Annotated in this window: 109 protein-coding genes and 1 tRNA gene (1 of these 110 cut by a window edge); 58 read left to right on the top strand and 52 right to left on the bottom strand. The window is 61.2% G+C overall.

Annotated elements, in window-relative coordinates; all coding sequences use genetic code 11:
• The 8 genes from FP026_RS00555 to FP026_RS00520 form a co-directional block, all read right to left on the bottom strand.
• On the bottom strand, nt 1–412 hold the 5' end (the start) of the coding sequence (locus tag FP026_RS00555) for a type II secretion system F family protein (protein ID WP_149632707.1). The gene continues 596 nt to the left of window position 1, outside the view; the window shows 412 of its 1,008 coding nt (coding positions 1–412); its start codon is at nt 410–412; its stop codon lies beyond the left edge, outside the window.
• 8 nt (nt 413–420) lie between these two features.
• The gene (locus FP026_RS00550) at nt 421–1,902 is read right to left on the bottom strand and encodes a CpaF family protein (protein WP_149632706.1); all 1,482 of its coding nucleotides are present in this window, start codon (nt 1,900–1,902) and stop codon (nt 421–423) included.
• 75 nt (nt 1,903–1,977) lie between these two features.
• Nucleotides 1,978–3,249 (bottom strand): AAA family ATPase, encoded by a 1,272-nt coding sequence (locus FP026_RS00545; protein ID WP_149632705.1) that lies wholly within the window; start codon nt 3,247–3,249, stop codon nt 1,978–1,980.
• A 37-nt stretch (nt 3,250–3,286) separates the two neighbouring features.
• On the bottom strand, nt 3,287–4,024 hold the full coding sequence (locus FP026_RS00540) for a CpaD family pilus assembly protein (RefSeq protein WP_149632704.1): 738 nt from the start codon (nt 4,022–4,024) through the stop codon (nt 3,287–3,289).
• 55 nt (nt 4,025–4,079) lie between these two features.
• Nucleotides 4,080–5,585 (bottom strand): type II and III secretion system protein family protein, encoded by a 1,506-nt coding sequence (locus tag FP026_RS00535; protein WP_149632703.1) that lies wholly within the window; start codon nt 5,583–5,585, stop codon nt 4,080–4,082.
• Nucleotides 5,586–5,599: 14 nt separating this feature from the next.
• Nucleotides 5,600–6,415: a Flp pilus assembly protein CpaB gene (gene cpaB / locus FP026_RS00530; protein WP_149632702.1), complete on the bottom strand. Its 816-nt coding sequence runs from the start codon at nt 6,413–6,415 to the stop codon at nt 5,600–5,602.
• A 161-nt stretch (nt 6,416–6,576) separates the two neighbouring features.
• A complete protein-coding gene (locus tag FP026_RS00525; RefSeq protein ID WP_149632701.1) occupies nt 6,577–7,089 on the bottom strand; it encodes an A24 family peptidase in 513 nt (170 codons plus the stop codon).
• A gap of 94 nt (nt 7,090–7,183) precedes the next feature.
• Nucleotides 7,184–7,366, bottom strand: coding sequence for a Flp family type IVb pilin (locus FP026_RS00520; protein ID WP_149632700.1), 183 nt, complete (start codon nt 7,364–7,366; stop codon nt 7,184–7,186).
• A 404-nt stretch (nt 7,367–7,770) separates the two neighbouring features.
• Between FP026_RS00520 and FP026_RS00515 the strand changes: the two genes are divergently transcribed.
• The 7 genes from FP026_RS00515 (at nt 7,771) to FP026_RS00485 (ending at nt 13,299) form a co-directional block, all read left to right on the top strand.
• Complete coding sequence (locus tag FP026_RS00515) at nt 7,771–8,196, top strand: pilus assembly protein N-terminal domain-containing protein (RefSeq protein ID WP_149632699.1); 426 nt, start codon at nt 7,771–7,773, stop codon at nt 8,194–8,196.
• Nucleotides 8,197–8,350: 154 nt separating this feature from the next.
• Entirely contained in the window at nt 8,351–8,986 is a 636-nt protein-coding gene (locus FP026_RS00510; protein ID WP_149632698.1) for a TadE/TadG family type IV pilus assembly protein, read from the top strand.
• A gap of 14 nt (nt 8,987–9,000) precedes the next feature.
• A complete protein-coding gene (locus FP026_RS00505; protein ID WP_149633127.1) occupies nt 9,001–9,573 on the top strand; it encodes a TadE/TadG family type IV pilus assembly protein in 573 nt (190 codons plus the stop codon).
• A gap of 136 nt (nt 9,574–9,709) precedes the next feature.
• A complete protein-coding gene (locus FP026_RS00500; protein WP_149632697.1) occupies nt 9,710–10,930 on the top strand; it encodes a phosphopentomutase in 1,221 nt (406 codons plus the stop codon).
• A complete protein-coding gene (locus FP026_RS00495) occupies nt 10,927–11,895 on the top strand; it encodes an adenosine deaminase (RefSeq protein WP_149632696.1) in 969 nt (322 codons plus the stop codon). The genes FP026_RS00500 and FP026_RS00495 overlap by 4 nt, the downstream gene beginning before the upstream one ends.
• A 121-nt stretch (nt 11,896–12,016) precedes the next feature.
• Entirely contained in the window at nt 12,017–12,646 is a 630-nt protein-coding gene (gene upp, locus FP026_RS00490) for a uracil phosphoribosyltransferase (protein ID WP_149632695.1), read from the top strand.
• 128 nt (nt 12,647–12,774) lie between these two features.
• Nucleotides 12,775–13,299: a TIGR02281 family clan AA aspartic protease gene (locus FP026_RS00485; RefSeq protein WP_149632694.1), complete on the top strand. Its 525-nt coding sequence runs from the start codon at nt 12,775–12,777 to the stop codon at nt 13,297–13,299.
• Nucleotides 13,300–13,455: 156 nt separating this feature from the next.
• Here FP026_RS00485 and deoA read toward each other — a convergent pair whose 3' ends face one another.
• The 9 genes from deoA to FP026_RS00440 all read right to left on the bottom strand — a co-directional run bounded on the left by deoA (nt 13,456) and on the right by FP026_RS00440 (nt 22,100).
• Nucleotides 13,456–14,763: a thymidine phosphorylase gene (gene deoA, locus FP026_RS00480; RefSeq protein ID WP_149632693.1), complete on the bottom strand. Its 1,308-nt coding sequence runs from the start codon at nt 14,761–14,763 to the stop codon at nt 13,456–13,458.
• A gap of 3 nt (nt 14,764–14,766) precedes the next feature.
• Nucleotides 14,767–15,540: a deoxyribose-phosphate aldolase gene (gene deoC / locus FP026_RS00475; protein ID WP_149632692.1), complete on the bottom strand. Its 774-nt coding sequence runs from the start codon at nt 15,538–15,540 to the stop codon at nt 14,767–14,769.
• Nucleotides 15,537–16,343, bottom strand: a complete 807-nt coding sequence (locus FP026_RS00470) for a purine-nucleoside phosphorylase (protein WP_149632691.1) — start codon at nt 16,341–16,343, stop codon at nt 15,537–15,539. The genes deoC and FP026_RS00470 overlap by 4 nt, the downstream gene beginning before the upstream one ends.
• Entirely contained in the window at nt 16,340–16,732 is a 393-nt protein-coding gene (locus FP026_RS00465; RefSeq protein WP_149632690.1) for a cytidine deaminase, read from the bottom strand. The genes FP026_RS00470 and FP026_RS00465 overlap by 4 nt, the downstream gene beginning before the upstream one ends.
• Nucleotides 16,733–16,735: 3 nt before the next feature.
• Nucleotides 16,736–17,707, bottom strand: a complete 972-nt coding sequence (locus FP026_RS00460; RefSeq protein ID WP_149632689.1) for an ABC transporter permease — start codon at nt 17,705–17,707, stop codon at nt 16,736–16,738.
• A 10-nt stretch (nt 17,708–17,717) separates the two neighbouring features.
• Nucleotides 17,718–18,821 carry an ABC transporter permease gene (locus FP026_RS00455; protein ID WP_149632688.1) on the bottom strand — a complete coding sequence of 368 codons (1,104 nt, stop codon included), beginning with the start codon at nt 18,819–18,821 and terminating at the stop codon, nt 17,718–17,720.
• A gap of 7 nt (nt 18,822–18,828) precedes the next feature.
• Nucleotides 18,829–20,340, bottom strand: coding sequence for an ABC transporter ATP-binding protein (locus FP026_RS00450; RefSeq protein WP_149632687.1), 1,512 nt, complete (start codon nt 20,338–20,340; stop codon nt 18,829–18,831).
• Nucleotides 20,341–20,420: 80 nt separating this feature from the next.
• On the bottom strand, nt 20,421–21,416 hold the full coding sequence (locus FP026_RS00445) for a BMP family lipoprotein (protein ID WP_149632686.1): 996 nt from the start codon (nt 21,414–21,416) through the stop codon (nt 20,421–20,423).
• Nucleotides 21,417–21,782: 366 nt separating this feature from the next.
• On the bottom strand, nt 21,783–22,100 hold the full coding sequence (locus FP026_RS00440) for a hypothetical protein (RefSeq protein ID WP_149632685.1): 318 nt from the start codon (nt 22,098–22,100) through the stop codon (nt 21,783–21,785).
• Nucleotides 22,101–22,332: 232 nt separating this feature from the next.
• On the opposite strand from FP026_RS00440, the gene FP026_RS00435 reads away from it, so the two are divergent.
• Nucleotides 22,333–22,422, top strand: a tRNA-Ser gene (locus tag FP026_RS00435).
• 262 nt (nt 22,423–22,684) lie between these two features.
• Here the strand turns inward: FP026_RS00435 and FP026_RS00430 are convergent.
• Nucleotides 22,685–23,245 carry a TetR/AcrR family transcriptional regulator gene (locus FP026_RS00430; protein ID WP_149632684.1) on the bottom strand — a complete coding sequence of 187 codons (561 nt, stop codon included), beginning with the start codon at nt 23,243–23,245 and terminating at the stop codon, nt 22,685–22,687.
• A gap of 84 nt (nt 23,246–23,329) precedes the next feature.
• Here FP026_RS00430 and FP026_RS00425 point away from each other — a divergent pair, with 84 nt between their 5' ends.
• Complete coding sequence (locus FP026_RS00425; protein ID WP_149632683.1) at nt 23,330–24,397, top strand: aldo/keto reductase; 1,068 nt, start codon at nt 23,330–23,332, stop codon at nt 24,395–24,397.
• A 278-nt stretch (nt 24,398–24,675) separates the two neighbouring features.
• On the opposite strand, the gene FP026_RS00420 is transcribed toward FP026_RS00425, so the two are convergent.
• From FP026_RS00420 to FP026_RS00405, 4 genes are all read right to left on the bottom strand, one after another.
• Entirely contained in the window at nt 24,676–25,065 is a 390-nt protein-coding gene (locus FP026_RS00420) for a TfoX/Sxy family protein (protein ID WP_188112459.1), read from the bottom strand.
• Nucleotides 25,062–25,430 carry a nuclear transport factor 2 family protein gene (locus FP026_RS00415; RefSeq protein WP_149632682.1) on the bottom strand — a complete coding sequence of 123 codons (369 nt, stop codon included), beginning with the start codon at nt 25,428–25,430 and terminating at the stop codon, nt 25,062–25,064. Before FP026_RS00415 ends, FP026_RS00420 begins: the two co-directional genes overlap by 4 nt.
• Nucleotides 25,417–26,007 (bottom strand): TetR/AcrR family transcriptional regulator, encoded by a 591-nt coding sequence (locus FP026_RS00410; protein ID WP_149632681.1) that lies wholly within the window; start codon nt 26,005–26,007, stop codon nt 25,417–25,419. The genes FP026_RS00415 and FP026_RS00410 overlap by 14 nt, the downstream gene beginning before the upstream one ends.
• A gap of 114 nt (nt 26,008–26,121) precedes the next feature.
• Complete coding sequence (locus tag FP026_RS00405; RefSeq protein WP_149632680.1) at nt 26,122–27,669, bottom strand: FAD-dependent monooxygenase; 1,548 nt, start codon at nt 27,667–27,669, stop codon at nt 26,122–26,124.
• Between the two features lie 219 nt (nt 27,670–27,888).
• Here FP026_RS00405 and FP026_RS00400 point away from each other — a divergent pair, with 219 nt between their 5' ends.
• Entirely contained in the window at nt 27,889–28,515 is a 627-nt protein-coding gene (locus FP026_RS00400; RefSeq protein ID WP_149632679.1) for a TetR/AcrR family transcriptional regulator, read from the top strand.
• Nucleotides 28,516–28,639: 124 nt separating this feature from the next.
• Here FP026_RS00400 and FP026_RS00395 read toward each other — a convergent pair whose 3' ends face one another.
• The gene (locus FP026_RS00395) at nt 28,640–29,536 is read right to left on the bottom strand and encodes an SDR family oxidoreductase (RefSeq protein WP_149632678.1); all 897 of its coding nucleotides are present in this window, start codon (nt 29,534–29,536) and stop codon (nt 28,640–28,642) included.
• Nucleotides 29,537–29,629: 93 nt separating this feature from the next.
• Between FP026_RS00395 and FP026_RS00390 the strand changes: the two genes are divergently transcribed.
• Nucleotides 29,630–30,463, top strand: coding sequence for a helix-turn-helix transcriptional regulator (locus FP026_RS00390; RefSeq protein WP_149632677.1), 834 nt, complete (start codon nt 29,630–29,632; stop codon nt 30,461–30,463).
• A 56-nt stretch (nt 30,464–30,519) separates the two neighbouring features.
• Here FP026_RS00390 and attM read toward each other — a convergent pair whose 3' ends face one another.
• The gene (gene attM / locus FP026_RS00385) at nt 30,520–31,311 is read right to left on the bottom strand and encodes an AttM family quorum-quenching N-acyl homoserine lactonase (RefSeq protein ID WP_188112458.1); all 792 of its coding nucleotides are present in this window, start codon (nt 31,309–31,311) and stop codon (nt 30,520–30,522) included.
• Between the two features lie 124 nt (nt 31,312–31,435).
• On the opposite strand from attM, the gene FP026_RS00380 reads away from it, so the two are divergent.
• On the top strand, nt 31,436–32,338 hold the full coding sequence (locus FP026_RS00380) for a LysR family transcriptional regulator (protein WP_149632676.1): 903 nt from the start codon (nt 31,436–31,438) through the stop codon (nt 32,336–32,338).
• Here FP026_RS00380 and FP026_RS00375 read toward each other — a convergent pair.
• On the bottom strand, nt 32,335–33,645 hold the full coding sequence (locus FP026_RS00375) for an MFS transporter (RefSeq protein WP_149632675.1): 1,311 nt from the start codon (nt 33,643–33,645) through the stop codon (nt 32,335–32,337). The two genes, FP026_RS00380 and FP026_RS00375, sit on opposite strands and share 4 nt — an antisense overlap.
• 109 nt (nt 33,646–33,754) lie before the next feature.
• Here FP026_RS00375 and FP026_RS00370 point away from each other — a divergent pair, with 109 nt between their 5' ends.
• Nucleotides 33,755–34,207, top strand: coding sequence for a winged helix-turn-helix transcriptional regulator (locus FP026_RS00370; RefSeq protein WP_149632674.1), 453 nt, complete (start codon nt 33,755–33,757; stop codon nt 34,205–34,207).
• Between the two features lie 48 nt (nt 34,208–34,255).
• Here the strand turns inward: FP026_RS00370 and FP026_RS00365 are convergent, their stop codons facing one another.
• From FP026_RS00365 to FP026_RS00350, 3 genes are all read right to left on the bottom strand, one after another.
• Entirely contained in the window at nt 34,256–35,140 is an 885-nt protein-coding gene (locus FP026_RS00365) for an NAD(P)/FAD-dependent oxidoreductase (protein WP_149632673.1), read from the bottom strand.
• A complete protein-coding gene (locus FP026_RS00360; RefSeq protein ID WP_149632672.1) occupies nt 35,137–35,586 on the bottom strand; it encodes an RrF2 family transcriptional regulator in 450 nt (149 codons plus the stop codon). The genes FP026_RS00365 and FP026_RS00360 overlap by 4 nt, the downstream gene beginning before the upstream one ends.
• A 218-nt stretch (nt 35,587–35,804) precedes the next feature.
• Complete coding sequence (locus FP026_RS00350; RefSeq protein ID WP_149632671.1) at nt 35,805–36,554, bottom strand: sulfite exporter TauE/SafE family protein; 750 nt, start codon at nt 36,552–36,554, stop codon at nt 35,805–35,807.
• A gap of 98 nt (nt 36,555–36,652) precedes the next feature.
• On the opposite strand from FP026_RS00350, the gene FP026_RS00345 reads away from it, so the two are divergent.
• The 4 genes from FP026_RS00345 (at nt 36,653) to FP026_RS00330 (ending at nt 40,408) form a co-directional block, all read left to right on the top strand.
• Entirely contained in the window at nt 36,653–37,534 is an 882-nt protein-coding gene (locus FP026_RS00345) for a LysR family transcriptional regulator (RefSeq protein ID WP_149632670.1), read from the top strand.
• Nucleotides 37,535–37,618: 84 nt separating this feature from the next.
• Complete coding sequence (locus FP026_RS00340) at nt 37,619–38,425, top strand: alpha/beta fold hydrolase (RefSeq protein ID WP_149632669.1); 807 nt, start codon at nt 37,619–37,621, stop codon at nt 38,423–38,425.
• 136 nt (nt 38,426–38,561) lie between these two features.
• On the top strand, nt 38,562–39,683 hold the full coding sequence (locus FP026_RS00335; protein ID WP_149632668.1) for an alkene reductase: 1,122 nt from the start codon (nt 38,562–38,564) through the stop codon (nt 39,681–39,683).
• Nucleotides 39,680–40,408: an SDR family NAD(P)-dependent oxidoreductase gene (locus FP026_RS00330; protein ID WP_149632667.1), complete on the top strand. Its 729-nt coding sequence runs from the start codon at nt 39,680–39,682 to the stop codon at nt 40,406–40,408. Before FP026_RS00335 ends, FP026_RS00330 begins: the two co-directional genes overlap by 4 nt.
• 31 nt (nt 40,409–40,439) lie before the next feature.
• Here FP026_RS00330 and FP026_RS00325 read toward each other — a convergent pair whose 3' ends face one another.
• Nucleotides 40,440–40,748, bottom strand: a complete 309-nt coding sequence (locus FP026_RS00325; protein WP_246665198.1) for a hypothetical protein — start codon at nt 40,746–40,748, stop codon at nt 40,440–40,442.
• A gap of 137 nt (nt 40,749–40,885) precedes the next feature.
• Between FP026_RS00325 and FP026_RS00320 the strand changes: the two genes are divergently transcribed.
• Nucleotides 40,886–41,944 carry a LacI family DNA-binding transcriptional regulator gene (locus tag FP026_RS00320; protein ID WP_149632666.1) on the top strand — a complete coding sequence of 353 codons (1,059 nt, stop codon included), beginning with the start codon at nt 40,886–40,888 and terminating at the stop codon, nt 41,942–41,944.
• A gap of 6 nt (nt 41,945–41,950) precedes the next feature.
• Here FP026_RS00320 and FP026_RS00315 read toward each other — a convergent pair whose 3' ends face one another.
• On the bottom strand, nt 41,951–44,119 hold the full coding sequence (locus tag FP026_RS00315) for a mechanosensitive ion channel family protein (RefSeq protein WP_149632665.1): 2,169 nt from the start codon (nt 44,117–44,119) through the stop codon (nt 41,951–41,953).
• Nucleotides 44,120–44,292: 173 nt separating this feature from the next.
• Here FP026_RS00315 and FP026_RS00310 point away from each other — a divergent pair, with 173 nt between their 5' ends.
• Entirely contained in the window at nt 44,293–45,252 is a 960-nt protein-coding gene (locus FP026_RS00310) for a hypothetical protein (RefSeq protein WP_149632664.1), read from the top strand.
• Nucleotides 45,253–45,322: 70 nt separating this feature from the next.
• Here FP026_RS00310 and pncB read toward each other — a convergent pair whose 3' ends face one another.
• The 7 genes from pncB to FP026_RS00275 form a co-directional block, all read right to left on the bottom strand.
• Nucleotides 45,323–46,627, bottom strand: a complete 1,305-nt coding sequence (gene pncB, locus FP026_RS00305) for a nicotinate phosphoribosyltransferase (RefSeq protein ID WP_149632663.1) — start codon at nt 46,625–46,627, stop codon at nt 45,323–45,325.
• Between the two features lie 193 nt (nt 46,628–46,820).
• Nucleotides 46,821–47,780 (bottom strand): 2-hydroxyacid dehydrogenase, encoded by a 960-nt coding sequence (locus FP026_RS00300; RefSeq protein WP_149632662.1) that lies wholly within the window; start codon nt 47,778–47,780, stop codon nt 46,821–46,823.
• An 11-nt stretch (nt 47,781–47,791) separates the two neighbouring features.
• A complete protein-coding gene (locus FP026_RS00295) occupies nt 47,792–49,429 on the bottom strand; it encodes an ABC transporter ATP-binding protein (RefSeq protein ID WP_149632661.1) in 1,638 nt (545 codons plus the stop codon).
• On the bottom strand, nt 49,426–50,580 hold the full coding sequence (locus tag FP026_RS00290) for an ABC transporter permease (RefSeq protein WP_149633123.1): 1,155 nt from the start codon (nt 50,578–50,580) through the stop codon (nt 49,426–49,428). The genes FP026_RS00295 and FP026_RS00290 overlap by 4 nt, the downstream gene beginning before the upstream one ends.
• Complete coding sequence (locus FP026_RS00285; RefSeq protein ID WP_149632660.1) at nt 50,580–51,671, bottom strand: microcin C ABC transporter permease YejB; 1,092 nt, start codon at nt 51,669–51,671, stop codon at nt 50,580–50,582. Before FP026_RS00285 ends, FP026_RS00290 begins: the two co-directional genes overlap by 1 nt.
• Nucleotides 51,672–51,841: 170 nt before the next feature.
• Complete coding sequence (locus FP026_RS00280) at nt 51,842–53,680, bottom strand: extracellular solute-binding protein (protein ID WP_149632659.1); 1,839 nt, start codon at nt 53,678–53,680, stop codon at nt 51,842–51,844.
• Nucleotides 53,681–53,785: 105 nt separating this feature from the next.
• Nucleotides 53,786–54,421, bottom strand: a complete 636-nt coding sequence (locus FP026_RS00275; protein ID WP_188112457.1) for a TetR/AcrR family transcriptional regulator — start codon at nt 54,419–54,421, stop codon at nt 53,786–53,788.
• A 36-nt stretch (nt 54,422–54,457) separates the two neighbouring features.
• On the opposite strand from FP026_RS00275, the gene FP026_RS00270 reads away from it, so the two are divergent.
• The 7 genes from FP026_RS00270 to FP026_RS00240 all read left to right on the top strand — a co-directional run bounded on the left by FP026_RS00270 (nt 54,458) and on the right by FP026_RS00240 (nt 61,367).
• Nucleotides 54,458–55,027: a hydrolase gene (locus tag FP026_RS00270; protein WP_149632657.1), complete on the top strand. Its 570-nt coding sequence runs from the start codon at nt 54,458–54,460 to the stop codon at nt 55,025–55,027.
• A gap of 156 nt (nt 55,028–55,183) precedes the next feature.
• Nucleotides 55,184–56,230: a penicillin-insensitive murein endopeptidase gene (gene mepA, locus FP026_RS00265; protein WP_149632656.1), complete on the top strand. Its 1,047-nt coding sequence runs from the start codon at nt 55,184–55,186 to the stop codon at nt 56,228–56,230.
• Nucleotides 56,231–56,329: 99 nt separating this feature from the next.
• Nucleotides 56,330–56,710 carry a methylglyoxal synthase gene (locus tag FP026_RS00260; protein ID WP_149632655.1) on the top strand — a complete coding sequence of 127 codons (381 nt, stop codon included), beginning with the start codon at nt 56,330–56,332 and terminating at the stop codon, nt 56,708–56,710.
• A gap of 34 nt (nt 56,711–56,744) precedes the next feature.
• Entirely contained in the window at nt 56,745–57,767 is a 1,023-nt protein-coding gene (locus tag FP026_RS00255; RefSeq protein WP_149632654.1) for a glucokinase, read from the top strand.
• A 265-nt stretch (nt 57,768–58,032) separates the two neighbouring features.
• Nucleotides 58,033–59,772, top strand: a complete 1,740-nt coding sequence (locus FP026_RS00250) for an ABC transporter ATP-binding protein (RefSeq protein WP_432444077.1) — start codon at nt 58,033–58,035, stop codon at nt 59,770–59,772.
• Between the two features lie 14 nt (nt 59,773–59,786).
• Nucleotides 59,787–60,611, top strand: coding sequence for a 4-hydroxy-tetrahydrodipicolinate reductase (gene dapB, locus FP026_RS00245; RefSeq protein ID WP_149632652.1), 825 nt, complete (start codon nt 59,787–59,789; stop codon nt 60,609–60,611).
• 120 nt (nt 60,612–60,731) lie between these two features.
• On the top strand, nt 60,732–61,367 hold the full coding sequence (locus tag FP026_RS00240) for a 2,3-bisphosphoglycerate-dependent phosphoglycerate mutase (protein WP_149632651.1): 636 nt from the start codon (nt 60,732–60,734) through the stop codon (nt 61,365–61,367).
• Between the two features lie 151 nt (nt 61,368–61,518).
• On the opposite strand, the gene phnF is transcribed toward FP026_RS00240, so the two are convergent.
• The gene (gene phnF, locus FP026_RS00235; RefSeq protein WP_149632650.1) at nt 61,519–62,253 is read right to left on the bottom strand and encodes a phosphonate metabolism transcriptional regulator PhnF; all 735 of its coding nucleotides are present in this window, start codon (nt 62,251–62,253) and stop codon (nt 61,519–61,521) included.
• 101 nt (nt 62,254–62,354) lie between these two features.
• Between phnF and phnG the strand changes: the two genes are divergently transcribed.
• The 15 genes from phnG (at nt 62,355) to phnN (ending at nt 75,348) form a co-directional block, all read left to right on the top strand.
• Nucleotides 62,355–62,831 (top strand): phosphonate C-P lyase system protein PhnG, encoded by a 477-nt coding sequence (gene phnG / locus FP026_RS00230; RefSeq protein WP_149632649.1) that lies wholly within the window; start codon nt 62,355–62,357, stop codon nt 62,829–62,831.
• Nucleotides 62,831–63,457, top strand: a complete 627-nt coding sequence (gene phnH, locus FP026_RS00225; RefSeq protein ID WP_149632648.1) for a phosphonate C-P lyase system protein PhnH — start codon at nt 62,831–62,833, stop codon at nt 63,455–63,457. Before phnG ends, phnH begins: the two co-directional genes overlap by 1 nt.
• A gap of 3 nt (nt 63,458–63,460) precedes the next feature.
• Nucleotides 63,461–64,570: a carbon-phosphorus lyase complex subunit PhnI gene (locus tag FP026_RS00220; RefSeq protein WP_149632647.1), complete on the top strand. Its 1,110-nt coding sequence runs from the start codon at nt 63,461–63,463 to the stop codon at nt 64,568–64,570.
• Nucleotides 64,567–65,493 carry an alpha-D-ribose 1-methylphosphonate 5-phosphate C-P-lyase PhnJ gene (locus FP026_RS00215; protein ID WP_149632646.1) on the top strand — a complete coding sequence of 309 codons (927 nt, stop codon included), beginning with the start codon at nt 64,567–64,569 and terminating at the stop codon, nt 65,491–65,493. The genes FP026_RS00220 and FP026_RS00215 overlap by 4 nt, the downstream gene beginning before the upstream one ends.
• Nucleotides 65,490–66,266 (top strand): phosphonate C-P lyase system protein PhnK, encoded by a 777-nt coding sequence (gene phnK / locus FP026_RS00210; protein WP_149632645.1) that lies wholly within the window; start codon nt 65,490–65,492, stop codon nt 66,264–66,266. Before FP026_RS00215 ends, phnK begins: the two co-directional genes overlap by 4 nt.
• A 9-nt stretch (nt 66,267–66,275) precedes the next feature.
• Nucleotides 66,276–66,983: a phosphonate C-P lyase system protein PhnL gene (phnL, locus tag FP026_RS00205; protein WP_149632644.1), complete on the top strand. Its 708-nt coding sequence runs from the start codon at nt 66,276–66,278 to the stop codon at nt 66,981–66,983.
• The gene (locus tag FP026_RS00200; RefSeq protein ID WP_149632643.1) at nt 66,980–67,597 is read left to right on the top strand and encodes a DapH/DapD/GlmU-related protein; all 618 of its coding nucleotides are present in this window, start codon (nt 66,980–66,982) and stop codon (nt 67,595–67,597) included. The genes phnL and FP026_RS00200 overlap by 4 nt, the downstream gene beginning before the upstream one ends.
• A 90-nt stretch (nt 67,598–67,687) precedes the next feature.
• The gene (locus FP026_RS00195) at nt 67,688–68,242 is read left to right on the top strand and encodes a pyridoxamine 5'-phosphate oxidase family protein (RefSeq protein WP_149632642.1); all 555 of its coding nucleotides are present in this window, start codon (nt 67,688–67,690) and stop codon (nt 68,240–68,242) included.
• Between the two features lie 223 nt (nt 68,243–68,465).
• A complete protein-coding gene (gene phnC / locus FP026_RS00190; protein ID WP_149632641.1) occupies nt 68,466–69,320 on the top strand; it encodes a phosphonate ABC transporter ATP-binding protein in 855 nt (284 codons plus the stop codon).
• A 95-nt stretch (nt 69,321–69,415) separates the two neighbouring features.
• Nucleotides 69,416–70,327 carry a phosphonate ABC transporter substrate-binding protein gene (phnD, locus tag FP026_RS00185; protein ID WP_149632640.1) on the top strand — a complete coding sequence of 304 codons (912 nt, stop codon included), beginning with the start codon at nt 69,416–69,418 and terminating at the stop codon, nt 70,325–70,327.
• Nucleotides 70,328–70,393: 66 nt separating this feature from the next.
• Entirely contained in the window at nt 70,394–71,362 is a 969-nt protein-coding gene (gene phnE / locus FP026_RS00180; protein WP_149632639.1) for a phosphonate ABC transporter, permease protein PhnE, read from the top strand.
• Between the two features lie 8 nt (nt 71,363–71,370).
• Nucleotides 71,371–72,717 (top strand): phosphonate ABC transporter, permease protein PhnE, encoded by a 1,347-nt coding sequence (phnE, locus tag FP026_RS00175; protein ID WP_149632638.1) that lies wholly within the window; start codon nt 71,371–71,373, stop codon nt 72,715–72,717.
• Between the two features lie 187 nt (nt 72,718–72,904).
• Complete coding sequence (locus FP026_RS00170) at nt 72,905–73,591, top strand: DUF1045 domain-containing protein (protein ID WP_149632637.1); 687 nt, start codon at nt 72,905–72,907, stop codon at nt 73,589–73,591.
• A gap of 15 nt (nt 73,592–73,606) precedes the next feature.
• A complete protein-coding gene (locus tag FP026_RS00165) occupies nt 73,607–74,746 on the top strand; it encodes an alpha-D-ribose 1-methylphosphonate 5-triphosphate diphosphatase (protein ID WP_149632636.1) in 1,140 nt (379 codons plus the stop codon).
• The gene (phnN, locus tag FP026_RS00160; protein ID WP_149632635.1) at nt 74,743–75,348 is read left to right on the top strand and encodes a phosphonate metabolism protein/1,5-bisphosphokinase (PRPP-forming) PhnN; all 606 of its coding nucleotides are present in this window, start codon (nt 74,743–74,745) and stop codon (nt 75,346–75,348) included. The genes FP026_RS00165 and phnN overlap by 4 nt, the downstream gene beginning before the upstream one ends.
• Before the next feature lie 36 nt (nt 75,349–75,384).
• On the opposite strand, the gene polA is transcribed toward phnN, so the two are convergent.
• On the bottom strand, nt 75,385–78,387 hold the full coding sequence (gene polA, locus FP026_RS00155; protein ID WP_149632634.1) for a DNA polymerase I: 3,003 nt from the start codon (nt 78,385–78,387) through the stop codon (nt 75,385–75,387).
• 437 nt (nt 78,388–78,824) lie between these two features.
• Here polA and FP026_RS00150 point away from each other — a divergent pair, with 437 nt between their 5' ends.
• Nucleotides 78,825–79,241, top strand: coding sequence for a MarR family winged helix-turn-helix transcriptional regulator (locus FP026_RS00150; protein ID WP_112341813.1), 417 nt, complete (start codon nt 78,825–78,827; stop codon nt 79,239–79,241).
• Here the strand turns inward: FP026_RS00150 and FP026_RS00145 are convergent.
• Nucleotides 79,238–81,580 carry a bifunctional diguanylate cyclase/phosphodiesterase gene (locus FP026_RS00145; RefSeq protein ID WP_149632633.1) on the bottom strand — a complete coding sequence of 781 codons (2,343 nt, stop codon included), beginning with the start codon at nt 81,578–81,580 and terminating at the stop codon, nt 79,238–79,240. The two genes, FP026_RS00150 and FP026_RS00145, sit on opposite strands and share 4 nt — an antisense overlap.
• Nucleotides 81,581–81,778: 198 nt before the next feature.
• Between FP026_RS00145 and FP026_RS00140 the strand changes: the two genes are divergently transcribed.
• The 3 genes from FP026_RS00140 (at nt 81,779) to FP026_RS00130 (ending at nt 86,018) form a co-directional block, all read left to right on the top strand.
• Nucleotides 81,779–83,167 carry a M20/M25/M40 family metallo-hydrolase gene (locus tag FP026_RS00140; protein WP_149632632.1) on the top strand — a complete coding sequence of 463 codons (1,389 nt, stop codon included), beginning with the start codon at nt 81,779–81,781 and terminating at the stop codon, nt 83,165–83,167.
• 131 nt (nt 83,168–83,298) lie between these two features.
• Entirely contained in the window at nt 83,299–84,222 is a 924-nt protein-coding gene (locus tag FP026_RS00135) for a nucleoside hydrolase (RefSeq protein WP_149632631.1), read from the top strand.
• The gene (locus FP026_RS00130) at nt 84,219–86,018 is read left to right on the top strand and encodes an adenine deaminase (protein WP_149632630.1); all 1,800 of its coding nucleotides are present in this window, start codon (nt 84,219–84,221) and stop codon (nt 86,016–86,018) included. The genes FP026_RS00135 and FP026_RS00130 overlap by 4 nt, the downstream gene beginning before the upstream one ends.
• A 221-nt stretch (nt 86,019–86,239) precedes the next feature.
• Here the strand turns inward: FP026_RS00130 and FP026_RS00125 are convergent, their stop codons facing one another.
• From FP026_RS00125 to FP026_RS00105, 5 genes are all read right to left on the bottom strand, one after another.
• Nucleotides 86,240–87,415, bottom strand: a complete 1,176-nt coding sequence (locus tag FP026_RS00125; protein ID WP_149632629.1) for a M20 aminoacylase family protein — start codon at nt 87,413–87,415, stop codon at nt 86,240–86,242.
• A 183-nt stretch (nt 87,416–87,598) separates the two neighbouring features.
• Nucleotides 87,599–88,660, bottom strand: a complete 1,062-nt coding sequence (locus FP026_RS00120; protein WP_149632628.1) for an ABC transporter ATP-binding protein — start codon at nt 88,658–88,660, stop codon at nt 87,599–87,601.
• Entirely contained in the window at nt 88,657–90,210 is a 1,554-nt protein-coding gene (locus FP026_RS00115) for an ABC transporter permease (RefSeq protein ID WP_246665207.1), read from the bottom strand. The genes FP026_RS00120 and FP026_RS00115 overlap by 4 nt, the downstream gene beginning before the upstream one ends.
• A 211-nt stretch (nt 90,211–90,421) precedes the next feature.
• Entirely contained in the window at nt 90,422–91,438 is a 1,017-nt protein-coding gene (locus FP026_RS00110) for an iron ABC transporter substrate-binding protein (RefSeq protein ID WP_149632626.1), read from the bottom strand.
• A gap of 225 nt (nt 91,439–91,663) precedes the next feature.
• Nucleotides 91,664–93,001: an MFS transporter gene (locus FP026_RS00105; RefSeq protein ID WP_149632625.1), complete on the bottom strand. Its 1,338-nt coding sequence runs from the start codon at nt 92,999–93,001 to the stop codon at nt 91,664–91,666.
• Between the two features lie 393 nt (nt 93,002–93,394).
• On the opposite strand from FP026_RS00105, the gene cyoA reads away from it, so the two are divergent.
• The 5 genes from cyoA to FP026_RS00080 all read left to right on the top strand — a co-directional run bounded on the left by cyoA (nt 93,395) and on the right by FP026_RS00080 (nt 98,554).
• A complete protein-coding gene (gene cyoA / locus FP026_RS00100; RefSeq protein WP_149632624.1) occupies nt 93,395–94,513 on the top strand; it encodes a ubiquinol oxidase subunit II in 1,119 nt (372 codons plus the stop codon).
• 47 nt (nt 94,514–94,560) lie between these two features.
• On the top strand, nt 94,561–96,564 hold the full coding sequence (gene cyoB / locus FP026_RS00095) for a cytochrome o ubiquinol oxidase subunit I (RefSeq protein WP_149632623.1): 2,004 nt from the start codon (nt 94,561–94,563) through the stop codon (nt 96,562–96,564).
• Nucleotides 96,565–96,569: 5 nt separating this feature from the next.
• Nucleotides 96,570–97,199, top strand: coding sequence for a cytochrome o ubiquinol oxidase subunit III (gene cyoC, locus FP026_RS00090; RefSeq protein WP_149632622.1), 630 nt, complete (start codon nt 96,570–96,572; stop codon nt 97,197–97,199).
• Nucleotides 97,196–97,600: a cytochrome o ubiquinol oxidase subunit IV gene (gene cyoD / locus FP026_RS00085; protein WP_149632621.1), complete on the top strand. Its 405-nt coding sequence runs from the start codon at nt 97,196–97,198 to the stop codon at nt 97,598–97,600. The genes cyoC and cyoD overlap by 4 nt, the downstream gene beginning before the upstream one ends.
• A 189-nt stretch (nt 97,601–97,789) precedes the next feature.
• Nucleotides 97,790–98,554 (top strand): SURF1 family protein, encoded by a 765-nt coding sequence (locus FP026_RS00080; RefSeq protein WP_149632620.1) that lies wholly within the window; start codon nt 97,790–97,792, stop codon nt 98,552–98,554.
• A 62-nt stretch (nt 98,555–98,616) separates the two neighbouring features.
• Here the strand turns inward: FP026_RS00080 and FP026_RS00075 are convergent, their stop codons facing one another.
• Nucleotides 98,617–99,183: a histidine phosphatase family protein gene (locus FP026_RS00075; protein ID WP_149632619.1), complete on the bottom strand. Its 567-nt coding sequence runs from the start codon at nt 99,181–99,183 to the stop codon at nt 98,617–98,619.
• A 242-nt stretch (nt 99,184–99,425) separates the two neighbouring features.
• Between FP026_RS00075 and FP026_RS00070 the strand changes: the two genes are divergently transcribed.
• The 3 genes from FP026_RS00070 (at nt 99,426) to FP026_RS00060 (ending at nt 101,049) form a co-directional block, all read left to right on the top strand.
• Nucleotides 99,426–99,635 carry a CbtB domain-containing protein gene (locus FP026_RS00070; protein WP_112434750.1) on the top strand — a complete coding sequence of 70 codons (210 nt, stop codon included), beginning with the start codon at nt 99,426–99,428 and terminating at the stop codon, nt 99,633–99,635.
• 12 nt (nt 99,636–99,647) lie between these two features.
• On the top strand, nt 99,648–100,400 hold the full coding sequence (locus FP026_RS00065) for a CbtA family protein (protein ID WP_149632618.1): 753 nt from the start codon (nt 99,648–99,650) through the stop codon (nt 100,398–100,400).
• Nucleotides 100,401–100,572: 172 nt separating this feature from the next.
• On the top strand, nt 100,573–101,049 hold the full coding sequence (locus FP026_RS00060; protein WP_348642294.1) for a hypothetical protein: 477 nt from the start codon (nt 100,573–100,575) through the stop codon (nt 101,047–101,049).
• A gap of 152 nt (nt 101,050–101,201) precedes the next feature.
• Here FP026_RS00060 and FP026_RS00055 read toward each other — a convergent pair whose 3' ends face one another.
• The gene (locus FP026_RS00055) at nt 101,202–101,504 is read right to left on the bottom strand and encodes a GCG_CRPN prefix-to-repeats domain-containing protein (protein ID WP_149632616.1); all 303 of its coding nucleotides are present in this window, start codon (nt 101,502–101,504) and stop codon (nt 101,202–101,204) included.
• A gap of 239 nt (nt 101,505–101,743) precedes the next feature.
• On the opposite strand from FP026_RS00055, the gene FP026_RS00050 reads away from it, so the two are divergent.
• A complete protein-coding gene (locus FP026_RS00050; RefSeq protein ID WP_149632615.1) occupies nt 101,744–103,351 on the top strand; it encodes an inorganic phosphate transporter in 1,608 nt (535 codons plus the stop codon).
• Nucleotides 103,352–103,456: 105 nt separating this feature from the next.
• Here the strand turns inward: FP026_RS00050 and FP026_RS00045 are convergent, their stop codons facing one another.
• The 5 genes from FP026_RS00045 to FP026_RS00025 all read right to left on the bottom strand — a co-directional run bounded on the left by FP026_RS00045 (nt 103,457) and on the right by FP026_RS00025 (nt 108,803).
• Nucleotides 103,457–103,906, bottom strand: a complete 450-nt coding sequence (locus tag FP026_RS00045) for a MucR family transcriptional regulator (protein ID WP_149632614.1) — start codon at nt 103,904–103,906, stop codon at nt 103,457–103,459.
• A gap of 171 nt (nt 103,907–104,077) precedes the next feature.
• A complete protein-coding gene (locus tag FP026_RS00040; RefSeq protein ID WP_246665206.1) occupies nt 104,078–104,668 on the bottom strand; it encodes a helix-turn-helix domain-containing protein in 591 nt (196 codons plus the stop codon).
• A gap of 61 nt (nt 104,669–104,729) precedes the next feature.
• On the bottom strand, nt 104,730–105,518 hold the full coding sequence (locus tag FP026_RS00035) for an EAL domain-containing protein (RefSeq protein WP_149632612.1): 789 nt from the start codon (nt 105,516–105,518) through the stop codon (nt 104,730–104,732).
• A gap of 332 nt (nt 105,519–105,850) precedes the next feature.
• Entirely contained in the window at nt 105,851–106,696 is an 846-nt protein-coding gene (locus FP026_RS00030; RefSeq protein WP_246665196.1) for a sugar phosphate isomerase/epimerase family protein, read from the bottom strand.
• 229 nt (nt 106,697–106,925) lie between these two features.
• Nucleotides 106,926–108,803 (bottom strand): adenine deaminase, encoded by a 1,878-nt coding sequence (locus FP026_RS00025; RefSeq protein WP_149632610.1) that lies wholly within the window; start codon nt 108,801–108,803, stop codon nt 106,926–106,928.
• Between the two features lie 272 nt (nt 108,804–109,075).
• Here FP026_RS00025 and FP026_RS00020 point away from each other — a divergent pair, with 272 nt between their 5' ends.
• The 4 genes from FP026_RS00020 to FP026_RS00005 form a co-directional block, all read left to right on the top strand.
• Nucleotides 109,076–110,113, top strand: coding sequence for an ABC transporter substrate-binding protein (locus tag FP026_RS00020; protein ID WP_149632609.1), 1,038 nt, complete (start codon nt 109,076–109,078; stop codon nt 110,111–110,113).
• A gap of 46 nt (nt 110,114–110,159) precedes the next feature.
• Complete coding sequence (locus FP026_RS00015) at nt 110,160–110,984, top strand: ABC transporter permease (protein WP_149632608.1); 825 nt, start codon at nt 110,160–110,162, stop codon at nt 110,982–110,984.
• Nucleotides 110,984–111,775, top strand: a complete 792-nt coding sequence (locus tag FP026_RS00010; protein WP_149633122.1) for an ABC transporter permease — start codon at nt 110,984–110,986, stop codon at nt 111,773–111,775. Before FP026_RS00015 ends, FP026_RS00010 begins: the two co-directional genes overlap by 1 nt.
• 6 nt (nt 111,776–111,781) lie before the next feature.
• The coding region (locus tag FP026_RS00005) for an ABC transporter ATP-binding protein (protein ID WP_149632607.1) at nt 111,782–112,738 on the top strand (957 nt) is incomplete at its 3' end.

The raw sequence follows: 112,738 nt of genomic DNA, 5'->3' as shown, positions 1-112,738 counted from the left end.
AGAACAGTCCCAGGATGACCAGGGGCGGAGCGCCGACAATGAAAAAGATCAGCACCGCGAACAGGCCGAACAGCACGCTGAAAACGTAGAAGCGCGACGGTGTCAGCGACAAACCAGCCTGCGACAGGCGCGCTTTCAGCGACTGCTTTTTCTTGGTGTTTTCGGACTGGCGACGCTCCAGATCCTTGAGCGAGTCCTGAACGGATTTGCGCCGCTTGGACATTTCCTGGACTCGGTCGCGCGCCGCTTTGACCTTCACACGATCGGTTTCGGCCTGCTTGACCCGATTGACACGGCTTGCGGTCTTCTTCTGGGCCTCGATCCGCGAATAGAGAACGCCGTAGCAGACGGCAGCAGCAGAAACCGCCGTCAGCAGGACAATCAACAGCACTATTGGATCGACACCGAACATCGTTAGCCCTATTGCGCCTTCTGTTCCATCTCGTCGAGCGCGGCTGCGAGCCGCCGCTCCTCATTGTAGTAGCGGGCGCGATCCCAGAAATGCGGCTTGCCGATGCCGGTGGAAACATGCCGGCCGATAATCCGGCCGTTTGCGTCTTCGCCCTCGATCTCGTAGCGCATCAGATCCTGCGTGATGATGACGTCACCTTCCATGCCGATGACTTCGGTGATCTGCGTGATGCGGCGCGAACCATCGCGCAGGCGCGCAGCCTGGATGATGACGTCGACGGAGGTGGAGACGATCTCGCGCACGGTTTTGGCCGGCAGGCTGAAGCCGCCCATGGCGATCATCGATTCGATACGGCTCAGGCATTCGCGCGGTGTGTTGGCGTGGATGGTCCCCATGGAACCGTCATGGCCCGTGTTCATCGCCTGCAGCAGGTCGAAGACCTCGGGTCCGCGCACTTCGCCGACGATGATGCGTTCGGGCCGCATGCGCAGGCAGTTCTTGACCAGATCGCGCATGGTGATCTCGCCCTCGCCTTCGATGTTCGGCGGGCGGGTTTCGAGGCGCACGACATGCGGCTGCTGCAGCTGCAGTTCGGCGGTATCTTCGCAGGTGATGACGCGCTCGTCGCGGTCGATATAGTTGGTCAGGCAGTTGAGCAGCGTCGTCTTGCCCGAGCCCGTACCGCCTGAAATGACGACGTTGCAACGCACGCGACCGATGATCTGCAGCAGCGTTGCGCCTTCCGGCGTGATGGCGCCGAAGCGGACGAGCTGATCGAGCGTCAGCTTGTCCTTCTTGAACTTACGAATGGTCAGCGCCGGTCCATCAATCGCCAAGGGCGGCGCAATAACGTTGACGCGCGAACCGTCGGGCAGGCGCGCGTCGCAGATCGGGCTGGATTCATCGACGCGGCGGCCGACCTGGCTGACGATGCGCTGGCAGATGGAAAGAAGCTGCGCATTGTCGCGGAAGCGGATTTCCGATTCGACGGTCTTGCCGCCGACTTCGATGAAGGTCTGGCCGGCGCCGTTGACCATGATGTCGGCGATGTCGTCGCGGGCCAGAAGCGGCTCCAGCGGACCATAGCCGAGCACGTCGTTGCAGATATCCTCGAGCAGTTCCTCCTGCTCGGAAATCGACATCGCGAAATTCTTGATCGTGATGATGTCGTTGACGATATCGCGGATTTCCTCGCGCGCCGCTTCCGGTCCGAGCTTGGAAAGCTGCGAGAGGTCGATCGTGTCGATGAGGGCGGAGAAGACCTGCGACTTCGTATCGTAATATTCTTCGGTGCGGGCCGGCCGGCGACGGCTGGGCGTCTGCATCGGCGGTGGTGCGACCTGCTGGCGCTGCTGAGAAGAATCGCGCGACGGCTCTATCAGCACGGCTGGTGCCGCGGGCGCAGTTGCGGCCGGCGCACGTGCCGGCGCCGGCGGAGGCATCGTGCCGCCGCCTTTTGCAGGACCTTCATTTCCGCGCTTGCCAAACATGCTTTCGATCCAATTCTACTGCTGCATGACTTTCATGAAGGCCCGTCCTCGGGAAATTCATGCGAAATCAAACGACTACTTCCGTTTCAGGAGGCCAAGCAGACCGCCCTTTCTCGCCTTCTTCAAAGCGACACGGCCGGTGACGATGTGCGATATATGCGAGAAGGTCTCGGCGATCGGCGATTTGGGATCCGTCTCCGAAATCATCCGGCCGCTGTTGGCGGCATTGCCGAACAAATTGATGTCGAAGGGGATGATGGCGATCGGATCCGCCTCCAACGGCGCGCAGAACTCCGAAGGATTGATTTCCGGGCGCTTCGGCATGCCCACCTGATTGAGAATGAGGTGCGGACCTTTGTCGTTGGGCCGCAGCTTGCGCAGAGCATCGATCAGGTTTTTGGCATTACGCAGATTGGCGAGATCCGGGGCCGCACAAATGACGACCTCATCGACGGCGGCAAGCACCGAGCGCGTCCATTCCGTCCAGACATGGGGTACGTCGAGGACCGCCACCGGCGCGCTGCGCTGGAGAACGTCGAGCACCGGCAGGAAGGCCTGGCCCTCGAAATCATAGGCGCGATCCAGCATGGAGGGCGCAGCCAGCAGCGACAGGTGCTGCGAGCATTTTGTCAGCAACCGGTCGAGAAAGACCTCGTCCAGGCGCTCCGGCGCGTAGACGGCCTCGGCAATCCCCTGTGCCGGATCCTGATCGAAGTCGATATTGGCCGTGCCGTAGGGCAGATCGAGATCGGCAAGGATGGTTTCGGTGGAGAAAAGGCTCGAGATGCCGAAGGCGCAATTATGCGCGATGGTGGATGCGCCCACCCCACCCTTGGCGCCGATGAAGGCAATGCTGCGGCCGAGCGGTTCGGCATCGGGATCGATGAAGATCGCCGCCATCGCCGTCATCAGGTCGACCATATCGGTGGGTTGCACGATATATTCCGAGATGCCGTTGCGGATCAGCTCGCGGTAGAGGCCGATGTCGTTGTGGTAACCGACGATGACGACCTTAGTGCTGGGATCGCAGACCGCGGCGAGCGGCTCGAGCTCGGCCAGTAGACCGCGCGGACTGGCGCGCGTCTCGAGAATAATCAGATTGGGGGTCGGCGCCGAAGCGAACATGTTTGCCGCTGCCGCGACGCCGCCGCTGGTGATCCGGAAACTGACTTTGGACATGCGCCGATCGTTGGCGCATTGGTCCATCACCTGCTGCAGCTGCTCGCTTTCGCAGAAGGCATGCACCGAAATGCGCGGCAACGGCCGTAGATTGTCGAGATTGCCCGGGCGCGAGACGTCTTCGGCCTCCGCGGCGGTCGAGCCAATATCGTATTCGATGGCGTTCATGATGTCATCCTGTTCCGCCGGCGGACAATCGTCTTGCTCATTGACCAGCTCCGGTGAAACCACCAAGGGTAGCGGTGCTGATCGGGACCGAGCCCTTGCGGTAGTTGTCGATCACCTTGCTGCGCTGATCGGTATCGATGGGCGACACGGCCCTGGGTGAGATCAAATCCGTCGGATTGGCGACTTGCGCCGCGAGGTTGTGCTGCGTCGCGCAGCCGAAATTGTAGTAGTTCTGATTGTCGAAGGCGTTGTCGGAAAGATCGTCAGGCCATTGACCGCAGCTATTGGTCAGAGCCGTCGTGGCCGTGAAACGCAGACGGATCGGAGCTGCATCGCCCGGGTCACCGGCCCCATAGTAGCTGTCGACGATGCGGGCCGACGGGATGCCGTTCGCAACCAACTCCCTGCGGATCTGCTGACGCAGCGTAGATGCCGCCAACGAATTCATCGATCCTCTGGGTGCAAGGATTTCGACCGTACCGCTCGCATGAGCTCGATAATCCTGGACAAATCCGCGAATGGTGTCGCGCATTCCCGTCGTGAGGCGACGGTCGCTGGCGGCAACCGGGATATCGAGATTACGTTCCTTCTCCGTCAACACGATCGGATGACGCTGCCGGTAATCGTCGTTGATAGCACTGGTGGTCATGCGATCACGTGAATCGGCGCAGCCGCTGATGGCGGCAGCCGTCAGGATCAGGGCCGGTGCTATCAGAGCTAGCCGGGAGAAACGGGGCCGGCCGATACGAGGCGCATTGCGTTCGGGGCAGGCCATTTTTAGATCTCTCGTTGATCCGGTTGAAAAGGCGCGCTTCATGGTCGGTGTCTCCTCACTTGTAGATGAAGCCGACGGTGCCGTGGAAATCGGCGTCGGCGACCGGCGGCCCATCCTTGCGGCCGTAGATCTTGTTGACACGATTCATGAAGAAGCCGCTGATATCGTTGCTCGGCGAGAAATTGTCGTCAGGGCGGGCAAGCTGGCTGCGGGCGACCGGGCGCACCAGATAAGGTGTCGCGATGATGACCAGCTCAGTTTCGTCGCGCTGAAAGCTCTTCTGGCGGAACAGTGCGCCAAGGATTGGAATCTTCGAGGCGCCCGGCGTGCCGTTGGTGGTCTGCTGAATGGTATCGCTCAAGAGACCGGCCAAAGCGATCGAACCGCCGGACGGCAACTCCACCGAAGTATCAGCGGCGCGCTGGTTGTAGGTTGCCGTGCCGGCGTTAGCCGTACCAACCGGATTGGAAACCTGGGTCTGCACATGCAGCGCGATTCGTCCGGCAGACAGCACGACAGGCGTGAAGGCTAGGCTGATACCATAGGTGAAGGGTGTGACCGTGACGGTCCCGTCCTTGTTCGCGACGGCGTACAGCGTCTGACCGCCGGAATTGAAAGTCGCCGCCTGGCCGGAGATCGCCGTCAACGTCGGCTCAGCCAGCGTACGGACGGCACCGGCTTGCTCAAGAGCATTGAGATAGGTGCTGATATCGTATTTGCCGATGGCGGTTTTGAACAAGCTGGCCAGGCCGCCGCCGCCGGCTGCCGCAGTCCCATCGGAGACAGGACTGCCAAGCTGGGCTACCGTCAGGCCGGAAGAATTCCTGACGAGATTGTCAAAGCCGATCTGCTTCAGCACGCTGCGTTTGATCTCGGCGACGGTCACCTTGAGCGTCACCTGATCTTCGCCTTCGATCTGCAACATATTGACGATCTGTGAGGTCTGCCGTGTTTCCGCGAAAATGGCGACCGCATTGTTGTCGCCGCTGCCCGAGGCGGTCTGGTTTCGAGTCGTCGCCTCGCCGCCTTTGAGGAACGCCTGTGCAAGCTGCTCGGCACGTGTCGCATCCTGAGGCGTGCGCACCGTGCCGGTCAGGACAATGTTGTCGGAAACGATCTCGACGTTGATGTCGGAATCCGGAATGAAGCGCTTGAGGTTGACCTGCAGGCCGGCAATGTCGCGCTCGATCTGGAGATCGAGGCTGACGATCTCCTTGCCGTCGGCGCCGAAGACGAAGATGTTGGTCTGGCCGACGGTCTTGCCGAAAAGGTAAATACGGCGCGAGGTGCGCGTCACCGCATCCGCCATCTTGGGATCGGAAACAAGAATATCATGCGCGTCGGCCGGCAGATCGACGACGAGCGCCTTGTTGAGGCCAAGCTTCAATGTGCGCTTCGTGCCAAGGCCGGCGATGGTGACGATGCTGTCGGAGCCATCAGCAAGGGCTGCGGGTGTGCGCAGAAAGGCCGGAAGATCCGCCAGAGGCAGACCGGCAAAGGCGACCGAGAAGGAGAGGATTGCAGTGAGAAGAAGGCTGGCTTTGTTGCTTGTTCTGAACATGATGTCGCCCCTTCTCATTGTGGTTTCGGCCCAGTCGGGCCATCGGTCACGATCGCTCCCGACTTGATGACCTGGACAAGCCCGCCGCCATTGTCGCCGGCCAGAAGATAATCGGCCGCTGTCGTATCGGGCTGCTGCGCATCGGCGACGGAGCGCAATGCCAGTGTCAGGCGATCGGCCATCTGGTGCGCGACGGCCAGAACCTTCGTCTGGTCCGGCGTCAGCTCGAGCGTCGCGGTGGCACCGACCGCAGCCTTGCTTCCATCCTGCTTTTCCTCGATCTGCTGGTCGACGGCCAGGACGCGCACGTTGCTCAGCACCGTTTCCGTGACGAGCTGCTGCTGCGAACCCTTGCGGACCATGATCACATCGACGCGATCATTCGGGAGGATGAAACCGCCAGCACCGGTGGCGACGGAAATCTCGGTGGCGACGGCCCGTTTGCCGGCCGGCAGCAACGAAGAGAGGATGCGGCTATTGGAATCGGCGACCTTTTCCTCGCGGATCGGTTCGCCCTCGAATATCGGCAGGCGAACGACCGCGCCATTGAGATCCTTCAAGGCATCGGGCCGATCGCTCTGGGTAATGAGACCTTTGACGACGCCGCTTTCCGGCCATGCCATCCACTGAATCGATTTTTCGTTCAGACGGGAGCCGACGGGCAGATTGGCGCTCGCAACCAGCACATTGATCGTTGCTTCCTTTTGCACGATCGCCGCGACCTGCTGGGGCACGATATCGCGCGAACCAGCCAGGCGCATCGCCAGCAGGCCGGCCATCCCGGCCGCGGCGGCTGCCACTGCGAGTATCATTATGCGAGCGGGTTTCATGGTCATTCCTTGAGGAACAAGATTCTTTGCCCTGCAGAATGACCGACAATTGGTGTAATTATGGTTAATGGTAGGTTACATTTATGATTACTTAACCATAATTACTTGGTTTATATTAGACTTCCTTCACATGAGAAGAAATTATAGGCGCTTGTTGCTGTTTAGAATACCCGCTGCGTCGCTATGATAATAAGCGGCGAAGCCGGGAAGGCGAGGAAGCCGCCAATGGCAATGGCAACGCCGTAGGGAATCTTCTCGGCACCAAGCAATGAATTCGGCAGCGGCAAGCCTATTGCCGTGATGGCATCGGATTGAGAGCGCAGCAGGAGGACGACGACCGTCAACACGCCGCCAAGGAGCGAGACGTAAACCAGAAAAGCAAGAAGGGAAGGATCGAGGCCGAACCAGAGCGCGGATACCGCCAGCAGCTTTGCATCGCCCCCGCCCATGACGTTTATGGCGAACATCATGAAGCAGCAGCAGAAGACGACAGCTGCAGCACCCAGATGCATCCCGATCTCAGTAAGAGGCAAGCCCAGCAGTGGCGCGAGGACGGCAAAAGTGCCGAGAAGAATGAGCGATATCCGGTTCGGTATCGTCATGGTCAGAAGATCGGAGATGGCCGCAACCGACATGCAAAGCGGGAAAATCAGCAATGTCGCGGCTTCAAGCATCTCGAGCGCCCGTACTAAGTTATGAAATCCAAAAACCGCCCAATATTCTGGGCGGTTTTCTATCTTATGTACCTACAACGCTTATCGCAGAAGCTTAGTACTTTGCAGCAGCGTTGTTCATCTTGTTGGCGATGCCGGTAAAGGTGCTGCTGAGCGAATTACCCAGCGTCGTGGCAGCGGTGATGATAGCAACCGAGATCAGGGCAGCGATCAGGCCATATTCAATGGCGGTCGCGCCGGATTCATCCTTCAGGAAACGCGAAAAAAGCTTGGACATAAGTTTAACTCCACTTTGTTGACAGCACGTCCGCCAACTGTTGCCGTTGATCGGATGAACTGCACGGTAGTCGTCCGCCGTTTCCATCGCTTTAAGGAATTGGGTTAATGAACTTTGAATAACGAAGTGAAAAAAGAATAGTAAATATCGAATTCATGTCTTGCCATGCATTTTTAAAGAACTTCTTCAGCTAAAAGAAAATTATTAGATGCATGAATATTAGCAGCTTATACGATTCGTCTCAAAGTAACGCAAATAGGACATGAACGCCTAAGGTAAAAGCCATTTACGGGACATTTGCATCATAAATGCACGGCCGGCGCCGCCCTTAATCGTTCATTCACCATTCTTTCCCATTCTGTCCGACAAACCCTTTCGCCATCCGCTTTCCAAGAGGCCAAGCCATGCCAATCGGCGGCAGAACCGCATTCCTAGCCGCGATTGTCGCCATGGCCGGCTTGATGCCGCAGCTCTCCAGCGCTGCCGGAGAAAGCCTGCTGCGCGTCTATATGGATCACGCGCGCGTCCTGAAGCTCGATCGCCCCGTCAGCAAGGTCATCGTCGGCAATTCACAGGTCGCCGACGCGACCGTTGCGGATCCAAAGACCATCGTGCTGACCGGCCGCAGCTTCGGGACGACGAATATCATCCTGCTAGATACCGACGGCAACGCCATCGTCGATGAGCAGATCCTGGTGTCGATCGATGAAGGCAATACGGTCCGCGTTTTCCGGCAGACGGACCGTGCCGTATTGTCCTGCACGCCCAATTGCGAACAGCATGCCCAGCAGAACAACACGGCGACCACGGCCCCGGCGACCGGGCAATAGATCCATTCGATTTAACAAATATTCGAATGTACTTTCTAAAAATTATGCAGCAAGTAATAATCCCGACTTCCTCTAAATATGAATAGAGAAGAGAAACGGATTATCAAGAAAGCAACTCTAGTGTCCTCCGCATATGATTCGCCGCGGATTTCCCATGACGCCAGATAACGCTCTTCTTGCAAATATAGCCCCCGCCAGGCCACGTGCCCGAAGCGGCTTGCGAGAATTGTTGCGTTCTCGGGACGGTGCAGCGGCCATCGAATTCGCCATGCTTGCCATTCCGTATTTCTTGATCGTCTTTGCCATTATCGAGACCTTCGTCGCCTTTACTGCCGAACAGGTCGTTTCAAACGCCGTCGACACCCTGGCGCGCCAGATCAGAACCGGGCAGATCACGTCCGATCCCAACAAGACCTCCTATACGAAGTCCCAGCAGTTCCGTCAGGCGTTCTGCAACGAGATTGCCGTGCTCATCACCTGCTCCGCATCCGAACTGCAGACGCCGGCAAGCCTCTACCTCGACGTGGAGAGCTATTCGAGCTTCGCATCCATGCCGACGACGATCCCTCGCAAATCGTCGACCGATCCCTATTCCGATCTCAATACTTCGGGTTTTACTTTCGCGCCCGGCGGCGCCAAGTCGCTCAACATGGTGCGCGCCTATTACCGCTGGCAGGTCATTACGGATCTGCTGCGCCCCTATCTTACCAACGTGCGTCCATCCGACGGCTCGGCGTCCGTCTATCTCATCGTTGCGACCGCCGCCTTCCAGAACGAGAATTATCCGTGAGCCGCCTTGCGACCATGATCGAAAAGGACACGATGTCGTCGGGCATTCTGCGGCGCTTTGTCCGCGACGAGCGCGGCGTCGGCGCGATCGAGTTCGCCATCCTTTTTCCCGTATTGCTGATGCTTTACCTCGGCGCCTTCGAGCTCACCGTCGGCCTCAATGTCTCAAAGCGCGCAAGCAGGGCGGCGGGATCGATCGCCGATATCGTCTCGCAGCAGTCGAGTGTTACCAAGTCGGTGCTTGCCACCATGCCTTCCGTAGCGGGCGCGATCTTCGCGCCCTACGGCACGACCGGCACGACCTTGAAGATCACCGGCATTGCCATCGACGCGACGGGCAAGGCAACGGTGGCATGGTCCTGGGCACAGGACGGAACAGCCCCCTATTCTTCCGGCACGACCATCACCGTGCCGGCCAATATGAACCAGGCAAGCACCTTCCTGGTCCGCAGCGAGCTTTCCCTTCCCTACCAGCTCATCAGTTTCGGCGCCAATTTCCTGCCGAGCGGCACGAACCAGATCACCATCAGCCGGCAATATTACTATCGTCAGCGCGTCGGCAATTCGATCAGCTGCAGCGATTGCTGAGCGCCTTCCATCGAGACCGAACCTCGGCGTGCCACTCCAAACGGAAAATTGCCAACTCGATGCCTCCGTTATATGGGTGACGTCCAATGTCCCGGAAGACCTCCTCCGGGGTGACGACATTCTTATCGGGTGATGTATGGCGCGCGCCTTTCTCTTCGTTCTGGATTCTTTCGGCGTCGGCGGCGGCCCGGATGCGGCAAGCTATGGCGATGAAGGCGCGGATACGCTCGGCCATATCGCCGAATTCTGCGCGGCAGGCGCTGCCGACCGCGAAGGCTTGCGCCAGGGGCCGCTGGTGCTGCCGAATATGTCGGGCCTCGGCCTCATGGAGATAGCCAAGGCGGCAACGGGCAGCTACCCCGCCGGCATGCCGCTGCCGGAAAAGCTCTATGGTATTTATGGCTGCGCCAGCGAAGTCTCCCGCGGCAAAGACACGCCGTCGGGTCATTGGGAGATCGCCGGAACGCCCGTCATGTTCGATTGGGGTTACTTTCCGGTCGAGGGCGATGCCTTTCCGCCGGAGCTGGTGAAAGCCATATGCGAGGCGGCCGATCTGCCCGGCATTCTCGGCAATTGCCATGCCTCGGGCACCGATATCATCGCCAAGCTCGGCGAAGAACACATCCGCAGCGACAAGCCCATTTGCTACACCTCGTCCGATTCCGTCTTCCAGATCGCCGCGCACGAGCAGCATTTCGGTCTCGATCGGCTGATCGGCCTCTGCAAGATGGTGCGTACGCTACTCGACTCCTATAATATCGGTCGCGTCATTGCCCGCCCCTTCGTCGGCGAGACTGCTGCCACATTCGAGCGTACCGGCAACCGCGGCGACTTCTCCGTTCTGCCGCCGGAGCCGACGCTGCTCGATCGCCTCGTCAAGGCCGAGCGCACGGTGCATGCCGTCGGCAAGATCGGCGATATCTTCGCCCATCAAGGCGTTTCTCGGGTCATCAAGGCCAATGGCAACATGGCGTTGATGGATGCGACGCTGAAGGCCATGGACGAAGCCGAGGACGGTGATCTGGTCTTCACCAATTTCGTCGATTTCGACATGGTCTACGGCCATCGCCGCGACGTGCCGGGCTATGCCGCAGCGCTCGAAGCCTTCGATGCGCGGCTGCCTGACGTGCACAAGAAACTGAAGGCCGGCGATCTCGTCATTCTGACGGCCGACCATGGCTGCGACCCGACCTGGCGCGGCACCGCTCACACGCGCGAGCGCGTGCCTGTCATGGCTTACGGACCGGGCATCCGGTCGCGCTCCATCGGCATCCGCCAGACCTATGCCGATATCGGCGAGACGGTCGCGCGTCATCTGGGCATTGCGGCAGGGCCGCACGGGAGGAGTTTCCTTTGACATCGCATTTGAAGAAAGTGGAGCTGCACTGCCATCTGGAGGGCGCGGCTCCACCGGCGCTGACGCTCGCACAAGCGGAAAAATACGGCGTCGACACCAGCGCCTTCCTGAAGGACGGCGTTTACCTCTGGAAGGACTTTGCCGAGTTCCTCGTCTGCTACGACAAGGTCTCCGAAGTCTACCGCACCGAAGAAGACTATGCGCTGCTGACGGAAACCTATCTGGAAGAGCTTGCCGAGATCGGCACGATCTATAGCGAGCTCATCGTCTCGCCCGACCACGGCGACCGCATCGGCCTCGGCGCCGACGCCTATATGGCGGGCGTTTCGGCCGGCATCCGTGCCGCCAAGGCAAAGACCGGCATCGAGGCGCGGCTGATCGTAACCGGCGAACGGCACTTCGGCCCCGAGCGCGTGGTGAAGGCGGCGGAATATGCCGTCAAAAGCGACAATCCGCTGATCACCGGCTTCAACATGGCCGGCGAGGAGCGCATGGGCCGAGTCGCCGATTATGCCCGCGCCTTCGACATCGCGCGTGAGGCGGGCCTCGGCATAACAATCCATGCCGGTGAGGTCTGCGGCGCCTTTTCCGTTGCCGACGCCGTCGACCTGGTTCGCCCTCACCGTATAGGCCACGGTGTGCGCGCCATCGAGGATATGGATCTCGTCAGGCGCCTTGCCGATCTCGGGACCGTGCTTGAGGTGTGCCCCGGCTCCAACGTCGCGCTCAACGTCTTCCCGGATTTCCAGTCACACCCGCTGCGCAAGCTGCGCGACGCCGGCGTGCGGGTGACGATCAGCTCCGACGACCCGCCCTTCTTTCACACCTCGCTGAAGCGCGAATACGAGCTGGCCTCGTCAGCCTTCGGCTTCCGCGACGAGGAGATCGATGCAATGACGCGCACGGCAATCGAGGCGGCTTTCGTGGACGAGGCAACGCGGGCGGCATTGCTCGGAAAGCTGTAAGAGCAGGGTTTAGGCCGCAGATTGGGGATGAAATCTCGCAGAGCGGCCTATTTTCTTGCACCAGAGGCGATTTCCGTGAAAGAAACATCTCATATCGCGGAATTACTGGAAGGCTGAAATCATGGACGGCGTCACTGTCATCGATCACCCGCTTGTGCAGCACAAGCTCACAATCATGCGCAAGAAGGACACGTCGACGGGGAGCTTCCGCCGGTTGCTGCGCGAGATTTCGACGCTGCTCTGTTACGAAGTGACGCGCGACCTGGAACTGACGATCGAGACCATCGAGACGCCGCTGCAGCCGATGGATGCGCCGATCCTGGAAGGCAAGAAGCTGGTCTTCGCCTCGATCCTGCGCGCCGGCAACGGCCTGCTTGAAGGCATGCTCGACCTCGTGCCCTCGGCCCGCGTCTCGCATATCGGCGTCTATCGCGATCATGAAACGCTGCAGCCGGTCGAATATTACTTCAAGGCACCCGAGGACATCTCCGAACGCCTGATCATCGTCGTCGATCCGATGCTGGCAACAGGCAATTCCTCGATTGCCGCGATCGACAAGCTGAAGGAACGCGGCGCGCATAATATCCGCTTCCTCTGCCTGCTGGCGGCTCCCGAAGGCATCGCCAATTTCCGCAGCGCGCATCCGGACGTGCCGGTCTTTACCGCCGCCATCGACAGCCATCTGAATGAGAAGGGCTATATCGTGCCCGGTCTCGGCGACGCCGGCGACCGCATGTACGGCACGAAGTAAATCTGCTTTTATACTCTTTATAAAAGCCCGGCGGTTATTCAACTGCCGGGGCTTTTTATTGATTGCTTTAGCGTCCTTTCAGCACACTCGGCTTATAGATCGTATGGCCCACAGGAGGGGCCTTGCCGATGCTCGTTCGCGTTCTTGTCGTTGCCGGTGTTATTGCCGTTGCGGCAACCCAAGTGCCGATGCTGGTGAATAGCTATAACGAGCACGCCGCAAAGCCGGCGCCTGTCGAGGCAGTCTCGCTTGCGCCGCCGAAAGCCGAGGCTCTCGTTTCCTATGGTAGCGTTCAGCTGCGCGCCAATGCGGGCGGGCACTATGAAGGCGATTTCACCATCAACGGCCGCTCCGTGCACGGGATGATCGATACCGGCGCAACCTATGTCGCGATGAACGAAAGCACCGCGCGCAGTCTCGGCTTCAGCAGCGTCGATCTCGACTATCGCTACCCGATCCAAACGGCGAATGGCGCATCCAAGGTCGCCCATGTCAAACTCGACCGCCTGGAGATCGGCACGATCCGCGTTCGCGATGTCGATGCCGTGGTGGCGAAGGACAGCGCGCTGAGTACGACGCTGATCGGCATGAGCTTCATGAAGAAGCTGAACTCCTTTGGAGTCCAGAACGGCAATTTGCTGTTGAAGCAGTAGAATGGCCGAGCCCCATGCGGAGCCGCCGACTAGAACATTTCCGCTTTTCTTCGAATCGCGAAAATGCTCTATCTCCTTGTTTCTTTACGCATTCCGGACGGAAAACCGCTCCGCACTTTTCCTGGAATTGCTCTAAACCCGTGGCGCTGCCATCCGTCAGATCCTGCCGATGATAACGGGTGATGCAGCGGGTACTTTGTCGACGAGGCGATAATTGGCTGAGAGATCGGCGACAGCCTTCTCAGCGCTTGCATCATCCGCCGCATGAACAGTCGCGATACGGTCGCCTTTGCTCACCTTCGTACCGAGCGGCAGGATATCGCTGAAACCGACGCGATGGTCGATCTTATCCTGCGGGCGGCGCCGGCCGCCGCCGAGATCGATCACGCTCATGCCGATCCCTCGCGTATCGCAGCCGCCGAGCCAGCCGTCGGCAGCGGCGAGAACAGGCTTCTGTAGCGGCGCGCTCACCAAATGGCGATCTGGGTGTTCAAGCAGATCCACGGGGCCGCCGAGCGCGTGCACCATGCGGCCGAAGATTTCCGCCGCCTTGCCGGATGCCAGCGCCTCGCGCGCCCTGCTCTCCGCATCGGCAGCACTTGCGGCAATGCCGGCTTGAACCAGCATTTCGGATGCGAAGGCCAGGACGACCGTTTCAAGCCGCGTGCCTCCCTTGTTGCCTTTCAAGAAATCCAGGCAGTTATAGAGCTCGATGACATTGCCGGCCGCATCGGCCAGAGGCTGGTTCATATCAGTGATCAGGGCCGACGTCTTCACCCCGCCGCCGTTTGCGACGTCCACCAGCGAGCGCGCCAGCGTCTCGGCCTCTTCCAGCGATGTCATGAAGGCGCCGCTGCCGATCTTGACGTCGAGCACCAGCGTTTCCAGCCCTGCCGCCAGCTTCTTCGACAGGATGGAGGCGGTGATCAACGGCACGGAATCGACCGTCGCGGTGACATCGCGCACGGCATAGAGCTTGCCGTCGGCGGGCGCGAGCGCCCCGGTCTGGCCGATGATGGCGCAGCCGACCTCATCGACGACCTTGCGGAAGCGCGCAGCGTCCGGGGTGATCCCGTAGCCGGGAATGGATTCTAGCTTGTCGAGCGTGCCGCCGGTGTGGCCGAGGCCGCGACCCGAAATCATCGGCACGGCGAGACCACAGGCGGCGGCGATAGGAGCCAGCATCAGCGAGACGTTGTCGCCGACGCCGCCCGTCGAATGCTTGTCCGCGACCGGCCGGCCGATACGCTCCCAGGACAGGGTGTCGCCGGAGCGGGCCATCGCGAGCGTCAGGGCCACCGTCTCTTCCTGCGTCATGCCGCGAAACCAGACCGCCATGGCAAAGGCGCCGATCTGGCTTTCAGCCAGTTCGCCGCGCCCCAGCGCCCCGATAAATGCGTTGATATCGGCGGCTGAAAGAGTAGCGCCGTTCCGCTTCTGCTGGATGATCTCCTGCGGAATCATCAATCAGTAGCCCGAGGACGCTGCCTTGGACTCGCCGCCGGCCAGCACGCTCAGGATGTCGTCGAGCAGGCTCGATGCGCCGAAGCGGAAGGTCGAGGGCATGGCCCAATCGGGCGCCATAATGGTTTCGGCAAGGCTCAGATAAAGCGCCGCGTCGGCAACGGAACCGATGCCACCCGCCGGCTTGAAGCCGACCTTGCGGCCGCTGGCACGAATTGCCCTCAGCATGATGTCGGCGGCTTCCAGCGTCGCATTGACGGCAACCTTGCCCGTGGAGGTCTTGATAAAATCGGAGCCAGCCTCGATCGCCAGTTCGGAGGCACGCCGGATCAGCGCGGTATCCTTGATTTCGCCAGTTTCAAGAATGGTCTTCAGGAGAACCGGTCCCTTGCATTCGGCCCGCACGGCCGCGACCATATCGGTAACGGCCTGCTCATTGCCGGTAAGGAAGGCGCGATAGGGAATAACCAGATCGATCTCATCGGCACCGTCGGCAATCGCTTCCCGCGCCTCGGCGGCAACATCGGCCACCTCCAGATCGCCGCCGGGGAAATTCACGACGGTCGCGATTTTCACGACATGATCGACACCGAGAATGCCCCGCGCCTGCGCGACGAAACGCGGCCAGATGCAGACGGCGGCCGTGTTGCCATAGGGCGATTGCGCACGGGCGCACAGCGCCTCGATCTGCGCCGGCGTGCAGTCATCCTTGAGATTGGTGAGATCGAGAAGGGAAAGCGCAACAGCTGCCGTTTCTCTGAGGGAATGGCCGGTCATTGTGGATCTCCTTCGTCCGCGATCATTTCTTTCAAGATGGCGGCGAGACGTGCACCGCCGACCGGAGCCATATCCTTGGTCTCGTCATGCGAGAGCTCGCCGCCGGTCATGCCAGCACCATAGTTAGTGATGACGGAGGCAGCGGCAACCCTCAGTCCGAAAAGACGGGCCAGGATGACTTCGGGCACAGTCGACATGCCGACGGCATCGGCGCCGAGGATGCGCGCCATGCGGATTTCGGCCGGCGTTTCGAAGCTCGGTCCGGAAAACCACATATAGACGCCGTGCGACAGCTTGATCTCAGCCTTTTCCGCCGCCTTGCGCATGCGCATGATCAGACCGATGTCATAGGCGCTGGTCATGCCGACGAAGCGCCTGTCGCTTTCCTCGCCGATCAGCGGATTCATGCCGGAATAGTTGATGTGATCGGTGATCTGCATCACCGAGCCCGGCGGCATCTCCTCGCGCAGCGATCCGGCCGAATTCGTCAGGATCAGCGTATCGACGCCAAGAGCCTTCAGGGTTTCGATCGGCTCGCGCATGGCATTGGCATCGCCCTTTTCGTAATAATGCACCCGGCCGGAGAGCATGATGACGGGGACATTGCCGAGCTTGCCTGCGACCAGCGTGCCGGCATGGCCGGAAACGGCGCTGACCGGAAAGCCGGGCAGATCGGCATAGGGAATACGCAGGGCGTCTTTGACCTCATCCACGAGAGAGCCGAGGCCGGAGCCCAGGATGATGCCATAGCGCGGCTTCAGTTCGCCGAGCTTCTCGGTGAGGATATCGACGGCCGCGCTCATCCGAGCATCTCGGTTTCGAAGCTGAAGGGGAGCATCTCGTCCATGGTCATGGTCTTCCTCACGCCGGTTTCGTCGCAAAGATAGATGCGTGTTTCCTTGCTGGCAAATTCGGCGATCTTCTGCCGGCAGCCGCCGCAGGGCGGGCAGAGCGGCAGCTTCTCGGCGATGACGGCGATCTCGACGATCTTCTTGGCGCCGCCCATGATCATCTGGCCTATCGCAGTCGGCTCGGCGCACCAGCCCTGCGGGAAGGAGAGGTTTTCGATATTGGCGCCGGTATAGATCTTGCCGTCCTCGGCGCGGATCGCCGCGCCGACGGGAAACTTGGAATAGGGAGCATGCGCAAAAGCCATCGCTCCGCGCGCGGCCTCGAACAGATCATGCGACATGGTTTAACGTTCCTTGGTATAGGGCACGCCACCAGCCTTCGGGGGCTTGGCGACGCCGATAAAGCCTGCAAGCAGGACGCAGGTGAGGATATAGGGCAGCGCCTGGAAAATCTGTACCGGCACCTCGCCGATGCCCGGAACCGCCTTGCCCTGCATGAAATTGGCGAAGGCGTCAAGGAAGCCGAACAGTAGGCAGGTGAACATGACCGGCACCGGCTTCCACTTGGCGAAGATCAGTGCGGCGAGCGCGATATAGCCCTTGCCCGCCGACATATTGTTGATGAAGGCTGCCGACTGGGCAATGGCGAGATAGGTGCCGGAGAAGCCGCAAAGAATGCCGGCGACGATCAGCGAGCGATAGCGCAGCCATTCGACCGAAATGCCGGCTGTATCGACAGCGCCGGGATTTTCACCGACGGCACGCAGGCGCAGACCGAAGCGGGTTTGATAGAGGATCCACCAGGAAATCGGCACGGTAAGGAAGGCAAGATAGGTCAGGATGTTGTTGCCGGAGATGACGTTGGCATAGAGCGGCCCGATGAACGGAACTTCGCGGATGGCATCGACACCCGGAAGGGTGATGCCGGAAAAGCGCGCCGTGCCAGGCAAGGTCGGCGTGCGGCCGCCCTGCCCGAACCAGGCCTGACCGAGGACGATGGTCAATCCGGCTGTCAGGAAGTTGATCGCGACACCCGAGACGATCTGGTTGCCGCGGTTGGTGATCGATGCGAAGCCGTGCAGCAGACCGAGAATGACCGAGACGACGATGCCGGCGCCGAGGCCGGCCCAGGGTGAGCCGGTGATCGAGGCGACGCAGGCGGCCGCGAAGGCGGAGGCCAGCATCTTGCCTTCGAGGCCGATATCGAAGATGCCGGCGCGCTCGGAAAAGAGGCCGGCAAGCGCGGTGAAGATCAACGGGATCGACAGGCGGATGGTCGAGCCAAGAATGCTGATGAGAAGATCGTAATATTGCATGGTCTGATCCTCACGCCCTGGCGAATGTCTGGTAGATGCGCACGAGTGCCGGCCGGAACATATATTCAAGCGCGCCGGCAAACAGGATGACGAGGCCCTGGATCACCACGATCATGTCGCGTGTGATGTTCGGCATATCAAAGGACAGCGCATCGCCGCCCTGATAGAGAATGCCGAACAGGACCGCCGCCAGGATGATGCCGAGCGGATGGTTGCGTCCCATCAGCGACACGGCGATACCGACGAAGCCAGCACCGAGCACGAACTCCACCTGAAGGCGCGCGGACGCGCCCATCACCGGATTGAGCGCCATCATGCCGGCAAGGCCACCTGAAATCAGCATGGCGATGATGACGGTGCGGGCATAGGGAATGCCGGCATAAACCGCCGCTGTCGGGCTCAAGCCCAGCGTGCGCATCTCATAGCCGAGCTTGGTGCGCCAGACGAGCACCCAGACGAGGAAGCACATGACCAGCGCGATCAGGAAGGACACGTTGAGCGGAGCGGCACCGATGGTCGAGCCGAAAACGCCCATCAGCCAATCGAGCTTGGGCAGCTGACCGCCCGCCAGGAAGGTGCGGGTTTCAGGCGCCATCTTGCCCGGTACGATCAGCACATGCACCAGCAGGAAATTCATCATCGCCGATGCGATGAAGTTGAACATGATTGTCGTGATGACGACGTGGCTGCCGCGCTTGGCCTGCAGCCAGGCAGGGATGAAGGCCCAGAGAGCGCCGAAGATCGCCGCTCCGATGACCGCGAAGGGCATGGTCACATACCAGGGCACGTACTTATCGAGCGCCAGCGCCACGAGGGCACAGCCGAGGCCGCCGACATAGGCCTGGCCTTCCGAGCCGATGTTGAACAGGCCGGCATGGATGGCGACGGCAACCGAAAGGCCGGTGAAAATGAAGCTCGTCGCATAATAGAGGGTGAAGCCGATGCCCTCGCCGCTGCCGAGCGCACCCTGCAAGAGCAGGACGAGCGCATCGAGCGGGCTCTCGCCGATGAACCAGACGACAAGACCGGAGATCAGGAAGGCAACGATCAGGTTGAGAACAGGGATCAGACCATAGTTGATCCAATTGGGGAGCGGAACGGAAGCCGTGCTCATATACGCCTCACGCGGCAATGCCGGCCATCATCAGGCCGAGTGTTTGTTCACCGGCTTCAGCCGACTTCTCACCGACGATATGGCCGGCGAACATGACGAGGATACGGTCCGAAAGCGCACGGATCTCATCCAGCTCCACCGAAACCAGCAGGATTGCCTTGCCGGCATCACGCATCTCGATGATGCGGCGATGGATGAATTCGATGGCGCCGATGTCGACGCCGCGCGTCGGCTGGCCGATCAGCAGAACCTTGGGATCGCGCTCGATCTCGCGGGCGACGACGATCTTCTGCTGGTTGCCGCCGGAGAAATTGGCGGTCTTCAGCCGCGCATTCGGCGGACGGATATCGTATTTCTCGATCTTCTCGATGGCATCCTTGCGCATGGCATCGAGATCGAGCATGCCGCCGCGCCCATATTTGACGTCGCGGTGATAGCCGAGCATCGAGTTCTCATATTCTTCGAACTTGAGGACGAGGCCCATGTGATGGCGGTCCTCGGGAATATGGGCAAGGCCGAGTTCACGAAGGGCCGCGGGATCGGCCGTGCCGATCGGCTTGCCATGCAGGTAGATCTCGCCCGAGGCAGGCTTGCGGATGCCGGCGATGGCCTCAAGCAATTCCGACTGGCCGTTTCCGGCGACGCCGGCAATGCCGACGATCTCGCCGGCGCGGACATCGAAGGAGACATTGTCGACCATGGTGACGCCGCGGCTGTCCTTGACGGTGAGGTTGCGCACCGACAGCAGAACTTCGCCGGGATTGGGGGCGCCCTTTTCGACGCGCAGCAGCACGCGGCGGCCGACCATCAATTCGGCCAGTTCCTCGACGGTGGTTTCCGCCGTCTTGCGGGTAGCGACCATCTCGCCGCGGCGCATGACCGATACCGTATCGGTGATCGCCATGATTTCGCGCAGCTTATGAGTGATGAGGATGATCGTCTTGCCCTGGTCGCGCAACACGCGAAGAATGCGGAAGAGATTGTCGGCTTCGGCCGGCGTCAGAACACCGGTGGGTTCGTCGAGGATGAGGATCTCAGCGCCGCGATACATCGCCTTCAGGATCTCGACGCGCTGCTGCTGACCGACGGGCAGCTCTTCGATCAACGCGTCCGGATCGACCTCCAGGCCATAGTCCTTCTCCAGACGATCAAGCTCGGCCCGGGTGGCGGCGACGCCCCTGGCGAGCAGCGCGCCGCCTTCGGCGCCCAGCATGACGTTTTCGAGGACGGTGAAATTATCGACCAGCATGAAGTGCTGGTGCACCATGCCGATGCCGGCCGATATCGCCGTCTGGCTGTCGCGGATCGAGATCGGCGTGCCGTTGACGCGGATCTCGCCGGCGTCGGCATGATAAAAACCGTAGATGATCGACATGAGTGTCGATTTCCCTGCTCCGTTTTCGCCGATGATCCCGTGGATCGATCCTTTGGCGACGGTCAGGTTGATATCTTTGTTTGCGTGAACGGCACCGAACTTTTTGTCGATGCCCACGAGTTCGATGGCAGGTGATTGGCTCACTATAGGGGGCTCCAGAAACCGGATTCCGGATAAGAAAAGGGCGTATGACGGTTTGCTACGTCATACGCCCTTGTTTCATATCAGCTCTTCGGGCAGGCGTTGTCGGTCGTGTAGTCGTGGACCTTGATGGTACCACCGACGATACCGGCGCGAGCCTTGTCGACGGCAGCCTGCATTTCGGGAGTGACGAGCGGCTTGTTGTTGTCGTCGATGGCAACGGCCACGCCGTCTTCCTTCAGGCCGAGCTCCTGGGTGCCGGGCGTGAACTTGCCGTTCTTGGCATCGCTGAAGGCGTTGTAGACCGCGAGATCGACGCGCTTGACGACAGAGGTCAGAACGGAGCCCGGATGCAGGTAGTTCTGGTTGCTGTCGACGCCGATCGAGAGCTTCTTGTTGTCGGCAGCCGTCTGCAGCACGCCAAGACCGGTAGCACCAGCAGCGGCATAAACAACGTCGGCGCCCTGGTCGATCTGGTTCTTGGTGAGCTCGCCGCCGCGAACCGGGTCATTCCAGGCCGCACCGGTGGTGCCGGTCATGTTCTGGAAGACTTCGATCTTTGCGTTGGTGGCGCGGGCGCCCAGCTCATAGCCGCATTCGAACTTGCGGATCAGCGGGATATCCATGCCGCCGACGAAGCCGACCTTGCCGGTCTTCGAAGCCATGGCGGCCATGACGCCAGCGAGATAGGAGCCTTCGTTTTCCTTGAACTTGACCGAGCGGACGTTCGGCAGGTCTAGGCTGTCGTCGATCAGGACGAATTGGGTCTTCGGATATTCGGCGGCGACCTTCTGAAGCGCGGAGGTCCAGGCGAAGGAGACGGCGATAACAGGATTGAAGCCCTTGCTGGCGAAGTTGCGCAGCGCCTGTTCGCCCTGGGTGTCGCCCGTCGGCTCGAAGTCGCGATAAGCGATACCGGTTTCCTTCTTGAACTTTTCGGCGCCGTTATAGGCAGCCTCATTGAAGGACTTGTCGAACTTGCCGCCGGTTCCGTAAACGATTGCCGGCTTGATATCGGCCGCAAGCGCCGTTGCCGACATGGCAGCCAAGGCAAAAAGGGTCAAAAGGGATTTTTTCATGTGGTGCAGCCCTGTTGTTTCTATCTTGTTGGGTCCTCCCGCAAGCCCGTTAACCGGGCATGTCTGCGGAGCCGCCGGCCTCCCCGAGGCCTAGCTGGCGCGCATCCTTGCATGGCTGCATGAAAAATTCACGAGAAATTTTTCAGTTGGTAAAGATTTGTGGGAATTGGTGAAAACCCGTCCAAACGACCCGTTTTTTAAACAATTTCAGCCCAAAACTGCAATTTTATTGGTCAGGAAGTTTGCCGATCAGTCTGCCGCAATCACCAGCTTTGCTCACTGCGGCATTGCTGCAAGCCCATCGCCAAACACGCTCCGACGCCACCGAAATCCTCAAATGACACAGACCGAAAGGCGCCCTATCTCTCAGGCGCTGAAGCGGCCGGCTGCGGGCTGACGCTTGTAGGCGATCATCCATAGCAGCAGCGATAGGACCAGAAAGACCGCGAAGGCCGGCTGAAACAGCAGCCATTGCATCGCCAAGTCATAGAAGCGAGGATGAACATAATAGGCGATCGTCGAGCGAAGGCTTGCCAGCGACGAGGGGCTGACATCGTTCCACGCATCGCCCATCGGGGTCATGACGACAGCTGAAGCCGCAACAGATTGAATGGAATCGATGGTGCCCGCGATAACAGCCACCACCAGCGCGACAAGACTGGCAAAACGCAACAGGAAACGCATAAACTCCTCCGGATACTCACTACGTCCGGCCCTGACGGGCCGACCGGTCTTACGCCGCCTCATCTATTTCTTTAGATAAGTGGAGCACGAAATAAGCGCAATGGGGATGAGACGCAGAGTTTTTTGTCCAGAAGTCAAAAAACTGTCAGATTCGGGTTGATCCTAGAAAATTCATCGGTATATATCGCGCCGTTCCCACAATAGCTCCTTTATCGGATGCGAAAGTGCAGATGGACAGGTGGCCGAGTGGTTTAAGGCGCACGCCTGGAACGCGTGTGTGCGTGAAAGCGTACCGTGGGTTCGAATCCCACCTTGTCCGCCATGCCCGCCGATTGCCGCATCCCACAGGGCAAGGATAGCGAACCGCCCGATTCTACGCTACAGCCCGATATCCTTAGAGTGGCGACGGCAGCTTACGACTCCATTTCTGACGTTGGTCGCCTAAAAACGAAGGCTTGAAAGCAGGCATACGGGCTTGCACCGCAACTATGCGCTCGCGATACATGCAGACCCCGATGAACCGGTCACTCCCGACAAGAGCTCCAACGCAAGAACGAGTTTCATGGTCCAGCAAGGCCGCTTAGCTAGTCTTTGGCTCCCAATCCCCTGAAGATGAGTTCTATTATCCTTGCCGACTGAGCATCCCTCCCGGGATGGGATGGAATCTGCCAAAGTACTCCAAGAAGCGTCAAAACATCGTCGGCATTTGCATCGCGATCAATCGCACCCGAGGCCTGACATGCAGCTATGAGTGAACGCACGGCCAACACCATCTGCTGATAGGTCTCGCGTTTATCATCCTCGGAAGTGGCCCCTTGCAGAAGTCTTGCTACTCCGCGCTTCATCGCACTGGAATCTGCTAACTGGGCACACCATAGACGAAACGCCTCAAGCGGAGGATGCTCTTTCAAAAGTGTGGATGCGAGAGCAGCAACGGCGCTGATCTCCTTGCGATAAATGGCCAAGGCCAGAGCTTCCCGCGTCGGGAAGTGGCGATAGAGTGTGCCTTGCCCAACTCCGGCTGCCTTGCTGATAGCGCTGAGCGGCGTTTCGGGATCGGCGGTTAGAGCCTCTCGTGCCACCTCAAGTATGCGATCACGGTTTGCGCGGGCGTCTGCTCGCAATCCATCCTCTTCTACAGCCATATCGCCTCTTGACTAAACGGACAATTGTCCGTTACGTAACGACAAGCGGACAATTGTCCGAATATAGCGTATATGGAGATGGACATGCAATATGCCAAGCTCAGCCGGACGGGCCTCGATATTTCGCCTATCGGTATTGGGTGCATGGGGTTCGGGGAACCGTCGCGAGGTTACCCTTCTTGGTCACTCGACGAGGAAGCAAGTCGACGCCTCGTTCACCACGCACTTGAGGCGGGCATCAATTTCTTCGACACCGCCAATTTGTATTCAAATGGTTCCAGCGAGGAGATCCTCGGGCGATCACTGAAGGACTTTGCTCACCGCGAAAACGTTGTGATCGCCACCAAACTCAGCGCACCGATGCGCGACGGACCTAATAGTATAGGGCTATCGCGCAAGGCAATCATGACCGAAGTCGATATGAGCCTCAAGCGCCTAGGCACGGACTATATCGACCTCTACCAAATCCATCGTCGTGATAGGACGACCCCTTGGGAAGAAACGCTCGAGGCCCTGAACGATGTCGTCAAGGTCGGTAAGGTCCGGTATCTCGGTGCATCGTCCATGATGGCTTGGGAATTCGGCAAAGCGCTACACCTGCAGAAATCCAACGGCTGGGCCCGCTTCGTGTCGATGCAGGATACCTACAATCTTCTCGACCGCGAAGAAGAGCGCGAGATGCATGCGCTTTGCATCGACGAAGGGGTGCAGACCATTATCTATAGCCCTCTCAACCGTGGTCGGCTGGCCCGACCGTGGGGAGCGATTACTGCAAGGGCGGAAACCGAAGCCGTCTACAAACTGGGTGCAGCCACCGCCGACAGCGACAAGCTGATTGTCGATGCGGTGGGGGCCATTGCGGAAGAACGAGGCGTCGGCCGGTCGATGATTGCGCTTGCCTGGTTGCATCGCAATCCTGTGGTGGCAGCTCCGATCGTGGGTGCGCTGAAAGCAGAACATATTGACGACGCTGTGGCCTCCCTATCAATCAGCCTCACCGACGACGAGGCAGCAAGGCTGGAAGCATCATATACGCCGCGGCTCGACCATCAGGGAGTGTCAGACCCGGCCCTGCTGCGTCGCGCAGCTGAAGCAGCCACAGGACACAGCATCAGCCGTCTCCCAGTCCGTGAACGGAGCAAGGTGACATGAACCTTGCTAAAGCGCGTCGCGATCTTTCAGATTCGCTTCCCACGCTTTAGGTCTTTGATTTTGCGCATGTCGTTGTCGCAAAACCGCTGCACACTTTTGCGTGACATGCTCCAGTTCTGGCTACCTACATGCCCATCTTCGAGGGCTGGTCTGCTTTCTGCATTTCACCGCCTGAAGCCGACCGTCCGCTATCCATTGTTGCCATTCGCTCGTGCCTTAATTTTGGAGGGCTATAGCGTAGACGTAGTTCTTGGTTTCATCGTTTTCGGCCCGCCAGCCTACGCTGCGGTATCCGGTAGTCCTCCGGTTTCGGTAGCTCTTGAGATTTTGTGGATGGCGCCCAAAGCGGCCTGATAGGCGTCCGCCGCCCATTCCCGAAGCTGCTCGTTATCGTCAAAAATATCGTCTGGAGCTGCATAGTAGCTTGATACAGTCACCGTCTTGCCCCTACCAGGATAACTGAACGGATTCATTCCCAACGCTTCGAACCTGGGACGGCTCGCGTCATCGACCCGAAGATAGAGTGATCCCTTCATGATGAATCCAAACTGGATGCCATCCGCGATCAAGGCCGTCCCGCCAAAGAAGCGCCTGACACTGATTGCACCCAAGCCTTCAATGCGTGTGGCAAGATCCAGAGCCAAATTGTGAGTTGTCACCTTGTTCATGCTGCGACGCTGCCATTCCCTGGATGGAAGAAGCCGCTGATCGCCAGTAGCCTTCCGTCATCGCTGATCGCGCCAAAGCTGGTTCCCGTCTGGAGAACGGACCCGTCAGCGCCGGTCAAGGCCCATTGGGCGAGAGAACGGTCGTGGTGATGGAGGATGGAGCGGATATGAAACTGCCCGCCGGGCACGCTCGACTGGAACTGCGCCATGTAGCCTGATAGGGCGTCACGGCCAATCAGCAGGCCGTTCGGATCGCAATAGGTGGCTTCGTCAGCGAGGCAGACGGAAAGCTCGGCGCCTCGCTCGGAAGCGTCGGAAAGCGACCAGATTGCGGAATACCGCTTCCAGAGGTCATCGGGGGTCATGCGAGGCCTCCAAGCTGTTGAACTCGTCCTGGATGAGAACTTCAAGCGCCCGTTTGTCGTGACCAGCGCGGACCAGGACAAGAATGCCCTGATAAAGGGTCAGCAGCCTCAGAGCTGTGGATTCGGGACTCTTGTCAGAGCGGAATTTCCCCCGCCGCTGTGATGACGCGAGCCGCTCCGTAAACGTCTCCTTTAGTATGCGAAGTCCCTCGACGGTGCAGCGATGCGGAGGTCCTTCTCCGCCGAGCTCAACGGCGGAATTTGTGATGAGACAGCCGAGGCTTTCGTCATTCGGCTCGTGGAGCAGCGAGGCGAAGAGCGCCCGGAGCCCATCCATCCCCGACTCCGCCGGAGCAAAACGCTCGATCCGCCCGCGCAGGACGATGCGATTGTAGCGAGCGAAGGCGGCGTCGAAGAATGCCGCCTTATCGCCGAAGCTGTTGTAGATGCTGCCGACCTTGAGCCCGGTCGCGTCTTCCAGATCGCGAATGGACACCCCCCGATAACCCTTGCGGCGGAAGGCATGCATCGCGCTGCTCAATACGGCGCCTTCGTCGTAGGATCGGGTTCGGCCCATGGGCAGTCCTTTCTTGAACAGTTATTCTAGAATATCCGTTCAAGAAAATCTGTCAAGCTGGCTCTTGGCTACCGGGTCGCACGGTCTGGCATCAAACTCGTGGCGTAGTCCGCCTCAGGCAGCACTGCGCGCCTTGCCGGGTTCACCGAACCATCGCGACGCTGCCCGTGCAATATCCTCGGGGTTGGGAGTGGCTTCGCCGGCCCAGGCGACGATTCCATCGGGCCGTATCAACACAGCGCTCAAGCCCAGCTGATCCTTGGCTTTGCCGGCGACATAGCCGATCCGGCCCTCCCAGCGGCTCGCAATCGCTGCAAGCGGTGCGCCGGGATCGAAATCCAGCAGCAGGGCCTTGCCCGTTCTCAAGAGATCGCCGAGCCTTCTGCCGTCGGTCAATTCGAAATCAGGAGCGCTGCGGCCGACGAGCGGGTGGCTGCCGCCAAGATCATAGCGGAGAGAGACGCCCCATACGCGTTCTGCGAAATAGGTGGCGCCGTCGCGCGTGTCTATCAAATGGCGGATGATGGCTTCGAGCGCGCGCGAGCTCCGGCTTGGCCGCATGAGTCCGACCTGGGCACGCGACCAGTCGAGAACCTGCGCCCCGACGGGATGCCGCTCGCTCGAATAGCTGTCGAGCAGGCCTTCCGGCGCTTCCCCTCGGATGGTGGCGGCAAGCTTCCATCCGAGATTCATCGCATCGCCGAGCCCTAGGTTGAGGCCTTGACCGCCCAGAGGGGAATGGATGTGCGCAGCGTCGCCAGCGAGCAATACACGCCCTTTGCGGTAAGCTGTTGCCTGATAGGCCCGATCGGTCCACGTGGTGGCAAGCCTGAGCGCCGTCACGGTAACGTCGGTGCCGGAGATGCGGCGCAGCACGGCCTGCACATGGTCAAGCGTGATCGGCTGCGTTCGATGGAAAGCACCGCCATCGAAGTCGACCATTGTGATCGTCCCGGGCGGCGAATAGGTGTACATGCCCGTCGCCGTATAATGGCGGCCCAAACGCAGCTTATCCGGCTCAGCCATCTCGATTTCGGCGGAATAGCCGGTGAATTCGGGATCGGTGCCGACGAATTCGAAGCCGCCAGCCTTGCGAACGGTGCTGCGGCCGCCGTCGCAACCGACCAGCCAGGATCCGCGAAAAGTCTCGCCGCCGGCTCGGACAGTGACGTCCTCATCCGACTGATCGAGGTCCTCGACGCTGAGGCCGCGCCTGATCTCGACGCCCGTGGCGCTTGCACGGGCAACCAGGACAGCTTCAAGGGCTTCCATCTCGACCATCATGCTGGTGCCGGCCGGGCCGGGCAGACGATACTGCCACTTCGAGGTATCGATATTGTCGTAAAAGAACTGGATGCCGGCGAAATGGCCGCCTGGGCGACGCGACTGGTGCATCCAGTGCGCGGCAGATGAAGCGCCGCTGTCGCCTGATCCATTCTTGGCGGGTTGCGCCGCCGCGATGTCATTCAGCAGGCCACGGCGATAAAATGCATCGATGGTGGGCGCCGAAAAGCCGCGCATGCCGAACGGAAGGCGCTTCAAGGGAGAGCGCGGGTCCTCGGCCTGCTCCAGCACCAATACGGAGAGACCGGTGAGACGCAGCTCACAGGCGAGAAACAAGCCGACGGGTCCACCGCCGGCAATCAGAACATCATATTTCAAGGCAGAATTCCTCAAGCGAGCGGCGCCGTAAGGGCGCCAGACATTCCGGCTTCGAGCACTCAACCGGCGCGAGTCGTTGAAAAACGCCCACTCCTATTCGAGCGGGCGACGGTCCGGTCACAGGAACAACCCGTCGAGCCTGTGCCAACTTCACCGATTTCGTGCTCACAATAAAATTTTTATACTCGGTATAAATTTACTTATGGTATAATTATCTCCATGTCAAACCGAATCAAACTCCGGGACCGCAAGAAGGAGATGACGCGTCAGGCGATCTCAGACGTCGCAACGCGCCTGTTCGTCGAACATGGCTTCGACAAAGTGTCCGTCGCAGATATCGCCTATGAAGCTGATGTCGCCAGAAAGACGGTGTTCAACTACTTCCGCCGCAAGGAAGACCTGGTCTTCGATCGCGAGGACGAAGTGCGAGAGCTGGTGCGCAAAGCGATTGCCGATCGCGGCCGGGAGCCGCCGGTTCGCGCCTTTCAGGCGCTGATGCGCACGCTGGTGGAGACGCAGCACCCCCTGTTCAGGATCACGGACCGGCCTATCGCGTTCTGGCGTATGGTAGCGGAAAGCCCGGCACTGACGGCGCATGCATGCGGATTGCAGGTGACGCTTGCCGACGATCTCTCGGGGATGCTGTCCGATGCCGTAGGCCGCTCACATTCCGATCCGGAGGCACGGCTCGCCGGCACCATGCTGATGGCGACACTGGTCACCGCTTATGGCGAGGCGCTTCGCGCCTTTCGCGAGAATCGAAAGCCTGAGACTGCTCTGTCGAGCGTCATGGAGCGCGGCTTTGCCGGAGTCGACGCCGCGCTTGCCGGGACGCCCTACATCTGAGCCTGAAGACTTCCGGATCGCAGCCTGAAACGGACGAAAACCCGGCCGACAGATCGGCCGGGTTTTCGAACGCATGGTCGGTCAGACCGCAAACCATCCATGGATGAGCTTGCTGGCATCGGCATCATGCCGCGGAAACCTGCAGCTCCGCGAGATCCTCAAGCAGTGTCGGGCCGTCAGGCTCCCAACCCAGCTTCTGGCGCGTCTTGGCGCTGGAAGCCGGCATGTCCCGGCCGGCGAACAAGGCCAGCCAGCCGAAGTAATCCTGCGCCTCTTCTTTGGCGATGGATTTGACCGGCAGGTTCAGGCGCCGTCCGATCGTCTCGGCAATATCGCGCAAGGAGACGCCTTCTTCGGCAACGGCGTGATACTTGGCATTCGGCTCGGCGCGTTCGACGACGAGGCGGTAAAGGCGTGCGACATCGGAAAAATGCGCCGCCGGCCAGCGGCTGAGCCCGTCTCCGACATAGGCGCAAACGCCCTTTTCCCGGAATATCTGGATCAGGGGAGTAATGAGCCCCTGGCTGACCGGATCATGCACCTGTGGTAGCCGCACGAACGAGACGTTGACGCCGATCTCGCTGGCGAGGATCCCCGCTTCCTCGGAAGCTGCGCGCGGATGCACGTTGGAACCGATGATTGCATTGTCTTCCTTGGCAGGCTCGCCCGGCACCGTGTTGGCGATCGGCGTGCCTGACGTGATGACCAGCGGCCGGGCCGAGCCTGCGAGCGCCGAGGCGAGCGTTGCGATGACGCGGCGGTCATCCTCGCAATTCTGGACGAATCTCGAGAAGTCGTGATTGAAGGCAAGGTGGATGACTCCGTCCGATTGCGAGGCGCCGCGTTTCAGGATTTCCGCATCCTCAATCGTGCCATGAAGAACCTCGGCGCCAGCGGCGGCAAGCGCTACAGCCTTTTCCTTGGAGCGGGAAAGGCCGAGCACCTGATGGCCCGCGGCAATCAACTCCCTCACGACATTCGAGCCGATATTTCCGGTCGCGCCGGTAACGAATACACGCATAAGCATTGTCTCCTTATTTCGTCGGAGACAAATCTGTGCCTATCGGTTATTCTGGTAAAGTAGTGACATTATCATAGTAAAAGCACTAACAGGATGACCGACCTCATCGAAACCGAAAACCTGCTCGGGACCTATCTGAGGGATCGGCGCGCCAAGCTTGACCCGACCGTCTTAGGCTTTGCCGGCGAACGGCGGCGTACGCCCGGGCTGCGGCGCGAGGAAGTGGCGCAGCGCGCCAATATCAGCCCGACATGGTACACATGGCTGGAACAGGGGCGCGGCGGCGCGCCTTCCGCCGACGTGCTCGACCGGATCGCCCGCGCGCTGATGCTGACCGAGGTGGAGCGCGAGCACCTGTTCCTGCTCGGCCTCGGCCGTCCGCCCGAAGCCCGTTACCGCAAGAATGATGGCGTGACGCCACGGCTGCAGCGCGTGCTCGATGCCCTCGACCCCTGCCCCGCCCTCATCCGAACCGCGACTTGGGACGTCATCGCCTGGAACAAGGCGGCGACGATCATGCTGATAGATTACGGATCGCTGCCGCCGGAGGAGCGTAACATCCTGCGCTACATCTTCCTCGATCCGCGCGCCCGTGCCGCGCAATATGACTGGGAAAGCGTGGCGCGCTTTGCCTTGGGCGCGTTCCGCGTCGACGCGGCCCGCGCAGGCGCGGCGGCGGAGATCGAGCCTTTCGTGGCCGAGCTTTGTCGCGTCAGCCCGGAATTCCGGGCGATGTGGCGCGACAACGACGTTCCCGGCACGCATACCGAAGCCGTCAAGCATATACGCCATCCGGTTCTCGGCCCGCTCGCATTCGAATATTCAGCCTTCTCGGTCGATGGTCGCACGGATCTCAGCATGGTCGTCTATAATCCGGCAACGCCCGATGACGTCGAACGGATCAGATCGCTGCTGCCCAAACTTTAGCGCGAAGATGTGTGGCGCGGGCATGCGCGCTTGTCACGGCGAAACCGATTGCACCTTCAATCGTAATAGGCCGGGGCCTGTCTGAACCTAGGCCATGCTTCGGGATCATGGCCCGTTACCACCATGGCATCGGCCTGCTCGGCGAGGGCGCGCAGCTTGCCGACTGATCGGGCCGTGTCGACGGCGGAAGCCATGAGGCCAGGGAGCGCCTTTCCGTTCCAATGATCGAGCGTATAGGCGGCATCGATCGCCAGCAATATTGCACCCGAGTTCGGCAGCTGCACGAGGAAGGATTGGTGGCCGACACTGTGGCCCGGCGTGAAGATCATCCGCAGCGCTCCGTCGCCATAGAGATCGTAGGCATCGGTGGCATGGCCCTCGAGAAAGTGCCATTTCAATCCGGGGCGGTCGAAATCGCGGCGGACATAAGCGCCGGCGGCAAACCAGTCCGGCGTGAAGGCATATTCATATTCGCGGCGCTGGACGATGTGGGTCGCATTAGGGAAGCGGCCGACGGCGCCGCTATGATCGGAATGCAGATGGGACAGCGCAACGAAGCGGATGTCTTCACTAGGCATGCCGAGCTTCGCCAATTGCGCGACGCATCCCTGCTCCTCGGTCATCACGGGCTGATAGCTGTCGACGACATCGCCCCAATAGCCGCGCGGATCGGCCAGGCCCTCGGCGGCCAACCCGCCATCGATAATGGTATTGCCCTTCGGGTGAGTGAGCAGAAACCAGGGAACCGGGATTTCATAATCCTCACCGTTTCCCTGGTTCATCCTGATGTCGTGGGCCTTGCATCGCTGCGTGCCCGATTGAAACATGTAAAGCCTGATATCGCTCATGAGCCTGACCTGTGTGGTTGACGATCGAGTGCCGAGGCACGCATCGTTTTCGGCGATCGAAGGCCTGCCGAGTAGGCAGCAGCATCCACTTACATTTATCGGCTGAGCCGATATATTGGCTCGCATGGATTTGTTGGTAGCAATGCGTGTCTATGTGAGGGTGGTGGAAAGGGGCAGCATGTCGGCCGCCGCCCGCGATCTTGGCATGGGTCAGCCCGCCGTCAGCGAGCGGATTGATCGGCTGGAGCAATATCTCGGCACCCGGCTGTTGCTCAGAAATACGCGCAAGCTTTCCGTCACCGATGTCGGCGCCGCCTTCTATGAGCGTAGCAAGCAGGTGCTTGAAAGCGCTGAGGACGCCCTGACCGTCGCGAACGGCGATCAGTCATTGCGCGGCACGCTCAGGATCGCAGCGCCTCATGGCGTCGGCGAGGTCATCCTGCCCTCGATCCTGCTGCAGATGCGCAAGCGTCATCCGCTGCTGAAGATCGATCTGATCCTCAACGACAGGATCGTCGATCCCGTGACGGAAGGCGTCGATATCTCGCTGCGGCTGGGCGATCTTGGCGAAGGCAGCTTCATCGCCCGCAAGCTCGGCCACGTCGGCCGCACCCTGGTAGCCTCGCCGGACTATCTCGATAAGCATGGGACACCGACGAAACCCGGCGAGCTTGCCGACCACCATTTCCTGCGGGTCTCCGGCCTCTTCAACAATGGACGCCTTCCATTAATCGGTCCGGACCAGCAGACCGAATCTGCCGTCATCGACATCGTCCTCAGCACCAGCCATTGGCGGCCGTTGCACAGCCTCCTGCTCGATGGAGCCGGCATCGGCGTCCTGCAAGAGCCAGTCTGCGCCGAAGATCTGGCGAACGGCAGGCTGATCCGCCTGCTGCCCGAATTCATCGTGCCGGGATTTGACCTGCATGCGCTCTATCCGACGATAAGGCCGATTCCGCCGCGGATTCGGGTGGTGCTCTCATTGTTGGAGGAGCAGCTGGGCACGGCTCCCTCGCCGGAAAACTAGCTATTTTTCCGATCGACGCTCTGCGTCGCCACCTCAGGCGTTGCCCGCAAGGTCAGCGCCCAGAAGAGCAGCGTTGCCAAGCTTATCGCCGCGCCGGAGAGGCAGACGCCCGGCCAGCCCGCATGGGCATAGATGATGGTCGATGTCGACGATCCCGCAGCGCTGCCAATGGAATAGAACACCATGTAGGCGGCGGTCAGCCTGCTCTGCGCGCCCGCCCGAACACGGTAGATCATGCCCTGGTTGGTAACGTGCGTCGCCTGCAGGCCGAAATCGATGACGAGCACGCCGACGACGAGCCACAAGATAGAATAGTTCAGCAGCGAGATCGGTAGCCAGGCAAACAACATCAGAGCAAGCGCAATGCCCGTAGTGCGCTGCCCATGGCCGCGGTCGGCCCAGCGACCTGCCCTGACCGCGCCGAGCGCGCCCGCCGCGCCGGCAAGGCCGAACAGGCCGACTTCGGTGTGGGACAGGGAGTAAGGTGGTGCCGTCAGCGGCAGCACAAGTGGTGCGAGCAACGTGGTGATATCGGCGAAGATCAGCATGGCGATGATAGCGCGGATGCGCAGGACCGGTTCTTCGACGAGCAAGGTGCCGAGCGATCGGATGAGATCGAAATAGGAAAGACCACCCTTCGGCCTTTGCTGCCGCGGCAGCGCCCGCCAGAGCAGAAGCGCGATCACCAGCGTCAGTATGGCGGAGACGATATAGACAGTCCGCCAGCCGGAGAGATCGGTCAGCGTGCCCGCGACGCTGCGCGCCAGAAGAATGCCGAGCACGATGCCGCTCGTGACCATGCCGACGATATGGCCGCGCTCGGCGGCATGCGCCAGGCTCGCCGCATAGGCAACCAGCGCCTGCGTCACCACGGCCAGAAAGCCGATGGCGGCCATGGAGGCGAGCAGCATCGCGGCACTGGAGGAAAGGCCGACACAAACGAGTGCCGCAACGCTCAGCAGCGATTGCACGATGATGAGCTTGAGCCGGTCGATGAGATCGCCGAGCGGCACCAGAAGGATGAGGCCGAGGCCATAACCGAGCTGCGTCGCGCCGACGATCAGGCCGGCAACTGTGCGCGACAGCTTGAGATCATCGGCCATGACATCGAGAAGAGGATGGGCGAAATAGGCGTTGGCGACGGCGAGGCCACTCGCGACAGCAAACAGGAAAATCGTGGCGCGTGTCAGCGGCGAATTGGCCTCTTCCGAGTATTCAGCGCGCTTAGACGAACCCTCTCGCGAGGAATGAAGGCGCGCAATATCCTTCGCGCTGCCGACCGGCGGCGCGTCCTGATCGATCGTCATTGCAAAACTCCCGATTCTTCAGTTTAATAATGAAACCATCAATCGCGTAACATTATTGGTTTAATCATGCAACCATTCTTGCAGACAAAAGACAGGGACGACTGAGCGGATGGTCGCGCGGAAAAGCCTCAAGGGCGATTATTGCCCGAGCGCACGCTCATTGGACGTGATCGGAGACTGGTGGTCGCTCCTGATCGTGCGCGACGCCTTCGACGGGCTGACGCGCTTCAGCGAATTTCAAAAGAGCCTCGGCATCGCCAAGAATATTCTCACCGAGCGCCTGCGCACGCTTGTTGCAAGCGGCATCCTGGAGCTGGCTCCGACAAGCGAGGGCGGCACGCGCATGGAATATCGCCTGACGCCAATGGGAAAGGATCTGTTCCCGGTCATGGTGGCGTTGCGTCAGTTCGGCGAGCGCCATCTTTTCGCGCCGGCGGAAGAGCATTCGCTATTGGTGGATCGAGCGAGCGGACAGCCGGTGCAGCTCGACATCCGGGCACAGGACGGACGCTCCATCGGCCCGGATGAAACGGTTATCGTGAAAGTAGCGGAGGAGAAATAGAGCATCCGCCAGCAGATATCGGAGGACGAAAGCCCTCCGCAGCCGATCTTAAAACACCAGTGAGCGATGCAGCTGCGCGCCGGCCCAGGCGCCATCGCCGACGGCCAGCGACACCGAATGCGGGACGCGCGCGGCATCACCGCAGGCAAAGGCACCGGGAATAGTGGTTTCCTTCATGGCGTCTGTCTGGATCTGCATGCCAAAAGGCGTTTCCTCGAGCGTGCAGCCGAGCCGTTCGGCAATCGGGCTCGAGGGCGATACGCGCGAGGCGGTGAAGAGCCCGGCAAACTGCAGCAGGCGTCCATCGGCGAGCCGCACGTCGGCTTCCCCTTCCAAGCTTGCGACCGGCGTTTCCTCGATCGTGACACCTCGGGCGGTGAGATCGGTGCGCTGGGCTTCATCCGGGGCAAAGCTGCCATTGAGGAAGAGCGTCACCTCGCCCCATTCCGGCAGCAATTGTGCCTGATGCAGCGACATCGGGCCGGTGGCGATGCAGCCGATGCGGCCCTGATCGAGCTCGTAACCGTGGCAGTAGGGGCAATGGAAAACGCTCCGGCCCCAACGTTCGCCAAGGCCCTCGATCTCGGGCAAGGTATCGGAGACGCCGGTTGCGAAAAGAAGGCGCCGGCCGTCATGGCGTAGTAGGCCATCTGCCGTGGTCACGACGAAGGCATCCTTCTCGCCCTCGGCTTTCTCGGCAATGCCTTCGACCCATGTCAAAGTCGGATAGGCGGAAAGCTGCTCACGCGCCTTGCGGGCGATCTCGCCGGGGTTGACCCCATCCTGGCCGAGAAAGCCGTGGGAGGCATCCGCGAAACGATTGCGGCGCTTGCCGGCATCGATGACCAACACCTTGCGACGGGCTCGCAGAAGCTGGAGGGCGGCCGCCATTCCGGCATAGCTGCCCCCGATGACGATGACGTCATGGGTCATGACAGGGTCCTTTCTGTGCGCCACTGCGCATGACGCCGCGCAAATTCGGCGGCGAGATCGGCAAGCGTGACGTTTTCGAAGCGCCGGAGCAGCAGGGCCTCGGCCTCCGAAAAGGCGTCGTCGAGCACGGAATTGACCGATTGCTCGACAAGGCACTCCGGCGTCTCGTTGCGATTGCCAATGGCGAAGACGGCCGGTTCGCCAAGCGCCTCGTGCAGTTGGCGCAGCGTAACGGTTTTAAGATCCGCCGCGATCGTCCAGCCGCCGGTATGCCCCTTGGCGGAATGGACGATACCCACGTCACGTAGCAGCCCCATGGTGCGTCGCACGACGACGGGATTGGTGTGCATGCATTGCGCCAGGGCTTCGGAGGTCAGCGGTCCATCCTGCTCGGCCATATGGAGAAGAGCATGGAGAACGGAGGAAAGTCGGCTGTCTCTTTTCATGTAACTTCAATTATTACGATTCGATACGGCATGCAAGAGCCGACCTCATCCCGGCAGTGGCTGAACCTTTGGCAAGATCTTTTTCTGAACTGAACGTCGCGCGCAGAGGCGCAGATCCTGATCTCGTCGCCGAGCAACCATTCTTGCCGCATAGCTGCAGGTGGCCTTGCGAGCTAGGCCCAGCGGGAACATGGGCAGCCCAGCAATACAGGACTGCCTCAGAAAGAGGCTTTGACGACCATCTCGGCGCCAAGCACGAGGAGACAGATCAGAAACCAGCGGCGGAATGTGGCCGGGCTGACGCGATTGCGGATAATCTGGCCGGACCACATACCGGCGAGCGCCGGGACGATCGCAAGGATAGACAGAGCGAGATTGTCGACACGGAATGCGCCATGCCAGGCGAGCGCGCCGGCAAGCGCCACCGTGGAAACGGTGAAGGAAAGGCCCAGCGCTTGAACCAGCTCTTCCTTCTCCAGTCCGAGCGACTGCAGGTATGGCACCGCTGGAACGAAGAAGACGCCGGTCGCGCCGGTCAATAAGCCGGTAATCAAGCCGATGATCGGCGACAGCAGCGGCTCCAGCGTCTGGGGTACACGAAGCTGTCGGGCGAGGAGCGCGTGGCCGGCATAGACGATGAGCGCGGCCCCTAATGCCGCCGTGGTTATCCACGTATCGCCAGCGGCCAGAAGATATGAGCCGGCAAATGTTCCGACGATTACGGCGAAGACCAAGAGAAAGAAGCGGTGGGCAAGAGCACGAAAGTTCGGGCCAGCCAGAAGCTGCCAGACATTGGTAACGAAGGACGGAACAATCAGCAGGCTCGCTGCTGTCAGCGGCGAGATCAGCGCGCCCAGCACGCCCATCGCCACAGTCGGCAGCCCCATGCCGGTGACGCCCTTGGCCATGCCGGCCACGAAGAAGGTCGCGAAGATCGCCGCGACGAGCCATATCGAATGATCCATCATGCGCTCTCACTAGCAGATGGGAGGGAGGGCACAATGCGGATGATGCGAAGACAGGCTTCGGCTATGCCGAAGGCTGGAGATGCGATAATCTCCACCCCATGCGCTTCGATCTGACCGACCTTCGCCTTTTCCTCGCTGTCGTCGATGCCGGCAGCATCACGCATGGGGCCGCCGATGTCGGGCTTTCGCTGCCCGCCGCCAGCGAGCGGCTGCGCGACATGGAAGCGAATGGCGGCGTACAGCTTCTGGAGCGTGGTCGGCGCGGTATCCGCCCGACGCCGACCGGCGAGGCACTGGCGCATCATGCCCGGCTGATCCAGAGGCAGCTGGCACAGATGCGCGGTGAACTTGGCGAACATGCAAGCGGCCTCAGGGCAACGATCCGGCTTGTCGCCAACACTGCCGCGATCGCCGAATACCTGCCGCAGCGCCTTGCCGAATGGATGGCAAAACACCCACGAACCGACATCGACCTCAAGGAGCGCCAGAGTGTCGAGATCGCACGCGCCGTTTCGGCCGGGCTGGCCGAGATCGGCATCCTCTCCAGTGCCGTCGACACCTCGGGCCTGATATTGCGGCCCTTCGCGATCGACCGGCTGGTGGTGGTGATGCCTCGCGATCATGCGTTTGCGGCGGCAAAGCAGATCGCCTTTGCGGAAATCCTGCACGAGCATTTCGTCGGGCTCGCAGGGGGAGCGCTGCAGGATCATATCGACGCACAAGCCGCCCGGCTCGGCACCCGTCTGAAAATGCGCGTGCGGATGCGGACATTCGAGAGCATCTGCGACATGGCGGGCCAGGGCATCGGCCTTGGCATCGTGCCGGAAACGGCGGCGCGGCGCTGCAGCCGGTCCGCAAAAATCACGGCTGTGCGCCTTACTGACAACTGGGCCACGCGCCAGCTGTCGATCTGTGCCCGCTCGCTCGAAGACCTGCCGACACCGGCCCGCGATCTTTTCGAGCACCTGGCAACTATATGACGGCTGCCTGTTGAAAAAACGGGCTGGGATCGACTAGTCTCGCCGCGTGGCTGTTGGGAGAAGACGGCGCAATGGGAGGTGGATATGGAATTTCACGATGACGAGCTTCATCGCTTCGAAGCAGAAGGGGCCGCCCCCTTGCCGCATGCCGAGGCGGAGGGCCGTGTCGATCATGATGGCGCCAGCATCTGGTATGCCTCCTATGGCAGCGGCGCTCCGGTGATCCTCCTGCATGGCGGGCTCGGAAACGGCGGCAATTGGGGCTACCAAGTACCCGCGCTCATCGACGCAGGCCATCAGGTTATCGTCATCGACAGCCGCGGTCATGGCCGCAGCACGTGCGACGAGCAACCTTATAGCTATGAGCTCATGGCGTCAGACGTTCTCGCCGTCATGGACAGGCTGAAGATCGAAAAGGCGGCCATTGCCGGCTGGAGCGACGGCGCCTGCATCGGCATGGTGCTTGGACGAACCCATCCGGAGCGCGTGTCCGGCGTTTTCTTCTTTGCCTGCAACATGGATCCGAGCGGCACGAAGGAATTCGTGGCGACGCCGATCATCGAGCGCTGTTTCTCCCGTCATACGAAAGATTATGCCGCCCTGTCGGCCACGCCTGACAAGTTCGACGCCTTCGTCGAGGCCGTCGGCCTGATGCAGCGGACCGAGCCGAACTACACCATTGCCGATCTCGCCGTGATCGATGTGCCTGTCGCCATCGTCCAGAGCGAGCATGACGAATTCATCAAGCGGGAGCATGCCGATTATCTCGTCCGGCATATTCCCCGCGCGAAGCTGATCCTGCTGCCGGGCGTCAGCCATTTCGCGCCGCTGCAACGGCCGGCGCAGTTCAATGCCGCTTTGTTCGGCTTTCTCGCAACGATCCCGACCTGATACGAGATTTAGTTGCGCACGTCCGATTGTTGGAATAAATGATGACCATCATCTTATTCGAACTCCCGAGACCGAATCGCCGCTGACAGGCCCTTCCGCCCCGGGGAGCAATTTGGGCTCCAGGCAGGAGAATTTTATGACAGCTACTTTGTTTTCGCCACTTTCCGTCGGCCCCTATGACTTTGCGCATCGCATCATCATGGCACCTCTCACCCGCATGCGGGCAAGCCAGCCGGGCAACGTGCCTTCTCCGCTGAACGCCGAATATTATGCCCAGCGCGCCAGCGAGGGCGGCCTCATCATTTCCGAGGGCTCGCAGATTTCCCGCGCCGGACAGGGCATGCCGGCAACACCCGGCATCCATACGGCCGAACAGATCGCCGGCTGGAAGGCGGTGACGGACGCCGTTCATGGCAAGGGTGGCAAGATCTTCCTGCAGCTCTGGCATGTCGGCCGCATCTCCCATTCCTCGCATCAGCCTGATGGCGCTCCGCCGATCGCCCCATCCGCCATCGCCGCCAAGGGCGAAGCCTTCACGGCCACGTTCGAGCGCGTGTCCTTCGAAACGCCGCAGGCGATCGATATCGATCTCATGCCGCTCCTGATCGACCTCTATGCCCAGGCGGCGGCCAATGCCAAGCAGGCCGGCTTCGACGGCGTCGAAATCCATGGCGCCAACGGCTATCTGATCGAACAGTTCCTGCAGGCCCGCACCAACCGGCGCACCGACCAATATGGCGGCTCGATCGAGAACCGCACGCGGCTGCTGCTGGAAGTGGTCGAGGCGGTTTCCGAGGTCTGGGGCTCGGATCGCGTCGGCGTCCGCCTCTCGCCCTTCGGTATTGCCAATGACAGCGGCGAGGACGATCCCTTGCGTCTCTACGGCCATGTCATTCGCGAACTGGACCGACTGAACCTTGCCTATCTGCATCTGATCGAGCCGCGCGCCAGCGGTGCCGGCCAGGCCGAGGTCGACCACAAGAACGTACCGTCAGCAGCGGAGCTCTTCCGGCCTGCCTGGTCGGGCACGTTGATTGCCGCCGGGAATTTCCGGCCTGATACGGCCGAAGCCACGCTCGCCGCCGGCTATGCCGACGCCATCGCCTTCGGTCGGCTGTTCATCGCCAATCCCGATCTGCCGGAGCGCATCCGGCGCGCTGCACCCCTCAACCCCTACCACCGCCCCACCTTCTACGGCGGCGGCGCGGAGGGCTATACCGATTATCCGACGCTCGATGCCAGGGAGGCCGCCGAATGAGCACGCCAAGCGCCATCATCGTCGGAGTGGGTGCCGAACAGGGACTGGGGGCTGCGCTCTGCCGGCTTCTCGCAGACAAGGGCTATCATGTCGTCATCGCCGGCCGGACCCCGGCGAAAATCGATCAGGTGGCGGCCGCCATCAAGGCATCCGGCGGCAGTGTCGAAGCCATCGAAACCGACGCGACGGATGAAGCTGCGGTCATCCGGCTGTTCGAACACGCCTTTACGGCGCGCGCGGATATTGCTGCGCCTGATCTGGTTGTCTTCAACGCCGGCATCAATCGCCAAATCGGCTTTCGTGCCGTCACCGCAGCGCAATTCGAGGAATTCTGGCGCGTCTGCTGCTTCGGCGGCTTCCTCGTCGGGCGCGAGGCGGCGCGTCATCTGGCACCGCTCGGCCGCGGCACCGTAATCTTCACCGGCGCTTCCGCCAGCCTGCGCGGCAAGGCGGGCTTCGCGCAATTCGCCGCCGCCAAGGCGGGTCTTCGAATGATCAGCCAGAGCATGGCGCGCGAATTCGGGCCACTTGGCCTGCATGTCGCCTACACCATCATCGATGGCGGCATAGACGGGGAGCGGCTGCGCTCGCGCCGGCCGGATGTGGATGCCGATGGCCTGCTGAACATCGACGCCATCGCCGAGAGCTACTGGCACATTCATCGCCAGCATCCTTCGGCCTGGACGCAGGAGCTCGATCTACGGCCTTACAAGGAAAGCTTCTGAGACCGGCATTGGAGCAACTCATGGCGTTGCTCTAGCAGTTCCGCGACAAGGCCTTGGCGATCGCGAGGAATTTCGGCTCTTCATCATAGGTGCGAGGCCGGATCTCGGCCTCGCCATCCGCGTCTGATGTCTCGCTCGGAATCGTGAAGGACCACGCCGACGGACGATCCCGGCGACGGCGGATAAGCCCTGCCATGCGACGCAGAATGCCTTGCCCGCCAGCGCCGCGATTGTCCCCTGATGAGGGCGGATCGACCGCGTTTGGATTACCGGGATCGCCCCATCGATCATCATAGAGATCCTTGAAGAGATAGTTGGTCAGCATTGGTTCATCTTTCATTTTTGAACCGATTCAAAATCGACTCGGATTGACTTCTTGAATCGGTTCAATCGTACGCTTCAAAAATCCACTGTCAAGCAGAATTGAACCGATACAACTTCATTGCTAATATCCATGGAAACGCATGGAGGATTGAATTGGCCAAGGGCACCATCAGGCTCGCGGATGTCGCCAAGGCGGCGGGCGTATCGCAGGGAACCGCCTCCAATGTCTTCAGCCGGCCCGAAGTGGTGCGCGATGAAGTGCGCGAACATGTGCTCGAGACGGCCAAACGGCTTGGCTATGCCGGGCCCAGCCTGACGGGGCGGTTGTTGCGGGCCGGAAAGGTCAACGCCATCGGCGTCGCCGCCGTCGAGCCGCTGGCCTATTTCTTCGACGATCCCTGGGCCAGGGCGCTGCTGGCCGCCGTTTCCCAGGTCTGCGATGCCAGCGGTACGGGCCTGGCGCTGGTCTCGGCCAAGGACCGGCAGACGCTGGACTGGAACATCAAGAGCGCTCTGGTCGACGGCTTCATCCTGCTTTGCGTGGAGGGCGGCGAAAAGCTGGTTCAATTGACGCGAGAGCGGCAATTGCCGTTCATCGCTCTCGCCCTGAATGACGAAGACGCGTCGATCCCCTCGATCAGCGTCGACAATCTCAGCGGCGCTGCGGTTGCCGCCCGGCATCTGGCGGAATTGGGCCACCGGCGTTTCGGTGTGCTCGCCACCGAACTCTCGGACGACCATGTCGGGCCGGTCGGTGTCGGCGACATCGAGCGGGCGATCTATTCCACCTCGCGCGATCGCGCGCTCGGCTACTGGCAGGCGCTCGAAGCGTTCGGAATTGGGCGCGAGGACGTGCCGATCTATGAAACACTGAACGACAAGCCAAGCGTCGAAGCCGGGCTTGACTACCTGTTTTCCGCGCCCGAACCGCCGACGGCGATCCTTGCCATGTCCGACAATATCGCGCTTTTGGCAATCAACTGGCTGCGCGCACGGGGTCTTTCAGTGCCACAGGACATTTCCGTCATCGGCTTCGATGGCGTGCCGGAAGGCGGCATGGTGGAGCCTGGCCTGACGACGATGGCCCAGCCCTTTGCCGAAATTGCACAGCGCGCGGTAGAGGCCGTTCTCCACGATGCCGTGCCGGCCGAGCGCGAGATGATCGACGTCGCCCTGGTCGTGCGCGGCAGCACGGCGGCTCCGAACCCCTGACCGGATCTAGCCCGCCTGTTGCGCGCTGTCCACATTTGCCGCCCGCATCTCGATCAGCTGCCGGGCAGCGGCGGCCGCCGCATCCTTGTCGCTTGCCACCTGCACGGTCGGGAAGGCGAACTGAATGCCGTTCTCATCGAAGGACTGCTTGATCAAGGCCAGCGCGCTGCGGCGGATGACGGAGAGTTCGTTCGGCTTGGCGGTGATCGCCAGCCTGATCTCGATCGCGAAATCGCCGAACTGCTCGACACCCTTCATCTTCAGCGTCTGGATGATGTTCGGCTTCAGGTCCTCATCTTCGAGCAGGCGCTGGCCGATGTCTTTGATGATCCGCTTCAGCTTCACCAGGTCGGTATCGTAGGTGACCTTGACGATGATCTTGTCGATCGCCCAGTCGCGGTTCATGTTGTTGACCGCGCCGAGCGAGCCGAAGGGGATCGTCGCCAGCGGACCGCGCTGGTGGCGCAGCTTTACCGAGCGCAGGCTGAAGGATTCCACCACGCCCTTGTGGTTGCCGCTTTCGATATATTCGCCAATGCGGAAGGCATCGTCCCAGAGGTAGAAGACACCGCTGATAACATCCTTGACGATGGTCTGCGCGCCGAAGCCGACCGCAACGCCGACAACGCCGGCACCGGCGATCAATGGCCCGATCTGAACGCCGAGACCGGACAGCACCATCATCACGGCGATGATGCCGATGATGACGGCCAGGATATTGCGGAAGATCGGCAGCAGCGTCTGCAGCCGGGCGCGGCTCGCCCTCATCTCCTCGGAATCGCTGACGGCGGGCAGAGATTCCATCAGCTTGGCGTCGATATACGTCTTCGCCAGCTGCCAGACGAGATCGGCGACCAGAAGAATGACGATGCCGCCCAGAATGCCGCGCGCGATGCGACCGATATTCGATTCACTGCCGCTCATCATCGCATGCGCTTCGACCCCCAGCATCCGGCCGAGCCAAAGGGCGGCGAATGTAATGATCACCGCACGCACGCCACGATCGAGAAGAACGGTCGCCAATTTTCCGGCACCGAAAATGCCCTCGGCCGCATCATGCAATGCCTCGATCGCGCGGGTGGAAACCGAAAGGATACGCGGCAGCAATATCGCATAGATGCCGACCCAAAGCAGGCCATCGAAGCCCGCCACCCACAGGCCCCAAAGAGCTGCGAAGTAGATCGTCAGCAGCCAGGAGATCGTCCGCTTGCCACGCTTTCCTGGCACAGCGGGCCGCGACCACACGGCTTCCACCGCGATCACGAACAGGCCTATGCCGAGCGCGTAACCGATCAGGTCTCGCGCCCCCGCGGAAAAGCCGAGCGACGCGACAGCCTGGATAATGGCCCAACCACAAGCAAAATAGGTGGCAAACAGCGTGCATCGCCGATACCAGTATTTTGCGACAAGCCGCCGTTCAGCGATGCGAGCGGCGCCGCCATCCTCGTCCAGAACATCATCCGTCCGGCGCATGGAGATCAGTTCCATCAAAAGCTTGCCGATGGAAATGGCCAATCTGATCGACACAAGCGCGATGACGCAGGCGATGGCGAAGTTTTCGATGACCGGCGGCCAGTCGAAAGCGAGTAGCGGGACGAGCGTCACCAGACCATGAATGATGGCGGGCACAACGCCGCCCAGGAACTGGAAACGCGCCGCCTGCAGCTCGGTCTCGACGCCGGCGGCCCGTTCGGTGCGCTGCATATGCTTGGCGTTAATGAAGCGCGCGGCCGCGAGCTCAGCCACCAGCCCGAGGAAGAAGAGGATCACGATCTGGATGGCAATGCGCAACGGACCGACCGCCCTGCCCTCGCCCTCGAGCCTTTCCGATGCCGTCATAACTTCATAGGGCAGCGTCATCGCCGCGCCCGATACCACTTCGAGGTGGCGGCGCGTATGACCAAGCAGACCGGACAAGACCGACATCTGGTCGCTTCCCGAGGCTTCCGGATCGCCGGCGGTGGAGGCGGGCTGATTGTTGAGCTGCGCGGCAAGCCATTGCTTGACGTCGGGCTCGTTCATCAACTGGATCAGTTCACGGACCTTGTCGGGCGGCGGTGCCGCCGGCTGTGGTGCCGCTGCATTCTGCGCGAGCGAGGTGACAGGCGCGGCCAAAGCAAGAAGACATAAAAGCAGGGTCCCGATCCATAGCCTGCCACCCCAAAAGTTTCTCATATGCGCTGCCCTTCCCGCAATCGGACCATGCGGTCCGTTCCCGCAGACTATACGCGTTTTTTATGCGAGCAAGCAGGCGCTTACGGGACAAATCCATCACCCGGCCGGCATTGCCCCGGAGCCGTGGCCGCGCTAGGTTCTGCCGCACTACCGGTCGGTACTCGGGGACGCGCGTGTTCAATTTCCTGAAAAGGCTCTTCGGTAAGGGCAGACGATCCGACACACGCGACGGGCCGGGATTGCCCGAACCCGAAGGCACGACGACCGTCAAGACCCTCGATCTGAACATTCCGGATGAAGTCTTGCAGGACGAGGCCACCTTTGCGGCCTATCTGCAGGAGCGCCTGCCATTCTTCGGCGACCTGATACGCGTCGATTACGACCCTGCGGCCGGCAGCCTGACGCTGCATAGCCGCAACGGCGATACGATGACGAAATTCCTCGGCAATGCGCTGCTGGCATTGCGCGAACAGAAAGGGCCGGCGCGCGCGCAAGCGCTGCTCAACTATCTCAACATGACGGAAGCCATGGAGGACAATAGCGAGCTCTCCAAGGTCCTGCCGGTGCTGAAAACACGCGATTTCGTCGAGGTGGCCCGCCAGCAGATGATGCATGCCGTCAAGGACGAACCCAGCCCACCGCAATTCGTCTATCTCGACGAAGCGGAAAACCTGATCAAGCTTTTCGTCGTCAACGGCGAGACCACCGTCAGCTACGTCATGTCCACCGCTCTGGATGACTGGGGCATCGATGCCCGGGAGCTTGCCGAGACGGCGCAGGCCAACCTGCAGAAATTCCTCGCCAAGACCGGCGTCCAGATCGCCAAACGCAGCCGGTTTCAATATGTCGAGGTGGACGGGCAGTTCGAATCCAGCGTCGCCTTCCTGCCGAATTTCTGGGCGCAGGTGCAGGAGCAATCCGGCGGCGCCGCGCCGATCGCCGCCTTCCTGTCACGCGACAAGGTGTTCTTCACGCATGAGAACGACACCCAGGGCCTGCAGCTGCTGGAGTTGATCAGCGCCGATCTCAGCGACGTGCCCTATGTCATTTCGCCGGATCAATATCGCTGGGAGAACGGACGCTGGACGCTGTTCAGACGCGTCGCCCGGATGGAACCGGTGGTCCGCCATTAGTTAATTGCTTGAGGGCCGCCAAGATCTTCTATTTCGGGATGGAAGGCAGCTGCGCCTCCACAAAATAGCGCTAAACCAGCACTTTCTGATCGACACGATCTTCCGCGCCGAAGAACTTCAGATAGCGCTCGACTTCCGCCGGCTCGCCGGTTGCCTTCTGCGGATTGTCCGAAAGCTTGACGGCCGGACGGCCGTTTGCCTCGATCACCTTGCAGACGATCGAAATCGGGCTGAGGCCTTTGAGTTCGGTCGGCGCGCAACCGGCGAAATCATTGGTCAGATTGGTGCCCCAGCCGAAGCTCATGCGCACGCGGCCGTCGAAATGCTTGTAGGTGTCGATGATGGCGTCGACATCCAGCCCGTCGGAAAAGATCAGCAGCTTCTGGCGCGGATCGCGGCCCATCTTCTTCCACCAGTCGATGATCTTCTCGCCGCCTTCGATGGGGGGCGCGCTGTCGGGGCGGAAGCCGGTCCAGTCGGCCACCCATTCCGGCGCGCTGCGCAGGAAGGAGGCGGTGCCGAAGGCATCGGGCAGGACGACAAGCAGATTGCCGCCGTAAAGGCGGTTCCAGTCGCGCAGCACCTTATAGGGCGCCTTGCCGAGCTCTTCGTCGTTTTTCGCAAGAGCGGCCGCGACCATCGGCAGCTCATGCGCATTGGTGCCGACAGCTTCGAGATCGGAATCCATGGCAAGCAGCACGTTGCTGGTGCCGGTGAAGGCATGGGGCACGCCTTCCTTCAGCGCCTCGACGCACCAGCGTTGCCAGAGGAAGCTGTGACGGCGGCGGGTGCCGAAATCGGAGATACGCAGGCCGGGAAGTTCCCGCAGCCGCTCCACCTTCCCCCACATCTTGGCCTTGGCGCGGGCATAGAGCACATCGAGCGTGAAGGGACCGAGCGCCTTCAGCGCCGTGCGCGAACGAAGCTCGTTGATGATAGCGAGTGCGGGGATTTCCCACATCGTCGTTTCCTTCCAGGAACCGTGGAAGTCGAGAATATACTGGCCGTCGCGCTTCGAGAGCTCATATTCCGGCAGCTGGAAATTCGACAGCCAGGAGAGGAATTCGGGTTCGAAGATCTGGGCGCGTCCATAGAAGCTGTTACCCGCGAGCCAGATCATCTCCTTCTTGGAGAGGCGCAGCGTGCGGGCATGATCGAGCTGCTCGCGCAATTCCTTTTCGTCGATCACTTCGGCAAGGCGAACGCTCTTGGTGCGATTGATCAAGGAAAAGGTGGCATCGACGTCCGGATAGAGCTTCCAGATCATCTGCAGCATGAGAAGCTTGTAAAAATCCGTATCGATCAGACTACGAACGATCGGATCGAGCTTCCAGGTATGATTATAGACGCGGGTGGCAATATCCGTCTTGGTCATGTCGTTCCTGCCCCGTCTCCTGCCCTGCGGACGTCATGCTTCGCGCCGGCGGCTATGCCGGCATGCGTGTAGCGCCTTGTTATCAAAAAATGTTGAGCGAAAGTCCAGTCACTGAAAGAAAATTGATGTCAGGGCAAATGCGCCACATTTGACCGGCGGAAGCGAAGCGCCGCAACTTCGCATCCTACAGGATTTAGTAACCCCGGCCGCGATCCACCAGATGCTGCAGCGGTTCACCGCGTTCGAAGCGGGCAATCTGCTCCTCGACATGGTGCATGAGCGCCTTTTCCTCCGACACCGCAGAATCATGCGGCGTGATGATGACATTTTCCAGGTCCCAGAGCGGATCGTCAGCCGAGAGCGGTTCGACGACGAAGACATCGAGCGAGGCGCCGCCGAGAATGCCGGTACGAACAGCCGAAGCGATATCGGCCTGCACCTGGCTCTTGCCGCGGCCGGCATTGACGAAGACCGGTTTGCCGAGCGGACCGTTGCGGTGCAGCCTGGAAAAGAGCGAGGTGTTGTAAATCCCCATCGTTTCCGGTGTCAGCGGCAGGAGGCCAACCAGGATATCGGTGCGTGCCAGAAACGCATCCAGCCCGCTGGCGTCGAAGGTTTCCATGCCATCGATCTCCTTCTTGCCGCGGGACCAGCCGATGACGTTGAAGCCCATGACTTTCAATTTGGCGGCGGCGTCGCAGCCGAGAACGCCGAGACCCATGACGCCGATGGTAACATCCGCCGCCTCGGGGCCATGCTGCGGCGCCCATAGACGCTGGCGCTGGCTCCTGAAATGCCCCTGCACATCGCGCAGATGCATCAGGCATTGCATCACGACCCATTCGCTCATGCGCACCGTCAGGCTGCGATCGACGAAGCGGACTATCGGGATGTCAGGCAGGCCGGCAATCGACATCATCGAATCGACACCGGCGCCGCCCGAGAAGATCACCTTGAGATTGCGGGCGCGCTCGAAGAGATCGGCATCCGGTTTCCACACAAGCGCATAATCGACATGGGAGAGATCCGCACCCTTGTGGGCGGGATCGGCGAGATTGATGCTGCCGCGGTCGGCAAAGGCCGCCTCAAGCGCCTTGGCGACGGTCGCCGGATCGAATTTGAGGTCGACGAGAACGGGGCTTTTGGCCGGCATGATGGTGGTCTCTATTGCTGGATGGCGGCGGTCGGCACCGCCTCGATGTCGAATGCGGCGGCAAGAAGCGCCTTGGTATAGTCCTCTTTCGGCGCCCGGAAAATATCGGCGGATGCGCCCTGCTCGACGACCTTGCCGAAGCGCATGACGATCAGCTCGTTGGCGAGCGCCTTCACCACCTTCAGGTCGTGGCTGATGAAGAGATAGGCAAGATCGTGCTTCTTCTGCAGGTCGCGCAGCAAATCCACAACCTGCGCCTGCACGCTCATGTCGAGCGCCGAGGTCGGCTCGTCCAGCATGACGAAACGCGGCTTCAGCACCATGGCGCGCGCAATGGCGATGCGCTGACGCTGGCCGCCGGAGAACTCGTGCGGGAAACGCCAGCGGGTGGACGGATCGAGGCCGACCTCCTCCAGCGCCCAGCAGACGCGCTTGTCGCGCTCATCGGCCGAAAGCGACCGCTCATGTACCTTGAGGCCCTCGGCGATGATCTCGCCGACGGACATGCGCGGGCTTAGCGAACCATAAGGGTCCTGGAAGACCACCTGCAGCTGGTTGCGCAGCGGCCGCATCTCGCGGAACGAATAGCCGGCTATATCCTTGCCGACGAAGGCGATACGGCCCTTGGAGGAAATAAGCCGAGCCAGCGCCAGACCGAGCGTCGTCTTGCCGGAGCCGGATTCGCCGACGACGCCGAGCGTCTGGCCGGCCCTGAGCTTCAAATCGATGCCATCGACCGCCTTCACATGATCGACGACCTTGCGCATGAAGCCCGCCTTGATCGGGAACCACACCCGGATATCGCTGCCTTCCATGACGACAGGCTTTCCCGCGTCGCTCGTCGGTGGCTCGCCGCGCGGCTCGGCGGCCAGCAGATGGCGGGTATAGTCGTGCTGAGGATTGGTGAAAACGTCTTCCACCGTGCCGGTCTCGACGATGCGCCCCTTGGTCATCACGCAGACGCGGTCGGCGAACTTGCGGACGATGCCGAGATCGTGGGTGATGAACAGCATCGACATGCCGTGCACACCCTTGAGCTCACGCAGCAGGTCGAGGATCTGCGCCTGCACGGTCACGTCGAGCGCCGTCGTCGGCTCGTCGGCGATCAGCAGTTCGGGACGGTTTGCAAGCGCCATGGCGATCATCACGCGCTGACGTTGGCCGCCGGACAGTTCATGCGGATAGGCCTTGAGACGCTTTTCCGGTTCGCGGATGCCGACCTGGTTCAAAAGCTCCAGCGTGCGGGTGCGGGCAGCCTCACCGGTCATGCCCTGGTGCAAGGCCAGGATCTCGCTGATCTGTTTCTCGATCGAGTGGAGCGGATTGAGCGAGGTCATCGGCTCCTGGAAAATCATCGTGATATCGTTGCCACGCACGGCGCGCAGCTCGTTGTCCGATGCCTTCAGCAGGTCCTTTCCCTTGAACAGGATTTCGCCGGAAGGGTGGCTTGCGGTTGGATAGGGCAAGAGCTTCAGGATCGAATTGGCCGAGACCGACTTGCCGGAGCCGGATTCGCCGACCAGCGCCAAGACTTCGCCCTTTGCGATATCGAAGGAAACGCCATCGACGGCGGTCGATGTCTGCCCGCCCTGGTGAAAGGCAACGGACAGATTGCGGACTGACAGTAGCGGAGTGGAGTTTTCGCTCATCGGAACGTCTTCCTCGGATCGAAGGCGTCGCGCACGGCCTCGCCGATGAAGATCAGCAACGACAGCATGATCGACATGGTGAAGAAGGCCGAGAGTCCCAGCCACGGAGCCTGCAGGTTGGATTTGCCTTGGGCGATCATTTCACCCAGCGACGGCGAGCCGGGCGGCATGCCGAACCCTAGGAAATCCAGCGAGGTGAGCGTGGAGATCGAGCCCGACAGGATGAAGGGAACGAAGGTCAGCGTCGCGACCATCGCATTCGGCAGCAGGTGGCGATACATGATGGTGCGGTTGTTGACGCCGAGCGCACGGGCGGCGCGCACATATTCGAAATTGCGCGCCCGCAGGAATTCGGCGCGCACGACGCCGACGAGCCCCACCCAGGAAAACAAGAGCAAGATGCCGAGCAGGATGAAGAAGCCGGGCGGCAGGACCGAGGCGATGATCAGCAGGATATAGAGCACCGGCATGGACGACCAGATTTCGATGAAACGCTGCATCAAGAGATCGGTCCAGCCGCCGAAATAGCCCTGTATCGCGCCGGCGCAGACGCCGACGACAGCCGAGCAGATGGTGAGCGCGAGACCGAACAGCACCGAGATGCGGAAGCCGTAGATCAAGCGGGCAAGCACGTCACGCGCCTGGTCATCGGTGCCGAGCCAGTTAAAATTGCTCCAGTTGCAGTTGGGATCGGCAGCGCCGGCCGCATAGCCGGAGCAGCGCTTTTCCTTGCTCATCGCCCAGAATGGCGGCGTCGGCGCCGACAATCCCTTAGGCAGATTGGAATTGGCGGTCTGATAGGAATAGTGGATCGGTGGCCAGATCATCCAGCCGTTGGCATTGATCTCGTCCTGGATATCCTGGGCGCGATAATCCGTCTGCGCCAGGAAGCCGCCGAATTTCTCTTCCGGGTAATCGACGAAGACCGGTGTCAGGATCTCGCCCTTATAGGAGATGAGGATCGGCCGGTCATTGGTGATGAACTCGGCACCAAGGCTGAGGATGAACAGAACGAGGAAGATCCAGAGCGACCAGTAGCCGCGGCGGTTCGCCTTGAAATTCTCCCAGCGGCGCAGATTGGTCGGCGAGAACAGGCCCTTGCGCGGCGGCTTCACCGTCGTCGGAAGTGCCTGACGATTGGCTGCGTCCATCATACCTCCCTCCGCTCGAAGTCGATGCGCGGATCGATCCAGGTGTAGATCAGATCGGAAACGAGGCTGACGAAGAGACCCAGCAACGAGAAGATGAAAAGTGTAGCAAACACCACCGGATAATCGCGCTGGACGACAGAGAGATAGCTCAAGCGTCCCAAGCCATCGAGCGAGAAGATGTTCTCGATCAGGAGCGAGCCGGTGAAGAAGGCCGAGATGAAGGCGCCGGGAAAGCCGGCAATGACGATGAGCATGGCGTTGCGGAAGACATGGCCATAGAGCACGCGCCGTTCGGAAAGACCCTTGGCTCGGGCGGTGATGACATATTGCTTCTTGATCTCCTCGATGAAGGAATTCTTGGTGAGCAGGGTCGTGGTCGCGAAGGCGGCCAGCGACAGCGAAATCAGCGGCAGCACCAGATGCCAGAGATAATCGAGAATCTTCTGCCACCAGCTGAGGTCGGCAAAATTATCGGAGACGAGGCCACGCAGCGGGAACCAATCGAAAAAGGATCCGCCGGCAAACAGCACGATCAGCATGATGCCGAACAGGAAGCTCGGAACCGCATAGCCGATGATGATGATGCCCGACGTCCAGACATCGAAGGTCGATCCGTCCTGCACCGCCTTGCGGATGCCGAGCGGGATGGAAATGGCGTAGGAGAAGATCAGGATCCAGATGCCGAGCGAGATCGACACCGGAAGCTTCTGGCCGATGAGGTCGATGACGGTCGTGTTGCGGAAGAAGCTCTCGCCGAAGTCGAAGCGGATATAATTCCACATCATCTGGCCGAAGCGCTCGAGCGGCGGTTTGTCGAAGCCGAACTGCTTGTCAAGCTTGGCGATCAGTTCGGGATCCAGCCCCTGCGCGCCGCGATATTTCGAGCTGCTGTCATCGAAGGACTGCTGCGACGACATGTCGGTGCCGCCGGACAGGCGACCGTTGGCATTGTCACCCTGCCCGGTCAGCTGCGCGATGACCTGCTCGACCGGGCCGCCCGGCGCAAACTGCACGATGGTGAAGGAAATCGCCATGATGCCGACGATGGTCGGGATCATCAGCAGGAGGCGTCGCAGGATATAGGCGCCCATCAGTTCGCCGCTCCCTCGAAGGCGAATATAATCCGCCTCGCCTCAATCCATCTGTCGATCAAATCACATTCCCTTCCGCCGGGAGCAGCCCGGCGCAGTCATATCAGCTTGAAACTATCCGAATCAGCCCAAACATTTGGAGCCAGCGGGGCCCTTATTGCAAGAGAGGCTCATTTTCCGGCGCTTTTCGACCACCAGACCTCGGGGAAGCCGATGGAGTAATAGGGCAGTTCCGGGAGATGTTCGAACTTGTCCCAGTAGGCGATCTTGTTCGTCGTCCCATAAAACAGCGGGACAACATAGTGGTGGGCAAGCAGTACGCGATCAAGCGCCTTGGCGGCAGCGGTCTTTTCTTCGAGGGTCGCGGCAGAAACGAGCTTGCCGATCAAAGCATCGACCCCCGGATCGGATATGCCGGCATAGTTGCGCGAGCCTTGGCGACTTGCCGAAGCCGAGCCCCAGTAATCGATTTGTTCGCTGCCGGGCGGCAGCGCCGTGCCCCACACGTTCCAGGTCGCATCATAGTCGAAGCTACGAATGCGGTTAATGTATTGCGATGAATCGACCGTTCTGAGGGTCGCATCGATGCCAATGCGGCGCAGGTTCTGGACGTAGGGCAGGTTTGATCTCTCCTGCGAAGGACTGCCGAGAAGGATTTCCATCGTAAATGGCTGGCCGGTCTTTTCGTTGACCATGCGATTGCCCTTCAACACATAACCGGCTTCCTTGAAAAGCTCGATCGCCTTGCGCAGATTGACGCGCACCTTCTGCGGGTCGCCGCCAACCGGATTGGTATAGGGCGTGGTGAAGACTTCAGGCGGCACCTTATCCTTGACGCTGTTGAGGATATTCAATTCTTCGCCCGTGGGCAGCCCCGAAGAGGCAAGTTCGGTGCCGAAAAAGAAGGTGTTGACGCGGGTCAGCTGGCCGAAGGCAAGCGCCCGGTTCATTTCCTCGAAATCATAGGCGTAGTTCAGCGCCTCCCGCACACGTTGGTCCTTGAACTGATCGCGCCGGAGATTGAGTACCATCGCTTGCATGATGCCGACCGAGCGCAGCGAATTGGGCAGTTCCTCGCGCTTAATGCGGCCGTCCTTGGCGGCGGGAAAGTCGTATGCGGTCACCCAATGGCTTGCTGACTGGTCCCGCCAGAAATCCGTGTTCCCGCTGCGAAAGGCTTCGAATTCCACATCCTTGTCGGCGTAGTAGGTGTAGGAAATCACCCCGAAGTTATTCTGGCCGATATTGACCGGCAGGTTCTTGCCCCAATAGTCGTCGCGCAGTTCATATCGGATTGATGATCCCGGCTGCACGGAGACAATCTTATACGGTCCGGATCCCATGACCGGCTCGAGTGTCGTGCGGGTAATATCGCGCGGCTTTCCGTCCGCGCCGGCGCTCTCCCACCAATGTTTTGGCACGATCAGCAGCTGGCCGGCGATAAAAGGAAGTTCGCGATTGTTCTTTTCGTTGAAATAGAAGGTGACGTCCCTATCGCCGGTCTTTTCGGCTCGCGTCACGTGGGAATAGATACTGGTCGCGAGAGGATTGAGCTCCTTGGTGCGATCGAAGCTGAAAGTCACGTCATCGGGGGTTACTGGTGTGCCGTCGGCCCATTTCGCCTCGGCGCGCAACCGGAAGGTTGCGCTCGATATGTCATCGGGATAGGAGACGCCCTCGGCGAGCAAGCCGTAGGAGGTGGCAATCTCGTCATTGGACGATTTCATCAGCGTATCGAAAACCATTGACAATCCGCTGGCGGGGTTGCCCTTAAACAGCACCGGATTGAGCGTGTCGAACGTGCCTTCGTCCGAAAGTTTAAGCTCGCCGCCCTTCGGCGCATCCGGATTGACGTAATCGAAGTGCTTGAAGCCGGTCTGGTATTTGAGGTCGCCGAGAATGGCCGTGCCGATGCGGAATTGCGGCTCTTCGGCTTTCGAGGACACGGGCAGTGCCAGCAGGCAAATAAGAGAAACAACCAAGCCTGCTTTCAACCGTGTCGATGCCATTCATGATCTCCTGATGCTTTTCCGGGAATCAGCATAAGGCAAATGAGGGCAAAAAGCAGGACGCTATTGCCCATCTCTTCGCCATGTAATCAACCATCGGCGAAATCAGGTTTTGGAGGCCGCTTCCTCAAGTCGTTTGCGTAGCATCAGCCGCAATTCGCCGGCGACGCGGCGGTCCTCAGCAGCATCAGGCTCATTGGCAACGGCGACGACGATGCGCAGAAGTTCGAGCACGAGGCCCGACATCAACGCGACATCGTCCGATATCGACGGCTTGGCCTGCCGCAGGACACCCGCGATCAGCTCCTTCAGCTCGGCACGCGAACGTGCCTTCCGCTCCTTGGGAATATCGCGGCGGCCGGCGAGCGCCGAAAGTTCTGGGTACTTCCCCATGAAGACACCAAGTGCATCGAAGATCGCCTCGCCGCAATCTGCTGCCGAAAGGCCGGCGCTGCTTTCCGCCGCTTCCCGAAGCCCGGCCTTCAATCGCTCCAGGCGCTCGATATGCAGCGCCTCGGCAAGCAGCGGCTTGGTCGGGAAGAATTGATAGAGCGAGCCGATGGAGGAATGCGCCTCGGTCGCAATCTCCGTCATCGTTGCGGCATCATAGCCCTTGCGCGCGAAGACCCTTGCCGCCGCGTCAAGCAGAATGACGACGCGATCATGGCCGCGCTGTCGCTTCGGAGTGCGCGTCTTCAATTCTTCACTTGATTTTTGTGAGGTCATCCTCATATTTTCCATTGTGAGGATTCCCTCATGTTTTTTGGAGCTCCCAAGATGTCACTTTACGATCCCAAGACCACCGCTCTCATTTCCATCGACCTGCAAAGCCTGGTTCTCAACAGGCCGCTCGCGCCCTACACTGCCCCACAAATCATCGCCAACACGGTCGCCATCGCGAACAAGCTAAAGGCCGACGGTGGGACCACTGTCTTTGTAACGGTTGGATTTTCCCCGGACTATGCCGACGCTGTCAACCAGCCCGTCGACGAAACCTTCCCGCTTCCCCCAGGCGGCTTGCCGGCGGCGGCGCTTGCGGCACCCGCCGAAATCGCCGCGCTGACGCCGGATATCGCCATCCTCAAGCGTCAGTGGAGCGCCTTCTACGGCACGGAACTTGATCTGCAGCTTCGACGCCGCGGCATTAAAACACTGATCCTGACCGGCGTCGCCACCAATTTCGGCGTCGAAGCGACCGTGCGCGATGCCTACGCGGCAAATTATGCCGTCATCGTCGCCGAGGACGCAGCGACGACCCTCTCGCAAGAAATGCAGGACTTTGCCTGCACGAAGGTATTGCCGCGACTGTCGCGCATTCGCAAGACGGCTGAAATTCTGGCGAATTGATCGGCTCGAAACGACCATGCAGTCATGAGAAGGCGGTCGCTCGTCGGCCAGCAGTAATGCCGCGGATTAACTTCCATCCTTTTTCAAGATAATCTCGCCGCAAATCACTTCGGCATAATCACTTGGGATGACGCCGACCGCCTATCAAGGATATGCATGATTTCACTTCTGGATCGCGCCTTTCGAACGATCGGCAAATTCTCTTTCGCGACCATGATCGGAATGGGTCTTGTCGCCGGCGATACGCTGGCGCAGCAGGCTACCCCCTCGCCCGGCAGCGCCAAGGCGGTTTTCGGAGCCGTGACGCTGCCGACGCAAGGATCGCCGCAGTCGATCGGTTTTTATGCCAAGGGCTGCCTTGCCGGCGCGGTTGCGCTGCCCGCCGACGGCCCGACATGGCAGGCCATGCGCCTGTCGCGCAATCGTCGCTGGGGCCGGCCTGAGATGATCGGCCTCTTGGAGCGGCTATCGCGCGATGCGGCCAGGAATGACGGCTGGCCGGGCCTGCTCGTCGGCGACATCTCACAGCCGCGCGGCGGCCCGATGGTCAACGGCCATGCCTCGCATCAGATCGGCCTCGATGCTGATGTCTGGCTGACCCCGATGCCACGGCGCAAGATGACGGCCGACGAGCGCGAAGCCCTGCCCTTCACCTCGATGCTGGCCAAGGACAAGTTCCTGACGATCAACGACAAGGTCTGGACGCCGGCGCATGCCCGCCTGCTGATGCGGGCGGCGAGCTATCCGGAAGTCGAGCGCATCTTCGTCAACCCGGCGATCAAGAAGAAGATGTGCGAGACTTGGACGGGCGATCGCACCAATCTCGGCAAGCTGCGGCCGGAATATGGGCACGACTCGCATTTCCACATCCGCCTCAGCTGCCCCACCGGTTCGGTGGGTTGCACGGGTCAGGCACCGGTCGCCGCCGGCGACGGCTGCGACAAGCCGCTCGCCTGGTGGTTCGGACCCGAACCGTGGGCGAAACCAAAGCCAAGCACGAAACCTCCGGTCAAGCCGCGCGAGGTCATGGTTTCCGATCTGCCCAAGGCCTGCCAGGCCATAGTGGCGGCACCATCGGTCGCATCGGCTCGCGCCGCAACCTTTGGCGCCAAAGCTGCCGATGCAGAAGCCGAAACGGACGCATTGCCAGTCTCTGGACCTGTCTCCGGCGACACGCCGCCCGGCCAAATCCCGCAGCAATGAGGCCGGAAACCTCCTTGCCGGTGCAGTCTTTTAAAACTGGCCTCCTTGGTATAGAAGGCGGATAAATCGATTGAAAGCAGTGGGTGGAGCAAGGATTTCATGGCCGGCAGCAAATGCATCGCCTTGATCGCGCATGATCAGAAAAAAGATGCGATGGCGGAGTTCGCACGGAGCCACCAGGCAGCCCTTGCCGATTGGAAGATCGTTGCGACCGGCACGACGGGCGGCCGCGTGCTTGATGCCTGCCCCGACCTCAAGGTCACCCGCCTGAAAAGCGGGCCACTTGGCGGCGACCAGCAGATCGGTGCGCTCATCGCCACCGGTGAGATCGACATGCTCATCTTCTTCATCGATCCCCTCACGCCCCTGCCCCACGACGTCGACGTGAAGGCATTGACGCGGCTTGCCGTTCTCTACGACATTCCGATGGCGCTCAACGAATCCACCGCCGAGCGGCTGATCAAAACACTGAACCATTAATCCGCCTTGCCGGCGGCAGATCACGGACCTGTCCATGCCCGAGCTCAATCACAGCGATGCCCCCCCGCCTTTTCCCATCCTGATCGGCGATATCGGCGGGACCAATGCGCGTTTCTCGATCCTTGCCGATGCCGGCTCAGAACCGGAGCATTTTCCGGTCGTGCAGACGGCGAATTTCGAGACGATCGACGATGCGATCAAGTTGACCCTCGAAAAGAGCAAGGTGCGGCCCCGCGCCGCGATCCTGGCCATGGCCGGTCCCGTTCAGGGCGATGAAATTCCGCTGACAAATTGCGACTGGGTGATCCGTCCGAAGACGATGATCGCCAACCTCGGCATCGAGGACGTGCTCGTCATCAACGATTTCGAGGCACAGGCGCTGGCGATCGCCGAGATTTCCGACGAGCATCGCCAGACCATCGGCGAAGCATCCGGGAATATGACCGCATCGCGCGTCGTACTCGGGCCGGGGACCGGGCTTGGCGTCGGCGCCCTGGTCCATACCCAGCATCAATGGGTGCCTGTGCCGGGCGAAGGCGGGCATATCGATCTCGGGCCGCGCACGGAACGCGACCTGCAGATCTGGCCGCATCTGGAACCCATCGAAGGCCGCATCTCGGCCGAGCAGGTGATCTGCGGCCGTGGTCTGCAGAACCTTTATCATGCCATTTGCGCGGCCGACGGCATCGAGCCCAGCCTGAAGGAACCGGCTGACATCACCAACCACGCCCTTGCCGGCACCAATGCCCAGGCCGAGGAGACGCTGACGCTGTTCGTCACCTATCTCGGCCGCGTCGCCGGCGATATCGCCATGGTCTTCATGGCGCGCGGCGGCGTCTATCTCTCAGGCGGCATCCCGCAAAAGATCCTGCCGGCGCTGCAGAAGCCGGAGTTCCGCGCCGCCTTCGAGGACAAGGCGCCACACACGGAAATGATGAAGACGATTCCGACCCATGTGGTCATCAATCCGCTGGCGGCGCTTTCCGGCCTTGCGACCTATGCCCGCAAGCCCAAGAGCTTCGGCCTTGCCACGGAGGGCCGTCGCTGGCGGCGTTAACCGGCTTGCCCAGGTAGCGCATGGCGCGCTGAAACCCGGTGTGCCATGCCTTTTTGAAGGCGCCGGCTTCCGCTATAATGGGCCTGGCTCCGTGATCGGCCTTAACCAGCCCGGCAGGCCATGTCTAGCCAAAGCCGTGCTAACTCTTTAATAGAGCCGCGGAAGCACGTGCCAGATGCGGCGCGCTTGGTTCAAGACAGGAAGCCGATTATTGAAATTGCCTGACCCGAAAAGCAAAAGCGTCGACAGCGAAGCCATTACCGGCATGCTGAAGCGTATTATCGCTGAGAACGGCCGCGATCACATTCGCGGCTACTCCATCGCGATTACCTGTCTGGTCCTCGTTGCGCTTTCGACCGCTTACATCGGCTACATCGTCAAATCGGTCATCGACAGCGCCTTCATCGCCCGCGATATCGTCGATGCCTGGAAAATCTGCTTCAGCATCTTCCTCGTTTTCGTGGTGCGCGGTTTTGCGGGATATTTCCAGTCGGTCATCCTGTCGAAGATCGGCAACAACATCATCGCCCGCTACCAGCGCCGGCTCTATTCGCATCTGATGACGCTGTCGGTCGGCTTCTTCAGCGAAGCCCGCTCCGCGCAGCTCGCCGCCCGGATCAGCCAGAACGTCTCCGGCGTCCGCGACGTCATGAACCTGACAATCACGTCGACGGCACGCGACCTTCTGACCTTCATCGCCCTGCTTTGCGTCATGATCTTCCAGGATCCGGTGCTCAGCATTGCCTTCGTCGTCATCGCGCCGCCTCTCTTCTTCGCGCTGCGCTATATTTCCAAGCGCCTGCGCGCCGCCACGCGCGATGCGATCGTCCTGAACAGCCACGTGCTGGGCGCTATGCAGGAGACCATTCAAGGCGTCTCCATCGTCAAAGCCTTCACAATGGAAGAAGAGCTCGAGCGCAAGATCAACAAGCTGATCACCGCAGCCGAGCACCGGCAGAACCGCATCGCCCGCCTTTCCGAGCGCAACGGCCCTCTTATCGAAACCGTCGCCGGCTTTGCGATCGCCAGCCTCTTTGCCTATGCCGCCTATCGCTCGATCTACGACAACGTCTCGCCGGGCGTATTCTTTTCCTTCGCCACCTCGCTGCTGCTCGCCTATGATCCGGCGCGACGTCTCGCCAAGCTGCAGGTGCAGCTGGAACGCGCGGTCGTCAACGCGCGGATGATCTACGAACTGCTCGACATGGAACCGCGCCAGCGCGATCTACCGGATGCCAAGCCGCTTAAGGTGACCGAGGCTCGCATCGAGTTCCGCGACGTGCATTTCGCCTATGGCGACGAGGCGGTTCTGTCTGGCGTCAGTTTCTCAGCCGAGGGCGGGCAGACGACAGCACTGGTCGGCCCTTCCGGCGCCGGCAAGTCCACCGTCATCAACCTCATTCCGCGCTTCTACGATCCCAAGGCCGGCGGCATCTTCATCGACGGGCAGGATATCGCGCATGTGACGAAACAGTCGCTGCGGGAACAGCTCGCCTATGTTTCGCAGCAGCCCTATCTCTTCGAGGGCACGATCCGCGACAATATCCGCTACGGCCGCCCGGAAGCGACCGATGCCGAGATCGAGGAAGCAGCCCGCCTCGCCTATGCCCATGATTTCATCGAGGCGCAGCCGATGGGCTACGAGACGCCGGTCGGCGAAAACGGCGTGACGCTTTCCGGCGGTCAGCGCCAGCGCCTGTCGATCGCCCGCGCGCTGGTACGCAACGCGCCGATCCTGCTTCTCGACGAGGCGACCTCGGCGCTCGACACGGAATCCGAAGCGGCCGTGCAGAAAGCCCTGGAAGAAGCGATGAGCGGCCGCACCGTCGTCGTCATCGCGCACCGCCTGTCGACTGTGATCCGCGCCGAGAAGATCGTCGTCATGCAAAACGGCCGGGTTGTCGAAGAGGGCAACCACGAGACGCTTGCGACCGCCGACAATGGCCTCTACGCTCGGCTCAACAACCTGCAGCTACCGGCGATTTCAAGCAATTCCCGCAAATAGACGATAGAGACGACATGAGCGACGATGCGATGAAGCTGGTGGTGGTTGGCGCGGCGGGCCGCATGGGACAGGCTCTCACCCGCCTCATCCACGCCACCGACGGCGTAACCCTGCATGCCGCGGTCGCCCGTCCCGGCTCCGCCTTCATCGGCAAGGATGCCGGCGAGATCGCCGGGCTCGGGCCGATCGGCGTTCCCGTCACCGACGATCCGCTTGCCGCCTTCCTTCATGCCGAAGGCGTCATCGATTTCACGACGCCGGCAACCAGCGTCACTTTTGCCGGTCTGGCAGCGCAGGCACGCATCGTCCATATCATCGGCACGACCGGCTGCTCGGACGAGGATGAGGCGAAGTTCACGGCAGCCGCGCGCCATGCCCGCATCGTCAAATCGGGCAATATGGGCCTCGGCATCAACCTTTTGAGCGTGCTTGTCGAACAAGCGGCGCGGGCGCTCCCCTCGAACGACTGGGATATCGAGGTGCTGGAGATGCATCACCGGCATAAGGTCGATGCGCCCTCGGGCACGGCACTGCTGCTCGGCCAGGCGGCCGCGAAGGGCCGCGGCATCGATCTTAACGACAATTCCGTGCGCGTGCGCGACGGCTATACGGGGGCGCGTCCGGCCGGTACGATCGGCTTTGCGACCCTGCGCGGCGGCGGCGTGGTCGGCGATCACTCGGTGATCTTCGCCAGCGAAAGCGAGCGACTGACGCTTTCGCACAATGCCGGCGACCGGTCGCTGTTTGCGCGCGGCGCGCTGCAGGCGGCTCTCTGGGCGCGCGACAAGAAACCCGGCTTCTATTCCATGCTCGATGTTCTCGGGCTTTCCACACGTTGATCCGATCCGGAGCGGATCGACACGCAACGCCGGTCCGCTCCAGCCTTTTATTGTCTCGCAATTCCTGACGGAAAACCGCTACGCACCTTTCCTGGAATTGCTCTATCAAGGAGAAATTTTATGAGCGGTACTCTCGTCCTCGTTCGCCATGGCCAGAGCGACTGGAATTTGAAGAATCTCTTCACCGGCTGGAAGGACCCCGATCTGACCGCGCTCGGCATCGAAGAAGCCAAGACCGGCGGCAAAGCGCTGGCCGACTACGGCATCAAGTACGATATCGCCTTCACCTCGGATCTCACCCGCGCCCAGCACACGCTTGACATCATCCTCGACGAAATCGGCCAGCAGGGCCTCGAAACGATCAAGGATCAGGCGCTGAACGAGCGCGACTACGGCGATCTTTCCGGCCTCAACAAGGACGATGCCCGCGCCAAGTGGGGCGAAGAGCAGGTTCATATCTGGCGCCGCTCCTACGACGTTCCGCCGCCGGGCGGCGAGAGCCTGCGCGATACCGGCGCCCGCGTCTGGCCCTACTACCTGACGGAAATCCTGCCGCGCGTGCTCGCCGGCCAGAACGTGCTGGTCGCCGCCCATGGCAATTCGCTTCGCTCGCTCGTCATGGTCCTCGACCGCCTGAACAAGGAACAGATCCTGGCGCTGAACCTCGCGACCGGCGTACCCATGGTCTACAAGCTCAAGGCCGATTCCACCGTCGCCTCGAAGGAAGTCCTCGGCGACATGTCCGGCGCACATTGAGCGCAATCTATTTGGGTTAGAAAGCCCCTCACCCTAGCCCTCTCCCCGCCTGCGGGGAGAGGGGACTACCTCTTCTAAAATTTTCGATTCCTATGGGATTGCGACGCGCTTCGGCAAGCTCACGAGGCCGGATGAGGGGCTATCCCCACTCTCAATTCTCGACAGTGAAGCGCACCCTGTCGGCGGCAAAGCGGGAAATCGAATATTGCACCGGGACATTGTCGAGATCCGCGTTGAGCGCCTGGGCGACCAGCACGATGGCGCCGGGGGATAATTGCAGATCGGCGAGATCGCTTTCGTCGGCATGGGTCGCGGTGATCTCGGTGACGACGCGGACGTAATCCGGCACGCCAAGTTCCTTGAATGCCTTGGTGATCGATCCGGTGATCCGGTAGATCTCGGCGATATCGCCGAAACGATCCGCCGGAAACCAGCTGGTGGCGCGCGATACCGGTCGGTGATCCGCCTGACCGAGCGTCTCCAGCCGCACGAGGGGAGCACCGGTTCTAATCTTGAGCTGCCGGGCCAATTCCACACTCGCCGCCTCTTCGCCTGTAGCAAGCAGGACGCTGCGGGTCTCGCGCACCTGGTCGCCGATCCCTTGCGAGAACCGCGTTCGCTTCGAGATCGGGAAGCTCAGCCGCTCCTTGCGCTCGATCAGCGTCCCGCGTCCCTGCACGGCCCGGACGATGCCTTCCTGTGCCAGTGCCGCCAGCGCGCTTCGGATCGTGTGCCTGTTAACACCGAACTGCAGCGCCAGCATCGTTTCCGGCGGCACCATGCCTGTCTCGTCGAAATCGCCGTGATTGATCGAGGTGCGAATCCGGTCGGCGATCTGCCGCCAGAGCGCTACGCCCGTTTGCCTCTGTATCTTCTGCCCTGCCATCTCGCCCACTCGCCCTGTCACACGCTTGTCACGACTCGCTAATAGATATAAGACTATCTTGTATGGTTGTCTATATCAATAGACATTTAAAGGAAGGCGCGATGAATTCAGCACAAAGGCAGGAAGCGGCCGCTCAGGAGCGTCGGGAACGCAAGCGCGTCGCCGATCTACTGGCGCAGGCCGAACGCGACGAGCTAGAGGCGGCCTGGGAAGCATTGCCGAGCAAGCCGACTGCACAGCCGGTGCGCGGACCGGAAACCGGGCTCGTCATGGTGCGCGGCCGCATCGGCGGCGGCGGCTCCCCTTTCAATCTCGGTGAAGTCACGGTGACACGCGCCACCGTCCGGCTGGCATCCGGCACCATCGGTCATGCGCATGCCCTCGGTACCGACCGGGAAAAAGCCAGGCTTTCCGCCATTTTCGATGGCCTGTGGCAGCAATCGGCCACGAGGGACTTCGTCGAGAAGGCGATCCTGCAGCCGGTCGCCGGGCGCATCGCCGAATATGACCGCAAGCGCGCCGAAGAGACGGCGGCGACGCGCGTCGATTTCTTCACCATGGTTCGCGGAGAAGATTGATGAGCCTGTTCAACACCCCGACCTTCGGCAACGAGGCCCTGACGGGCGGCTTCAGCGACCCGGTCTTCGACGCACAGAGCATCTTCAAGATGACGATGGACGCCATGGCGCATCCGGGAACCCTGCAGACCGTTGCGGCCGATATCGCGCCGCCGGCGCCGCTCGGCATCGCCGCCGGTGCGATTGGGCTCACGCTTTGCGACCATGACACGCCGGTCTGGCTTTCCACCAGCCTCGCAAGATCGAGCCTGCCGGAATGGCTAGCCTTCCACACCGGGGCGCCCGTCATCCCGGAAAGGCTGGAGGCGCATTTCGCCTTTGTCGAAGCCGGCATGGCGCTTTCCTCCTTCAGCCAATTCGGCATCGGCACGCAGGAATATCCCGATCGTTCGACGACGATCGTGCTGGAAATCGAAAATCTGGAAGGCGGCAAGGAACTGGCGCTTTCCGGCCCAGGCATCAAGGACATCAACATGATCGCACCGATCGGCCTGCCGGATGCGCTGCTGCGCATCTGGAACGACAATCGCGCCCTCTTCCCGCGCGGCGTCGATCTCGTCCTGACAGCGGGCCGGCAGTTCCTCTGCCTGCCGCGCACTACCAAGATCACCGCGACGGAGATGTAACATATGTATGTTGCCGTAAAGGGCGGCGAAGCCGCCATCGCCAATGCTCACCGGCTGCTGGCCGACCGTCGTCGCGGCGACCGCTCGCTGCCGGCCGTCGGCATCGACCAGATCGTGGCGCAGCTCGCGCTTGCCGTCGATCGCGTCATGGCCGAAGCCTCGCTTTATGACCGCACGCTCGCCGCACTCGCCGTGCGCCAGGCGCGCGGCGACATGATCGAGGCGATCTTCCTGCTCAGAGCCTACCGCACGACGCTGCCGCGCTTCGGCTACTCCCAGCCGCTCGACACCGCGGCGATGAAGATCGAACGCCGCATCTCCGCGACTTACAAGGATTTGCCGGGCGGCCAGCTTCTCGGCCCGACTTTCGACTATACGCACCGCCTTCTCGACCCAAGCCTTCTGACCGACGAGCCGGTGGACGAGCCCATGGAGCGTCCCGCAGAAGACGGCCGCGTCATGCGCGTGTCGGAAATCCTCGGCCAGGAAGGCCTGATCGAGGGCGACGGCACCATGCCTGTCGATCACGAAATCGGCGACCTGACGCGTGAGCCGATGGAATTCCCGATGACGCGCGACCTTCGCCTTCAGGCGCTCGCCCGCGGCGACGAAGGCTTCCTGCTGGCGCTCGGCTATTCGACGCAGCGCGGCTATGGTCGCAACCATCCCTTCACCGGCGAAATCCGCATCGGTGAAGTGGAAGTGGAATTCGAGGTGCCGGAGCTCGGCTTTGCCGTCTCGCTCGGCCGGATACAGGTGACCGAGTGCCAGATGGTCAACCAGTTCAAGGGTTCGGCCAAAGCACCGCCGCAATTCACACGCGGCTATGGCCTGGTCTTCGGACAGAGCGAGCGCAAGGCCATGGCCATGTCGCTGGTCGACAGGGCGCTGCGGGCCGAAGAGCTCGGCGAAGACATCGTTGCGCCGGCTCAGGACGAGGAATTCGTCATCTCCCACTCCGACAACGTGCAGGCGACCGGCTTCGTCGAACATCTGAAACTGCCGCATTATGTCGACTTCCAGGCCGAGCTCGACCTGGTGCGGCGCATGCGCCGAGATTTCGAGGCCGCTCGCCAAAGCGGCATGGATCCCATGACGGAGGCAGCCGAATGACCGAACTCGCCACCTACAATTTCGCCTATCTCGACGAGCAGACCAAGCGGATGATCCGTCGCGCCATTCTGAAGGCGATCTCCATTCCCGGCTACCAGGTGCCCTTTGCGTCGCGCGAAATGCCAATGCCGTACGGCTGGGGCACCGGCGGCGTGCAGGTGACCGCATCGATCATCGGCCCGCAGGACGTGCTGAAGGTCATCGACCAGGGTGCCGACGACACGACGAACGCCGTCTCCATCCGCGCTTTCTTCCAGAAGGTCGCCAATGTCGCCGTCACCACCCGCACGGACGAGGCGACCATCATCCAGACGCGCCACCGCATCCCCGAAGCCAAGCTCGGACCGAACCAGGTGCTGGTCTATCAGGTGCCGATCCCGGAGCCGTTGCGCTTCCTGGAGCCGCGCGAGACAGAGACGCGCAAGATGCATGCGCTCGAAGAATACGGCCTCATGCATGTGAAGCTCTATGAGGACATCGCCCGCAACGGCCGCATCGCCACGACCTATGACTATCCGGTCAAGGTCGCCGGCCGCTATATCATGGATCCGTCGCCGACGCCGAAGTTCGACAATCCGAAAATGCACCGCTCGGACGCACTGCAATTGTTCGGCGCTGGCCGCGAGAAGCGCATCTATGCCGTGCCGCCCTATACCGAAGTCGTCAGTCTCGACTTCGAGGACCATCCGTTCGAAGTGCAGCGCTTCGACAAGCCCTGTGCGCTTTGCGGCGCCGAGCAGGTCTATCTCGATGAGGTGATCCTCGACGACAAGGGCGGCCGCATGTTCGTCTGCTCCGATACCGATTTCTGCGAGGACCGTCGTGCTCACGGCCATGCCGGCCCTATGCTGGGGTCAAATGGGCTGGCGCCAAATGGGCTGGCATCCGATGGATTGCCTGGTGGCAAGGAGGCTGCCGAATGAGTGATTCACCGCTTCTCAAGGTCAAGGACATCTCGAAATTCTACGGCAGCCGCATCGGCTGCCGCGATGTGTCCTTCGAACTCTGGCCCGGCGAGGTTCTCGCCATCGTCGGCGAATCCGGCTCCGGCAAGACGACGCTGCTCAACTGCATCTCGACGCGGCTACTGCCGACGACGGGCAGCGTCGAATATCATATGCGCGACGAGACTTATCGCGACCTGTTCCGCATGAACGAAGCGGAGCGCCGCTTCCTGATGCGCACCGACTGGGGCTTCGTGCATCAGAACCCGGCCGACGGCCTGCGCATGACGGTTTCGGCCGGCGCCAATGTCGGCGAGCGGCTGATGGCGATCGGTAACCGCCACTACGGCAACATCCGCAATACGGCCCTCGACTGGCTGGAGCGGGTCGAGATCGATGCCGACCGCATCGACGACCAGCCGCGCGCCTTCTCCGGCGGCATGCGCCAGCGCCTGCAGATTGCCCGCAACCTGGTGACCGGCCCCCGCCTCGTCTTCATGGACGAGCCGACCGGCGGCCTCGACGTTTCCGTGCAGGCCCGCCTGCTCGATCTCGTGCGTGGCCTCGTCAACGATCTCGGCCTCTCAGCGATCATCGTCACGCACGACCTCGCCGTCGCCCGGCTTCTGTCGCATCGCATGATGGTGATGAAGGACGGACAGGTGATCGAACACGGTCTGACCGACCGCGTGCTCGACGATCCGCGCGAACCCTATACGCAACTGCTGGTCTCTTCGATCCTGCAGGTCTGAGGAACAAACATGGCAACCCCACTCGTCGTTTCCGAAGTCTTCAAAAGCTTCACCATGCATCTGCGCGACGGCATTCGCCTGCCCGTCGTCGCCGATGTCTCCTTCTCCGTCGCCTCGGGCGAATGCGTCGTGCTCGGCGGGCCGTCCGGCATCGGCAAGAGCTCGCTGCTGAAGATGATCTACGGCAACTACGCCGTCGACAGCGGCCAGATCCTCGTGACGCACAAGGGCAGGATCGTCGATCTTGCGACCGCCGACCCGCGCACCGTGCTCGACGTCCGTCGTCAGACCATGGGCTATGTCAGCCAGTTCCTGCGCACCGTGCCGCGCGTCGCTGCCATCGATGTCGTTGCCGAGCCGCTGCTTTCACGCAGCGTGTCGATGACCGAGGCCCGCGACAGGGCTGCGGAACTGCTCGCTCAGCTGAACCTGCCGCAGGAACTCTGGCAGCTGCCGCCCGCCACCTTTTCGGGCGGCGAGCAGCAGCGCGTCAACATCGCGCGCGGCTTCATAACCGACCACGCCATCCTGCTGCTCGACGAGCCCACGGCCTCGCTCGATGCCCGCAACCGGGCCGTCGTCGTCGAGATGATCGAACAGAAGAAGCAGGCGGGCGTCGCCCTTCTCGGCATCTTCCACGACGAAGAGGTGCGCGAGGCCGTCGGCAGCCGTATTCTCGACGTCTCGCAATTTTCGCCGCGAAAGGTCGCCGCGTGAACCGCAAATTGGGCGAGACGCCCTTCATCAGCCCTTCGGCGAGCGTCAACAATTCGACGCTCGGCCGCTACACCGAGGTCTCCGACCGCTGCCGCATAGATGAAGTCGAGATCGGCGACTATTCCTACATCATGCAGGATGGCGCGGTCTGGTGCGCGACGATCGGCAAGTTCGTCAACATTGCCGCGGCCGTGCGCATCAACGCCACCAACCACCCGACATGGCGCGCGACGCTGCATCACTTCACCTATCGCGCCGCCGACTACTGGCCGGATGCCGATATGGAGACCGAGTTCTTCACCTGGCGGCGCGACAACCGCGTCGTCATCGGTCATGACGTCTGGATCGGCCATGGCGCTACGATCCTGCCGGGTGTCACGGTTGGCAATGGCGCCGTGATTGGCGCGGGTGCGGTCGTTTCCAAGGATGTCGCTCCCTACTCGATCGTTGGCGGAGTGCCGGCCAAGCTGATCCGCGAGCGTTTCACACCCGAGGTCGGCGCGCGCATGGACAAGCTCTCATGGTGGGATTGGGATCACGACCGCCTGCGCACGGCGCTTGCAGATTTCCGCGCCCTCTCAGCGGAGGATTTTCTGGATCGCTACAGCGCTTGACGACGTTTTCCACGCGAACCGGGCTTGCAAGGCACTGACGGGCGATCCAGCTTTCAGGCCGTCCTTTCGCAGGGACCGGGAGGAGTTATCATGGCAAAGCAGTTTTCCAGCATCGACGACCGGCTGCGCGATTTCATCGCGCGGCAGCACATCTTCTTCACGGCATCGGCGACATCGGATTCCCGTGTCAATGTTTCGCCGCGCGAAACACTGTGCCTGCGCATCATCTCCCCGAACGCAGCCATCTATCTCGATCGCACCGGCAGCGGCAACGAGACCTCGGCCCATATGAAGGCCGACGGCCGGCTGACCATCATGTTCTGTGCCGTCGAAGGGCCGCCGATGATCCTGCGCCTTTACGGCCGCGGGCGGATCATCCATCGATCGTCGCCGGAATATCGGGAATTGCTGCACGATCACTATGCGGACGAAGAGCCGTTGGGCGCGCGGCAGATCGTGCGGCTGGACTTCGATCTCGTACAAACGTCCTGCGGTTTCGGCGTGCCGCTCTTTTCCTATGAAGGCGAGAGGCCGAGCCTCGATCAGTGGGCCAAAGCCAAGGGTCCTGAAGGCATTGAAGAATACCGGCGCGAGAAGAATAGCTTCAGCATGGACGGCCTGCCGACAGGTATGTTTGACAGCTAAACTTTAAGGAAAGCTCTCAGCCGGCTAATCTTGCAAAATCGCCGGGAATTGTAACAGCAGTTACATAAAACTGACATTGGAGCTTCATGAAGCGGGACTAATCGGTTGCTTTGTGATCGGCGCCATCCCCTCGAAACTCCTTTCGAGACAGGGGCACGCGCCCATTCTTAGCACCGGTACCGCTGAAATTTTTGCAGCCCGGCAGCCGCGAAAGGGAAGCACTATGTTCGAACTCAGGAATGTCTCGCGCCGGTTTGGCAACAAGCTCGCTGTCGATTCCGTGACTTTGGACATACCGCAGGGACAGATGGTCGGCGTCATCGGCCGTTCCGGTGCCGGCAAGTCGACACTGCTGCGCATGATCAATCGCCTGGCCGACCCGAGCTCCGGCTCCATCCACTTCTCCGGCACCGAAGTCTCCAAGCTGACCGGCCGTGCGCTGCGCAGCTGGCAGCGCGACTGCGCCATGATCTTCCAGCAGTTCAATCTCGTTCCGCGCCTCGACGTACTCACCAACGTCATGCTCGGCCGCCTGAACCAGCGCTCGACCGTGCTGAGCCTTCTTTCCGTCTTTACCCACGAGGAGCGCATCCAAGCCATTGCCGCGCTGGAGCGCCTTGGCATCGAGCAGACGGCACTTCAGATGGCCGGCACGCTTTCCGGTGGCCAGCAGCAGCGCGTCGCCATCTGCCGCGCGCTGATGCAGCAGCCGAAGATGATGCTGGCCGATGAGCCGATCGCCTCACTCGATCCGCTGAACGCCAAGATCGTCATGGACGCGCTGCGAGACATCAACGAGCGCGAAGGCATCACCGTCATCACCAACCTGCACACGCTGGATACGGCCCGCAACTATTGCGAACGCATCGTCGGCATGGCAGCTGGCCGCGTCGTCTTCGACGGCAAGCCGGCCGACCTGACGGCAGCCGCCGTCAAGGAAATCTATGGCACCGACAAGGACGGCGCCGGCATCGACGAGACCATGACGTCGACCTCCATCAACATTGCCGATCCGGCCGCACAGGCCGCGGCAACTGAATCTGCTGGCCCGCAACCGCTGGCACTGGCCGGTCTCTGAGAGGGACGGCCGGGATCGAAGGCCCGCGTCAAGGGCGCATTTCTTCTATCAGAGCGAAGACATCCGGGGACACCGGTTAATCAGGAGACGAACCCATGTTGAAGAAAGCACTCTTTGCCGCTACGGCGCTCGTCGCGCTCGCAGTTGGCGCTGCTGCTAACGCTGCAGATCTCAAGGAATTCCGCGTCGGCATTCTCGGCGGCGAAAACGAAGCCGACCGCCTGCGCAACTACGCCTGCCTCTCCGACCACCTGAAGAAGGAATTCGGTTTCGAGAAGGTTTCGCTATTCCCGGCCGCCGACTATAACGGCGTTATCCAGGGTCTGCTCGGCGGCACGCTCGACTTCGCCGAACTCGGCGCTTCCGGCTATGCAGCCATCGCCATCAAGGACCCGAAGGCCGTTACCCCGATCCTGACGACGCAGCAGACCGACGGCTCGACCGGCTACTACTCGATCGGCCTCGCCCTCAAGTCCTCCGGCATCAAGACGATCGCGGACGCCAAGGGCAAGAAGCTCGGTTATGCCGATCCGGACTCCACCTCGGGCTACCTCGTTCCGCTGACGCAGATTCCGAAGACCACCGGCATGCCGAACGACAAGTTCTTCGCCTCGACCCAGTTCAACGGCGGCCATGAGAACAACCTGCTCGCCGCCTATGACGGCAAGGTCGATGTTGCTGTCGACGACTCCTCGGGCGTAGGCGATTTCAAGGACGGCTTCACCTCCGGTACGTTCCGCAAGGAAGTCGACAAGGGCGCCGTCGACCCGAACAAGCTCGTCGAAGTATGGCGTTCGCCGCTGATCCCGAACGGCCCGCTCGTCGTTCGCAACGCTCTCGGCAGCGAATGGCAGACCAAGCTGACGGACTTCTTCATGAAGCTCCCGACGGCTGACGCCAAGTGCTTCAACGCCATCGAAGGCGGCGACTTCAAGGGCTACGTCAAGGTTACCCCGGACTTCTACAACGCCGTTATCGACGTTCGCAAAGCTGCTATCGGCGGCTGATCCGCATCCCGATAATTGGGCGGCCGGCAACGGCCGCCCTTTTGCTATTCATAAAGGCTGAATTTCATGACGATCGCCGATACGCATCCGAACATGCAAAGCGCCAAGGAGATCGGCGACGCCTGGAGCAAGATGGTGGCTCGTCGCCGTCTCTACACCGGCATCGGTCTCGCGATCCTGCTCGTCGCCTTCGTCAGCTCGGTGCGCTTCGCCGACGAAAACAACGCCGGCCATTTCTTTGACCGCCTGCCGCATCTCTTCGATTTCCTGAGCTGGCTCATTCCAAAGGGCTGGGCCGACGTCTACCGCGCGCTCTTCGACCTGCAGAGTCCGAATGGCGCAAACGGCGCCGGCGGCGAGGAATTCAATTTCCCGCTCGGCCGAGTCTATGTCTGGGGCGATTTCTACATCCCCGAATATTTCGAGCTAATGATCATCACGATCAACGTGGCGCTGGTATCGACCATCATCGGCTTCGTTTTCGCCGTGCCTTTGAGCTTCTTCGCCGCGCGTAACATGTCACCGTCCAATCCGATCCGGCTGGTGACCAAGCGCATCATGGAACTTCTGCGCGCCTTTCCGGAAATCGTCATCGCCGGCCTATTCTCCGCGATCCTGTCGATCGGTCCCATCGCCGCCATCATCGCGGTCGGCCTGCATACGATCGGCGCGCTCGGCAAGCTGTTCTACGAAGTCGTCGAGAATATCGACATGAAGCCCGACGAGGGCATGCGCGCCGTCGGCGCGAGCTGGAGCGAGCGCGTCCGCTTTGCCGCCCTGCCGCAGGTGCTGCCGAACTTCATGTCCTATGCGCTGCTGCGGCTCGAGATCAACGTTCGCGCCTCCACCATCATCGGCGCCGTCGGCGGCGGCGGCATCGGCGAGGAGCTCAAACTTGCGATTTCGCGCGGTTTCGGCGCCAAGACATTGGCGCTGGTGCTGCTTCTCTTCCTGACGATCATCGCCGTCGACCAGTTTTCCGCATGGCTCCGCCGCCGCCTCGTCGGCGAGCATGCCTTCCTTTTGCAGCATTGAGGTTGACCATGTCCGTCATCGACGCCGGCCGTATGCAGGAAATCGAAGCGCGGTATCCGGAGATCCTTCACCGGTCTTTCCGCCAGCGCTTCGGCGCGCTGATGATGTTCATCGGCGTCATCCTCTACGGCATCTATGCCGTCTGGTTCTTCGATCTGCCGAAAGTCATTTCGGAAGCGCGTTGGGAACGCGTCTGCATCTATCTCAGCGAATGGATCAGCTATGACGTGCAGCCGGAATTCCGCATCTCCGGCGACAAGATCAGCATCAAATATCCGCGTTTTTCGCCGTTGGGAGACAACCCCAATCCGGACTGGGTCAAAACCAACCCCGATGGCAGCATGACCGTTTCCGTCAGCGGCACGAGCCGCACGGTTACCGTCACCAAGACGCAGGCCATCGTGACGGCGCATGGCATCACGATCCCGATCGATATCACCGACGACGCGCCGAAAATCGTCGGCTCCGAGCCCGTTCCCAGCTGGATGACCGTCTATGACGACAATATCCTGGTCAATCTCGGCTTTGCCGGCGATGCCAGCATTTCCACCGATCGCGTGAAGATCCGCAAACGCTTCATCGGTTGGGCGAATTTCGTCTTCGACACGCATTCGCCCTTCTTCGACAAGCCGGCAGGCGAAGTCATCGGCCTGATCGTTTCCGGGCCGCGGCTGGACTCTGCCCAGTCCAACCTTTCGCTGGCCTTCGACAATATCTGGAATAATGGCGCCTGGCAGCATGGCGACGTTTGGACCAAGCTGTTCCAGACCATCGTCATGGCCTTCCTCGGCACGCTGCTCGGCTCGCTTGCCGCCTTCCCGCTTGCCTTCCTGGCCGCCCGCAACATCACGCCGAACCGGCTGCTCAACCAGGTGCTGAAGCGCTTCTTCGACTTCCTGCGCTCGGTCGATATGCTGATCTGGGCGCTGTTCCTGACGCGTGCCTTCGGCCCCGGCCCGCTTGCCGGCAGCGGCGCGATCTTCCTCACCGAGACAGGCACGCTCGGCAAGCTCTATTCCGAAGGCCTCGAGAATATCGACAACAAGCCGCGCGAAGGCGTGAAATCCACCGGTTCGTCGACCATCCTCGTCCATCGCTACGGCATCATGCCGCAAATCGTGCCCGTCATCGTCAGCCAGACGCTCTACCAGTGGGAATCGAACGTGCGCGGTGCGACCATCATCGGCGCCGTCGGCGCCGGCGGTATCGGCCTCAAACTTTGGGAAGCGATGCGCACCAATTCCAACTGGGAAAACGTCGCCTACATGGTGCTGTTGATCCTCATCGTCGTCTTCCTGTTCGATGCCGCATCCAGCGCTTTGCGCTCGCGGCTGATGGGCGCGCGGGTGAAATAAAAAAGCCAAGAAAAATCTCTACGCATCATCATTCTGTCACGGGAATCCGGTAGCGCAGGCCGGCAAGACCGTAGCGTCGGAACCGGCTTTAGCCGGATTCGAACCGTTGCTGCCTTGCTGCTCTTGCGGTTTGTCGCAAATCACCCAACAGTGTCTCGCGCAGCCGATTTTTCCAAGGAATGCAGCCTTGCGCTATGCTCTCTATTTCACGCCGCCCAAAGACGATCCGTTGACCTCGCTTGCCGCCCTCTGGCTGGGACGCGACGCATTTTCCGATGAGATTTTTTCCGACAAGGCCATCGGCCCCGTGCCGGCAGGTCATGCCGAACTGACGGCCGACCCGCGCCGCTACGGCTTCCATGCCACGCTGAAGGCGCCCTTCGAGCTTGCCGGTTCGGTGACCGAGCGCGATCTTCTCGATGTCGCCGCCGAATTCGCCTCACAGACCAAGGCTTTCACCATTCCTGAGCTGGTGCTTGGCCAGATCGGGCATTTCTTCGCGCTGGTTCCCGGGTCGCTCCACCAGCCGCTGCAGGATTTCGCTTCGCGCGTGGTCAAGACCTTCGAACCTTTCCGCGCACCGCTTTCGGATCATGATGTCGCCCGGCGCCAGCCGGAGGGCCTGACCGAGCCGCAGCGTGCCAATCTGCTGCGTTGGGGCTATCCTTATGTCAATGACGAGTTCCGTTTCCATATGACCTTGACGGGACGCGTCCCTGCCGAGCGCCAAGCCGAGATGCATGACGTCCTGCTCGAACGCTTCGCCGACCACACCGGCAAGCCGCTCGACGTTTCCGGCCTCGCCGTCTTTATCGAAGATGAGCGTGGCGCTCCCTTTACCGTCCGTTCCTGGCTGCCGCTTGCCGGCGCCTAATATGAAAGACCTGACATGACCAAAGAAACCGTCCTTTCCAACGCCCGCATAGTCCTCGAAGACAAGATCGTCGAAGGCACCGTGCTGATCCGTGACGGTCGCATTGCCGCCATTTCCGAAGGCAAGTCAGCCATCGGCGAGGATTTCGAGGGCGATTACCTGATCCCCGGCCTGGTCGAACTGCACACCGACCATCTGGAAGCGCATTACTCGCCGCGTCCGGGCGTGCGGTGGAACAAGACGGCGGCGATCCAGGCGCATGACGCCCAGATCGTCACCTCGGGCATCACGACAGTATTCGACTGCCTGCGCATGGGCTCGGACGCAGACGACGGTTTCGAAAAGGGCGAGATGCGCGACATGGCAGACGCCATCCAGGCGGCTCAAAGCGAAGATCGCCTGCGCGCCGATCACCTGATCCACCTGCGCTGCGAAGTTTCTTCCGACAATGTTCTCGACCACTTCCAGGATTTCGAGAAGGACCCTTACGTCCGTCTGGTCTCGCTGATGGACCATGCGCCGGGCCAGCGCCAGTTCCAGACCATGGATCAGTACATTTTCTACTATCAGAAGAAGCGCGGGCTCAGCGACGAGGCCTTTGCCAAGTTCGTCGCCAAGCGTCAGGAAGAATCGGCCAGGTACGCAAAGCCGAGCCGCGACGCTATTTCCAAGATCTGCGCCGAGCGCGGCATCACCGTTGCAAGCCATGACGACGCGACGCTCGCCCATGTCGACGAAGCCATCGACTATGGCGTTCGCCTTGCGGAATTCCCGACCAGCATCGACGCCGCCAAGGCTTCGCATGGCGCCGGCATGAGCGTGCTGATGGGCGCGCCGAACATCGTGCGCGGCAAATCGCATTCGGGCAATATCGCCGCCCGCGATCTCGCCGAGCTCGGGGTTCTCGACGTGCTTTCCTCCGATTACGTGCCGCTCAGCCTGCTGCATGCGCCCTTCATCCTCGCGGACGAAGTCGAGGGCATTTCGCTGCCCCAAGCAATTGCCATGGTCACGGCGACGCCGGCAAGGACGGTCAGCCTCAACGACCGCGGCCGCATCGCCGAGGGCTTGCGCGCCGATCTCGTGCGCGTCCGCCGCGATCACGGCGTGCCGGTTACGCGCTCCGTCTGGCGGGAAGGACGCCGGGTCGCATGAGCCCGGACCCCAATATCAAGCCGGCTAATGTCGGTCTGGCGGATGCGACGGCGGGCACGCTCGCTGTCGTCGTCGGCCCGAGCGGCGCCGGCAAGGATACGCTGATGAATCTGGCCGCCCGGCATTTTGCCGGCCGGCCCGATGTGCATTTCGTCCGCCGCGTCATCACGCGGGACGGCGATGCCGGCAACGAGGATCACAGAAGCGTTTCCGAAGCGGATTTCGATGCGATGGAGCAGGCCCGAGCCTTTGCCGTCTCCTGGGAAGCGCATGGCCTGAAATACGGCATTCCGGCCGAAGTTGTCGACGTGCTTGCACAAGGCAATCTGGTCATCGCCAATGGCTCTCGCTCGGCGCTGCATCACTTCCAGGCCGCATTTCCGCGGCTGAAGGTCATCAACATCACGGCGCGGCGCGAAGTGCTTGCCGAACGGCTGATGGCGCGCGGACGCGAGAACCGCGAAGACGTGCTGAAGCGGCTGGAAAGAAGCGCGCTGACCGTTCAGGGCAGCTACGATGTCGCCGATATCGACAATAGCGGCACGCTCGAAGAGGCCGAACGTGCGATCGTTTCGGTGCTGGAAGCGCTGGTTGGGAAGTAAGAGCACTGAAGCTGAAGAAGACGCGGGATAGGCGTCTCAGTGCGCCTCATCCCAATTATGGGCGGCGCGTGCATCGACCTTCAGCGGCACGGCCATATCGACGGCCGGCATGGCGGCATTTTCCATGACCGAGACTATGATCGGCGTTGTGCGCTCGACATCGGCGTCCTCGACTTCGAAGATCAACTCGTCATGCACCTGCAAGAGCATGCGCACGCGATCGCCGAGCCCGCCTGAGGCCAGCGCCGGCTCCATCTTGATCATGGCGCGGCGGATGACGTCGGCGGCCGATCCCTGGATCGGCGCATTGATCGAGGCGCGCTCGTTGAAGGCGCGGACGGAAGGATTGGAGGAGCGGATTTCCGGGAAATGGATGCGGCGACCGAAGATGGTCTCGACATAGCCCTTGTCGCGCGCCGCCTGCTTGGCGCCTTCCATGTAGTCACGGATGCCGGGGAAGCGCTCGAAATACTTCTTGATGTAATCGCCTGCTTCCGAGCGCTCGATCGAGAGCTGGTTGGCAAGGCCGAAGGCGGAGATGCCGTAGATGATGCCGAAGTTGATCGCCTTGGCGCGGCGGCGCACTTCGCTCGGCATGCCATCCACCGGCACGCCGAACATTTCCGAGGCCGTCATCGCGTGAATGTCGATGCCGTCTTCGAAGGCCTGCTTGAGCTGCGGGATATTGGCGACATGCGCCAGCACGCGCAGTTCGATCTGGCTATAGTCGGCGGAGACGAGCTTGTGGCCCGGCGTCGAAATGAAGGCCGTGCGGATCTTGCGGCCTTCCGCCGTGCGCACCGGAATATTCTGCAGGTTCGGTTCGGAAGATGACAAGCGTCCGGTCGTGGTCGAGGCCAGCGAATAGGAGGTATGAACGCGCTTTGTCTCGGGATGGACGTAGCTCGGCAGCGCGTCGGTATAGGTGGATTTCAGCTTGGTGAGCTGACGCCAGTCGACGATCTTGCGCGGCAGTTCGAAGCCGGCGGCCGCCAGATCCTCCAGCACTTGCGCCGAGGTCGACCATTGCCCGGTCTTGGTCTTGCTGCCGCCAGCCAATCCCATCTTGCCAAAGAGGATATCGCCAAGCTGCTTCGGCGAGCCGATATTGAAGCGTTCGCCGGCCAGGGTGTAGATCTCATCTTCCAAGCGCGCAGCACCCTGCGCCAGCTCGCCCGAAAGGCGAGAGAGGATCTGCCGGTCGATGGTGATGCCGCGCTCTTCCATATGAGCGAGCACCGGCACCAGAGGCCGCTCCAACCGCTCGTAGACGGCTGAAAGTTTTTCTGCCGCAAGTCGTGGTTTCAGCACCAGCCAGAGACGCAGCGTCACATCGGCATCCTCAGCGGCATAGGCTGTGGCGCGGTCGATATCGACGAGGTCGAAGGTGATGTTGGACTTGCCGCTGCCGGCCACATCCTTGTAGGCGATCGGCTTGTGGCCGAGCCAGCGTTCCGAAAGGCTGTCCATGCCATGCGTGGCGTTTGAGCCGCCGTCGAGCACATAGGACAGGAGCATCGTGTCGTCGAAGCACCGCGTCTCGATGCCGTAGCGCTTCATCAGAAGGTAGTCGTATTTGAGGTTCTGCGCGATCTTCAGGATGGAGGCATCCTCAAGCAGATCCTTCAGGCGCGCCAGCGCATCGCGAAGCGGAATCTGATTGTCGGCCAGGCCGCCGCCGAGGAGGTCGCCGACGCCGGTCTTGTGGCCGAGCGGAACATAGGCGGCGCGGATGGAGACGCCAGTCGGATCGTCGCGGTTGTCGGCGATCGCCAGCGAAAAGCCGGCAATCTCCGCCTGCATGGCATCGAGCGACGTCGTTTCCGTGTCGAAGGCGACGATGCCCGTCTCGCGCGCATCCGCGATCCATCGATCGAGCGTGGCGATATCGCGAATGGTCACATATTTCGAATGATCGATCGGCGCGTTCGCGAAACTCGCGGCGCGGGCCTTGGCGAGATCCTCGGGCTCAGCAGTGCCATCCAAAGCCAGACGCGCCTTGGCCGATGGCGCCGGGACCGATGCCCCCTCGGCCTCGACAACGCTGCCAGCGACGAGATCGACATTCTCGCCGATATTGAGATCGGGGCCATGGGCAGCTTCACCCCATTCGATCTTGACGACTGACGGCTCGATCACTGCCGCATCGCAATCGCAGGCTTCCGCCACGCGCCGCGTCAGCGTGGTGAATTCCATGGTCTTCAGGAAGCCGATCAGCTTCGGGCCGTCCTGGGGTTCCAGCATCAGGGTATCAAGCGACAATTCCAGCGGCACATCTGTCCTGAGCGTCACCAGCTGGCGTGAAATGCGGGCAAGTTCGGCATTGGCGATGATGTTTTCGCGGCGCTTCTGCTGCTTGATCTCGCCGGCGCGGGCGAGCAGCGTGTCAAGATCGCCGAACTCCTCCAGAAGCTGCGCCGCCGTCTTCGGGCCGATGCCGGGAATGCCGGGGACGTTGTCGACCGAGTCGCCGGTCATGGCCTGCAGGTCGATCATCTTGTCCGGCGGCACGCCCCATTTCTCGACGACGTCGGGAATGCCGATCTGCTTGTCCTTCATGCTGTCATACATGTGGACCATCGGCGTGACGAGCTGCATCAGGTCCTTGTCGGACGAGATGATCGTCACATCGGCGCCGGTCGCCTCGGCCTGACGGGCATAGGTGGCGATGATATCGTCGGCTTCGAAGCCGTCGGTCTCGATGCAGGGCAGGTTGAAAGCGCGGGTCGCCTCGCGGATGAGGCCGAATTGCGGAATCAGCTCCTCCGGCGGCGCCGAACGGTTGGCCTTGTATTCCGGGAAGATGTCCTTGCGGAAGGTCTTCGAGGAATAGTCGAAGATCACAGCGAAATGCGTCGGCGTCACACCCACGGAGGTATCGCGCGCCGAGGTCAGCAGCTTCCACAGCATGTTGCAGAAACCGGAGACGGCGCCGACCGGCAACCCGTCCGACTTGCGCGTCAGCGGCGGCAGGGCGTGAAAGGCCCGGAAAATGAAACCGGAGCCGTCGACGAGGAAAAGATGATCACCTTTTTTCATGGAAGCATGGATAGCGTGGCGCACTTCCAACGTCCATATAAACTTCTGCTTTTGCCGTCTGTGGAAAGAGCGAAATCTCTCACTGAAACGTTACTAAGTTTCAATCAATCTAATCTGCGCATTCCCTTGAAAAACCACATTCGGAACCTCAAATCATGTTCACCGGCGATTGATTTGCCGAGGGTCTGACAACCGGCCTGTCCCCCGCCATGTCAGACTTGGACAAAGGCCTATCCCCTCTCCGGGCCTTTGTCCCCCCTTTACGAGCCGCCATGGCGAACCTCCAGGCCATGGCGGCTTTTTCATGCCGAAAAATGCAACTTGAAAACGTAAAAAAGCGCCTGAAGTTGCTGATTTTCGAGCAGCTCTACCCAAGAAATTGCCGATTGTCTTGATTCTGAATTGTCGGCATATTTGCAATCATGGGATTTAATCGGATGGACTCCGCCGCCTACCTTGCCAGTCAGATGGCAAAGGGATTTGCTCGCTCGTTACACCAACGCGCGGCGAAACTCGGTTTTTCCCCCGGTCAGTTTCCGATCCTGCTGGAATTATGGTCCGAAGACGGGCTCACCCAGAAACAATTGCTGGAACGGGTCGATATCGAACAGGCGACGATGGCCAATACGCTATCGCGCATGGAGCGCGATGGGCTGGTGGAGCGCCGTCCGCATCCATCGGACAAGCGGGCACAACTGATTTTCCTGACGAGCCGGGCGGCGGCGATGGAGGCGGAGGCTATCGAAGCTGCGATGGCCGCGGATACGGACCTCCTGAAAGACTTCCGCCATTTCGAGCGCGAGCTTCTGCTGGAATATATCCGGCGCGTCCTGGACAACGCCAAGCAGCTCTAGGATTGCCCGACCGCCTTGACGAGGACGGCGTGGTGCTGACTAGGCCCGACATCCGGCTTGCCGAAGAATATCCCTTGAAGCTGCGCGCAACCCTCCTCGATGACGATGCGGCGCTGGGTTTCCGTTTCCACGCCTTCCGTCACGACGGGCATGTTCAGGCTGTGCCCGAGGCCGATGATGGCGCGGACGATCGAACGCGCCGCGGGATCGTGTTCGAGGGCACCGGTGAAGCTGCGATCGACCTTGATCTTATCGAAAGGGAAGGCGCGCAGATTGCTGAGCGAGGAAAAGCCGGTGCCGAAATCATCCATGACCACGCGGACGCCGAGGCGGTGCAGCCGCTGCAATGTCGCGATGACAACCGTCCGTTCGCGCATCAGGGCCGCTTCGGTAATCTCCAGCTCGAGGCGCCGCGGCTCAAGACCGGTTCTTCGCAGAATCCCTTCGATCTGGTCATAGAGGGTGGGGATCATGAATTGCAGCGGCGAAAGGTTGACGGCGACATTCGCAGGCTCGCTCCAGCGCATCGCTTCCTGGCATGCCTGCTGCAGCACCCATTCACCGATCGCGACGATCGATCCGCTCTCCTCGGCAATAGGAATGAAGGTCTCCGGATCGATCAAGCCCCGATCCGGGTGTGCCCAGCGCAACAGCGCCTCGTAGCCGCTGACGCTGTCGCTGCCAACATCGTAGATCGGCTGATATTCCAGAAAGAGTTGCCTGCGAAGAATGGCCTGGCGCAGATCGTTCTCGAGTTGCCGACGCATGCGCACGGCCTTGTCCATTTCGGCATCGAAGAAACAGGCGTGGCCCCGGCCGGCGCGCTTGGCGCGATAAAGCGCCGTATCCGCATTGGCATAGAGCTGCTCGGCACTGGCGCCGTCACGCGGATAGATGGCGATGCCGAGACTGACGCCGACCGCCGTCGGATCGCGCGCCGTATCCATCTCCATGGCGAATTCGGCAAGAATGCGCTCGGCAAGACGCGTGGCGCCCACGGGCTGCTGGCGCTTGGGCTGGATGATGGCGAATTCGTCGCCGCCAAGCCTCGCCACCGTATCGCCCTCTTCGATGATACGTTGCAGGATGCCGGCGACCTTGCAAAGGATACGATCTCCTTCGGCATGGCCGAAGACGTCGTTGATCGCCTTGAAGCGGTCCAGGTCCAGGCAGAAGATGGCGACTTCGCCGCCTTTGCGGTCGGCCACCTGCAGCGCCTGACGCATGCGCTGGTCGAACAGCGAGCGATTGGGCAGGTCCGTCAGGATATCGTGATGGGCCAGATGCTCGATCATCTGCTGCGCCTGGCGCCGTTCCGTCAGGTCGCGCACGACCAGTACGCTGCATTCATGGCCGCGATAGGTGATGGAGCGCCGTACGGTTTCGACGGGGATCGATTTGCCGTCTGAGCCCGAAAGCGTCGTCTCGAGCGGAATGGCCGCCTCGGCATGAGCCTCCATGTCGAGCGTCAGGAAGGTTTCGGGCGCCAGGCCGGTCACCTGCTGGGCGGACCATCCTGAAATGGCAAAGAAGCGCTCATTCGCATCGATGATTCTGCCGTCGCGGACGATGAGCAATCCCTCGAGCGAAGCGTTGGCGAAGCCGCGGAGATCGGTGAGATGACGATCGATGAAGATCGCGCCGAGAGCGATGAGAATGAGGCCCGTCGCGGCAGCCATGACGATGCCGGCAAGAATGCTTCGATCGATAGAGACGATGGTGGCGGACATCTCCGCTTCCGGCGTCAGCGTCACACCGCTCATCGCGGTGAAATGCAGCGAACAAATTGCCAGCAGCAGGAGAAAGGCGCCTGCAATGATGCGCCTGAGGCCATGAAGGCTGCGAAAGGCAAGGAAGGCCAGCGAGGAGAAGACGGCACCGACGAGAATGGAAATGACGACGCGCTGCAAGTCATAGGAAAGCTCTGCCGAGGCCTCGATGGCCTGCATGCCGCTGAAGTGCATGGCGCCAATTCCAAACGCCATCAGGATGCCACCGACAGCAAAGGAAACGCCGTTATCCCACTCGAAGGCGATGGCAACGGCAAGCCAGGAACCGATGATGGCAAGAACCACCGAAAGCACGGTCAGCGAAAGACCATAGTAGATGGGAAGGCTGCTCTGATAGGCGAGCATGGCGATGAAATGGGTCGCCCAGATACCGACGCCGCTGGCAAAGGCTGCAGCGGCGATCCAATAACGACGCTGATGCGACTGGCATTCCTGCGCACGCGAGAACAGAAGCATGGTGGCAAGGCTGCCGATGAGGCAAATGACCGCAGCAACGAGAATGAGCCTGAAGTCATGATCGTTACGAATACATGCAATCACTGAAAACATTACGCGCCTCCAGAATACTCTTCTGGATTAACGTTATTTCTAATACTCTAAAAAACTTGTAAACTACATACGCAACTAATCACATAAGAGCGAGCTCAACCCAACCCGGCAAGCTACGGTAAATTTTCAATTTTAACGCCTCGAAACCAATCGGGCTTTGGTCTATCGTCCCTCCAAATCTCATGTAAGGAGTCGGATATGACCGATCTATCGCCCGTTCTTGATCGCGCCGATCAGAACCTCCCCTCCAGCCTGGACAATCTCTTCGAGCTGCTGCGCATCAAGTCCATTTCGACGGATCCGGACTATAAGGCAGAATGCCGCAAGGCGGCGGAATGGCTGGTCGCCTACCTGAACTCGCTGGGCTTTACGGCCTCCGTGCGCGATACGCCCGGACATCCGATGGTGGTTGCGCATCACGATGCCGGCAGCGCCGATGCCCCGCATGTGCTCTTTTACGGCCATTACGACGTGCAGCCGGTCGATCCGATCGAGCTCTGGGAAAGCGATCCATTCGCCCCGGCGATCAAGGACATGGGCAACGGCCGCAAGATTCTGGTCGGCCGTGGCACCTCCGACGACAAGGGCCAGTTGATGACCTTCGTCGAGGCGGTGCGCGCCTATAAGGAAACCAGGGGTACGCTTCCGGTGCGCATCACCATCCTGTTCGAAGGCGAGGAGGAATCCGGCTCGCCCTCGCTCAAGCCCTTCCTCGAAGCCAATGCGGCCGAGCTGAAGGCGGATTTCGCCCTTGTCTGCGATACCGGCATGTGGGACGGCGATACGCCGGCAATCTCTGCCGGCCTGCGTGGACTGGTGGGCGAGGAGATCGTCATCACCGCCGCCGACCGCGACCTGCATTCGGGCCTCTACGGCGGCGCTGCCGCCAATCCGATCCATATTCTCACCGATATCCTCGCAGGCCTGCATGACGAGACGGGGCGCGTAACGCTTGCCGGCTTCTATGAAGGCGTCGAGGAGACGCCTGCCAACATCAAGGCCTCCTGGGAAACGCTCGGCATGACAGCCGAAAAATTCCTCGGCGACGTCGGCCTGTCGATCCCATCGGGCGAAAAGGGCCGTTCGGTGATGGAGCTCACCTGGGCGCGGCCTACGGCTGAAGTGAACGGGATTACGGGCGGCTATACCGGCGCCGGCTTCAAGACCGTGATCGCGGCCAAGGCATCGGCGAAGGTTTCCTTCCGTCTCGTCGGCCAGCAGAACCCGGCGGCGATCCGCGAGAGCTTCCGCGCCTATGTGCGTTCTAAGATTCCTGGGGATTGCTCGGTGGAATTCCAAGAGCATGGCGGCTCGCCGGCCATCCAGCTTTCCTACGATTCGCCGGCCTTGACCAAGGCGAAGACGGCGCTCTCCGACGAATGGCCGAAGCCCGCTATCGTCATCGGCATGGGCGGCTCGATCCCGATCGTCGGCGATTTCCAGAAGATGCTCGGCATGGAATCCCTGCTGATCGGCTTCGGCCTTTCCGACGACCGCATCCACTCGCCGAACGAGAAATACGAGCTGCGCTCCTATCACAAGGGCATCCGCTCCTGGGTCCGCGTGCTCGACGCGCTCGCCGGCTAAGCGATTTGCGGGACGCGCAGACTTCTCCGCGCGTCCCGCACTGTTCCCGCCTTGACGGCACGGCATCCGTCATCCGGAGCGAGTGGCCAGGCTGCCCTCGCGTCTTCCGGCCGAGATCGATGAGATAGGACATGGGAATCTGGATCGATACCGACATGGGATTCGATGACATCGCCGCCATCCTGGTGGTCGCGCATTCGGATCTCGTCATCGACGGCGTTTCGCTCATCAGCGGCAACGCGCCCCTGTCCCATGTCCAGGCCAATGCGGCAAACGCGGCCGCCGCCTTCGGCTGGACGTTCCCGATTCATACCGGCCGCGAACTTCCCGTCCTCTGCAAGCTGGAAACGGCGCAAAGCATTCTCGGCCAGACCGGCATTCCCAGCACAGGCAGGAGCCTGCCGCCGGCTGATCCACTGCCGGTAAGCGATGCATTCGCTGCACTTTGCAGCTGGCTTTCCGACGGCAACGGGCCGAAGCGCATTCTGGCGCTTGGGCCGCTCACGAACATCGCGGCGCTAGCGCTGGCACGGCCCGATCTCGCCACTCACATCGATGAGCTGACGTGGATGGGCGGGGGCGTCACCGCGGGCAATCATACGGCATCGGCGGAATTCAATGCCTTTGCCGATCCGGAAGCGCTCGCCGTCGTGCTGGCGCATGACCTGCCGTTGTGCATGATCGATCTCGATATCTGCCGGAAGGTGCTGGCCTGGCCCGCAGATGTCGCCCGCCTCCGCGAGATCGCCGGCGAAAAGGCACAGCTGCTCGCTGACCTGCTGGAGGGCTATGTCAACATCGCCATCAGCCGTGGCAGACCGGCCATGGCGATCTACGATCCGACGGCGGCGGGCATTTTCGTGGCGCCAGGGATAGCGACCCTTCGGCACGCCCGGATCGATGTGGAACTATACGGACAGCATACGCGCGGACGCACCATCGTCGAAACCCGTGCCTCGCATGCTAAGTTCAACGCTCATTTCGCCGCCGAAATCGATACGGAGGAGGCACGCCGGATCATATTCGAAGCGCTGCTTCGGGAGGCCGGCCAATGAGCGGAAATTGCCATGAACCGGCGGACCTGAATGTTCCGGAGCTGCGTTTACGCGCGGTCGCCGCAGCACGCGGCGATCAACCCTTCGATCTGTTGATTGCCGGCGGCCGCCTTGTCGACATGGTGACCGGGCAGATTCGCTCCGCCGATATCGGCATCGTCGGCCCGCTGATCGCGAGCGTGCATGCGCCCGGCAGCCGCGCCGATGCGATGCGGACAATCAATGCCGAGAGCTGCGTCCTTTCGCCCGGCCTGATCGACACGCATATGCATATCGAAAGCTCGATGGTGACGCCGGCGGCCTATGCCGAAGCCGTCCTGCCGCGCGGCGTGACGACCATCGTCTGGGATCCGCACGAATTCGGCAACGTCCACGGTCTCGACGGCGTGCGCTGGGCAATCGAGGCGACGCGGCGATTGCCGCTGCGCGTGATACCGCTGGCGCCGTCCTGCGTGCCTTCCGCACCGGGGCTGGAGCTTGCCGGCGCCGATTTCGACGCGGCTGAGATGGCTGAGATGCTGGCGTGGCCGGATATCGGCGGCGTGGCCGAGGTCATGACCATGCGTGGCGTCATCGACGGCGATCCGCGCGCCACTGACATCGTCAATGCTGGATTGCTTTCGGGCAAGATGATTTGCGGCCATGCACGCGGGCTCGAGGGCGCCGATCTCAACGCCTTCATGGCTGCCGGCGTCTCCTCCGACCATGAGCTGACGTCCAGCGCCGATCTGCTGGCCAAGCTCTCGGCGGGCCTTGCCATCGAGCTGCGCGGCTCGCACGACCATCTGCTGCCGGAATTCGCCGACGTCATCAACGATCTCGGCTTTCTACCGCAGACCGTGACGCTCTGCACCGACGATGTCTTTCCCGACGAGCTTCATGACGGCGGCGGCCTCGACGATGTGGTGCGCCGTCTCGTCGGTTATGGCCTTAACCCTGAATGGGCCTTGCGGGCGGCGACCCTCAATGCTGCCATGCGGCTGGGGCGCAGCGATCTGGGCCTGATCGCGGCCGGACGACGCGCCGACATCGTGCTCTTCGAAGATTTGCGGAGCTTCAAGGCGCGGCATGTGATCGTCAATGGTGCCGTAGTCGTCGAGAGCGGCCGCATGATCGGTCTGATCGAGCCGGCCGATGCCGCGCTGCTGCGCAATTCGGTCAAGCTGACATCGTTCAGCGACAACGATTTCCGTGTGGCGGCGACCGGCAACCACGTCCGGCTTGCGACCATCGATCAGCCGCGCTTCACGCAATGGGGTGAAATGCAAGCCGATGTAGAGAACGGCTTCGTCGTGCCGCCGGCAGGAACCGCCATGATTGCCGTCGCCCATCGTCATGGCAAGGCGGACGGCCGGCCGCGCATCGGCTTCCTGACGGGCTGGGGCGAATGGCGCGGCGCCTTCTGCACCACGGTTTCGCATGACAGCCACAACCTAACGGTTTTCGGCGGCAATGCAGAGGATATGGCGATTGCCGCCAACGCCGTCATCGCGGCGGGCGGCGGGCTGGCGGTGGCACGCGACGGCAGGATCGAGGCGCTGCTGCCGCTGCCGCTCTCCGGACTTGTCGGCGATGCGCCGCTTGCGGAAACCGCCAACGCCTTCCGCGCCGTCCGCGAAGCGATCGATACTATCGTCGACTGGAACCCGCCCTACCTCGTCTTTAAGGCCTGCTTCGGCGCAACGCTTGCCTGCAATGCCGGGCCGCACCAGACGGATCGCGGCATTGCCGATGTTGCGACGGGACAGGTGTTGGAAACGCCGGTGCTCGGGGAGTTACTACGCGTTCGTGGATAGTGCGCACCCCCTCTGTCCCTTCGTGACATCTCCCCCACAAGGGGGAGATCGGTAACTTGGAGCAGCCTCTTCGCCTCATGGGTACATCGAGTCTGCCGAAATCACGGCTTATTGTTTTTGATAGACGAGCGACAAACTCCCAACAATCTCCCCCTTTGTGGGGGAGATGTCCCGAAAGGGACAGAGGGGGGTGGTGAAGGTGCGTCATATTCGAAGCAGCTTCAGCCTTCCTCACCCAACTCCTGCTCCACCAGTGTCGTCCAGAAGGCCACGCCCGAGGCGATCGCAGCGTCATTGAAGTCATAGCCGGTATTATGATGCAAAGCTCCGTCGACGGCCGGGCCGTTGCCGAGCCAGACGTAGCAGCCCGGAGCCTTCTGGCCGAAAAAGGCGAAATCGTCACCGGCGGTCGATGGCGGAAAACGGGTCAACACCTTTTCGCCAAAGACTGCTGTCGCGGCCTTCAGCGCCCGCACCGTGGCATCGGCATGATTGACGACGGGCGGAATGCGGCGCTCGAACTGATAGTCGACGGCGATCCCATACATGGCCGCCGTGCCATGCGCCAGGCGCCCGATTTCCTCCTCGAGCTGATCACGAACCGTTGGCGTATAGGCGCGCGCCGTGCCGCCGATCTCGACGGTGTCGGGAATGACGTTCAGAGCCTTGGGATCGCCTGCCTGCAGCGAGCAGGCGCTGACGACGGCCGGCTGCAGCGGATCGACCACTCGCCCGACGATGGTCTGCAGCGAAGACAGGAAGGTCGCCGCCGCCGTGATCGGATCCTTGCCGAGATGCGGCTTGGCGCCATGGGTGCCGGTGCCGCGGAAGGTGACGCGCCAGCTATCCGACGAGGCGAGCTGCGGCCCCTCGACGACGGCCATCTCGTCGATATCGAGACCGGGCATGTTGTGCAGGCCGTAGACAGCATCGCAGGGAAACAGATCGAAAAGCCCTTCCTCCACCATGCGCCGCGCACCGCCTCGACCTTCCTCGGCCGGCTGGAAGATGAAATGCACCGTGCCGGAAAAGCCGCGTTTGGCGGCAAGATGGCGGGCGGCGCCAATCAGCATAGCCGTATGGCCGTCATGCCCGCAGGCATGCATCTTGCCCGGAATGGTGGATTTGTAGGGCCGATTGGCCTTCTCCGGCATGGCGAGCGCATCCATGTCGGCGCGAAGTCCGATGCGGCGCGTGCCATTGCCGACCTGTAGGGTACCGACCACACCGGTCTTGCCGAGGCCACGATGCACCGGCAGCCCGGCCTCCTCCAACAAGGTGGCAACGATGCCGCTGGTGCGCTCCTCCTCGAAGCCGAGTTCGGGGTGGGCATGAAGATTATGGCGAAGCGACGTGAGGAAAGGCAAATCCTCGGCGATCTCATCGGGAAAAGGCATGGGGAATTCCTTCGGCATGGAGCACGATGATGGCGTGCCCTATCTTCCCTAGAGCGGTTCAGCGCATCCTGGAATCTCTGAAACGCTCTATCTCTTTATTTTCACGCAATTCCGGGCGGAAAACCGCTGTGCACTTTTCCTGAAATTGCTTCAAAGCTCCGTCGCCTTCAACCCAAATGACGCTCAAGCGCTGAGCTTGTTGAAAACATGCGCCTTTCCGAGCACGGTCACCGAAACCATGCTGCCGATCTCGGGCAGGCCGACACCGGAGCTCTTGATGTTCAATGTCTCCGAACCGTTGGCATCGGACAAGACGACCGTCACCGCGCAGACGGCGCCGCCGAATTCGATTTCAGTCACCTTGCCGATGCAGGCTGCACTGGCACCGGCGTCATCGAGGGCGGCCAGGCGCAATTGCTCGGGCCGCAGCATGATGTCTACGCGCCCTCGTCGGCTCACGGCGTCGACTGGAATGTGCCCGAGGACACATTTGGCCGATCCATTGTCGAGATCGGCTGGCAACACGAGAGCGTCACCGAGGAAGAGTGCGGTCTCGCGATCCCTGGGGCTGAGGTAGAGGGCTTGCGGCGTCCCCGCCTGTATGAGCTTGCCCTCGCGCAGGACGGCGACCTGATCCGCGAAGGACAGGGCTTCCGCCTGATCATGCGTCACCAGAACCGCGGTGATGCCGGCAATCTGCAGCACGCGGGCGACCGCCTTTCGCATGTTCTCGCGCAGGCCGGTGTCGAGAGCGGAAAAAGGCTCGTCGAGCAGCATCAGCTTCGGCTTGCGTCCAAGCGCCCGTGCAAGTGCGACGCGTTGCTGCTGGCCGCCCGAAAGCTGATGCGGGCGGCGGTCAAGCATGCCGCGGCCGAGTTCGACCATATCGACGAGGGCGTTGATACGCTGGTCGCGGTCCCGCGCGCCACGCTCCATGCCGAAGCCGATATTTTCCGACACGCTTAGATGCGGAAACAGGGCGCCGTCTTGCGAGACGATGCCGATGCCGCGGCGATGCGCGGGCACGATCGCCTCTCCATCCGCCAGGGTCTCGCCTTCCAGCACCACCTGCCCCGCATCGGGGATCTCGAAGCCGGCGATGATGCGCAGCAGCGTCGTCTTGCCCGAACCGGACGGGCCGACGATCGCCGTGCGGCTGCCGGCGGCGACCGTGAGGTCGATGTTGTCAAGCGCATGCACGGGGCCATAATGCTTGCTGATATTCTTGATCGCCAGAAAGGTCATTGTCCGGCCGTCCGCTTGGATTGCACGTAAAGAAGAAGGGTGAGCGGCAGCGACAGGATAACCATCATGAAGGCATAGGGTGCCGCCGAAACATAATCGATCTCGCTCGTCAGCGACCAGAATTTCGTCGCCAGCGTTTCCGTGCCATTGGGAGAGAGCATCAGCGTTGCCGTCAACTCATTGGTGATGCCGAGCGCGACAAGCGCCACACTGGCGGCAAAGCCGGGAGCGGCAAGACGCATGGTGATCTGCCGCACGGCCTGCGCCGGCGTGCGGCCAAGCGCCATGGCGGCGCGTTCGAGCTCGACAGGCGCCTGAGCGATGCTGGCGCGCAGTCCGACCATGGCGCGCGGGAGGAACAGCAGGACATAGGCGAGCAGCAGGGTGGCAAAGGTCTGATAGAGCGGCAGGACCAGCCGGACGGTGATGGACACCAGAGCCAGCGCAACGACGACGCCCGGCAGCGAGCCGACATAATAGTGGCAGGCTTCGAGAATGCGCTGCAGCCGGCCCGGCGCGCGCACCGACAGCCAGGCCATAGGTATTGCCGCAATGGTGGCAAGCAGGCCGCCGGCGATCGCCAGAACAATGGTCTGCAGCAGGGCGGAGCCGACCGTATCGATCCGCCAGATATCCATGCCGCCGAGATAGAGCCAGCGCGCCAGGGTGACGAAGGGAATGCCGAGCGTCAGCGCGGCGGTCACGACCGGGAGCGCGATGGCCGGACCGACGAACCAGCCGAGGCGACGGCGATCGGCGGGACGGGCGGCACCCGAACCGATGCGGGCGTAGCGCTCGTTGCCGCGCACCAGCACCTCGATGCCGAGCAGCAGCAGGCAGCAGAAGACGAGAACGCCGCCGAGCATGTTGGCGGCCGGACTATTATAAGCCGATTGGAACTGGTCGACGATGGCGGTGGAGAAGGTGTCGAAGCGGATCATCACGTAGAGACCGTATTCCGCCAGGAGATGCAGGCCGATCAGCAGCGAGCCGCCGCAGATGGCAAGGCGAAGCTGCGGCAGGATCGCGCGGAAGAAGACGCGCCAGGGGCCGAGGCCGAGCGAGGCGGCCGCATCCTCGATCGCCGGATCGAGGCGGCGCAAGGCAGCCGCGACGGGCAGATAAAGGAACGGAAAATAGGCGAGCACCGATACTAGCACGCCGCTCCAGAGCCCGCGCATGCCGGGCATGAGGCTGACCCAGGCATAGCTGTGCACGAAAGCGGGCACGGCAAGCGGTGCTGCGGCGAGCCAGGACCAGAGGCGGGCGCCGGGAATATCGGTGCGCTCCGTCAGCCACGCAAGCGTGACCGCGAGCAGGATGCACAGCGGAATGGTGCAGATTTCGAGCAGGACGGTATTGACGAGCAGCTCGCCAACGCGGCTACGGAAGATCAGGGCGATGACTTCGGTCCAGCCGGTATCGATGGTGATCCAGACGATGAAGCCGAGCGGCACCAGGCTCAGAAGCGCTACGATGGAGGCAAGGGCGACGACGGAGGCATGCCGAACGCGGCCGCGGGGAGCGGCCGTCAATTGGGGCATTCGCATGGCGGCAGGCTCGCCGGCATATGTGTTCTTCTGCAGCAAATCCGAGCTGCCTTTCACGCCCTGAAATAGGAAGGCAACCGCCGCTGACGGCGGTTGCCCGATCGATCGGCCTTAAGGCCATGTCCATGCCCCTAGCAGGGCATAGGACAATGATGCAAGAGCAAGCCGGCCCGGAAGCGCTCTTCAAGGCGCCGCGGCACGGGCTTTCGTCTTAGATAAGTCCGGCTTCCGTCATCAGGTCGGTGACCTTCTTGCTGTTCAGCTTCGAAGGCTCGACCTTCGGTGCCTGCAGGTCGGAGAGCGGCACCAGCTTCGAATTGGAAGCCTCGCCGTTGCCGACGGCATATTCGTAGGAGTTGCCATCGCGCAGAACGGCCTGACCGTCCTTGCCGGTGATCCACTTCAGGAATGCCTGGGCTTCCTTCTGATGCTGGCTGGATGCCAGAACGCCGCCGCCGGAGATGCTGACGAAAGCGCCCGGATCCTGGTTTTTGAAGTAATGCAGGGCAACATTCTTGCTGTTTTCGCCGGTCTTTGCCTGATCGCCGAACCAGTAATAGTGATAGATCACCGCACCTTCGACCTCGCCGGCATTGACGGCCTTCATGGCAACACTGTTGCCCTTGTAGAAGCTGGCATTTTCCTTCATGGCCTTCAGCCAGGCGCGGGTGGCATCCTCGCCCTTCAGCTCCAGAAGAGCACTGACGATTGCCTGGAAATCGGCGCCGGCCGGCGAAGCGCCCCAGCGGCCTTTCCACTTGGGATCGGCAAGGTCGAGCATCGACTTCGGCAGATCGGCTTCCTTCAGCTTGGTCTTGTCATAGGCGAAAACCGTGGAGCGGGCGGCAACGCCGACCCAATTGCCATCGGCGGCCTTGAAGGTTTCCGGCACCTGCGCCAGCGTCGCGGCATCGACGGGAGCGAAGAGCTTGTTGGCGTCGACCAGCGCCATGCCCGGAGAATTTTCCGTCAGATAGACGTCTGCCGGGGAGGCTGCGCCTTCCTGAACGATCTGGTTGGCGAACTGCATGTCGCTACCGTTGCGGATCGTGACCTTAATGCCGGTTTCCTTGGTGAAGCCATCCGCCCATGCCTGCGTCAGCGCCTCATGCTGGGCGTTGTAGACCACGATGCCTTCGGCGTCGGCGGCATTCGCCATCATTGGAGCAGTTGCAAGACCTACGGCAAGCGCCAGCGCACTGGTGAGATGAGAAACGGAAAAAGTCATAAATCCTCTCGCTTTGAAGTCGCCGCCTCCGGCAGCGATGCGATAGCCTATATTTTTCATGACTATCGTTTTCAAGTTTTAACTCCGACCTCCTTATCACAAAAGTTTGAGAAGAGAGTCAAGATTTCGCCGTCATCTCCGCCGGAGGTCGGGCAAGGCGCAACCGGCATGCAAAAAGGCCGCGGCACTTTCATGCCGCGGCCCCTCCTCCATCGAAGATAGAACTTAGTTGTCCCGCGTCTCCAGCGTCTTGCTGAAGAAGATCGCGACCAGTGTGCAGACGACGCCCGACAGCAGATAGAGGCTGGTGTAGACGAGGCCGAACTGGCTGGAGAGAGCAAGCGCCACGAAGGGCGCGAAGCCGGCACCGATCAGCCAGGACAAATCCGACACAAGGGCCGAGCCGCTGTAGCGATAGTTCTGGCTGAAGCGCGAAGCGCTTGCGCCGGCCGCCTGACCGAAGGAGAGACCGAGCAGCGTGAAGCCGAGAACCACGTAGATGTGACGGCCAGTGACGCCGCCATCGAGCAGCCAGGGCGCGACGAAAGCGAAGCAGGCGATCAGCACGGCACCGATGGCAAGCTGATTGCGGCGGCCGATCCGGTCGGCGAGCATGCCGGAACAGATGATGGCGAGAATGCCGCAGATGGCGCCCAAGAATTCCATCAGTAGGAACGAACCGGGGGTCTGCTCGCTATAAAGCGTGACCCAGCCCAGCGGGAAGACCGTAACCAGATGGAAGGTCGCAAAGCTTGCCAGCGGCACGAAGGCGCCGATCAGGACGTCCCGGCCATGCACGCGCAGGAGTTCCGTCATCTTCACGGGCTCAAGCTCATGGCGTTCGAGCAGCGTGCCGAATTCTTCGGTTGCCACCAGACGCAGGCGGGCGAAGAGCGCGACGACGTTGACCGCGAAGGCGCAGAAGAAGGGGTAGCGCCAACCCCAATCGAGGAAGTCCGCCGCCGAAATGCTCGTGACGAAATAGGCGAACAGGGCACTCGCCAGCATGAAGCCGATCGGCGCGCCGAGCTGCGGGATCATCGCATACCAGCCGCGGTGGTTGGTCGGGGCATTGAGCGCCAGGAGCGAGGCGAGGCCATCCCAGGCGCCGCCGAGCGCAAGGCCCTGCCCGATGCGGAAGATCGCAAGCAGGATGATCGCATAGACGCCGACTTCGCTATAGCCGGGCAGGAAGCTCATGGATGCCGTGGACCCGCCGAGCAGAAACAGGGCGATCGTCAGCTTGACGCCACGGCCATAGGTGCGGTCGATCGCCATGAAGATGAACGAGCCGATCGGACGCGCGATGAAAGCGAGCGAGAAGACCAGGAAGGAAAGAAGCGTGCCATGCAGCGGGTCGGCGAAGGGGAAGATCAGCTTCGGGAAGACTAGGACCGATGCGATGGCATAGACGAAGAAATCGAAGAACTCGGACGTGCGACCAATGATCACGCCGATGGCGATGTTTCCGGGAGCGACGGTACCACCCGCATGCATGCTGCGGGCATCGCTCTCAAGCGTTGAAGATGTGGGATTCAATGATTCATGCGTAACGCTGACCATGCGCGGGAGCCTCCCTCTCCGAGCGCGAATTCCTCCACGAATTCGCGCGTAATGAAAATGTCGATCAAACGTGCGAACATATCAAGTATCGAGCATGAAATAATTCGCAAATTAGCTATCAAATCGGGTCATTTCGGCTTTCGCCGCCATATTCCGGTCCAAGCAGGAACCGGCAGCGATAGTCATTTGTTCCGATCCAGGTATATTAGCGGCGACAAAAGCGAAGGGCCTCGTGGAAAACCTTCTGGATTTATCAGGGTTTTCCCGATAGGTGGGACAGCATTCCATACCGCATCGCACCCGAGTTTGCTGCGGTGCGACGAAACACCTCATATCGTTCATGACCGCCGTCCTTTAGTCGCGGTAGGGTCGAAACAAAAAGAGCTTTAAGACGTGCCAAGACTATCGAAGATTTTCAGCCGTTTATCCGTCATCCCTTTGTTTTTGCTGCTCTCAGGTTGCAATCTGGTGGTGATGGCTCCCTCCGGCGATATCGCCATGCAGCAGCGAGACCTCATCATCGTCTCGGTCGTGCTGATGCTGATCATCATCATCCCGGTGATCTTCCTGACGCTGTTCTTCGCCTGGAGATACCGCCAGTCGAACACGCAAGCGACCTATGAGCCGGATTGGCATCATTCGACACGTCTCGAGCTGGTCATCTGGTCCGCTCCCCTTGCCATCATCATCGCGCTCGGCGCGGTGACCTGGATCAGCACCCATCAGCTCGACCCCTATCGCCCTCTCGACCGTATTGCCGCCGACAAGCCGCTCAGCGCCGACGTGAAGCCGCTGACGGTGGAAGTGGTGGCGCTCGACTGGAAATGGCTGTTCTTCTATCCGGAATACGGCATTGCCACGGTCAACGAAATGGCCGCTCCGGTCGATCGGCCGATCAATTTCAAGATCACGGCTTCGGCCGTCATGAACTCCTTCTTCATCCCGGCGCTGGCGGGCCAGATCTACGCCATGCCGGGCATGGAGACGAAGCTGCATGCCGTCATCAACCATCCTGGCGAATTCCAGGGCATGTCGGCCAACTACAGCGGCGCCGGCTTCTCGAACATGCGCTTCAAGTTCCATGGCCTTAATCAGGCCGATTTCGACCAGTGGGTTCAGAAGGCCAAGGGCCAGGGCACCGCGCTCGGCCGCCAGGAATATCTGACGCTTGCCAAGCCGAGCGAGCGCAACCCCGTGCAGTACTTCAACGCCGTAGACGATGGTCTCTACAATGCCATCCTCAACATGTGCGCCGATCCGAGCAAGATGTGCATGAGCGAAATGATGCATATCGACGCCAAGGGCGGCGGCGGCAAGGAAAGCCACGAAAACCGCGAGCGCCTGATCTACGACAATCGCGACGGGAGCCCGGCCGAAGTCACCCCCATCAAGGCTGACGGCGGCGCCGGCCACACCATGCAGCATGGAGACAATTCGATGCAGGGCATGGATATGGGCAACGGTTCTTCTTCCGATTCGTCGACCGGTTCGGCGCAGCATCAGGGTCACTGATCCGGTGCGCTCAATAACAAGACATTCATAAGGGACAGAGGCAATCCATGTTTTCCAACCCGGACCTCTATAAATTCATCTTCGGTCGGCTGACGCTCGACTCCATTCCGTATCACGAGCCGATCCTCGTGGCGACCTTCATCGGCGTCGCCATCGGCGGTATCGCTCTTCTCGGCCTGCTGACCTATTTCCGCCTCTGGGGCTATCTCTGGAAGGAATGGTTCACCAGCATCGATCACAAGAAGATCGGCATCATGTATGTCGTGTTGGCGCTGATCATGCTGCTGCGCGGCTTTTCCGACGCGCTGCTGATGCGCCTGCAGCAGGCGATCGCCTTCAACGGATCCGAAGGCTATCTGCCGCCGCATCACTACGACCAGATCTTCACCGCCCATGGCGTGATCATGATCTTCTTCGTGGCGATGCCCTTCGTCACCGGCCTGATGAACCTCGTCGTGCCGCTGCAGATCGGCGCGCGCGACGTCTCCTTCCCCTTCCTCAACAACTTCTCGTTCTGGATGACGACGGCGGGCGCGATCGTCATCATGATCTCGCTCTTCATCGGCGAGTTCGCCAAGACCGGCTGGCTGGCCTATCCGCCGCTTTCCGGCATCGCCTACAGCCCCGACGTCGGCGTCGATTATTACATCTGGGGCCTGCAGGTCGCGGGTATCGGAACGACGCTTTCGGGCATCAACCTGATCGCCACCATCGTCAAGATGCGCGCGCCGGGCATGACCTTCATGAAAATGCCTGTTTTCACCTGGACGTCGCTCTGCACCAACATCCTGATCGTCGCGTCCTTCCCGATCCTGACCGCAACGCTCGCGCTCCTGACCCTAGATCGCTACGCCGGCACGAACTTCTTTACGAACGACCTCGGCGGCAATCCGATGATGTATGTCAACCTCATCTGGATCTGGGGCCACCCGGAAGTCTACATCCTGATCCTGCCGGCCTTCGGCGTCTTCTCGGAAGTCGTCGCCACCTTTTGCGGCAAGCGCCTCTTCGGCTACGCCTCGATGGTCTACGCCACCTGCGTGATCATGATCCTCTCCTACCTCGTCTGGCTGCACCACTTCTTCACGATGGGCTCGGGCGCCAGCGTCAATTCCTTCTTCGGCATCACGACGATGATCATCTCGATCCCGACGGGTGCGAAGCTGTTCAACTGGCTGTTCACGATGTATCACGGCCGCATCCGCTACGAAGTGCCGATGCTGTGGACCGTCGGCTTCATGGTGACCTTCACCATCGGCGGCATGACCGGCGTCATGCTCGCCATTCCGCCGGCCGACTTCGTGCTGCACAACTCGCTGTTCCTGATCGCCCACTTCCATAACGTGATCATCGGCGGCGTGCTTTTCGGCATGTTCGCGGGCGTCAACTACTGGTTCCCGAAGGCCTTCGGCTTCAAGCTCGATCCTTTCTGGGGCAAGATGAGCTTCTGGTTCTGGCAGATCGGCTTCTGGTTCGCCTTCATGCCGCTCTATATCCTCGGCCTGATGGGCGTCACCCGCCGCGTCAGCCAGTTCGACGATCCGTCGCTGCAGATCTGGTTCATCATCGCCGCCTTCGGCGCCGGACTGATCGCCATCGGCATCGCCTGCTTCCTCATCCAGCTCGCCGTCAGCTTCATGAAGCGCGAAGAACTTCGCGATCATACCGGCGACCCCTGGAACGGCCGTACGCTCGAATGGTCCACCTCGTCGCCGCCGCCGGCCTACAACTTCGCCTTCACGCCGATCGTCTACGATCATGACGCTTGGTGGGACATGAAGAACCGCGGCTTCAAGCGTCCGACGGAGGGCTTCATCCCGATCCACATGCCGAAGAACACCGGCACGGGCATCATCCTCGGCGTTCTCTCCATCGGCTTCGCATTCGGGATGATCTGGTACATGTGGTGGCTTGCCGCCATTACCTTCGCCGCGATGATCGTCATTACGATCGGCCATACCTTCAACTACAAGCGCGACTTCTACATTCCCGCCGACGAGGTCGTTAAGACCGAGAACGAGCGTACGAAGCAGCTCGCAGGACAGGTGTAAGACTTATGACCACCCAAACCGCACACGCTTCCAAGGATGGCGAAACGCCCGCCTTTTACCTGACGGAAGAGCATCATCCTGAAGGCAGCACCATGCTGGGCTTCTGGATCTACATCATGAGCGACTGCCTGATCTTCGCAGTCCTCTTCGCGACCTTTGCCGTGCTCGGCCACAGCTACGCGGCCGGCCCGTCGCCGGCCGATCTGTTCGAGCTGCCGCTCGTCGCCGTCAACACGGCTATGCTGCTCTTCTCTTCCATCACCTACGGCTTCGCCATGCTGGCGATGGAGAAGAACAACAAGTCGGGCACGCTGATGTGGCTGACGATCACAGGCATTTTCGGCGCGCTCTTCATCTTCTTCGAGCTTTACGAGTTCTATCACCTGATCCTCGACGGCGCCGGCCCGCAGCGCAGCGCCTTCCTGTCGGCCTTCTTCACGCTCGTCGGCACGCACGGTCTGCACGTCACCACCGGTATCGTCTGGCTGATCACGCTGATGGCGCAGGTCGGCCGGCATGGCCTCATCGCAGAAAACAAGCGCCGCCTGATGTGCCTTTCGATGTTCTGGCACTTCCTCGACGTCGTCTGGATCGGCGTGTTTTCTCTCGTCTACCTCATGGGAGTTCTCGGATGAGCTCGAACGCAGACCATTCGCATCATTCCGCCGACGCCCACGGCCACGATCACCATGGCGGCCACGAGGCGGCACACGGCACCTTCAAGAGCTACATGACGGGGTTCATCCTCTCCGTCATCCTGACCGCCATTCCCTTCTGGCTGGTCATGGGCAAGGTCATCGCCGATCCCGCCGTCACCGGGGCGATCGTCATGATCCTCGGCGCGATCCAGATCGTCGTGCACATGATCTACTTCCTGCACATGAACACCCGCTCGGAAGGCGGCTGGAACATGATGGCGCTGATCTTCACCATCGTGATCGTCATCATCGCCCTTTCCGGCTCGCTCTGGGTCATGCATCACCTCAATGCGAACATGATGCCCATGTCGCCCGAGATGATGCGCAACATGCCATAAGACCGAGCGGCGGGCCTTCAGGCGAAGGCCCGCCCTCTTCCCGGTGTGAAAATTCCGCCGGACGCTGCGCGGTGCATGCTTGAAAATGCCAGGAGCCGCAGCCGAAAATTCCCGACCACGCGTGATCTTCAGCGAAGAGAGTTGAACCTCCCGAAATCATGCGGCAGCGCGTCCCCGGAGACCAGCGCCATGACCGACATTTCCCCGAACACATCTCGCGGCAAGCCGCGCTCGACACTTGCTCTCATCATCTGGGTGTCGCTGCTGCTGCTCCTGACCGCTCTTCTCATCGGGCTCGGCACCTGGCAGGTGAAACGGCTGCACTGGAAGCTGGATCTGATCGCACGGGTCGATGCACGCGTGCATGCCCCGGCGGTTCAGGCACCCGGCCCGGCGCAATGGGCCGGTATCAACGCCGAAAACTCCGAATACAGGCATGTGCAGGCGAGCGGCACTTTCCTCAACGACAAGGAAACGCAGGTCTATGCCTCGACCACGCTCGGTCCCGGCTATTGGGTCTTGACGCCGCTGAAGCTCGCTGACGGCACGATCGTCATCATCAATCGCGGCTTCGTGCCGACCGAGAAGCGCAACCCGGGCACGCGCTCCGACGGCCGGATCGGCAGCGAAACCACCATTACCGGCCTGCTGCGGATCAACGAACCCAAGGGCACGCTGCTGCGCTCGAACGTGCCGGCAGAAGAGCGCTGGTATTCGCGCGACGTGGCCGCGATCGCGGAGGCCCGCGGCCTGGAGAACGTGGCGCCCTATTTCATCGATGCCGACGATACGAAGAACCCGGGCGGGCTGCCCGTGGGAGGGCTGACACAGATCACCTTCCATAATAGCCATCTCGTCTATGCCATCACCTGGTTCGCGCTGGCCGTGATGACCTTCGGCATGGCCGCCTATCTCATCTATGTCGAACGGCGGCGGGCAAGAGCCGCCGGCTGATCGCCAGAGCATTTCCGCTTTCAGCAGTATCAAGCCCGCTTCACACTTTTGCGGGAATTCCTCTATGCCGCCATCTTCGGGAAGCGAAGCTGCCAGCGACGGCCGTCGCTCGTCATTTCGACGATGCCGAACGGCTCGACATCGACGGCCCAGAATGCGGCTGCCGGTGCCTGCAGCACATGCTGAACGGCAGCGCGGATGACGCTCGCATGAGTAACGACGACGGTATGGCCGGCATCGTCAATGTGATTTCCCATCCATTCGCCGACACGCCTCATGACCGCCACCAGGGATTCGCCGCCATGCGGCGCAACAGATGTATCCGCCATCCATAGCGTCAGCGATTCCGCATCCTTTTCATGCAGTTCGGCAAGCGATTGCCCGCGCCAGTCGCCGTAATCGCATTCACGCAAGGCGACGTCCGGAATGGCGTCGAGACCAAGCACGCTGGCCGTCTGACGGGCACGCAAGGCCGGGCTCGTCCAGACCCGATCGATCGCGCCAAGGCCCAAGGACAGCGATTGGGCCTGCTGTGCCGCCTTGACCTCCAATGGTTCGTCATCCGGAAAACAGCCCGCTCGATTGGCTTGTGTCGCCCCGTGGCAAATCCAGCTCAGATGTGTCTTCATGAGGCTCCCACCTCCATCCCCTGCCGCGCTCTTGTCGCGATTTCACATCGCAGTGGCGCTTGATTGACAATTATCTTTGCAGATAGATATAAACTTACGTTTGCGGGTGTGGAAGCCGGTGGAATCCCGGCGCGGTCGCGCCACTGTAATCGAAGGCGGAAGAGTTCCGCCCCGAGAGCCAGACCCTTCCCGCAAGAACCCTTCCGCAAATGGAACGCGCTTTTCTTGAAGAGGGAAATACAATGTCCGACACCACTTTCACCCCATCCGCTGTTCCGCAGCCGATTCCGCTCGGCCAAATCCTGCCCTGGGCCATTTTCGCCGGCCTGCTGATGCTGCTCGCGATCTATTTCATCGGCGCAGAAGAAGGCGCGACCTCGCTCATCTCCGGCATGTATGTGCACGAATTCGTGCATGACGCCCGTCACCTTCTCGGCTTCCCCTGCCACTAAGGGGTCAAGCACATGGTTGGACGTCTTTTGCTCCGCGGCATGATCGTCGGGGCCTTTGCGGGTATTCTCATTTTTGCCTTCGCCCACGCCTTCGGCGAACCGCTGGTCGATTGGGCGATCGGCTTTGAGGAAAAGGCCGCGCAGGCTGCCGGCGAGACGTCGGAGCCGGAAATCGTCAGCCGCGCCACGCAGGCCGGCATCGGCCTCTTTACCGGCATCGTGATCTTCTCGACGGCGATTGGCGGACTTTTCGCGCTGGTTTTCTCCTTCGTCTATGGCCGCATCAGCCCGTTCGGCGCGCGCGGCACGGCAGCGCTGCTCGCAATTGCGGCCTTCGTGACGATTTCGCTGGTCCCTTACATCAAATATCCGGCAAACCCGCCGGCCGTCGGCAATCCCGAAACGATCGGCGCGAGAACCGAGCTGTTCTTCATCATGATCGTAGCGTCCATCGTCGGCATGATCGTTGCCGTGGGCTTCGGTCGCAGGCTGGCGGCGCGATATGGTTCCTGGAACGGTGCGATCATTGCCGGCATCGGCTACGTCGTCTTCATCGCGCTGATCCAATATCTGCTTCCTCCCATCAACGAAGTGCCCGAGCAATTCTCGGCCGTCGTGCTCTGGCGCTTCCGCCTCGCCTCGCTCGGCATGCATGCCATCCTTTGGACGACACTCGGGCTTGCCTTCGGAGCCTGGGCCGAACGCCAGCTGCCGCAGCCGCGCTACGGCAATACGACCCTGCACCGGGCCTGGCATGCTAAATAGCTCGCATCCCGTGTATGGCAACATGCGCGGGAGACGTCAGCGTTCAAACGGCGCCTTGCTCGCAATCTTCTGTCTCATGGTTTCGTGTTGGCCATTTGCAGTCGCCGCGCATGGCGGCGCCTCATCCGGAAGCCAGGCCGGCATCCCGATACCCAGCCTCAACCATGGCGAAATGGCTGTGATCGCGCCTTATTACGGGCGGATCATCTCGCTTGCCGAGAGCGCATCCGATACCGACGAAACCTTCCGGCGCCTCCTGAATTTCGCACAGATCCAACGGGCCTACTGCCTCTGGGGCATGATGCCCGGCAGCGTCAGCGACGAGGAAAGTCCGTTCAACGAGTGTTCGCACGCCTATCTCGCGGCGGCGAAGGCGGTGCTGCTCCAGATGCGGACGATGAGGGACGAAAAACCAGCGGTCGGCGACATCGTCTCGGATATCGACACGGCGCTGGTGCGCAATAATCTCTCACTCATTCTGTGTAAATTCAGCGGCGAGAGCTTCAATACGGCCGATCTCATCCGCCCGAAACCCGCCGATATCATTCTGCACGCCAGGAGCCTCATGACCATCCTGGCTGCCGGGCTCGCCGTTGTTACGGCATTATGGGGGGCGGCACGCGCATTGCGGCCTCAGCCGCATCCTTAGAGCAAATCCAGGAAAAGTGCACAGCGGTTTTCCGCCCGGAATTGCGAGACAACAAAAAGACAGGGCGGTTCAGAGATTCCGTGAAAAGCTGAACCGCTCACAAGGAAACACCGCCGCGAAAACGCGGCGGTGTTTGTCATTTCACAGCCCGATCACCAGTAGCCTGGCCGACCGCGCCAGCCGTCGTCATCGCGCCAATGGCGATGATGGCCACGCCAGCCCCATGGCGGCGGCGGTGGCGGTCTGTAGTAACCCCAACGCCGCGGCGGCGGGCCCCAGCGGTTCGGGCGGCATTCGCCCCAACGCGTCAGATGCCAGCCACGACCGCAGGCATAATCCACTTTCACGACCGGCACGGAGGCCGTTGTCCCAACGGCTGGGATAGGCATTGCCTCTGCCGAAGATACAACCAGGCCGCCGAGCAAGGCAGCGATGGTAATCACGGACGATCTCATTTTGATGGCCCTCTATCCAAGTCCCTTACATGCAGGATTTAACCCCCAGGCGTATGAACGACGGCTGAACCGAAAAAGGCCTTTTGGGGGCAAAATGAAGACGGCAGCTCGGAGCCATTTGCCCGCAAAGAGCGCCCTGCCTCCCGCCGATACGGCCGCCATCCGCCCTCTCGCGCGTCACGAGAGTTTCATGAACGAGGCTTACACCGAGGATATTAATGGCCATAAAGGAGTTTGGGATGGTCGACCTCGCTTCAAACACTTCCGAGGGTGGCAACGCCAATCACCCAATTCACGGCGCCGGGGGCTCGGCAAAATGGTTTCTGCCGCTCTTCGGCGTGGTCGTGCTCGGCGGCCTCGCCTATGTCGGCTATGCCCTCGGCAGCGACCTTGCCGATGCGGCCGCCGTTCCGTGGATCCTGCTCGGCCTGGCGCTTTTGATCGCGCTCGGCTTTGAGTTCGTCAACGGCTTCCATGATACGGCCAATGCCGTTGCCACCGTCATCTATACCCGCTCGCTGCCGGCTGAATTCGCCGTCATCTGGTCCGGCTTCTTCAACTTCCTCGGCGTTCTGACCTCGTCGGGCGCGGTCGCCTTCGGCATTCTGGCGCTGCTGCCGGTCGAGCTGATCCTTCAGGTCGGCTCCGGCTCCGGCCTCGCCATGGTCTTCGCGCTTCTGACGGCCGCCATCATCTGGAATCTCGGCACGTGGTATCTGGGCCTGCCGGCTTCGAGCTCGCACACGCTCGTCGGCTCCATCATCGGCGTCGGTCTCGCCAACCAGTTCCTGGCGCCCGCCGGCTCCGCCACCAGCGGCGTCGACTGGTCGCAGGCGAGCAACGTCGGCATGTCGCTGCTGCTGTCGCCGATCGTCGGCTTCGGCGCGGCCGCTTTGCTGCTGCTGGTCGCCAAGGTGCTGATCCGCAACAAGGAGCTCTATGAAGCGCCGAAGGGTAACGCGCCGCCGCCGGCCTGGATCCGCGGCCTGTTGATCTTCACCTGCACCGGCGTCAGCTTCGCCCATGGTTCGAACGACGGCCAGAAGGGCATGGGTCTGATCATGCTCATCCTCATCGGCCTCGTGCCGACGGCTTTCGCGCTGAACCGCACGCCCGACGTCAACTATCTGGAAGCTTACAAGGCGGCCTCGACGCAGGTCGAGACCGTACTCGGCAAGTATGTGAAGCCAGGCGTCGCCGCGCCGGCCGATCCGAAGGCAGCGGTCAGCAATGCCGTCAAGAGCAAGACCTGGTCGGACACAACGACACCGGCACTCCAGGCCTATATCCACGCCACCAGCGCCGAGATCGCCGCTTATCCGAGCGTCGAGAAGCTGCCGAACGGCCTCGTCGGCAACGTTCGTAACGATATCTACCTGATCGGTGAATCGCTGAAGCTGATCGACAAGCAGAAGCTGCTGCCGATGAGCGCCGACGACCTGAAGGCCGTAACCAGCTATCATGCTGCCGTCGACCACGCGACCAAGTTCATCCCGCTCTGGGTGAAGGTCGCCGTGGCGCTCGCACTCGGCCTCGGCACCATGGTCGGCTGGAAGCGGATCGTCGTCACCGTCGGCGAGAAGATCGGCAAGACGCATCTGACCTATGGCCAGGGTGCTGCCGCCGAAGTCGTTGCCATGCTGACCATCGGTGCGGCCGACCATCTCGGCTTGCCGGTTTCCACCACGCACGTCCTGTCCTCCGGCGTCGCCGGAACCATGGCGGCGAACGGTTCCGGCCTGCAATGGTCGACCGTGCGCAACATGCTGATGGCCTGGATCCTGACGCTGCCGGCCTCGATCGCGCTGGCTTTCGTGCTGTTCATCGTGCTGCGTCAGGTCTTCTGACCTGCCATATCGGCCCATGCGCTGATATCAGGATCGGACCATATTCGAAAGAATGGCGCCCTTCACAGGCGCCATTCTTCTTGCAGCAGCCAACTGCAGCGAGCCTTACCGCACGCTTTCCTTCTTGTTGCCATTGGCACCGAGACCGGAAAGTTTCGCCAGCTCCGAGCGGCGGTTTGCATAGTTCTGCGCAACCATGGGATAATTGGGCGCCAATCCCCATTTCTGGCGATATTCTTCCGGCGTCATCCCATAATGCACGCGCAAGTGACGTTTCAGCGTTTTGAATCGCTTGCCGTCTTCAAGGCAGACGATGTAGTCGTTCGTCACCGATTTCTTCAAATCCACCGCCGGCACCAGATTGGCGCGGTCGACGGTCCTGCCGCCTGCATCCAAGGCTTGCAGCGCTTGGTGGATATCCTTGATCAGCCTGGGAAGGCTGTGAAGCGGCACCGCGTTGTGGCTGACATAGGCCGAAACAATCTTTACGCAGCCGTCGAACAGAGGGCGTGGCTGCGGCTGGGCTGGGACTTTTCTCTCGTTAAAAGAATCCATGAGCTTTTCCCGAATTTCATTTGGTTCCTCGCGCGCCGCCCCGCCCGAATTGCATCATGCGCGACGCCCGCTGTCAGACATCCCGCCGTTTCAAATTGCGCCGTCTTTCAGGCGCTCGATTCCCGGTCCAGTGACCGGGACCGAATGCATTGGCACAGCGTGCGTCCGCGATCATCGCGATCGATAGTCTTTCATTCCGTATTCTGTCTCCGCCACAGCCCGCGGCCGATTGTCGGCCGGGCCGGCAAAATACATCGCCAGCCTGTTGCGGAGGCTGACGAGCGGCATGCCCAGCATGAATGCCGTATGGGTGGGATCGCCACCGCAATGATGCAGCGTTTCGAGAATGAACTTGCGCTCGATATCCTCCATCGTCTGGCCGACAAGATGGCCGACGGCTGCATCGCGTGCCTGCTGCGTTGGACGACCATCGGAAAGATGAAGGGCGATCACTTCGATCAACCGATTTTCGTTCGCGGTCACGATGACGATATCGGCGGCGTGGCGACCAAACTCGCAAAAGACATAGAGCCCGGTTTCCGCGTCTATCGTCACACGGCCCAAGGCCACTGTAGCGCGATCGCAAATGAGGATGTGCGGTGCGGCCCCACCGGAAAACGTGAAGGACAACGCCTCCGCGCCATCCGAGAAGGCCGTATGCAGCCGGCTCACCAAAGCGCGAAGCAATGTCTTCGTCTTGAGCTCGCGCGTCGCCCGGGCGGCGGAAACCTGATAATCCGAGGTAAAGGCCGGTTGCTTCATCACGGCGGCACCTGTGAAGCCGAGCTTGCGACCATGCCTGGCAGGATAGTGGCGGCAATGCTCATCCCACCCCCCGCAAAACGGCCTTCCCCTTGCGGCGGCGAAGCTGCGCCAACGAAACGGGCTGCGACAGGAAGAAGCCTTGCGCATGCGTTGCACCGGCCTCTCGCGCAGCGTCGAGCTGAGAGCTCGTTTCGATGCCTTCGACGACGACGAAAGGCGCAAAGCAGGCGGCAAAACCGACAAGATGGGAAAGACTGTCGCTTCCGTCGCGTCCGCACCTGTTGTCCCGTACGAAGGCGGCGTCGATCTTGACGACATCGGCGGCCACCTGCAACAGCGACGCCGGCGTGGCGAAGCCGGCCCCGAAATCGTCTATCGCGATGCGGCAGCCAAGAGCGCGGATCATCTTCATGCGCTCTATCGAGGCGCCGATGACCGGATAGCCTTCCGTGATCTCGACGACGAGCCGTGCAGCGAGTTCCGGCTTACGGCTGATGCGGCCGAAGACATCGGAAAACCGATCCGAGCGGGACAGGCTGGCGGCATTCAGGTTGAACCCCAGCACCAGCCTCTCATCCTCCGCCAAAGCAGAGAGCACCATATCAAGAATACGCAGATCAAGATCGAACCAGCGATCCTGCCGCTCGAGGGAGGAGACAAATGTGCCGGCGGTGTGCACGGTGCCATCCGAATCGGTTACGCGTGCGAGGCTTTCCGCATAGAAAACTTCGCCGACATTTGCGACGTCATGAACCCATTGCGCGGCAAAGCCCAGGCCGCCTTCGGCGATCGCCTTCAAAATCAGGGCTCTATGTCCCTCTTCCCCGCGGCTCGCACTACCGCTCATCGGATGTCCCTTCGCACGGGAGCCGACTGCAGCCAGCTCTTCGGAAATAGGGAGCGACGGCTGACAGCAGCGTATGACCCCGAAGCATCGGATTTCTGGTGTCTAAAATCCGTCTCTTCCATCTTCCAGACACCCACAAACCCCATATCACCGAGGTTCCCCTTCATCGAGCTGGAAACGTTGCATCGAAAATCATAGTCAACTCGGCGCCGTACGACGACAAGCTATTATTTAACTATTTCTAATATATTAATTAGCGAGCTATGGCAAAGTCAATTGCTGCAGCACCTTCTTATATGAAACTAAGCTAAAATATTAGTAAACTTCAACAACTATTCACTGCGCGGCGCCCGGAACCACCATCCATTATGCTGAGCGGATTGCACTGCTAAATCCAGGGGCGGCAAATCCGGATGCCATAGTCTTTCCCATTCCAGACTCATGACACCAGTATAATTGTCTGCGGCAAGCACCGCGCGCAGTGCAGCCATGGGAAACTCACCCTCGCCCGGCAGAACATAGCTATACGGCAGCCTCGGCCCCGGCTTGGAGATACTGTCCTTCACATGAAGATGCTGGGTATTATTGCGAACCTGCCTCCAGGTCTCGACGGGATCCTGCCCACCCTTGCGCCAGGTGTGATGTGTGTCCCAAAGGAGCACGCAATCGGGCGCCATTTCGAGGAACCGGGGAATAGCATCCGGCAACGCGAGGAAATCATGCGTCTCGATGATCATGTCGGCACGGAACCCTTCGCGTTTGGCGCTCTCACGCCACCATTGCAGCGTCGACAGCGCTTCCGCCATTTCGCCCCTGTCACCGGTTTCGCCGCCATCGAAAACCCGCAGCGACCGGACGCCGGCCGCCTCCGCCCAGGGAAGATAGCGCAGGAACTCCTCTTTCGCCTGCGGTGTCGCACCGACAAGACGCAACGACGTATTGAAGGCGCATACGCTTACCGGAGACGCTTTCAGTGCCTTGGCCAAGCCAGCCGGAGAACCGAACCTGTCGGTGAAATAGACAGAAAGGTCAATCATGCCGCCAAGAGCACGGATTTCGATGGCATCCAGGCCGTGGCGTGCCGCCAAACCGAGGGCTTCATCCAATTCGAGTTCCGCGCATCCCAGCGTGGAAAACGCCGACATGATCCGCAGCGGATCGTTGTTAACGGCAACCACTATTCCCTCCTCCATCTGGTTTCCCGATAGCGCCCGCCCATGTGCGTCGGTCGACGGTTATTCCCCGTCCTCTCGCATAGTCGCAATGCGACACAAGTAACCAAACGGATAATTAAGGAGTGTGTCCAGGCCGTCAAGGCTCGATCGAACTGCAGCCTGGCGAGATGATATAATTCGCGTAAGCGGCAGCTTGAGCGCGGATATGCCTATTGAAAAAAGTGGATATCCCTCACCAGACGACGGGATGCGTTTCACCGGTCGCGACATTGACGAAGCCTTCCGGCGCCCTTTCGGAGGGAGCGACCAGAACCCAGCGCCAGGGCGCGCAAGTGAGCGTCGCAAAGGAGAGTCGCTCGGGAAAACCCGGCCACCAGCGTGGCGAGAAGGTCGGCTCGTACATCCAGTCGATCTCGGCGCCGGCCTTATAGAGCACCTGCATCTCCGCATCCAGCTCTTCGGCCGAGCGCGCCGTCATCAGGCCACCAACTTCATAGCGAACGCGGGCGACGACCTTGCCGCCCGAAACCAGCACCCAACCGCCCTGCTGCTCCTTCAGCGCATTGGCAACCATCGCCATGGCTTCATCGGAGGAACCGACGATCCAGATATTGTGCTTATCGTGGCCGAGCGTGGCGCCGAGCGCGGTATCCGGCGTGCGCGGGCCTGTGCCCAGCCAGAACATGCGCGCGACCTTGGCCTCGCCGGAAAAGCGGTCGACGATCGCGAATTTCGTGACGTTGCGATCATGATCACGCTGGACTGCGCCATCGCTGATGGGCAGGTCCATGGTGATGAAATCATCGGCCCAATGGAATGGCCGCAGCAGCGCCGCCTTTGCCGTGGCCGCGTCCGACGGGGCGGCAATACGAAAATCTTCCGCTGTGACGACCCGATCGATGCGAACCGTCTGCGTCGCCCACTCCGGCCAGTCGATTTCGGGCCGGACACCGACGAAGATCTTGCCTTCGGATGCCGGCCTGCCATCGGCCCAGACCTTGGCGATCGACAGCGTCTTCACATCGTCCAGCAGCACGATATCGGCAAAGCGGCCGGGCGCGATCGAGCCGACCCAGGGCGTCAGCCGCATGTGCCGGGCGGGATTGATGGTCACACATTGAATGGCGATTTCGGGCGTCAACCCATTCTCGATCGCAAGCCGGACATTATGATCCGTCGCACCGATCTTCAGTGTATCGCTGGCGCTGCGATCGTCGGTAACGAAGGCAATCTGCGACCAGTCCGACAATCCCTTATCGATCAGCCCCTTGATGACCTCAGGCAGGGAATGCGGTCTGAGCTCGATGAACAGGCCATGCGTCAGTTTTTCCCAGATTTCGTCGAGGAACCAGCCTTCATGATCGGAGGCGAGGCCCGCGCCGGCAAAGGCATTGATCGATGCCAGATCGCGCAGGCCGGCGCCATGGCCTTCAACGACACCGCGCTGCTCGAAGGTGGCGCGGATCATGCCCCAGAGGCGATCGTAAGCCGGATTCTCCGGATTGCTGACGGACGGCCAATCCATCACCTCGTCAAGGCCAGCCACCATCAGACTTTCGCTAAGAAAGGACTTCTGCTCGTCATAGCCGAAATGGCCGCCGCCCCATTCGTAAGCAGTGGGGGGCACAGCCGATCCCGGCAGAGGGAAAATCTTCATCGGCGAGCCGCGACGGCGAGCCTCGAGCCAGAATTCCAGATTGCGGGCACCGTTCACGTTGGAGAATTCGTGGCTCGCCTCGCAAGTCCAGGTGACGCCATGTGGCATGACCAGGGCCGCTTCCCATTCCGGCGTCAGATGCGAGCTTTCGATATGCTTGTGCGCTTCGCCGAAGCCGGGGACAGCCGCCAGATGCGGTTCGTGCACGCGCTCGCTCACCTCGCCCTGATAACTGCCGGCCGGGCCGACATAGGCGATCCGCCTGCCCTTGATAACGATTTCCTGGTCGTCTAGCCAGCTACGGCTATGCACATCCAAAAGCTTGCCGACACGCAGCAGGCGATCTGCTGGCCGGCGGCCGAGCGCGGTCAGCGTCAGATCCTGACGGATCAGCACTTCGTCCGCCGCGTTGACAAGCAGATCGTCAGGAAGGGTTGTTTTCGGGGATGTCATGAGCCGCATGCCTGCCAGAAAAATCGATCAGCCGAGGGTAGAGATGACGGACCGGCCTGTAAAGGCGGCTGGCTCGCTCAAGGAAGCCGAATGATCTCAAGCATTTGCAACGGCCAAGCATTGCACCATGACACCACTGGATATTTCATCCCACCAAAGGCAAAAACCACCGCCCTGCCCATTTGTTGGGCTTGTAAAGCCGGTGCTCGAAAAATAGTATCCTGCAAGCTTGAAACATATGCCCGATTTCATTGACCAAAAGGATTTCGAGAATGAAAGGCCTCTCCTTTGCCCGCGCCGCGGGATTTGCCATTCTTGCAGCAGCGTCCGTCATACCGGCCTACGCCCAGGCAAAAACGCTGACCATTTCCTGGTGGGGCTATAATGGCGAGAAGATGCAGGCCAACATCATCGAGCCCTTCAAGAAGATCTGCGGTTGCGACGTCGTCTTCGAAACCGGCAACAATGCCGACCGCCTCAACAAGCTGAAACTGCGAGGGGGTAAAGGCGTCGACGTCATCTATCTCACGGACAGCTATTCGCAGCTCGGCATCCAGCAGGGCCTCTTCCAGGAAGTTGACCGCAGCAAGATTACGAACCTTGCCGATCTCTACGATATCGCGAGGGCACCGCAGGGCAATTATGGCCCGGCTTACACGATCGGCCGCGTCGGCATCGTCTACGATACGGCGAAGGTGAACCCGCCGATAACCTCCTGGAATGATTTGTGGCGCGACGATCTGAAGGGCGCCATTTCGCTGCCGGGCATCACCACGACAGGCGGGCCGCTGACGGTGCTCGAAGCCGGCAAGCATGCCGGCGCCGATCCCTATACCGATGCCGACAAGGCCTTCGACGCCATCGAGGCGCTGAAGCCGAATGTCGTCAAGAACTACAATACCGGTTCCGAGCTGGTGAACCTGATCTCGACAGGCGAGGCCAAGGTGGCGATGACGCAGGATTTTGTTCTGACATCCCTGCGATCAGCCGTTCCGACGATGGCCTGGGCCGATCTGAAGGAGGGCGATATCGCCGTCCTCAATACGGTCAATATTCCGAAGGGCTCGGAAAACGTCGAGCTTGCGCACCAGTTCATCAACTTCATCCTGTCGAAGGACGTGCAACAGGCGGAAGCCGAACAGGGTGTCGATGCACCGATCTCGACCAAGGTCGTGCTGCCGCCCGAAAAGGCCAAGCTCTGGACCTACGGCGCCGCGATGATCGCCAAGCTCAGCCGCATCGATTATCAGAAGCTGATCGAGGCGCAACCGGACTGGGTCGATCGCTGGAACGAGATCTTCGGCATGTAACAGGGCATGCCGCAAACTTATGCGGCGTCCTCACGGAATTCGGTTGATGAAGCATTTGATGAAATGGGGCTTGGCGACGCCGGCAATCCTGGCCGTAACGCTTTTCCTGCTCGTTCCGGTGATCATTACGATCGCGGCGACTTTCGGCGAAGCCAAGGGGGTATTTTCCCCCTATATCGCCTTCTTTTCCAGCGGCTTTCGTCGGACGGTCCTGTTGAGGACCATCGAGGTTGCGCTGATCACGACGGCACTCTCGCTAATCATCGGCTTCATCGCCGCCTATGTGATCGCGCAGATGCCGGGCCGCGCCAAAAGCCTGATGATCATCGCCGCCGTCTTTCCGCTGCTGACCGGCGTCGTCGTGCGCTCCTTCGCCTGGCTGATCATCCTCGGCAAGAGCGGCATTCTCAACACCGTCCTGCTGTCGATCGGCGTCATCGGCGAGCCACTCTCGATGCTCTATACCGAGGGTTCGGTGATCGTCGCGATGGTCTATCTCTTCGTGCCCTTGATGATCCTGACGCTTGTCGGCGTACTCGAGGGCATACCGGAGGATCTCATTCAGGCGGCGACCTCACTCGGCGCTACGCCGGCCGCGACCTTCCGCCAGGTCATCCTGCCGCTCGCCACGCCCGGCCTCATCGTTGGCGCCGTGCTTGTTTTCACCGGCAGCTTCACCTCCTATGCCACGCCGCAGCTGCTCGGCGGCGAGAAGCAGATGATGATGGGCACCTTCCTCTATCAGCGCGCCATGGTCACCTTCGACTGGGTCGGCGCTTCGACGATTGCCGCCATCATGGTTGTCGTGACGATCGGGATCGTAGCGATCATGAGCCGCCTGGCGCGGCGGCTCAATCCGATGGCGGTGTGATCATGACTAGATCCGTCCACCCCGCGCTCATCGCCTTCACCGCCCTTACCTTCCTCTTTCTACTGGCGCCGCTCGTCATCATCATCGGCTCGGCCTTCAGCGACACGACCTATCTTACCTTCCCGCCGCAGGGTCTGACGCTGCACTGGTTCTCGAACATCTTTCAGATCGAAGCCTTCCGCACGACGGCGATCACCAGCCTGGAACTGGCCTTCCTCGGGACTGCGCTTTCACTGCTGATAGGCATTCCCGCCGCCTATGCCATCAGCCGCTACAGGATCGAACTGCCGCGCTGGCTTTCGACGCTCTTCGTTCTGCCGATCCTCGTTCCGGAAATCGTCTTCGGTTTCTCGTTGATGAAATCGATCACCATCGGGCTCGGTCTGCCGATCTTCCCGAGCCTCTTGATCGGTCATGCCCTGCTGGTGCTGCCCTATTGTGTCCGCGTCGTCACCGCCAGTCTCGCGAGCTTCGATTTCTCGATCGAGGAGGCCGCGATCAGCCTCGGCTGTCCGCCCCTGAAGACCTTCTTGACCGTGGTGCTGCCGAATATCCGCGCCGGCGTCATTGCCGCCTTCATTCTCGCCTTCATCACCTCGATCAACGATGTCTCCGTCTCGGTCTTCCTGACAGGCCCCGGCATCTCCACCCTTCCGATCCAGATTCTAGCCCATATGGAGCAGTTCTTCGACCCGACCATCGCCTCGGTTTCCGTGCTGCTGATGCTCGTGACCGTCGCCGTCATGGCGATCGTTGAAGCCACCCTGGGCCTCACCTTCCTGACAAAGTAGCCGCTCGTGACCATATCGCTCTCCATCAATTCCATCAGCGCCCATTACGGCAAGACGACCGTCCTGCAGGACCTTTCGCTGTCCGTCGCCGCCGGCGAGCTGGTCTCGCTGCTCGGCTCCAGCGGCTGCGGCAAGACGACGACGCTGCGGCTCGTCGCCGGCTTCCTGCAGCCGACCAGCGGCACCATCAAGCTCGGCGACCGCGATCTGACGACGCTGCCGGCGCACGCCAGGGATATTGGGCTGGTGTTCCAGAACTACGCGCTGTTTCCGCATCTGACCGTGCTCGAAAACGTCGCCTTCGGACTGAAGCAGCGCCGCATGCCGGCACGGGAGCGCCGGCAAAAGGCAGCCGCGATGCTGGAGCGTGTCGGTCTTTCCGGCCTCGGCGACCGCCTACCCTCGGCACTCTCCGGCGGTCAGAAGCAGCGCGTCGCATTGGCGCGCGCCCTCGTCATCGAGCCGCCGCTCCTGATGTTCGACGAGCCGCTTTCCAATCTCGATGCCAAGCTCAGGGTCGATATGCGCGTCGAAATCCGCCAGCTGCAGCGCGCCAACGGCACCACGTCGCTTTACGTGACGCACGATCAGGAGGAAGCCTTTTCAATCTCCGACCGCGTCGCCATCATGAATGCCGGCCGCATCATGCAGCTCGATACCCCCGAGATCCTCTACCGCAAGCCGGCCAACAGTTTTGTCGCCCGCTTCGTCGGCTTCGAAAACCTGCTGCCGTTGCGTGTTGTTGAGCGAGAGGGCGCTGCCGTCGCAGCCGAGGCCGCGGGCGGCGCAAGGATCACTCTGTCGCAGGACGATTTCGGGCCGATTCCGGACAATTTTGTCCTCGGCTGCCGCGCGGACGGGCTTTCGGTTCGACGCGAAGGCAACGGCCTGCCCGCGGTTCTGGGAACACGCACCTATCTTGGCCGCGCCTATCAGTATCAGTGCGAAACGGCGGCTGGCGCT

Source organism: Martinezella tropici (assembly GCF_008370325.1).
GTDB lineage: Bacteria > Pseudomonadota > Alphaproteobacteria > Rhizobiales > Rhizobiaceae > Rhizobium > Rhizobium tropici_B.
Note: the sequence above shows the minus strand (reverse complement) of the source record. Positions and strands in the feature narration are given on the sequence as shown.

What these genes read in the sequence shown, in the direction of transcription:
- FP026_RS00500 (WP_149632697.1), top strand. Translation starts at nt 9,710, where the DNA reads ATGGCGCGCGCCTTTCTCTTCGTTCTGGATTCTTTCGGCGTCGGCGGC.
- FP026_RS00330 (WP_149632667.1), top strand. Translation starts at nt 39,680, where the DNA reads ATGAGCACGCCAAGCGCCATCATCGTCGGAGTGGGTGCCGAACAGGGA.
- deoA (WP_149632693.1), bottom strand. Translation starts at nt 14,763, where the DNA reads ATGATTCCGCAGGAGATCATCCAGCAGAAGCGGAACGGCGCTACTCTT.
- FP026_RS00470 (WP_149632691.1), bottom strand. Translation starts at nt 16,343, where the DNA reads ATGAGCGCGGCCGTCGATATCCTCACCGAGAAGCTCGGCGAACTGAAG.
- FP026_RS00415 (WP_149632682.1), bottom strand. Translation starts at nt 25,430, where the DNA reads ATGACCCCCGATGACCTCTGGAAGCGGTATTCCGCAATCTGGTCGCTT.
- FP026_RS00260 (WP_149632655.1), top strand. Translation starts at nt 56,330, where the DNA reads ATGGCCGGCAGCAAATGCATCGCCTTGATCGCGCATGATCAGAAAAAA.
- FP026_RS00315 (WP_149632665.1), bottom strand. Translation starts at nt 44,119, where the DNA reads ATGAGAAACTTTTGGGGTGGCAGGCTATGGATCGGGACCCTGCTTTTA.
- FP026_RS00535 (WP_149632703.1), bottom strand. Translation starts at nt 5,585, where the DNA reads ATGTTCAGAACAAGCAACAAAGCCAGCCTTCTTCTCACTGCAATCCTC.
- dapB (WP_149632652.1), top strand. Translation starts at nt 59,787, where the DNA reads ATGAGCGACGATGCGATGAAGCTGGTGGTGGTTGGCGCGGCGGGCCGC.
- FP026_RS00025 (WP_149632610.1), bottom strand. Translation starts at nt 108,803, where the DNA reads ATGACATCCCCGAAAACAACCCTTCCTGACGATCTGCTTGTCAACGCG.
- FP026_RS00045 (WP_149632614.1), bottom strand. Translation starts at nt 103,906, where the DNA reads ATGGATTCTTTTAACGAGAGAAAAGTCCCAGCCCAGCCGCAGCCACGC.
- phnF (WP_149632650.1), bottom strand. Translation starts at nt 62,253, where the DNA reads ATGGCAGGGCAGAAGATACAGAGGCAAACGGGCGTAGCGCTCTGGCGG.
- FP026_RS00070 (WP_112434750.1), top strand. Translation starts at nt 99,426, where the DNA reads ATGTCCGACACCACTTTCACCCCATCCGCTGTTCCGCAGCCGATTCCG.
- FP026_RS00215 (WP_149632646.1), top strand. Translation starts at nt 64,567, where the DNA reads ATGACCGAACTCGCCACCTACAATTTCGCCTATCTCGACGAGCAGACC.
- FP026_RS00250 (WP_432444077.1), top strand. Translation starts at nt 58,033, where the DNA reads ATGCTGAAGCGTATTATCGCTGAGAACGGCCGCGATCACATTCGCGGC.
- deoC (WP_149632692.1), bottom strand. Translation starts at nt 15,540, where the DNA reads ATGACCGGCCATTCCCTCAGAGAAACGGCAGCTGTTGCGCTTTCCCTT.
- FP026_RS00115 (WP_246665207.1), bottom strand. Translation starts at nt 90,210, where the DNA reads ATGCGAATGCCCCAATTGACGGCCGCTCCCCGCGGCCGCGTTCGGCAT.
- FP026_RS00460 (WP_149632689.1), bottom strand. Translation starts at nt 17,707, where the DNA reads ATGCAATATTACGATCTTCTCATCAGCATTCTTGGCTCGACCATCCGC.
- FP026_RS00380 (WP_149632676.1), top strand. Translation starts at nt 31,436, where the DNA reads ATGGATTTGTTGGTAGCAATGCGTGTCTATGTGAGGGTGGTGGAAAGG.
- FP026_RS00345 (WP_149632670.1), top strand. Translation starts at nt 36,653, where the DNA reads ATGCGCTTCGATCTGACCGACCTTCGCCTTTTCCTCGCTGTCGTCGAT.
- pncB (WP_149632663.1), bottom strand. Translation starts at nt 46,627, where the DNA reads ATGACCAAGACGGATATTGCCACCCGCGTCTATAATCATACCTGGAAG.
- FP026_RS00525 (WP_149632701.1), bottom strand. Translation starts at nt 7,089, where the DNA reads ATGCTTGAAGCCGCGACATTGCTGATTTTCCCGCTTTGCATGTCGGTT.
- FP026_RS00505 (WP_149633127.1), top strand. Translation starts at nt 9,001, where the DNA reads ATGATCGAAAAGGACACGATGTCGTCGGGCATTCTGCGGCGCTTTGTC.
- FP026_RS00165 (WP_149632636.1), top strand. Translation starts at nt 73,607, where the DNA reads ATGACCAAAGAAACCGTCCTTTCCAACGCCCGCATAGTCCTCGAAGAC.
- FP026_RS00105 (WP_149632625.1), bottom strand. Translation starts at nt 93,001, where the DNA reads ATGGTCAGCGTTACGCATGAATCATTGAATCCCACATCTTCAACGCTT.
- FP026_RS00420 (WP_188112459.1), bottom strand. Translation starts at nt 25,065, where the DNA reads ATGAACAAGGTGACAACTCACAATTTGGCTCTGGATCTTGCCACACGC.
- FP026_RS00240 (WP_149632651.1), top strand. Translation starts at nt 60,732, where the DNA reads ATGAGCGGTACTCTCGTCCTCGTTCGCCATGGCCAGAGCGACTGGAAT.
- FP026_RS00040 (WP_246665206.1), bottom strand. Translation starts at nt 104,668, where the DNA reads ATGAAGCAACCGGCCTTTACCTCGGATTATCAGGTTTCCGCCGCCCGG.
- FP026_RS00515 (WP_149632699.1), top strand. Translation starts at nt 7,771, where the DNA reads ATGCCAATCGGCGGCAGAACCGCATTCCTAGCCGCGATTGTCGCCATG.
- polA (WP_149632634.1), bottom strand. Translation starts at nt 78,387, where the DNA reads ATGAAAAAAGGTGATCATCTTTTCCTCGTCGACGGCTCCGGTTTCATT.
- FP026_RS00295 (WP_149632661.1), bottom strand. Translation starts at nt 49,429, where the DNA reads ATGAGCGAAAACTCCACTCCGCTACTGTCAGTCCGCAATCTGTCCGTT.
- FP026_RS00035 (WP_149632612.1), bottom strand. Translation starts at nt 105,518, where the DNA reads ATGAGCGGTAGTGCGAGCCGCGGGGAAGAGGGACATAGAGCCCTGATT.
- FP026_RS00370 (WP_149632674.1), top strand. Translation starts at nt 33,755, where the DNA reads ATGGTCGCGCGGAAAAGCCTCAAGGGCGATTATTGCCCGAGCGCACGC.
- FP026_RS00445 (WP_149632686.1), bottom strand. Translation starts at nt 21,416, where the DNA reads ATGAAAAAATCCCTTTTGACCCTTTTTGCCTTGGCTGCCATGTCGGCA.
- FP026_RS00485 (WP_149632694.1), top strand. Translation starts at nt 12,775, where the DNA reads ATGCTCGTTCGCGTTCTTGTCGTTGCCGGTGTTATTGCCGTTGCGGCA.
- FP026_RS00540 (WP_149632704.1), bottom strand. Translation starts at nt 4,024, where the DNA reads ATGGCCTGCCCCGAACGCAATGCGCCTCGTATCGGCCGGCCCCGTTTC.
- FP026_RS00020 (WP_149632609.1), top strand. Translation starts at nt 109,076, where the DNA reads ATGAAAGGCCTCTCCTTTGCCCGCGCCGCGGGATTTGCCATTCTTGCA.
- FP026_RS00065 (WP_149632618.1), top strand. Translation starts at nt 99,648, where the DNA reads ATGGTTGGACGTCTTTTGCTCCGCGGCATGATCGTCGGGGCCTTTGCG.
- FP026_RS00340 (WP_149632669.1), top strand. Translation starts at nt 37,619, where the DNA reads ATGGAATTTCACGATGACGAGCTTCATCGCTTCGAAGCAGAAGGGGCC.
- FP026_RS00290 (WP_149633123.1), bottom strand. Translation starts at nt 50,580, where the DNA reads ATGGACGCAGCCAATCGTCAGGCACTTCCGACGACGGTGAAGCCGCCG.
- phnG (WP_149632649.1), top strand. Translation starts at nt 62,355, where the DNA reads ATGAATTCAGCACAAAGGCAGGAAGCGGCCGCTCAGGAGCGTCGGGAA.
- FP026_RS00455 (WP_149632688.1), bottom strand. Translation starts at nt 18,821, where the DNA reads ATGAGCACGGCTTCCGTTCCGCTCCCCAATTGGATCAACTATGGTCTG.
- FP026_RS00440 (WP_149632685.1), bottom strand. Translation starts at nt 22,100, where the DNA reads ATGCGTTTCCTGTTGCGTTTTGCCAGTCTTGTCGCGCTGGTGGTGGCT.
- cpaB (WP_149632702.1), bottom strand. Translation starts at nt 6,415, where the DNA reads ATGAAACCCGCTCGCATAATGATACTCGCAGTGGCAGCCGCCGCGGCC.
- FP026_RS00130 (WP_149632630.1), top strand. Translation starts at nt 84,219, where the DNA reads ATGAGCGGAAATTGCCATGAACCGGCGGACCTGAATGTTCCGGAGCTG.
- FP026_RS00220 (WP_149632647.1), top strand. Translation starts at nt 63,461, where the DNA reads ATGTATGTTGCCGTAAAGGGCGGCGAAGCCGCCATCGCCAATGCTCAC.
- cyoD (WP_149632621.1), top strand. Translation starts at nt 97,196, where the DNA reads ATGAGCTCGAACGCAGACCATTCGCATCATTCCGCCGACGCCCACGGC.
- FP026_RS00360 (WP_149632672.1), bottom strand. Translation starts at nt 35,586, where the DNA reads ATGAAAAGAGACAGCCGACTTTCCTCCGTTCTCCATGCTCTTCTCCAT.
- cyoB (WP_149632623.1), top strand. Translation starts at nt 94,561, where the DNA reads ATGTTTTCCAACCCGGACCTCTATAAATTCATCTTCGGTCGGCTGACG.
- cyoC (WP_149632622.1), top strand. Translation starts at nt 96,570, where the DNA reads ATGACCACCCAAACCGCACACGCTTCCAAGGATGGCGAAACGCCCGCC.
- attM (WP_188112458.1), bottom strand. Translation starts at nt 31,311, where the DNA reads ATGAGCGATATCAGGCTTTACATGTTTCAATCGGGCACGCAGCGATGC.
- FP026_RS00275 (WP_188112457.1), bottom strand. Translation starts at nt 54,421, where the DNA reads ATGGAAAATATGAGGATGACCTCACAAAAATCAAGTGAAGAATTGAAG.
- FP026_RS00285 (WP_149632660.1), bottom strand. Translation starts at nt 51,671, where the DNA reads ATGGGCGCCTATATCCTGCGACGCCTCCTGCTGATGATCCCGACCATC.
- FP026_RS00015 (WP_149632608.1), top strand. Translation starts at nt 110,160, where the DNA reads ATGAAGCATTTGATGAAATGGGGCTTGGCGACGCCGGCAATCCTGGCC.
- FP026_RS00145 (WP_149632633.1), bottom strand. Translation starts at nt 81,580, where the DNA reads ATGTTTTCAGTGATTGCATGTATTCGTAACGATCATGACTTCAGGCTC.
- FP026_RS00335 (WP_149632668.1), top strand. Translation starts at nt 38,562, where the DNA reads ATGACAGCTACTTTGTTTTCGCCACTTTCCGTCGGCCCCTATGACTTT.
- FP026_RS00300 (WP_149632662.1), bottom strand. Translation starts at nt 47,780, where the DNA reads ATGCCGGCCAAAAGCCCCGTTCTCGTCGACCTCAAATTCGATCCGGCG.
- phnH (WP_149632648.1), top strand. Translation starts at nt 62,831, where the DNA reads ATGAGCCTGTTCAACACCCCGACCTTCGGCAACGAGGCCCTGACGGGC.
- FP026_RS00140 (WP_149632632.1), top strand. Translation starts at nt 81,779, where the DNA reads ATGACCGATCTATCGCCCGTTCTTGATCGCGCCGATCAGAACCTCCCC.
- mepA (WP_149632656.1), top strand. Translation starts at nt 55,184, where the DNA reads ATGATTTCACTTCTGGATCGCGCCTTTCGAACGATCGGCAAATTCTCT.
- FP026_RS00280 (WP_149632659.1), bottom strand. Translation starts at nt 53,680, where the DNA reads ATGGCATCGACACGGTTGAAAGCAGGCTTGGTTGTTTCTCTTATTTGC.
- FP026_RS00375 (WP_149632675.1), bottom strand. Translation starts at nt 33,645, where the DNA reads ATGACGATCGATCAGGACGCGCCGCCGGTCGGCAGCGCGAAGGATATT.
- FP026_RS00110 (WP_149632626.1), bottom strand. Translation starts at nt 91,438, where the DNA reads ATGACTTTTTCCGTTTCTCATCTCACCAGTGCGCTGGCGCTTGCCGTA.
- FP026_RS00325 (WP_246665198.1), bottom strand. Translation starts at nt 40,748, where the DNA reads ATGAAAGATGAACCAATGCTGACCAACTATCTCTTCAAGGATCTCTAT.
- phnL (WP_149632644.1), top strand. Translation starts at nt 66,276, where the DNA reads ATGGCAACCCCACTCGTCGTTTCCGAAGTCTTCAAAAGCTTCACCATG.
- FP026_RS00055 (WP_149632616.1), bottom strand. Translation starts at nt 101,504, where the DNA reads ATGAGATCGTCCGTGATTACCATCGCTGCCTTGCTCGGCGGCCTGGTT.
- phnC (WP_149632641.1), top strand. Translation starts at nt 68,466, where the DNA reads ATGTTCGAACTCAGGAATGTCTCGCGCCGGTTTGGCAACAAGCTCGCT.
- FP026_RS00120 (WP_149632628.1), bottom strand. Translation starts at nt 88,660, where the DNA reads ATGACCTTTCTGGCGATCAAGAATATCAGCAAGCATTATGGCCCCGTG.
- FP026_RS00545 (WP_149632705.1), bottom strand. Translation starts at nt 3,249, where the DNA reads ATGAACGCCATCGAATACGATATTGGCTCGACCGCCGCGGAGGCCGAA.
- phnE (WP_149632638.1), top strand. Translation starts at nt 71,371, where the DNA reads ATGTCCGTCATCGACGCCGGCCGTATGCAGGAAATCGAAGCGCGGTAT.
- phnE (WP_149632639.1), top strand. Translation starts at nt 70,394, where the DNA reads ATGACGATCGCCGATACGCATCCGAACATGCAAAGCGCCAAGGAGATC.
- FP026_RS00365 (WP_149632673.1), bottom strand. Translation starts at nt 35,140, where the DNA reads ATGACCCATGACGTCATCGTCATCGGGGGCAGCTATGCCGGAATGGCG.
- FP026_RS00075 (WP_149632619.1), bottom strand. Translation starts at nt 99,183, where the DNA reads ATGAAGACACATCTGAGCTGGATTTGCCACGGGGCGACACAAGCCAAT.
- FP026_RS00350 (WP_149632671.1), bottom strand. Translation starts at nt 36,554, where the DNA reads ATGATGGATCATTCGATATGGCTCGTCGCGGCGATCTTCGCGACCTTC.
- FP026_RS00510 (WP_149632698.1), top strand. Translation starts at nt 8,351, where the DNA reads ATGACGCCAGATAACGCTCTTCTTGCAAATATAGCCCCCGCCAGGCCA.
- FP026_RS00270 (WP_149632657.1), top strand. Translation starts at nt 54,458, where the DNA reads ATGTCACTTTACGATCCCAAGACCACCGCTCTCATTTCCATCGACCTG.
- phnN (WP_149632635.1), top strand. Translation starts at nt 74,743, where the DNA reads ATGAGCCCGGACCCCAATATCAAGCCGGCTAATGTCGGTCTGGCGGAT.
- FP026_RS00430 (WP_149632684.1), bottom strand. Translation starts at nt 23,245, where the DNA reads ATGGCTGTAGAAGAGGATGGATTGCGAGCAGACGCCCGCGCAAACCGT.
- FP026_RS00125 (WP_149632629.1), bottom strand. Translation starts at nt 87,415, where the DNA reads ATGCCTTTTCCCGATGAGATCGCCGAGGATTTGCCTTTCCTCACGTCG.
- FP026_RS00135 (WP_149632631.1), top strand. Translation starts at nt 83,299, where the DNA reads ATGGGAATCTGGATCGATACCGACATGGGATTCGATGACATCGCCGCC.
- FP026_RS00080 (WP_149632620.1), top strand. Translation starts at nt 97,790, where the DNA reads ATGACCGACATTTCCCCGAACACATCTCGCGGCAAGCCGCGCTCGACA.
- FP026_RS00395 (WP_149632678.1), bottom strand. Translation starts at nt 29,536, where the DNA reads ATGCGTGTATTCGTTACCGGCGCGACCGGAAATATCGGCTCGAATGTC.
- FP026_RS00520 (WP_149632700.1), bottom strand. Translation starts at nt 7,366, where the DNA reads ATGTCCAAGCTTTTTTCGCGTTTCCTGAAGGATGAATCCGGCGCGACC.
- FP026_RS00465 (WP_149632690.1), bottom strand. Translation starts at nt 16,732, where the DNA reads ATGTCGCATGATCTGTTCGAGGCCGCGCGCGGAGCGATGGCTTTTGCG.
- phnK (WP_149632645.1), top strand. Translation starts at nt 65,490, where the DNA reads ATGAGTGATTCACCGCTTCTCAAGGTCAAGGACATCTCGAAATTCTAC.
- FP026_RS00400 (WP_149632679.1), top strand. Translation starts at nt 27,889, where the DNA reads ATGTCAAACCGAATCAAACTCCGGGACCGCAAGAAGGAGATGACGCGT.
- FP026_RS00390 (WP_149632677.1), top strand. Translation starts at nt 29,630, where the DNA reads ATGACCGACCTCATCGAAACCGAAAACCTGCTCGGGACCTATCTGAGG.
- FP026_RS00550 (WP_149632706.1), bottom strand. Translation starts at nt 1,902, where the DNA reads ATGTTTGGCAAGCGCGGAAATGAAGGTCCTGCAAAAGGCGGCGGCACG.
- FP026_RS00410 (WP_149632681.1), bottom strand. Translation starts at nt 26,007, where the DNA reads ATGGGCCGAACCCGATCCTACGACGAAGGCGCCGTATTGAGCAGCGCG.
- FP026_RS00195 (WP_149632642.1), top strand. Translation starts at nt 67,688, where the DNA reads ATGGCAAAGCAGTTTTCCAGCATCGACGACCGGCTGCGCGATTTCATC.
- FP026_RS00425 (WP_149632683.1), top strand. Translation starts at nt 23,330, where the DNA reads ATGCAATATGCCAAGCTCAGCCGGACGGGCCTCGATATTTCGCCTATC.
- FP026_RS00050 (WP_149632615.1), top strand. Translation starts at nt 101,744, where the DNA reads ATGGTCGACCTCGCTTCAAACACTTCCGAGGGTGGCAACGCCAATCAC.
- upp (WP_149632695.1), top strand. Translation starts at nt 12,017, where the DNA reads ATGGACGGCGTCACTGTCATCGATCACCCGCTTGTGCAGCACAAGCTC.
- phnD (WP_149632640.1), top strand. Translation starts at nt 69,416, where the DNA reads ATGTTGAAGAAAGCACTCTTTGCCGCTACGGCGCTCGTCGCGCTCGCA.
- FP026_RS00060 (WP_348642294.1), top strand. Translation starts at nt 100,573, where the DNA reads ATGGCTGTGATCGCGCCTTATTACGGGCGGATCATCTCGCTTGCCGAG.
- FP026_RS00255 (WP_149632654.1), top strand. Translation starts at nt 56,745, where the DNA reads ATGCCCGAGCTCAATCACAGCGATGCCCCCCCGCCTTTTCCCATCCTG.
- FP026_RS00150 (WP_112341813.1), top strand. Translation starts at nt 78,825, where the DNA reads ATGGACTCCGCCGCCTACCTTGCCAGTCAGATGGCAAAGGGATTTGCT.